At 44.8% G+C, this 115,343-nt stretch carries 108 protein-coding genes and 1 pseudogene (1 of these 109 running past the window's edge); 18 read left to right on the plus strand and 91 right to left on the minus strand.

What is annotated here, in order from left to right; all coding sequences use genetic code 11:
- Positions 1 to 242: 242 nt before the first annotated feature.
- Together KTG14_RS04415 and KTG14_RS04420 are read right to left on the minus strand one after the other, a co-directional pair.
- Positions 243 to 3,197: an NACHT domain-containing protein gene (locus KTG14_RS04415; protein WP_216969725.1), complete on the minus strand. Its 2,955-nt coding sequence runs from the start codon at positions 3,195 to 3,197 to the stop codon at positions 243 to 245.
- An 11-nt stretch (positions 3,198 to 3,208) separates the two neighbouring features.
- Entirely contained in the window at positions 3,209 to 4,426 is a 1,218-nt protein-coding gene (locus tag KTG14_RS04420) for an MBL fold metallo-hydrolase (RefSeq protein ID WP_216969727.1), read from the minus strand.
- 291 nt (positions 4,427 to 4,717) lie between these two features.
- Here KTG14_RS04420 and KTG14_RS04425 point away from each other — a divergent pair, with 291 nt between their 5' ends.
- Genes KTG14_RS04425 through KTG14_RS04435 form a run of 3 tightly spaced genes read left to right on the plus strand, consistent with a single transcriptional unit; the run spans position 4,718 to position 7,417 of the window.
- On the plus strand, positions 4,718 to 5,230 hold the full coding sequence (locus tag KTG14_RS04425; protein ID WP_308461977.1) for a DUF6431 domain-containing protein: 513 nt from the start codon (positions 4,718 to 4,720) through the stop codon (positions 5,228 to 5,230).
- Between the two features lie 38 nt (positions 5,231 to 5,268).
- Entirely contained in the window at positions 5,269 to 6,624 is a 1,356-nt protein-coding gene (locus tag KTG14_RS04430) for a DDE-type integrase/transposase/recombinase (RefSeq protein ID WP_216969729.1), read from the plus strand.
- Positions 6,617 to 7,417: an ExeA family protein gene (locus KTG14_RS04435; RefSeq protein ID WP_216969730.1), complete on the plus strand. Its 801-nt coding sequence runs from the start codon at positions 6,617 to 6,619 to the stop codon at positions 7,415 to 7,417. Before KTG14_RS04430 ends, KTG14_RS04435 begins: the two co-directional genes overlap by 8 nt.
- Positions 7,418 to 7,538: 121 nt before the next feature.
- Here KTG14_RS04435 and KTG14_RS04440 read toward each other — a convergent pair whose 3' ends face one another.
- The 5 genes from KTG14_RS04440 to KTG14_RS04460 all read right to left on the minus strand — a co-directional run bounded on the left by KTG14_RS04440 (position 7,539) and on the right by KTG14_RS04460 (position 9,986).
- On the minus strand, positions 7,539 to 8,126 hold the full coding sequence (locus tag KTG14_RS04440) for a GNAT family N-acetyltransferase (RefSeq protein WP_216969731.1): 588 nt from the start codon (positions 8,124 to 8,126) through the stop codon (positions 7,539 to 7,541).
- Positions 8,123 to 8,533, minus strand: a complete 411-nt coding sequence (locus tag KTG14_RS04445) for a barstar family protein (protein WP_216969733.1) — start codon at positions 8,531 to 8,533, stop codon at positions 8,123 to 8,125. The genes KTG14_RS04440 and KTG14_RS04445 overlap by 4 nt, the downstream gene beginning before the upstream one ends.
- Positions 8,534 to 8,706: 173 nt before the next feature.
- A complete protein-coding gene (locus KTG14_RS04450) occupies positions 8,707 to 8,889 on the minus strand; it encodes a hypothetical protein (protein WP_216969735.1) in 183 nt (60 codons plus the stop codon).
- A gap of 39 nt (positions 8,890 to 8,928) precedes the next feature.
- Positions 8,929 to 9,378, minus strand: a complete 450-nt coding sequence (locus KTG14_RS04455) for a GNAT family N-acetyltransferase (RefSeq protein ID WP_216969737.1) — start codon at positions 9,376 to 9,378, stop codon at positions 8,929 to 8,931.
- A gap of 44 nt (positions 9,379 to 9,422) precedes the next feature.
- Positions 9,423 to 9,986, minus strand: a complete 564-nt coding sequence (locus KTG14_RS04460) for a TetR/AcrR family transcriptional regulator (protein ID WP_216969738.1) — start codon at positions 9,984 to 9,986, stop codon at positions 9,423 to 9,425.
- Between the two features lie 141 nt (positions 9,987 to 10,127).
- Here KTG14_RS04460 and KTG14_RS04465 point away from each other — a divergent pair, with 141 nt between their 5' ends.
- Positions 10,128 to 10,889 carry an SDR family oxidoreductase gene (locus tag KTG14_RS04465; protein ID WP_216969739.1) on the plus strand — a complete coding sequence of 254 codons (762 nt, stop codon included), beginning with the start codon at positions 10,128 to 10,130 and terminating at the stop codon, positions 10,887 to 10,889.
- Positions 10,890 to 11,137: 248 nt separating this feature from the next.
- Here KTG14_RS04465 and KTG14_RS04470 read toward each other — a convergent pair whose 3' ends face one another.
- The 6 genes from KTG14_RS04470 to pyrH all read right to left on the minus strand — a co-directional run bounded on the left by KTG14_RS04470 (position 11,138) and on the right by pyrH (position 14,761).
- Positions 11,138 to 11,581, minus strand: a complete 444-nt coding sequence (locus tag KTG14_RS04470) for a hypothetical protein (protein ID WP_216969740.1) — start codon at positions 11,579 to 11,581, stop codon at positions 11,138 to 11,140.
- Between the two features lie 55 nt (positions 11,582 to 11,636).
- Positions 11,637 to 12,098: a hypothetical protein gene (locus tag KTG14_RS04475; RefSeq protein ID WP_216969741.1), complete on the minus strand. Its 462-nt coding sequence runs from the start codon at positions 12,096 to 12,098 to the stop codon at positions 11,637 to 11,639.
- A 56-nt stretch (positions 12,099 to 12,154) separates the two neighbouring features.
- Positions 12,155 to 12,697, minus strand: coding sequence for an isochorismatase family protein (locus tag KTG14_RS04480; RefSeq protein WP_216969742.1), 543 nt, complete (start codon positions 12,695 to 12,697; stop codon positions 12,155 to 12,157).
- A gap of 118 nt (positions 12,698 to 12,815) precedes the next feature.
- The gene (gene lepB / locus KTG14_RS04485) at positions 12,816 to 13,358 is read right to left on the minus strand and encodes a signal peptidase I (RefSeq protein WP_216970159.1); all 543 of its coding nucleotides are present in this window, start codon (positions 13,356 to 13,358) and stop codon (positions 12,816 to 12,818) included.
- A gap of 158 nt (positions 13,359 to 13,516) precedes the next feature.
- The gene (locus KTG14_RS04490) at positions 13,517 to 13,960 is read right to left on the minus strand and encodes a GNAT family N-acetyltransferase (protein WP_254177999.1); all 444 of its coding nucleotides are present in this window, start codon (positions 13,958 to 13,960) and stop codon (positions 13,517 to 13,519) included.
- A 57-nt stretch (positions 13,961 to 14,017) separates the two neighbouring features.
- Entirely contained in the window at positions 14,018 to 14,761 is a 744-nt protein-coding gene (gene pyrH, locus KTG14_RS04495) for a UMP kinase (RefSeq protein ID WP_216969746.1), read from the minus strand.
- A 211-nt stretch (positions 14,762 to 14,972) separates the two neighbouring features.
- On the opposite strand from pyrH, the gene KTG14_RS04500 reads away from it, so the two are divergent.
- Positions 14,973 to 15,746, plus strand: coding sequence for a DUF2268 domain-containing putative Zn-dependent protease (locus tag KTG14_RS04500; protein ID WP_216969747.1), 774 nt, complete (start codon positions 14,973 to 14,975; stop codon positions 15,744 to 15,746).
- A gap of 152 nt (positions 15,747 to 15,898) precedes the next feature.
- On the opposite strand, the gene KTG14_RS04505 is transcribed toward KTG14_RS04500, so the two are convergent.
- Complete coding sequence (locus tag KTG14_RS04505; RefSeq protein ID WP_216969749.1) at positions 15,899 to 16,366, minus strand: GNAT family N-acetyltransferase; 468 nt, start codon at positions 16,364 to 16,366, stop codon at positions 15,899 to 15,901.
- 187 nt (positions 16,367 to 16,553) lie between these two features.
- Between KTG14_RS04505 and KTG14_RS04510 the strand changes: the two genes are divergently transcribed.
- Positions 16,554 to 17,147: an ArsR/SmtB family transcription factor gene (locus KTG14_RS04510; RefSeq protein ID WP_216969752.1), complete on the plus strand. Its 594-nt coding sequence runs from the start codon at positions 16,554 to 16,556 to the stop codon at positions 17,145 to 17,147.
- Between the two features lie 16 nt (positions 17,148 to 17,163).
- Positions 17,164 to 18,414, plus strand: a complete 1,251-nt coding sequence (locus KTG14_RS04515; protein ID WP_216969753.1) for an MFS transporter — start codon at positions 17,164 to 17,166, stop codon at positions 18,412 to 18,414.
- 83 nt (positions 18,415 to 18,497) lie between these two features.
- Here KTG14_RS04515 and KTG14_RS04520 read toward each other — a convergent pair whose 3' ends face one another.
- From KTG14_RS04520 to KTG14_RS04535, 4 genes are all read right to left on the minus strand, one after another.
- On the minus strand, positions 18,498 to 19,286 hold the full coding sequence (locus KTG14_RS04520) for a phosphotransferase (RefSeq protein WP_216969754.1): 789 nt from the start codon (positions 19,284 to 19,286) through the stop codon (positions 18,498 to 18,500).
- 33 nt (positions 19,287 to 19,319) lie between these two features.
- Positions 19,320 to 19,826, minus strand: a complete 507-nt coding sequence (locus KTG14_RS04525) for an NUDIX hydrolase (protein WP_216969756.1) — start codon at positions 19,824 to 19,826, stop codon at positions 19,320 to 19,322.
- A gap of 103 nt (positions 19,827 to 19,929) precedes the next feature.
- A complete protein-coding gene (locus KTG14_RS04530) occupies positions 19,930 to 20,109 on the minus strand; it encodes a hypothetical protein (protein ID WP_216969757.1) in 180 nt (59 codons plus the stop codon).
- A 90-nt stretch (positions 20,110 to 20,199) separates the two neighbouring features.
- Complete coding sequence (locus tag KTG14_RS04535; protein ID WP_216969758.1) at positions 20,200 to 21,453, minus strand: MDR family MFS transporter; 1,254 nt, start codon at positions 21,451 to 21,453, stop codon at positions 20,200 to 20,202.
- 98 nt (positions 21,454 to 21,551) lie between these two features.
- Here KTG14_RS04535 and KTG14_RS04540 point away from each other — a divergent pair, with 98 nt between their 5' ends.
- Together KTG14_RS04540 and KTG14_RS04545 are read left to right on the plus strand one after the other, a co-directional pair.
- Positions 21,552 to 23,204, plus strand: a complete 1,653-nt coding sequence (locus KTG14_RS04540; RefSeq protein ID WP_216969759.1) for an ABC transporter substrate-binding protein — start codon at positions 21,552 to 21,554, stop codon at positions 23,202 to 23,204.
- A 207-nt stretch (positions 23,205 to 23,411) separates the two neighbouring features.
- Positions 23,412 to 24,818, plus strand: a complete 1,407-nt coding sequence (locus KTG14_RS04545) for a bifunctional metallophosphatase/5'-nucleotidase (protein WP_216969760.1) — start codon at positions 23,412 to 23,414, stop codon at positions 24,816 to 24,818.
- 87 nt (positions 24,819 to 24,905) lie between these two features.
- Here the strand turns inward: KTG14_RS04545 and KTG14_RS04550 are convergent, their stop codons facing one another.
- Positions 24,906 to 25,517, minus strand: a complete 612-nt coding sequence (locus KTG14_RS04550; RefSeq protein ID WP_216969761.1) for a VanZ family protein — start codon at positions 25,515 to 25,517, stop codon at positions 24,906 to 24,908.
- A 193-nt stretch (positions 25,518 to 25,710) separates the two neighbouring features.
- Between KTG14_RS04550 and KTG14_RS04555 the strand changes: the two genes are divergently transcribed.
- Positions 25,711 to 25,983: a hypothetical protein gene (locus tag KTG14_RS04555; protein WP_216969768.1), complete on the plus strand. Its 273-nt coding sequence runs from the start codon at positions 25,711 to 25,713 to the stop codon at positions 25,981 to 25,983.
- 170 nt (positions 25,984 to 26,153) lie between these two features.
- Here the strand turns inward: KTG14_RS04555 and KTG14_RS04560 are convergent, their stop codons facing one another.
- The 6 genes from KTG14_RS04560 to KTG14_RS04585 form a co-directional block, all read right to left on the minus strand.
- Positions 26,154 to 26,702, minus strand: a complete 549-nt coding sequence (locus KTG14_RS04560; protein ID WP_216969769.1) for a GNAT family N-acetyltransferase — start codon at positions 26,700 to 26,702, stop codon at positions 26,154 to 26,156.
- A gap of 44 nt (positions 26,703 to 26,746) precedes the next feature.
- Complete coding sequence (locus tag KTG14_RS04565) at positions 26,747 to 27,397, minus strand: hypothetical protein (RefSeq protein ID WP_216969771.1); 651 nt, start codon at positions 27,395 to 27,397, stop codon at positions 26,747 to 26,749.
- Positions 27,398 to 27,422: 25 nt separating this feature from the next.
- Positions 27,423 to 28,166: a hypothetical protein gene (locus KTG14_RS04570; protein ID WP_216969773.1), complete on the minus strand. Its 744-nt coding sequence runs from the start codon at positions 28,164 to 28,166 to the stop codon at positions 27,423 to 27,425.
- Between the two features lie 529 nt (positions 28,167 to 28,695).
- On the minus strand, positions 28,696 to 29,673 hold the full coding sequence (locus KTG14_RS04575) for a DUF389 domain-containing protein (protein WP_254178000.1): 978 nt from the start codon (positions 29,671 to 29,673) through the stop codon (positions 28,696 to 28,698).
- Between the two features lie 182 nt (positions 29,674 to 29,855).
- A complete protein-coding gene (locus tag KTG14_RS04580) occupies positions 29,856 to 30,296 on the minus strand; it encodes an NUDIX domain-containing protein (RefSeq protein WP_216969777.1) in 441 nt (146 codons plus the stop codon).
- A gap of 240 nt (positions 30,297 to 30,536) precedes the next feature.
- Entirely contained in the window at positions 30,537 to 31,361 is an 825-nt protein-coding gene (locus KTG14_RS04585) for an MBL fold metallo-hydrolase (RefSeq protein WP_216969779.1), read from the minus strand.
- A 426-nt stretch (positions 31,362 to 31,787) separates the two neighbouring features.
- Here KTG14_RS04585 and KTG14_RS04590 point away from each other — a divergent pair, with 426 nt between their 5' ends.
- From KTG14_RS04590 to KTG14_RS04605, 4 genes are all read left to right on the plus strand, one after another.
- Positions 31,788 to 32,672, plus strand: coding sequence for a carbohydrate ABC transporter permease (locus KTG14_RS04590; protein ID WP_216969781.1), 885 nt, complete (start codon positions 31,788 to 31,790; stop codon positions 32,670 to 32,672).
- 12 nt (positions 32,673 to 32,684) lie between these two features.
- The gene (locus tag KTG14_RS04595) at positions 32,685 to 33,506 is read left to right on the plus strand and encodes a carbohydrate ABC transporter permease (RefSeq protein WP_216969791.1); all 822 of its coding nucleotides are present in this window, start codon (positions 32,685 to 32,687) and stop codon (positions 33,504 to 33,506) included.
- A 25-nt stretch (positions 33,507 to 33,531) separates the two neighbouring features.
- The gene (locus KTG14_RS04600; RefSeq protein ID WP_216969793.1) at positions 33,532 to 34,299 is read left to right on the plus strand and encodes an alpha/beta hydrolase; all 768 of its coding nucleotides are present in this window, start codon (positions 33,532 to 33,534) and stop codon (positions 34,297 to 34,299) included.
- 84 nt (positions 34,300 to 34,383) lie between these two features.
- Entirely contained in the window at positions 34,384 to 35,382 is a 999-nt protein-coding gene (locus KTG14_RS04605) for a LacI family DNA-binding transcriptional regulator (protein ID WP_216969800.1), read from the plus strand.
- A 143-nt stretch (positions 35,383 to 35,525) separates the two neighbouring features.
- Here KTG14_RS04605 and KTG14_RS04610 read toward each other — a convergent pair whose 3' ends face one another.
- From KTG14_RS04610 to KTG14_RS04620, 3 genes are read right to left on the minus strand one after another with little or no spacing between them, the layout of a single operon-like run.
- Positions 35,526 to 36,623, minus strand: coding sequence for an ABC transporter ATP-binding protein (locus KTG14_RS04610; protein WP_216969802.1), 1,098 nt, complete (start codon positions 36,621 to 36,623; stop codon positions 35,526 to 35,528).
- Positions 36,624 to 36,663: 40 nt separating this feature from the next.
- Positions 36,664 to 40,005 (minus strand): GH36-type glycosyl hydrolase domain-containing protein, encoded by a 3,342-nt coding sequence (locus KTG14_RS04615; RefSeq protein WP_216969804.1) that lies wholly within the window; start codon positions 40,003 to 40,005, stop codon positions 36,664 to 36,666.
- Between the two features lie 16 nt (positions 40,006 to 40,021).
- Positions 40,022 to 42,187 carry a glycoside hydrolase family 3 N-terminal domain-containing protein gene (locus tag KTG14_RS04620; RefSeq protein WP_216969806.1) on the minus strand — a complete coding sequence of 722 codons (2,166 nt, stop codon included), beginning with the start codon at positions 42,185 to 42,187 and terminating at the stop codon, positions 40,022 to 40,024.
- 368 nt (positions 42,188 to 42,555) lie between these two features.
- On the opposite strand from KTG14_RS04620, the gene KTG14_RS04625 reads away from it, so the two are divergent.
- Positions 42,556 to 43,788, plus strand: coding sequence for an extracellular solute-binding protein (locus KTG14_RS04625; RefSeq protein ID WP_216969808.1), 1,233 nt, complete (start codon positions 42,556 to 42,558; stop codon positions 43,786 to 43,788).
- A gap of 239 nt (positions 43,789 to 44,027) precedes the next feature.
- Here KTG14_RS04625 and KTG14_RS04630 read toward each other — a convergent pair whose 3' ends face one another.
- The 30 genes and pseudogenes from KTG14_RS04630 to mce form a co-directional block, all read right to left on the minus strand.
- The gene (locus tag KTG14_RS04630; RefSeq protein WP_216970160.1) at positions 44,028 to 44,963 is read right to left on the minus strand and encodes a sugar-binding transcriptional regulator; all 936 of its coding nucleotides are present in this window, start codon (positions 44,961 to 44,963) and stop codon (positions 44,028 to 44,030) included.
- Between the two features lie 125 nt (positions 44,964 to 45,088).
- Positions 45,089 to 46,522, minus strand: coding sequence for a dihydrolipoyl dehydrogenase (gene lpdA / locus KTG14_RS04635; RefSeq protein WP_308461989.1), 1,434 nt, complete (start codon positions 46,520 to 46,522; stop codon positions 45,089 to 45,091).
- A 13-nt stretch (positions 46,523 to 46,535) separates the two neighbouring features.
- Complete coding sequence (locus KTG14_RS04640) at positions 46,536 to 47,909, minus strand: dihydrolipoamide acetyltransferase family protein (RefSeq protein ID WP_216969812.1); 1,374 nt, start codon at positions 47,907 to 47,909, stop codon at positions 46,536 to 46,538.
- A 17-nt stretch (positions 47,910 to 47,926) separates the two neighbouring features.
- Positions 47,927 to 48,910, minus strand: a complete 984-nt coding sequence (locus tag KTG14_RS04645) for an alpha-ketoacid dehydrogenase subunit beta (protein ID WP_216969814.1) — start codon at positions 48,908 to 48,910, stop codon at positions 47,927 to 47,929.
- 24 nt (positions 48,911 to 48,934) lie between these two features.
- Positions 48,935 to 49,918 (minus strand): thiamine pyrophosphate-dependent dehydrogenase E1 component subunit alpha, encoded by a 984-nt coding sequence (locus KTG14_RS04650; protein WP_216969816.1) that lies wholly within the window; start codon positions 49,916 to 49,918, stop codon positions 48,935 to 48,937.
- Positions 49,919 to 50,054: 136 nt separating this feature from the next.
- Positions 50,055 to 50,393 (minus strand): bh protein, encoded by a 339-nt coding sequence (locus KTG14_RS04655; protein WP_216969818.1) that lies wholly within the window; start codon positions 50,391 to 50,393, stop codon positions 50,055 to 50,057.
- A 111-nt stretch (positions 50,394 to 50,504) separates the two neighbouring features.
- Positions 50,505 to 51,806, minus strand: a complete 1,302-nt coding sequence (locus KTG14_RS04660) for an NAD(P)H-dependent oxidoreductase (RefSeq protein WP_216969820.1) — start codon at positions 51,804 to 51,806, stop codon at positions 50,505 to 50,507.
- Between the two features lie 18 nt (positions 51,807 to 51,824).
- Positions 51,825 to 52,190 (minus strand): PTS glucitol/sorbitol transporter subunit IIA, encoded by a 366-nt coding sequence (locus tag KTG14_RS04665; protein WP_216969822.1) that lies wholly within the window; start codon positions 52,188 to 52,190, stop codon positions 51,825 to 51,827.
- A gap of 24 nt (positions 52,191 to 52,214) precedes the next feature.
- Entirely contained in the window at positions 52,215 to 53,270 is a 1,056-nt protein-coding gene (gene srlE / locus KTG14_RS04670; protein ID WP_216969824.1) for a PTS glucitol/sorbitol transporter subunit IIB, read from the minus strand.
- Positions 53,271 to 53,310: 40 nt separating this feature from the next.
- Positions 53,311 to 53,838, minus strand: a complete 528-nt coding sequence (gene srlA / locus KTG14_RS04675; protein ID WP_216969826.1) for a PTS glucitol/sorbitol transporter subunit IIC — start codon at positions 53,836 to 53,838, stop codon at positions 53,311 to 53,313.
- Positions 53,839 to 53,850: 12 nt separating this feature from the next.
- On the minus strand, positions 53,851 to 54,237 hold the full coding sequence (locus tag KTG14_RS04680; protein ID WP_216969828.1) for a transcriptional regulator GutM: 387 nt from the start codon (positions 54,235 to 54,237) through the stop codon (positions 53,851 to 53,853).
- A gap of 325 nt (positions 54,238 to 54,562) precedes the next feature.
- Positions 54,563 to 55,387 carry an undecaprenyl-diphosphate phosphatase gene (locus KTG14_RS04685; RefSeq protein WP_216969830.1) on the minus strand — a complete coding sequence of 275 codons (825 nt, stop codon included), beginning with the start codon at positions 55,385 to 55,387 and terminating at the stop codon, positions 54,563 to 54,565.
- Positions 55,388 to 55,814: 427 nt separating this feature from the next.
- Positions 55,815 to 56,330, minus strand: coding sequence for a hypothetical protein (locus tag KTG14_RS04690; protein WP_216969832.1), 516 nt, complete (start codon positions 56,328 to 56,330; stop codon positions 55,815 to 55,817).
- A gap of 63 nt (positions 56,331 to 56,393) precedes the next feature.
- Entirely contained in the window at positions 56,394 to 56,708 is a 315-nt protein-coding gene (locus KTG14_RS04695; RefSeq protein WP_216969833.1) for a hypothetical protein, read from the minus strand.
- A gap of 230 nt (positions 56,709 to 56,938) precedes the next feature.
- Complete coding sequence (locus tag KTG14_RS04700; protein ID WP_216969835.1) at positions 56,939 to 57,820, minus strand: LysR family transcriptional regulator; 882 nt, start codon at positions 57,818 to 57,820, stop codon at positions 56,939 to 56,941.
- A gap of 115 nt (positions 57,821 to 57,935) precedes the next feature.
- Positions 57,936 to 58,127: pseudogene (locus KTG14_RS04705) on the minus strand (YetF domain-containing protein); the annotation flags it as partial.
- Positions 58,128 to 58,142: 15 nt separating this feature from the next.
- Positions 58,143 to 58,463, minus strand: coding sequence for a DUF421 domain-containing protein (locus tag KTG14_RS04710; RefSeq protein ID WP_216969839.1), 321 nt, complete (start codon positions 58,461 to 58,463; stop codon positions 58,143 to 58,145).
- A 145-nt stretch (positions 58,464 to 58,608) separates the two neighbouring features.
- Complete coding sequence (locus tag KTG14_RS04715; RefSeq protein ID WP_216969841.1) at positions 58,609 to 59,688, minus strand: M1 family aminopeptidase; 1,080 nt, start codon at positions 59,686 to 59,688, stop codon at positions 58,609 to 58,611.
- A gap of 84 nt (positions 59,689 to 59,772) precedes the next feature.
- A complete protein-coding gene (locus tag KTG14_RS04720) occupies positions 59,773 to 59,991 on the minus strand; it encodes a hypothetical protein (protein ID WP_216969843.1) in 219 nt (72 codons plus the stop codon).
- A 93-nt stretch (positions 59,992 to 60,084) separates the two neighbouring features.
- Complete coding sequence (locus KTG14_RS04725) at positions 60,085 to 60,735, minus strand: NAD(P)H-binding protein (protein ID WP_216969845.1); 651 nt, start codon at positions 60,733 to 60,735, stop codon at positions 60,085 to 60,087.
- Between the two features lie 27 nt (positions 60,736 to 60,762).
- Positions 60,763 to 61,611 (minus strand): TetR family transcriptional regulator, encoded by an 849-nt coding sequence (locus KTG14_RS04730; protein WP_254178001.1) that lies wholly within the window; start codon positions 61,609 to 61,611, stop codon positions 60,763 to 60,765.
- A gap of 15 nt (positions 61,612 to 61,626) precedes the next feature.
- Positions 61,627 to 62,091, minus strand: coding sequence for a DUF2691 family protein (locus tag KTG14_RS04735; RefSeq protein WP_216969847.1), 465 nt, complete (start codon positions 62,089 to 62,091; stop codon positions 61,627 to 61,629).
- Between the two features lie 95 nt (positions 62,092 to 62,186).
- Positions 62,187 to 62,894 (minus strand): DNA alkylation repair protein, encoded by a 708-nt coding sequence (locus KTG14_RS04740; protein WP_216969849.1) that lies wholly within the window; start codon positions 62,892 to 62,894, stop codon positions 62,187 to 62,189.
- 126 nt (positions 62,895 to 63,020) lie between these two features.
- Positions 63,021 to 66,437, minus strand: a complete 3,417-nt coding sequence (locus KTG14_RS04745) for a helicase-related protein (RefSeq protein ID WP_216969850.1) — start codon at positions 66,435 to 66,437, stop codon at positions 63,021 to 63,023.
- Positions 66,425 to 70,111 carry an Eco57I restriction-modification methylase domain-containing protein gene (locus KTG14_RS04750; protein WP_216969852.1) on the minus strand — a complete coding sequence of 1,229 codons (3,687 nt, stop codon included), beginning with the start codon at positions 70,109 to 70,111 and terminating at the stop codon, positions 66,425 to 66,427. The genes KTG14_RS04745 and KTG14_RS04750 overlap by 13 nt, the downstream gene beginning before the upstream one ends.
- A gap of 196 nt (positions 70,112 to 70,307) precedes the next feature.
- Complete coding sequence (gene rnz / locus KTG14_RS04755; protein WP_216969854.1) at positions 70,308 to 71,261, minus strand: ribonuclease Z; 954 nt, start codon at positions 71,259 to 71,261, stop codon at positions 70,308 to 70,310.
- Positions 71,261 to 72,502 (minus strand): DNA polymerase IV, encoded by a 1,242-nt coding sequence (locus tag KTG14_RS04760; RefSeq protein WP_216969856.1) that lies wholly within the window; start codon positions 72,500 to 72,502, stop codon positions 71,261 to 71,263. Before KTG14_RS04760 ends, rnz begins: the two co-directional genes overlap by 1 nt.
- 963 nt (positions 72,503 to 73,465) lie before the next feature.
- Complete coding sequence (locus KTG14_RS04765) at positions 73,466 to 74,584, minus strand: M20/M25/M40 family metallo-hydrolase (RefSeq protein ID WP_216969858.1); 1,119 nt, start codon at positions 74,582 to 74,584, stop codon at positions 73,466 to 73,468.
- 122 nt (positions 74,585 to 74,706) lie between these two features.
- The gene (locus KTG14_RS04770; RefSeq protein WP_216969860.1) at positions 74,707 to 76,248 is read right to left on the minus strand and encodes an acyl-CoA carboxylase subunit beta; all 1,542 of its coding nucleotides are present in this window, start codon (positions 76,246 to 76,248) and stop codon (positions 74,707 to 74,709) included.
- A 15-nt stretch (positions 76,249 to 76,263) separates the two neighbouring features.
- A complete protein-coding gene (mce, locus tag KTG14_RS04775) occupies positions 76,264 to 76,662 on the minus strand; it encodes a methylmalonyl-CoA epimerase (RefSeq protein WP_068462108.1) in 399 nt (132 codons plus the stop codon).
- A gap of 165 nt (positions 76,663 to 76,827) precedes the next feature.
- Here mce and prli42 point away from each other — a divergent pair, with 165 nt between their 5' ends.
- Positions 76,828 to 76,923 (plus strand): stressosome-associated protein Prli42, encoded by a 96-nt coding sequence (gene prli42 / locus KTG14_RS04780; RefSeq protein WP_156889046.1) that lies wholly within the window; start codon positions 76,828 to 76,830, stop codon positions 76,921 to 76,923.
- 113 nt (positions 76,924 to 77,036) lie between these two features.
- Here the strand turns inward: prli42 and KTG14_RS04785 are convergent, their stop codons facing one another.
- The 13 genes from KTG14_RS04785 to KTG14_RS04845 form a co-directional block, all read right to left on the minus strand.
- Entirely contained in the window at positions 77,037 to 78,029 is a 993-nt protein-coding gene (locus KTG14_RS04785; protein WP_216969862.1) for an aromatic acid exporter family protein, read from the minus strand.
- A 53-nt stretch (positions 78,030 to 78,082) separates the two neighbouring features.
- Positions 78,083 to 78,523, minus strand: a complete 441-nt coding sequence (locus KTG14_RS04790) for a BrxA/BrxB family bacilliredoxin (protein WP_216969865.1) — start codon at positions 78,521 to 78,523, stop codon at positions 78,083 to 78,085.
- 65 nt (positions 78,524 to 78,588) lie between these two features.
- Positions 78,589 to 79,656: a methylmalonyl Co-A mutase-associated GTPase MeaB gene (gene meaB / locus KTG14_RS04795; RefSeq protein ID WP_216969867.1), complete on the minus strand. Its 1,068-nt coding sequence runs from the start codon at positions 79,654 to 79,656 to the stop codon at positions 78,589 to 78,591.
- The gene (scpA, locus tag KTG14_RS04800) at positions 79,656 to 81,803 is read right to left on the minus strand and encodes a methylmalonyl-CoA mutase (protein ID WP_211654047.1); all 2,148 of its coding nucleotides are present in this window, start codon (positions 81,801 to 81,803) and stop codon (positions 79,656 to 79,658) included. Before scpA ends, meaB begins: the two co-directional genes overlap by 1 nt.
- On the minus strand, positions 81,804 to 83,498 hold the full coding sequence (locus KTG14_RS04805) for a methylmalonyl-CoA mutase family protein (protein ID WP_216969868.1): 1,695 nt from the start codon (positions 83,496 to 83,498) through the stop codon (positions 81,804 to 81,806).
- A 98-nt stretch (positions 83,499 to 83,596) separates the two neighbouring features.
- Positions 83,597 to 84,943: a dihydrolipoamide acetyltransferase family protein gene (locus KTG14_RS04810; RefSeq protein ID WP_216969870.1), complete on the minus strand. Its 1,347-nt coding sequence runs from the start codon at positions 84,941 to 84,943 to the stop codon at positions 83,597 to 83,599.
- 482 nt (positions 84,944 to 85,425) lie between these two features.
- Positions 85,426 to 86,409, minus strand: a complete 984-nt coding sequence (locus tag KTG14_RS04815; RefSeq protein WP_068462099.1) for an alpha-ketoacid dehydrogenase subunit beta — start codon at positions 86,407 to 86,409, stop codon at positions 85,426 to 85,428.
- A complete protein-coding gene (locus tag KTG14_RS04820) occupies positions 86,409 to 87,413 on the minus strand; it encodes a thiamine pyrophosphate-dependent dehydrogenase E1 component subunit alpha (protein ID WP_216969873.1) in 1,005 nt (334 codons plus the stop codon). Before KTG14_RS04820 ends, KTG14_RS04815 begins: the two co-directional genes overlap by 1 nt.
- 13 nt (positions 87,414 to 87,426) lie before the next feature.
- The gene (gene lpdA / locus KTG14_RS04825; RefSeq protein ID WP_216969875.1) at positions 87,427 to 88,854 is read right to left on the minus strand and encodes a dihydrolipoyl dehydrogenase; all 1,428 of its coding nucleotides are present in this window, start codon (positions 88,852 to 88,854) and stop codon (positions 87,427 to 87,429) included.
- Positions 88,855 to 88,878: 24 nt separating this feature from the next.
- A complete protein-coding gene (buk, locus tag KTG14_RS04830; RefSeq protein ID WP_216969877.1) occupies positions 88,879 to 89,964 on the minus strand; it encodes a butyrate kinase in 1,086 nt (361 codons plus the stop codon).
- A gap of 28 nt (positions 89,965 to 89,992) precedes the next feature.
- On the minus strand, positions 89,993 to 91,093 hold the full coding sequence (locus KTG14_RS04835; protein ID WP_216969879.1) for a Leu/Phe/Val dehydrogenase: 1,101 nt from the start codon (positions 91,091 to 91,093) through the stop codon (positions 89,993 to 89,995).
- A gap of 92 nt (positions 91,094 to 91,185) precedes the next feature.
- Positions 91,186 to 92,118: a phosphate butyryltransferase gene (yqiS, locus tag KTG14_RS04840; protein ID WP_308461992.1), complete on the minus strand. Its 933-nt coding sequence runs from the start codon at positions 92,116 to 92,118 to the stop codon at positions 91,186 to 91,188.
- A 107-nt stretch (positions 92,119 to 92,225) separates the two neighbouring features.
- Positions 92,226 to 94,268: a sigma-54 interaction domain-containing protein gene (locus KTG14_RS04845; protein WP_216969882.1), complete on the minus strand. Its 2,043-nt coding sequence runs from the start codon at positions 94,266 to 94,268 to the stop codon at positions 92,226 to 92,228.
- Between the two features lie 128 nt (positions 94,269 to 94,396).
- On the opposite strand from KTG14_RS04845, the gene KTG14_RS04850 reads away from it, so the two are divergent.
- The gene (locus tag KTG14_RS04850) at positions 94,397 to 94,633 is read left to right on the plus strand and encodes a DUF2627 domain-containing protein (protein WP_101190263.1); all 237 of its coding nucleotides are present in this window, start codon (positions 94,397 to 94,399) and stop codon (positions 94,631 to 94,633) included.
- 68 nt (positions 94,634 to 94,701) lie between these two features.
- Here the strand turns inward: KTG14_RS04850 and KTG14_RS04855 are convergent, their stop codons facing one another.
- The 18 genes from KTG14_RS04855 to KTG14_RS04940 all read right to left on the minus strand — a co-directional run bounded on the left by KTG14_RS04855 (position 94,702) and on the right by KTG14_RS04940 (position 112,816).
- Positions 94,702 to 95,433 (minus strand): glycerophosphodiester phosphodiesterase, encoded by a 732-nt coding sequence (locus KTG14_RS04855; protein WP_216969884.1) that lies wholly within the window; start codon positions 95,431 to 95,433, stop codon positions 94,702 to 94,704.
- A 206-nt stretch (positions 95,434 to 95,639) separates the two neighbouring features.
- Entirely contained in the window at positions 95,640 to 96,389 is a 750-nt protein-coding gene (spo0A, locus tag KTG14_RS04860; protein ID WP_216969886.1) for a sporulation transcription factor Spo0A, read from the minus strand.
- Between the two features lie 33 nt (positions 96,390 to 96,422).
- Positions 96,423 to 98,120, minus strand: coding sequence for a DNA repair protein RecN (recN, locus tag KTG14_RS04865; protein WP_216969888.1), 1,698 nt, complete (start codon positions 98,118 to 98,120; stop codon positions 96,423 to 96,425).
- Positions 98,121 to 98,138: 18 nt separating this feature from the next.
- A complete protein-coding gene (gene ahrC / locus KTG14_RS04870) occupies positions 98,139 to 98,588 on the minus strand; it encodes a transcriptional regulator AhrC/ArgR (RefSeq protein WP_058380870.1) in 450 nt (149 codons plus the stop codon).
- Positions 98,589 to 98,765: 177 nt separating this feature from the next.
- Positions 98,766 to 99,611, minus strand: a complete 846-nt coding sequence (locus KTG14_RS04875) for a TlyA family RNA methyltransferase (RefSeq protein ID WP_216969890.1) — start codon at positions 99,609 to 99,611, stop codon at positions 98,766 to 98,768.
- The gene (gene dxs / locus KTG14_RS04880; RefSeq protein ID WP_216969892.1) at positions 99,608 to 101,518 is read right to left on the minus strand and encodes a 1-deoxy-D-xylulose-5-phosphate synthase; all 1,911 of its coding nucleotides are present in this window, start codon (positions 101,516 to 101,518) and stop codon (positions 99,608 to 99,610) included. Before dxs ends, KTG14_RS04875 begins: the two co-directional genes overlap by 4 nt.
- Positions 101,519 to 101,612: 94 nt before the next feature.
- A complete protein-coding gene (locus tag KTG14_RS04885; RefSeq protein ID WP_216969894.1) occupies positions 101,613 to 102,491 on the minus strand; it encodes a polyprenyl synthetase family protein in 879 nt (292 codons plus the stop codon).
- Positions 102,488 to 102,724, minus strand: coding sequence for an exodeoxyribonuclease VII small subunit (gene xseB, locus KTG14_RS04890; protein WP_058380874.1), 237 nt, complete (start codon positions 102,722 to 102,724; stop codon positions 102,488 to 102,490). Before xseB ends, KTG14_RS04885 begins: the two co-directional genes overlap by 4 nt.
- The gene (xseA, locus tag KTG14_RS04895) at positions 102,725 to 104,077 is read right to left on the minus strand and encodes an exodeoxyribonuclease VII large subunit (protein ID WP_216969896.1); all 1,353 of its coding nucleotides are present in this window, start codon (positions 104,075 to 104,077) and stop codon (positions 102,725 to 102,727) included.
- 72 nt (positions 104,078 to 104,149) lie between these two features.
- Entirely contained in the window at positions 104,150 to 105,025 is an 876-nt protein-coding gene (gene folD / locus KTG14_RS04900) for a bifunctional methylenetetrahydrofolate dehydrogenase/methenyltetrahydrofolate cyclohydrolase FolD (protein ID WP_216969898.1), read from the minus strand.
- Positions 105,026 to 105,042: 17 nt separating this feature from the next.
- Positions 105,043 to 105,432 (minus strand): transcription antitermination factor NusB, encoded by a 390-nt coding sequence (gene nusB / locus KTG14_RS04905; RefSeq protein WP_216970162.1) that lies wholly within the window; start codon positions 105,430 to 105,432, stop codon positions 105,043 to 105,045.
- Between the two features lie 164 nt (positions 105,433 to 105,596).
- Positions 105,597 to 105,992: an Asp23/Gls24 family envelope stress response protein gene (locus KTG14_RS04910; protein ID WP_058380877.1), complete on the minus strand. Its 396-nt coding sequence runs from the start codon at positions 105,990 to 105,992 to the stop codon at positions 105,597 to 105,599.
- A 14-nt stretch (positions 105,993 to 106,006) separates the two neighbouring features.
- Positions 106,007 to 107,359 carry an acetyl-CoA carboxylase biotin carboxylase subunit gene (gene accC / locus KTG14_RS04915; RefSeq protein WP_216969900.1) on the minus strand — a complete coding sequence of 451 codons (1,353 nt, stop codon included), beginning with the start codon at positions 107,357 to 107,359 and terminating at the stop codon, positions 106,007 to 106,009.
- Between the two features lie 11 nt (positions 107,360 to 107,370).
- On the minus strand, positions 107,371 to 107,883 hold the full coding sequence (accB, locus tag KTG14_RS04920; RefSeq protein WP_216969902.1) for an acetyl-CoA carboxylase biotin carboxyl carrier protein: 513 nt from the start codon (positions 107,881 to 107,883) through the stop codon (positions 107,371 to 107,373).
- A gap of 126 nt (positions 107,884 to 108,009) precedes the next feature.
- Positions 108,010 to 108,570, minus strand: a complete 561-nt coding sequence (efp, locus tag KTG14_RS04925) for an elongation factor P (protein ID WP_068462060.1) — start codon at positions 108,568 to 108,570, stop codon at positions 108,010 to 108,012.
- A 20-nt stretch (positions 108,571 to 108,590) separates the two neighbouring features.
- Positions 108,591 to 109,649, minus strand: a complete 1,059-nt coding sequence (locus KTG14_RS04930) for a M24 family metallopeptidase (RefSeq protein ID WP_216969904.1) — start codon at positions 109,647 to 109,649, stop codon at positions 108,591 to 108,593.
- A 5-nt stretch (positions 109,650 to 109,654) separates the two neighbouring features.
- Positions 109,655 to 110,095 carry a type II 3-dehydroquinate dehydratase gene (gene aroQ, locus KTG14_RS04935; protein WP_216969905.1) on the minus strand — a complete coding sequence of 147 codons (441 nt, stop codon included), beginning with the start codon at positions 110,093 to 110,095 and terminating at the stop codon, positions 109,655 to 109,657.
- A 162-nt stretch (positions 110,096 to 110,257) separates the two neighbouring features.
- Positions 110,258 to 112,816 (minus strand): vitamin B12-dependent ribonucleotide reductase, encoded by a 2,559-nt coding sequence (locus KTG14_RS04940; RefSeq protein WP_216969906.1) that lies wholly within the window; start codon positions 112,814 to 112,816, stop codon positions 110,258 to 110,260.
- A gap of 391 nt (positions 112,817 to 113,207) precedes the next feature.
- Here KTG14_RS04940 and KTG14_RS04945 point away from each other — a divergent pair, with 391 nt between their 5' ends.
- Positions 113,208 to 113,588: a rhodanese-like domain-containing protein gene (locus tag KTG14_RS04945; protein ID WP_058380884.1), complete on the plus strand. Its 381-nt coding sequence runs from the start codon at positions 113,208 to 113,210 to the stop codon at positions 113,586 to 113,588.
- A gap of 37 nt (positions 113,589 to 113,625) precedes the next feature.
- On the opposite strand, the gene gcvPB is transcribed toward KTG14_RS04945, so the two are convergent.
- Positions 113,626 to 115,098, minus strand: a complete 1,473-nt coding sequence (gcvPB, locus tag KTG14_RS04950) for an aminomethyl-transferring glycine dehydrogenase subunit GcvPB (protein ID WP_216969907.1) — start codon at positions 115,096 to 115,098, stop codon at positions 113,626 to 113,628.
- On the minus strand, positions 115,091 to 115,343 hold the end of the coding sequence (gene gcvPA / locus KTG14_RS04955) for an aminomethyl-transferring glycine dehydrogenase subunit GcvPA (RefSeq protein ID WP_216970163.1). 1,115 nt of this gene lie beyond the right edge of the window; only the last 253 of its 1,368 coding nucleotides appear in the window; its start codon lies off the right edge, out of view; it ends in the stop codon at positions 115,091 to 115,093. The genes gcvPB and gcvPA overlap by 8 nt, the downstream gene beginning before the upstream one ends.

Below are 115,343 nucleotides of genomic sequence, written 5' to 3' on the forward strand. Positions count from 1 at the left end.
GTACTGGAACTGATTGTCCTCTGGCTGATGTCATCGAACTCCATCCCCAGAATCTTTCGATAATTAACCATAAAAAAACTCCTTCTACACAAGTGTCATGCTTTTAAGCATGCCCCTTAAGTATACCGGAGGTATTTATCGTGAAAATATATGTGTGGCTCTCTACTCCGCAAAAGCTGGCTCTATCTTCCGCAATTGATGGTTTAATTTTACGCATACGTGGCTCATTCACTATGCAATATTCAATCATTTCTCTTTGGTATTTGAATAATTGACGAGCTAATCTTACTAATGTCACTAACCGGTTCCCATGTTATTTCAACTCCGCCACCATAATCCTCCTCCCTATAAAACTTAATATTAAACTTTAAAGGACCCATTGCATAAAATGGAAGGAAGTCCTTTAATGATGGAATATGATTTTCTACCAAAAATCTATAAGACAACTGAAATTGCTCATAGAATTGACCTATCAGTTTGCTTAATTGCTCATCGCTCCATACATCCCAAATATGATTTTGACTCTTATCTAGTTGAGTCCAATCGATATCAGGGGCAGGTAATAAATAATTCTTCGGATTAATCCCCGTTTCTTTAAATCTTAATACAGAAAGCATCATTCGTATCACTTCTTCAGAACTATAGTAAATTGAGTTATTTATTGAGTTGGCATATTGCAAAATATCTTTTTTCAAAAACAAATCAACTAATTGATCAGTAGAATGTTTATCCAGAGAAGGTTTTCTATCTGCTTTTTCGCCTGGCATTGAAAAACGTTCAAGAGGTAAAGTTTTCAAGGTTTTCTCTATTTGCGTAACAGTCATTTCTGGTGGCTCTATATCGAAAAGTGTTTTTTTATCAAAAATATCTTTCAGTTGTTTTTTTATAGAATAAAGTGCCACTTCTCTAGCAGAGTCTATACCCATATCAGTAGCCTGCAAATTTAGAAACCAATGGTTCCCACCATTAAAAGTCATTATTGGTATACTGACATCATTCCCTTTACTATCCTTCGTGTACATTTTGGGACCGCCTGCATACTCCTTCAATATTACTTCAGGTACTTCTTTATCTTCATTAGGAGTAAGTGAAAAATTAAAGTCAATTGCTGGTGTTTCGAAATCCATGCTTCCTTCTATTACTACTATCAAAGGAACTTTTATATCTTCCTCTTTTATTAAATACCAAGGGTAAAAATATCTTTTGATAGATTTAAAGTGACTTTCTATTATTTCTAAATAGCTATTTCGAACTTGTTTAAAATAGCTTATTGTATATTCTTTAGACCAAGTTTCTTTTAGCTGATTATTTAAATTGAACCTTGCCTCTAAACACTTTCTATATAAGTGTAAATTACTTTTTTCTAAATAATCAAAAAATATACTCTGTCTGTTATCTCTCTTTAACAATCCAGCTAAATAAATAAATACTTCATGATATGTATCATTATTATGGTATCTCTTCATAAATCTTACCAATTCTTCATCTGATTTTAGAGAGATATTTAGAGCGAAAAAGTATTCATGGAATGATGGGTGAAAGAAAGTCAGTTCACCATTATCTTCGATTATTAGTCCGGTATCCAGCAACTCCCTTTTAACTAATTCAATATTATCTCTTTGCAGAAATATACAAACAGAATCTGAAAATTCTACTCGTGTAGGCAACTCTCTAAAAGTCCGCTTAGCATATTCGGCTAATATTTGTTCCTTGGTTGATACATCGATTTGAAAAGGTTGGACTAATCCTTTTTGGTAATTCCTTTCCTCTATTAGGTATCTTATATAACTAGCGTATAGTTCAGCTTTATTCTTCGGTAGAGATGTACCACCAGTTATTTTTAAAATTGAAACAGTCATAAAAAGAAATAAAGGATTTTTTATAAGACTTCTTAGATTATTGTCTATATCATGAAATATTTTCCAACCCGATATATTTAGCTCTTTTTCAATATACTCGCGTATCATTTCATCATCTAATTTATCGATTACATATTCAGAGAAATGCCCGAAGAATTGCTTATAATAGTTCTCTTTTCTGCAAGTTACTAAGATATGTACATTTTTAATTTTAGATATTTTTATCAGTTCATCTACTAGTACATCTGATGATGATGTTACTTCATCAAGACCATCAACAAGTATTAGATACTTACCAGAAATCAAATCTTGCTCTACTTGTTTTTCGTTAATCGTTGGTATTGTGTATTTCAACTCTTTCGATATTCCTTCAACTATATTAGAATATGATCTTGTCCATTTTCTTGCATTTAATATTATAGGTACTTTATTTTTTTCAATTAATGGATTTTCAATCATATCTTTTGCTAACATGGATATTAAGTATGTTTTCCCCCCGCCAGGCTCAGACAATATAACAGCAGATTTCTCCATGTTTAGTAATTCAAAATACGATTCTAGCTTTTCCTCTTGTCTGTTTTCATTAGTAAATTTAAAAGTAAATCCTAAACCCGTGGTATTACTAGATTGTTTATTTAACTTTCTCAAAATCGTATTTTGCAGCTGTTGATTTAATTGATTGTTTAACATAGTTAGATATGGCTCATAGTACGGTTCATTAGTTTTTTCAATTATATCAATTCCAATATTTTTAAAATATTCTTTGTATAGATATAAGCTCACTGCTGAAAGCCTACTTGTTTCTCCCCCCTCTCCAACTTGTTTTAATAGAACAGCAACAGCATATCTATCTAAAATTAAAGGAGCACCTGATACTCCTTTATAATCTTTAATATCATCATCTTTACTTAAATCAATATTCCACTCTAAATTTAATATTTGGTAGTTTTCCGCATATTCTTCATTCTTTACTTGTAAATTAATAAAAGTGCCCATATCCCGTCTTACAGGAGGGTAACCATAGGTCTCACACTTCAATGAAGCATTAAACTTATAGTCTATACACTTAATCGGTTTAACACCTTCGACTACTTTCTCTAGTCTTAGAGCAATAATTTGTTGGTTTTTATACTCTTCATCGAGAATAATTGGTTCTACATCAATTTCTTCTACTTGATTATTTATATAAAAAAATAACTTTACAGGTTTCTTATTTTCAATGTAGTCAAAAATCGCGTGTGTTGCAGTCACTGCAACATCATTTGAAATTAAAAATGCAGTAGCCGTTTCTTCACCACATACTAACTTTGGAATGGCTTGCTTTATTTCATCCTTCATACGTATCCCCCTTATAATTTAACAATCGTTGCCTCAGTCCCGTCAGATACGCGCACTCTATAGTTATATTTTTCTTTCCAATTACTAAGATTTAAAATCTTTGAAGTATCTGTTTCATAATTAAATACTAAGGTTTTCGATTTATGTCTTTGATAGTAAAGAATTTTTGCCAATGATTCGAAGTCAGGGTGCCCGTGTTTATCACCATTAGTTGATATCAAAAATAACTCAGAATTTAAATTCTCTATGAGTTTTTTTGATATATTTTTTTTACTTCCATGATGTGATAATTTGACCAAGTCAAAGTACTTTTCTTCTAATTTAGAAATATTTTCTGAAATGATGTCAGAGTGAGCATCTGCTAAAAATAGTAACCTTTTACCGCAGTATTCAATTACAAACGAAATTGAGGAACCATTTGTTTCAGAATTATCGACTTCATCTATTGAATTTTGTAGAACAATATCTTCTATAGACTTTTCATTATAATTATTAACTTTTGAAGAGATATCACTTTCTACAACTTCATACTCATCTTGTCTAATTAAAAAGAATTCATAAGCATCATCGAAAATTTGTTCATCACTTAATGAAAAGTTGATTTTTTGTTTCCTAAGCTCTCTTAACCATGTGGTGGATAATCTTTTTAACTTATTTGTATTAGGTGATAATAAAGTAAGAGTATATTGATCTTTTATAATAGGACTAATGTTTTCGCAGTTTACTGCATTACCATTAAAAGATTCATTCCAAGAGTACCCACCTTCCAATATTAAAGCTGCTAGCATAGATCCTTGCTTTGCACTGATGTCCTCTTCACGAATTTCACTTTTATCCATTTTCTGCTGCAGAAAAGAACTTCCTAATACAACTTCATTACTTAATATTTCCATTTCTTTCTTTGTAATTTTATCAACTTTATCTTTTCCAAACTGCAAATGTCTATAACTATTATGCCAAATTTCTTTAATTTCTATAAAAGGTGCTTCATTGTTTTCTTTTATAAGTGATAACGCTCCTAAGATGTGATCCTGGTCAATATGTGTTATCACCATTAAGTCAATTGCTTCATTATTATTTGCAATTTTAATTAATTCTTTTTTCAAGAATTTTCTATAAGTGTCCACATAACCACAATCTATAAGGATATGTTTTTTGTTTTTTGACCCGAGTGATACTAAGAAACAGTCCCCATTCTTTGCTGGAAACATTTTCACTGTAATATGCATTTAAACCTCCTGGTATAAAAGTATTTTTCCATTATTTAAACTTTAACATATTAGGAAATTTGGTTTAATTTATCCAATCTTGTTAATGCTGTTTCTTAATGTCCAAAAGTTGATGGTATTGTTTGTCCATAAATTGACGGATATAATGTCCTTAATAACTCTGGAGAAAGGAAAAGACGCCTCCCTGTGTGTCGGCTATTACCAGTAGCTCGACGGGAGACGTCTTCCAAAAAAATATGATAATCGTCTCTGATTATACCATAGAAGAATGCGCCTCAAAAGGCGTTTTTCATCCGGTGCGCAGAAAAAGTTCCATGTCCTTGTTGTAGCCATATGGACTATAAGATCATCGGTTCACGAGAGCGAAAGTTGCGAGATGAAAGTGGAGAATCCCGTTGTTTTATTATCAGAAGGTTACGCTGTAAGCAGTGCGAAAAGATTCATCATGAATTGCCTGACCTCATGGTGCCTTATAAACGGTACGGGGCTGACATTATTGAGGAGGCAGTTGTTCCAACTACCCACCTGACGGTGGCAGTCGACGAATCGACCCTTTACCGATGGCGATTTTGGTTTTTCAACTTGGTGGATTATTGGCTCTTTATCCTTCAATCTCTTCTCGTTCAGCTCCAAGAACATGAGACTACAGCGGTCGACCTGTCCAGTCGTCAGCTGCCTGCGCACGAACGAATTGGACAATGGTTTGGCGTGGCAAGTGGATGGCTGGCAAAAATTGTCCGACCCATCGCCAACCACCATTTTTGGATACATACCCGTTCTGCCTTTTTGTCCACTCGTCCGTGAATTACACTTCAGTTATCTCATGAAGAAGGAGTGTACACATGGCTAGAACCAAAGCAGAAGAATTGGCAACCCAGCGCTTTCAATTGATTGCGCCGCTATTGAATGAGAAATTGGACGCTCAGGAACTGAGAAAACTTCGGGAGCAAATCTGTGAGAAAAACGGCCTCTCCGAACGCACCCTCCGGCGCTATGTCGCCCAATTTAAGAAAGAAGGATTTGAGGGGTTGAAGCAAAAACCGTATCGGGCGGTTCCACGAGAACTACAAGATCCTGTGGTGGAACAAGCGATCCAGTTAAGGCGAGAAGTTCCAAGCCGGAGCATTGCCTCGATCATCCAAATTCTCGAGTGGGATGGACTTGTTGGAAAAGGAGAACTTAAACGCAGCACATTACAAGAACGCTTGTCGAAGCTCGGCTATAGTGCGCGTCAAATGAAAATGTATCATGAGACCTCCGGCGCTGTTCGGCGTTTTCAGAAGCGACGCCGGAATGCCCTCTGGCATTCGGATATTAAATACGGCCCTTACTTACCGATTGGTCCCAATGGAACGAAGAAACAAGTCTACATGGTGGCTTTTCTGGATGACGCGACGCGCTTCCCCCTTCATGTGGCGTTTTATCCGATGTTGGATGCGCGGTGCGTAGAAGATGCTTTTCGCGAGTCCATTCGCAAGCATGGCGTGCCAGAAAGTGTCTACTTCGATAACGGGAAACAATACCGCACCAAATGGATGGCGCGAACATGCGCGAAGCTTGGGACTCGACTTCTCTATGCGCGTCCTTATTCCCCTGAATCGACTGGAAAAGTCGAACGGTTCAACCGAACCTTTGATGAATTTTTACAAGAAGTACGGCTCGAACACCCGCAAACGATCGACGAATTGAATGGCTGGACCGATGTATGGGTCAAGGAACGGTACGTCCACAAACCACACAGCGCACTAGCCAACAAGACGCCATTTGAAGCGTTTCGCAACGAATCTACGCAGATCCGTTCGGTTTCAGCAGAAGAACTCGCTCATGCATTCTTGCATGCGGAGACGCGAAAGGTCGATAAATCCGGCTGCATCAGCTTCCAAGACCGCAAGTATGAAGTCGGACTCCACTTTGTTGGATGCAAGGTCGAGATTACATTCGATCCACAGGATACTCGTGAATTAACCGTCGACTATCCAGGATACGATAGTTGGAAAGCGCGTGAGATGGTGATGTCTGAGAAAACGGGCAAACGGCCTTCGCTCCCCGAGAAGATGACCAAAGAACCGGCCGGTTCTTCTCGCTTGCTTCAAGGCGCCAAGAAAGTGAACGCAGAGCGCCAAGCGAGTGCCGTGACGCCGAGCCTACCGGCCGTCAGCTTCCGCCATATTGGAAAGGGCGGTGCAGATCATGTTTGAATCGTTTTTTGAGATGCGCTCAACCCCGTTCTCGCGTGACATTCCGACGGCCGACCTGTACGAATCCAATCAACTCGAAGAAATCATCGGCCGCTTGAATTATGCGGCAGACCGGCAATTGTTCGCCGTCATGACCGGTGAATGCGGACTTGGAAAGACGACAGCGATCCGCAGGTTCACCGATCAACTGGATTCTTCTCGCTATAAACTGCTTTATCTATCGGATTCTAAATTAACGCCCCGCCATTTCTATAAAGGCATGTTGGAGCAATTGGGGCTCGAGTCGAAGTTCTATCGCGGCGATGCCAAGCGCCAGTTGCATCGGGAAATCGAGCTCATGAAAGGCATCCACAAGCTGACGCCTGTCTGCGTGGTCGATGAAGCGCATCTATTAGACCGGGAGATGTTGGAGGAAGTGCGTTTTCTCTTGAACTTTCGCATGGATGCCCAAAGCCCGATGGCGCTTATCATGGTCGGACAAACGGAATTATGGGATCGACTTCAACTTCAGTCCTTTGCGGCGATCCGCCAACGGATCGATATCCAATTTCGCTTGCACCATCTCGACCGTGCCGAGACCGAACAATACATGATCAAGCATCTCGCCTATGCGGGAGTGGGGCGAGACATCTTTAGCGAATCTGCGATTGATGAAGTGTTTAACTATTCAAGTGGTGCCTCGCGCCTCATCAACAAATTGGCGACGCATTGCCTATTATTCGCAGCACAAAATGGAAATCGCATCATCGATGACCGGATGGTGAAGAAAGTAATCGAGGGAGAACTAGCTTAGTTCTCCCTCGTTTTTTCTCTATTCGTTTGGCCAAAGAAACCGTCAGGTTTGGGACAAAAAGAACCGTCAGTTTTTAGACAAAATCAGGCGTCATTAACAGCCAGGAAAAGAAACAAAGCTTCTACTTTGCACTATGTATAGTCATATTATCGAATTCACTTTTTAAAATAGAAAAGATTTTGGTGTCCCGAAATTCTCCTTTGATGCGTTCATTCTTTCTCAAAACGCCTTCGAAGGTCATGCCGGCTTTCAACATGACTTTTTCCGATCCGATATTGTCTAAATCGCACCCGCCTTCGATCCGGTTCAATTGAAGTACGTCAAAACCGTAATTCAGTACCTCCTGTAACGCCTCTGTTGCGATCCCCGCTCCCCAAAATTTGCGATTTAGCACGTAGCCTATTTCTGCTTTTTGATGTTCATTCGACCAGTCAACCAGCGAACAAGTCCCGATGACTTTCTCGCTTTCTTTATAGACAATCGCCCATACACCGCTTTGGCCATCTTTGTATCCGTCCACAGTCGGCTGAAGGAAGTTGGACAAGGTTTCTTCTTTTGAATCGTTCTTCTCCCAGGTCATGCGTTGCGCTACTTCGGGGTCAGAAGAGAATTCGAACACATCATCTAGGTCGTGTTGCGTTACTTTTCTTAATAGAAGACGATCAGTTTCGAAAGCAGGCATGTCTTTTAAGTGATTTTCAATTTTCATGGTGAACCTCCTTTGGTTTTAAATGAATTTTTTATTATAGTTAGTTCACTAATTCCTGAAGATTTTAGCCTGCCCACATTGGATTGCAAAGAGTTCTCGCAATGGAAAATAACATCGAACTGCGTAGGTGGATCGTATTGAGCCCCGTAACATCTGCCAATATTCCATTCTTGTATTGTATCTTTCAAAATCAAGGCAAACTGCTGGAAAACCATTGGCTCATCTTTCAAAAATTTGTTGAAGTGGTTAATTATTAAAAGGTATCTTTCTGCGCCTATCCATTCCAAATCATTCAAACATTCATTCAAAGCATCTAAATTAAAACCAAAGTAACTTGGAAAACTGAACTTTCCTGCAAACTCTTTTAACATTTCATCGTTACTCTGACAATTTTCACCATCTATCATGATGACTTCCACCCCTGGAGTTTGGCTCAGAAATTTTGAGATATGATCCTGTAGCGTTTCTCGCATACACTCTGTTATATAAACCTTAGAATAATTTGAACTCAATTCGAAATTAGGCCAGAACATTCGCTCAGAGCATCTCCTTCGTCCTTTTTATCCAGCAGTCCAAGGATTCATGCTTCATCCTTTTCTTCATCTTTAAGCCTTTTATTTTCTTCTTCCAATCGTTGAATTCTATTCTCCATTTCAGACTCGCGATTTCCCTTGGATTTCTGCATGCGGTCTATTCCATATAAGGCCAACACAATCCAAATAACCGAAAGTACAACCCAAATAATCGGTGGATCAAATGACATTGAAATCCTCCTTTCCAGCTTTAATGGCTAGACAATGTACTATTTACATTGTTTGAGGTTCAAGCTCATACTGACCGTCCTTGTTGTAAATCCCATATTCTCGTACATACGCATAGCTGGATTTTCTGCTTTTGCACTTAACCGGATTTCTGCATGCCCTTCCTGTTGAAAATGCTCAATGGCCGCATTCATCAATCGTTTTGAATGCCCCTTGCCGCGGTATGGTTGCCGGATATACAGTTCGTAGATAAACCCGATCGGCTTTTCAGTAAACTGGTCTTTTGTGGTGCCGACTAGAACCCAACCCAGGATTTCATCTTTCTCTTCTGCGAACAAATAAAATCCGCCTTTATCCAATAAAGGCTTAACCAAACTATCGATTTTTTCGTTAGAAGGCATCACTTCTCCTAAAGTTCCATCGTAAATAGCTTGCGGTGATAAGGATAAAATGGCGTTCAAGTCTCTGTGCTCTGCTTTTCGGATGTTCATTTTTAATGCTCCCTCCTTAGTGGGGCTATACTTGTTACACGATTTTATTTTCGAAAATGGAAATTCAGTATTTCCACAAACAAATTATTCATTTCTGTAGCGGTTTTTTGAAAATCCTGCCGATGCCACTCGATGATCATTCCCAAAATGGCATTTGCTTGATAAGCGCTGAACATATTCTTATTTTCCGCATGGTGTTTTTCATCAATGTCCTGATTCAACAATTGATTAACTTGATCAAATAACAAATAATAATACGCCATTGGCACGTATTTCGAGAAAATGATGCGGTAAAACTTTTTGTATTTCTCGACATGATGGAAGATCCGGATGGTGGAAGGATCCAGCTCATTGGACAGTAATATCTGTACATGCTTGTAAGGTTCCATATAGGAGTCCGTCAAATCTTTCATGATTTCCTTGAAATATTCTTCAAATAAATCTTCGACTTTTCCATAATGCATATAAAAAGTTCCCCGGTTGATCTTCGCTTCCCGGCAAATGGCTGTGACACTGATCATATGCAGCGGCTTATCCTTCAACATGCTGAGCAAGGCCTCTTGCAACGCCCCTTTTGTTTTGACGATACGCAAATCAATTTCCTTCACGTTTTTTCACCTCTTATCGGACATAATGTTCTTTTCTGTTGATTACTGAACAGTTCACTGTTTTTTGTCCATTGCAAACGATTACTTTGACAACATATAATTTTATTATACACATGTTCAATAAAATTGGAGGCGATAGAAATGAAATTAGAGGGAAAAGTAGCGATCGTAACAGGAGCAGCGGGCGGAATGGGTCAAGCCATCGCAGAATTGTACGCAGCTGAAGGAGCCAAAGTCATTGTGGCGGATTTAAACATCGAAGGCGCAGAAGCTGTGGCACAGAGAATCGTGGCAAACGGCGGCACAGCTAAGGCGTTGCAAGTTAACGTCGCAAAACAACAGGACATCGACACCATGATCGATACTGCGGTGAACGAATATGGCACCTTGGATATCCTCGTCAACAATGCCGGCATCATGGATAGTTTTGAACCAATCGGCGACATCACAGATGAAAAGTGGGACCTGATTTTCGACATCAATACAAAAGCAGTCATGCGCGCTACCCGCAAAGCAATCCCGATTTTTCTTGAACAAGGCAAAGGCGTTATCATTAACACAGCATCAACTGGCGGATTAAATGGCGCACACGCTGGAGCGGCTTATGGTGCGTCCAAACATGCCGTCGTTGGGCTTACGAAAAACACCGGTTATATGTATGCTAAAGAAGGCATCCGCTGCAACGCGATCGCACCAGGTGGGGTAGCCACAAATATTGCTTCTTCCATCACCAACTTCAATCAATTCGGTGCCAGCCGTACTCAGCCGGTTCAAGCTATTATGCCTCGTGTTGGTCAACCGGATGAAATCGCACAAGTTGCTTTGTTCCTCGCATCTGATGATTCGAGCTTTGTTAATGGCACCGTCATTACAGCGGATGCTGGATGGACAGCAGCATTTTAATCAACTGATCCAAGATTGGCTCGCTCAAAAAAGATTTCTTCTGATCAAGGTTATTGATTCAATTAAATGGCTGGCATACTTCCGGTATTTCCCCGAGAGTATGCCAGCCATTTTTAATCTCTTTTAGAATGTGTAAGTGCGGATTCCATATAGCAGACGCGCTTAATGACTCACGATCTTTCCTCAGCGGCAATCTACCTCTTTAAACAGGCTATCTTCAACATCCTTTAACTTCATCTGAATGAACTTTATTGAATTTCAATTGCCTTGCAGTTGATATGGCAGTCCATCATCGGAATAATCATTTTGCATTGATAAAGCAATACACCATTAATTTCGATATCCTGGATTGAAATATCGTGAAAAAAGAATGCTGATTCATTTGGGGATTGAGGAATATTCCCTTCCATGCCTTCTAACCAGGTATTGAAGCTTGCTAAAAAACAATCATTAAATATAACAGTTTGTACTTCTTCATTCAGGCCCATCGCTTTAAACTTCATTGTGACTACATGCTGTTTATTGTCATAAATTAAGTCTACTAATTGCGTATCGATATAATCAGTTTCCATGAGTTTCATTTCCATTTCTTTTCCGCTTAATCTCATCTCGATATCTCCAATCGATTTCCAGTAACACTTCAATGAAGCTGCAGAAAGAGCACCACAATTGACTGCGGCCTCATGTTCCAAAACCTTTCTCATTGAAGTATGATTTACCACTGTACGGTATCTTTAACTTTGAAAATTAATACTTAATAAAAGTAGTAACCGCATTATGCCTCATATAGTTTCGGTGGCTCAATTCCTCTATCCATTTCTTTGGATTGAACTGAAAGAATCCAAATCGATCTCGATACGTATAACTCCCAGCATTCACTTCAATATACTCTGGATCTTCCTCAAACTTTTCCCTATAAGCTGATAAAGCATGCTGATTCGGAACGCTATAAACCTCTATCACATCACCGATTTCCATATATTTTTCAAGGTAGGTTAAAAAGATCCGATTCCCTACTCCTTCTGCTACATAAAGATAGGGCAAAGAAAAAAGGCCTTGAACTTCTTCAAGCCATGCCTCATCTGCTTGTTGCACAGAGAAGAACATATAGTCTCCTTCAGTCCCATATTTCATGCGCTGATTATACTCTTCTATGTCTTGCGGGATGATAAACGGTCTTGAAGTTGCTAGAAAGGTGATTTCCGACATTTCCCCACTCCCTGATGAAAACGATTTAGTTGCTTGCAAAATGAGCCCATCTTATTCTAATTTAAATTATTTACTTTATACTGCTCTACGTATTCTTCATCATCCAATACTTCAATAACGTTTGATGAATACAATACAGAGCCTACGAAGTCGTTAATGTCCAAGCCTTTCATTTCATAAGTCTCCTCACTATTCACCGTAGCAGTGGCATCCTCCAAAAAGGTGACTTTATAGCCTCTATCAAAAGCGGCGATAGCTGTGAACATACAGCAATATTCCGTATTGAACCCCGAGATAAAGATGTGACTGACCCCCATACCTTCTAACAATGACGATAGATCGGTATTGAAGAAAGAACTTGGCGTTTGTTTTCCGATAATATGTTTTGCATACTTTTCTAACGAGCTATGCAGGTCAGAGCTGTCAGAATTTCTGTAGAGAGGGCTTTGTTCTTCCTCGTCCAAATGCTTCATAAAAATAACTGGATCACCATTGATTTGAAACTCTTTGATGGTTCTTTCGATCAATGACAATTCTTTTTGGAAGTTCCCTTTTTCCACTAAACCATTTTGCACATCAATAACTAAAAGTGCTCTCAAATTAAAACACCTGCTTTCTATAATGTTAATTCATCCTATTGCACAATGGATGAAATGTAGCTATAGATAAAATCTTCGTATTCGCGTTCACTTTAAATACAATCTAACAGTAACTTTTTCATTCAACAAAGCCCGAGTCATCCAATGGCCAGAAAACATAGTTTGTGCTGCCCACTATTTCTTTGATCGGTATCAGCCCAATGATTCGGCTATCCGTGCTGTTTTTTCGATTATCGCCCAATACAAACACATAGCCTTCTGGAATCGTTTCAAATTCTGTTATTTTTTCAAGCGAGAAATCTTCAGTGAATGTTTCTATGTCGCCATCATAAGGTTCTCTTTGTGCTTCTCCGTTTATTAGCAGCTGGCCATCCTTGTATGCCACATTATCCCCTGGCAATCCAATCACTCTTTTAATAAAGTCTTTTTCTTCTGTAGCATGAAAAACTATTATGTCGTATCGATCAGGCTCTCCAATCGAATAACCGATTTTATTTACGATCATTCGATCTCCATTTTCCAATGTTGGCATCATCGACTCACCATCGACAACAATTGGGGCAAAAAGAAAAAAGCGAACGAACCCTACTACAACAAAAGCAATGAAAAGTGCTTTTCCCCATTCCCATAGCTCATTTTTTTCCTTCTTTGAACGCGTCATCATTCAAATCCTCTCCGATTTGACAGTTTTTAAATGTAAGCAATCTGCTTTGGTTGATTGAATTGCTAAATGCCAAATGATCTAAATATAATTACGTTGTTTCTAAGTTTTTAATTCTTCATCGAAAAACAATAGCGCAGTAATTATCATTAACTGTTTTAAACCAAATGCTTGGAAAAGTGGATGCGTTCCCCTTCGTTCAAGTAGATTTCATAATGCTGCTTCTTATAAAATTCAATCGCATTCGTCCAGCTTTTATTTGTTTCCAGAACCACTTTTTCGTAGCCCTGTTGCTGTGCCCACGATTCTAAATGTTGGAGCATCATTTTGGCGATTCCGCCCCTTCTGTATTTCTTGAGGACAGACATTCGTTCAATTCTTCCGACACCAAGGGCTTCATATGAAACCGCTCCAGTCGCAATTACTTCTTTGTTAAAGACACAAACAAAAAACATCGTCTTCTCCCGGCTGTAACAGCTCAATATGTCTTTTAAATCAGGGTTGTAGGAAGGATTGATAAATCCGAAGCGCTCCTCTAAGCCTTTTAAAACGACTGCTCTCGCTTCGTTTTCGAAAGGTCCCGTAATTTGTTGTATCTTCATTTTTCTACACACTTCCGCTATATCCACTTATGCTCACATCCTACGAGTTTGTGCTGACTAGCTCTTCATATAAAACTCTGAAGCTTGATGCGAAACCAAGGTTCCAGTCTGCTTGCCTTCGACGATTTTCTTCATTTCACCTTTTTTATCGAAGTTGAAGATATTGACGGAGATATTGAAGTCTTTTGCCAACAGAAGCGCTGATTGGTCCATGACTTTGATGTTTTCTTTTAAGATATCGTCGAAATGCAATGTCCGATACATTTTCGCTTCACTGTGCTGATTCGGATCCAGATCGAATACACCGTCCACACCTTGCTTGGCAACGAAAATGGCATCGCAATTCGTTTCGATTGCCCGCTGGACGCTTGGGTAGTCAGTCGTCACGAACGGCTGCCCATTGCCGCCGCCGAATATGACAATGGAGCCTTTCTCCAAATGCTTCTTGGCTCGTAGCTGAATATACGGTTCGGCTACGGACGGTACCGGTATCGAAGTCATCACCCTGACGTCCTTAGTGGTTTTGCTTTTCAAAACGCCTCTCAACATCAAGCTGTTCATGATGGTGCCAAGTGTTCCGATGTTATCCGCTTCAACACGGTCGATATTCCATTGCTCCGCCAAGCTGCCGCGGAAGATATTGCCGCCGCCAATAACAAGTGCCACTTCGATGTCCATATCGGCAATGGAAAGAATTTCATCAGCGATATGGTCCAGCTTTTGATGGTCAAAGCTATCTCCACTTTCGCTTGCCAATGCCCCACCACTGAGCTTGATCAACACTCTTTTAATTGTTTTCATCTAGACACTCCTCCTGACAGCTAGCCACTAGCCGCTTTGAATTTTCACACTTTTTACATTATACTAATACCGCGCTTCTTTTTGATATATTTAATTACTATTTTGTAAATATAAAGAAATTCCCAGCATTTTTTAAAGTATGCGTTGAAAGGAGTGAGCTATCATCAGTATTGAAAAGACGGCAATTAACGTAATCCCAAGGCTTAAACAGATGGAAACTTTTCTTGGAGCAGCAGCCTCAAATCCACAGGCCAATAGAAAAGACTTATTCCTGGATACATTCAAGGTATCGAATCAGGAATTTGAAACGATGGCGTTTTTCGGTATATTCAATCTTGAAAATAAGATCGAAACTCTCGAGAAACAACTCCAAGAAATGCACTGTCTTGCTTATGAAAAGTTCATCAAAGACGAACTAACCCTTCTGCAATTGGAGTTTCCAGTATCAAAAGCGCTAGAGTTTGAATTGTTCATTCTAGACGACAAAGATCACTTTGTTAGAGAAAAACTCGGCGGCGTTTCAGCATTTACCGATTGGAACGGCAGACTTTTTTTCGCGGTGCTGCCCGATGCCCAAGTCCGCTCTATGCTGAAGTCAGTCATTACGCACGAGTACCATCATCACTGGCGAACTTATGCCTTAACTATTACAGAGCACAATCAAACTTTGTTAGACCGGTTAATATTGGAAGGCCTAGCAGAACATTTTGTGAAAATCAGGTTGGGCGATGACTATCTTGGCCCTTATAAAGATGCACTCACGGAAAAACAAGCCCGAGTCCTATGGGAGACCAATTATCACCCTAATCGCAATGAAGTGGGCGAAAAAACAGATGTCTATATGTTTGGCAGCAAAAAAGAAAATATACCTTTTTGGGCCGGTTATGCTATTGGTTACTATTTGGTGAAATGGTATTTAGAAAAAAATGAAGGTAGTACGATAGAAGATATGACGTCACTCCCTAGCAATAGTTTTATAGTTTAGTTTTAGAAATGAAATAACCAGTTCTCAAGATGAGGCTTATCCAAATTAAAAAGACAAGAAATTCATTTTCGAATTTCTTGTCTTTTCGTATGTGTAATTTCGTTTACGTGGAAACCTTAATGCCATAAAGTTAGAGACTAAAGTTTTTCGATTCATATTCTTTTCCCCATGTACGTTGACAGCACTCGGTAACCCAGCTTTTCATAAAGTTCATAAGCATGGGGATTGGTCCCGAACACGTTTAGCCCCATGGAAGTTACGCCGCGATTTCGCATGTCTTCCTCTAGTTTCTGCAATACCGCTGTAGCAATCCCCTTTTTCCTATACTCTTCTCCAACTAAAATATGATAGATGTAAGCTTTGTTCGTACTGGGCTCGATATTGTACCAAAGGGAGCCAACTACTTTATCTTCTTCCATTGAGACAACATGACAAACTGATTGTCCCTCTGTATCTTGTTTGTTTGAAAACAGTTGTGACATCAAATCTTTTGATTCTTCCATCGCTATATTCAATGGAATCATGTAGTTTTCCGATAAGTCTTGCGCATAATCAGGGATCAAGAACGCCATAAACTGATCGAATTCTTCTTCTGACATCGGTCTAAACTTTAGGTTCATATCTTTACCTCCCAGTCTTCAATTATTGTAAATAAATAACTCTACTTGGAAAGCATACCATTACTTTCCTTGCCATCCCTCTTAAAGACAGCAAAAATAGTAGACTCATTCATTTATTGTGCTTTTTCCATTTTAAGTATATACTCATGTTAATAAAAGTTAACCGGTTAAGAAAGAGGTTATAAAAATGAAACAACAATCTATTTTCATTCTTGAAACGTATGAGCAATTAAAAGTCATCAGCGATCCACTTCGGACAAAAATGTTGATGTACTTAGTCGAACAACCGCACACAGGACAGATGTTGGCCCAGGAACTAAACCTTTCGCGCGCCAAAGTTCTCTACCACCTTAGGGAGTTGGAGAAATACGGCATCATCCAATTAGTGCGCAAAGAAGAACGCGGAGGAAACATACTCAAATTTTATCAAGCTGTAGCAAGAGGATTTATACCAGCGGATCATTTGCTTACGTATGTAGAATCCAAAGAAGCTACTCGTCAGTCCTATTTAGAAGTGATCGACAGAGCAAAAACCCGCGTTTTGACGGCACCAGATGAATCGTTCGAACTTCAGTCGTCGAATGTAGAAGAATGGAATAACCTTTCTATCCAAACTGAATTTAGCGTCAGCGAGAAGAAGTTTATAGAATTCACCAAGAAGTACCGTGAACTTCTAGCTACGCTGGAAGAAGACAGTGACGAGCCTGATAAGAAGAATTATTATTTGATGTCTACTGCTTTCCAAATCGAAGACTTATTGTTTAAAAAGAACGGCAGCTGACTGAAAGGAGAAGCATATGGCAATGAATCATGGAGTTGAATCATCGTTGCAGGAGAAATCTGTTTCTAGTTTGTTCGGCAACCGTTCATTCGTTTTTCTTTGGCTTTCCAGTACGACTTCTTTTCTGGCATTATCAACCTACCTTTTTGCGGAACAATGGTACATCATCACTGTTTTGGAAAAAGAAAGTGCACTGGGCATTGTTATGATGATGACGATGATTCCTCGAGTTTTATTTATGATGATTGGCGGTGTTTGGGCAGACCGGTTCCGGCGTTCGCGCATCATGTTGATTTCCAGCCTAGTGCGTTGCCTGTTAGTGCTTGCCATGATCCTGCTATTGCAGCTCAGCTTGCTGGAACTATGGCCGCTGATCGTCTTCGCCCTGTGTTTTGGGATTGTCGATGCGTTCTTTTCTCCTGCAAATACTTCCCTGTTGCCTGCTGTGGTTGCGAAGGATGTACTTCCACGGTCGAATTCATTTATCCAAAGTTCCAATCAGATCGCTCTTTTTTCCGGTCCTATGCTAGGCGGTTGGATTCTCTCGATCGGTTCTTTTAGCTTGCTGTTTACAGTTATTGCTGGATTTTTATTGCTGACACTTCTGTTCTCATTTTTCATCAAAGAAGAAAAAAGAACAGCTCCGGTCAGTAAAGCTTCAATGAAATCAGAGCTCAAAGAAGGCTTTTCTTATGTATGGGGCATGCCGTTTTTGAAAAATATGCTATTGATTTTGATCATCATCAATTTTTTCTTTTTTGGTCCGCTGTTAATGGGGATACCTTTGCTCGTAGATAGTGTACTCAAAGGACAAGTATTGGACTTAAGCTTTCTTCAAAGTTCGTACCAAGGCGGAATGCTTATGGGAGCGGTGTTGGTGGGCATTTTGAATCTGAATAAAAAACGTGGGTTCAGCATGCTGGTGATGATTGGAGTTCTGGGGCTCTGTTTGACTTTGTTAGGGCAGATTGGCTTTCTGTGGCAAGGAATTGTATTGCTTTTGGTTATGGGAGTATTATCTTCATTCATCAACGTCTCTCTCATTTCCATGATCCAGGCACAGTCAGATTCCACGAAAATCGGACGCGTCATGAGCTTGGTCAATGCGTCCTCTAATGGACTCGTGCCTTTGTCGTATGCCTTTGTATCGTTAGCTCTTGTCATGCAGATTACGATTTCCAATATCATGGTGCTTTCTGGAATAGTCATTCTTATAATTGCTGCTCTATATCTTGCAAGCTCTAAAGTGATTAAAGAAGTTCAGTGAATCCTTTACAAATACGAAGTCAATTAAACGAAACAGAACCTTCGTCTTTCCATTTCACTCAACTACTTATCATCAAGTTTTTTTCAAGTCCATCTATATCCATTCTTTTGGATAAAGTTAATGTCTTTCTCATAATGCTCTAAATGGCCATCTTTTATCATATTTTGAAATGCTATATCTCCAGCTTCAGCTTTTCTACGGATCGTCTTGCACAAACCTTCTAACCTCAGCACTACCATTTCCAAGTAGTTTTCTGCCACTTCTTCTCCGTAGGCTTCAAAAAACAGTTTTATTCGCTGTTTAATCCGCTCATCCTGAGTGGAATCATCATGGACTAGTTTTCCATTTGAAGATGCCAAGTGATATATAGACAAAGGGATGCAAGTATAAAGAGTGTAAACAATATCCCATAGTCTAGGTCCTGGCGCAGCATTGTCAAAGTCAATAATGCCTATAGGCTTCTCATTGTTAAAAATGATGTTATACACGGCAAAATCATTATGGCATATAACTTCATATGGACGGGGTGTATGATCCAGCGGCTTCCAATCCTCATTAAACGAAAAATCACTTACCGAATCGTGATAGAGCCTCAGCATTTTTGCTATTTCTTTTAGCGCTTCATCTGACCACATATATTCCTTTAGCGGATAATTACCAGCTTCGCCTTCCATATACGTTAAAATCTCTTTCCCATTCTCTACACCCACTACTTGCGGCGCGTGCTGAAATCCTTTTTTCTCTAGATGATTCAGAAGCAGGTGAATTCGAAAACTCTCAGGCTTTAATTCACGATGAACGGTGTTCCCAAACCGATACACGTCTGAGACATTGCCTGCACTTAGTTTTTCTCCATCCTTTTTAGCGGACATACGTTCACCTCCTCACTATTTTCACTTATCATATCAACTGAAATTACTTAACTCTTCCCAATACAGTTGATACCTTTCCCAAACCGGCGGAACTACCAGGCCTGTTCGATTCATTTCCTTCAATTCTTCAACTCGGACCCATTTGGCATCACATACTTCCCCCGGCTGTAGAGTTAGTTCATTGATTTCAATAGTTCGATGGCTTATATACAAATAGCTGTCCAGAAATGATTTGCCCTTCGACCTCTCACCCAAGTATTGAAGATCAGCTGCAGTCACGACTATTCCCGTTTCTTCAGCGAGTTCTCTGACAGCACCTTCCACGCTGCTTTCCCCTGCATGTACTGAACCTCCTGTGCTTTCCCAAAGCAACTGGAACGGTTTGGCAGCGTCTCTTTGAGTCATCAACATGCGGCCGTCTGCATTAATCGTATAAACCTCCACAACCACGTGAAATTCATCCGATTGAAGCTCCTCTCCGCGCGTATGTAATTTATTTAACGGTTTTCTTGAAGCGTCTACTAGATCCCACAACTCCATCCTGTGTTCCCCCTATGGTCTTGTACAATAGAAACTCATATTCTCGCTTTACTTGTGAATTGGGTTACCGATATTCAAGTACTTTCAGCTAAAAACTTAACGACTATTCCTTCATAGTGTGCTTTACTTTTTCCGCTTCTAAAAGATCCTTGCAAATGTATCCGACAATATATTCTCTCTTTGTCTTTTCTTCAATATCGTGATTGTCCACTAATTCAGTTATGAGTCGTTCTATTCGTTTCCACATTTCTGTATTTTCATATTTAGTATAAGGATGCGTCATTGAGCTACTCCTCTTCGATTTCTATATTCACTTTACCATTTCATTTACATTCTGGACATTCGGTGAAATCTAATCAAAAACAATTTATAATCATAAACTTGCATTATTCGCCGCTAATGTTTTACTTTCAGCCTTTTTGCCAAATAGCCCAGTATACACAAGCAATGTGCCAAGCATCAGGATAAGCCCCATATATACGGACATCATCGTTGGAATCAAGTAAGCTCCCAGAATGATCGTCGAGCGGGCCATTAAGTCGGCACCGCTAAATGCGATACCGGAAAACGCTGAGTAAGAGCCTCTTTTATCTGTTGGCATCATATTCGCCTGTTCCGCATTTCGGATTGGTGAGTACATCAATTCCCCAAGTGTTGCAATTACACTGAAAAGAAGCAGCAAATACCATGAATTAGCCGAAGTCATGACGATATAGCCGACACTGTAAATGAATAGCCCATAGAGAAGGACCTTTTTCTTATTGAACCGATCCGTGATTTTATTAATCAAAAAGGTAAAGCAAACGACCAACAGCATGTTTTGGATATTGAGTATGCTCAGCATCCGAACGCCGCCAATTTCAAATCCTTCAATCGAAATGGGTTGAAAACTCTCTGCCAATCGAACGCCAATATAACTGTTTAACGAAAACTCGGCAGCGAAAATGAACATTGACCCGATGACCACTTTTACGAAGGGCTTGTCTTGAAATGCCACTTGATAATTTTGGAGCACATCGAGAAATACATTTTTATGCTGCTTTTCCAAGCGACTGGCTTGTAGGTCTTCGAGCCAAATTGCATACGCTACGGGAAGGCATGCCGATGTTATAGATAATAATAGAAATAATTCGATTTGATGGTTCATGTACAATAACCCGCCCAAAGCCGCTCCAACAGCTAGCGATAAATTGACTAACCAATAATCGATTGCATAGACTGCTTTGCGATTTTCCGGAGTGGTCGAGTCGATAATAATCGCATGGATGGCTGGCCTTCCCAGGCTGCTCGTGATGATATAAGCGATATAGGCTGAAGCAAACAGCCAAATCCAATTAGTCTCCGGCACTAAACTGATTGTCATCGCGCCAAAAAACACCGCACTTAGCGAAGAAGTTACCATCAGCACTTTCTTTCTTGGCAAGCGATCGGAAATATAGCCGCCCACTAAATTAATCACAAACCCGATGACGACCGTAAATATCAAGAACATTCCCGCCGCCACTTTCCCTATTTCTTCTGCAAAAAACAGCGCCATGAACGGCATAACTGCAGAGGATACCGCCCGATTGAAAAAAGAAGTAATGAGACGCACTTTGATGTTCCGTGGATATTCTTGCCATTTCATATTGAATTCCCCCTCCATATTCTGTATATTAAACCAGACAAAATATTGAAAAAATGGACAATTTCAAGAGAACACGTCCACTTTTAAAGGAGAAAGCGATGGAGAAGCAGTTATTAACCTTATGGAACAGCGGATCTTCAGGAAATGTAAAGCACGAAGAAATAGCGAAAGCCCTCGACCTCAGCACGAAACAGACCACTCGCTACATCAAAAAATGGGCTGATCAAGGATGGCTGGAGTATACAGCGGGACGCGGCAGAGGTAATTTATCCAAACTGGTGTGGTTAAAAGATGTCGAAGCGATTTTCGAAGACCAGGTGATGACTATCATTAATCAAGAAGCTGTAGAGGAAAGCAGCAAATACTTACTGTACGATTGGTCTAGTACCAGTAAATCGAGGCTGCTCAACCAATTCCGCCTGAGATTTGGGTATTTTCAAAGCGCCGATGAAATCGATAAGTTGATCGTTCCAAGGCGCCATAAATTGCTGACTTTGCATCCGCTGAAAGCGATCGATATGCAAAGCGCCAATATGGTGGCCAATGTATTTAACCGTCTGGTGGCGGTGGATGAAAACGGCGTAATCAAACCCGAACTTGCCCACGCTTGGGATGTCGGCGAATTTCATCTTCGGCTTTATTTGCATAAAGGCGTCAAGTTCCATGACGGCTCTACTTTAACTGCCGATGATGTGGTAACTTGTCTCAATCGATTGCGAAACCATGTGTATTTTAATTCCTTGTGGGAACCGGTGGCTGAAGTGAAAGCCCCATCCCCATTAGTTGTGGACCTGTTCTTTCCTGAGGGATGCAGCTACTGTCTTCAATTGCTCGGCATGATGAATTCGAGCATTTATAAAGAAAGCAACGGCAGGAATTGGGGAACCGGTGCATTTTATGAAGCGGAAAATTCAGAAGACAAAACATCATTAAAAGCCTTCGATGAGTATTTTCAAAAAAGGCCCTTGCTCGATGTCGTTGATTTTATTCAGGTTCCGAGAGATTTTGAAATCACATATCGTTCATCAAGCCATACGAAAGAAGCAGCCACATTTCAAGTGGAAAGTGATACTGGATTCGGCGTCGTCGTGATGAATGCGTTCCGTTCAACTGATATCCGGCGGCAAGAAGTGCGGGATTATGTTCACTATGTCATCGCGAAACACCGGCGTACGATAAGTGATTATCATAAGCGTGCATTACCGAATGGCAAGAGTTGCTTAGTTGGATACGACCAATGTTTTATCGTACCAGAAATGGAACGCCCCCACTTTAATCAAGCCTTAGTCTTAAAAGCGGTCAAGCACTCCGAACAATCTGCAATATGGTTGAAAGAGGCTCTCGAACAAGAAGGAGTTCCCGTAAAGGTACATTGGATGTCTTTTGCAGAAAAGCTATCGGATCATGGGACAGAACAGCAAGGCGACCTATTTATTCATGGAGAAGTATTGGAAATGAACCAAAACTTCTCATTCTTTTACTTTCTGAAGAACAGCTACTCGCCTATAGCTGGGGCGATATCGAAACACAAAGAAGTACTCGATTGCCTTGACCAGTATGCGCAGACGCCTTTCGCACAATGGACTTCTTTAAACTTACAAGTCGAGAAGCTATTATTGGAGTCTTCGATCATGATTCCGCTTTATTACGAGAAGCGCCATGTTCCCTTTTCCGCAGATTTAATGAACATTAAAATCAGCCATTTCGGATATGTCGACTATTCCAACTTGTGGGTGCGGCCGAATGTTTGATGAAGGGCTGAATTATATTGCAGAGAAAAGGACAGAAGAGTCAGTGATCTCTTCTGTCCTTTTGTTTCAAGAGTAATAATTACCATTACAACAGTAGGTAGATATCGTAACGCTTCAAGTAGTCAGAAAATTGATAAGGATTTTTTGAAACCTTAGTGGTAGACTATTGGTCTTACTTTAAAAGGAAATAACTAACAGGAGGTTCTTATGAAACTGAAAATCATCCACACGAACGATGTTCACAGTAATTATCAAAACTTTGCGCGAGCGGCAAGCATGATCAAGGAATTGAAAGACGAAAATACGCTCATCCTCGATGGTGGCGATTTTGCCGATTTCAAAAGCATTGAGTTGCAAGGAACGCGCGGCGTGGCTGCGCTTGAATTGCTTCAATCGACCGGCTATGACGCTTTAACAATTGGGAATAACGAGATGTTCAATGGCATAGAGACCTTGGAGCATATGGCTACAACCAGCCCGCTGCCTTTCATTAGCAACAATCTCCGAAAAAAAGATGGAAGTGAAATTCAAGGCGTTGTCAAAAGTACGATTTTACATAAAAATGGCTTGCGTATATTAGTTACAGGATCTTCCCCCGACATGGATGTTTTCAATGACGGGCTTGGAATCAGTGTTTCGGATTACGTCACTATGACACAACAAGAAATCTTAAGCCGCACGGGTTCGTATGATATTTGCATCTTGTTGAGCCATGTGGGCACAGCTGCCGATGAAGAACTAGCTCGAGCGATTCCTGAAATTGATGTCGTGATTTCGGCACACGACCATCAGCTGTATTCAGAAGCAAAACTGGTGAACGAGACGATCATGAACAGCGCAGGAAATTACGCTGAACATATTGGTGTGATCGAGCTTGGTGTGACAAACGGCAAGGTTGAGCTTCTTCATTCGGCCACGTACTCAACAAAACACACTGCACCGGATTCTGTGGTAATGGATATTTTGAAAGATAATAAAGTGAAAGCGCTCGCTTCTTTAGGGAAGTCCCTATACGATTTACCGGAGCCGCTTTGGCATGACGTCATTGAAGAAAATCCATTGACCAATTTGATCGCGGACGGCTTGCGGGACATGATGCAATGTGATATCGGATTGATCAATAGCGGCATCACCAATGCTGGCCTGTTTCACAATATTTCCCGTCAAAAACTAATTGAAGTTTGTCCATCTCCACTAAATCCGACTTCTTTTGAAGTACAAGGCATGCAGCTAAAAAAAGCATTCACGCAATCCTTAGATGCACAAGCGTGCCTGGCGGATGGTCGTGGACCTGGATTCCGAGGAAAATTTGTCGGCCGGCTGCACATTTCAGGAGCTGCGATCATCCATGATGGCAAACGTGTTCAAGACATCCTGATTGATGGTAAATCAATACAGGACGAGCAGTGGTACAAAGTCGCCAGTTCCGATTACCTACAGCGCGGATCCGGCTACCCGGACTTGGCCGAAAATCGAAACCAGGTCTATATGGCCGAAGAAATTAAAGATGTCATTCAAATCTATGCGAACCAGCCCAAGTTCCTTGAGCAGGCTTTTAAAATGCGAACGGAAAGACAAGCTGAACATGCAGAACTCGGTTCTCCTCCCTTGTGAGACAGCCACTGCAGGAACAATAAAGAAGGGTCAATTATCTGTTGATAATTGACCCTTCTTTTATTCGAATTCGGACTTTTATTTGTTTCAATGAGACAGCTTTGTAGTTGTTGTTTGTTTTTCTTGTGTGATTCGTTGATGGACAATTTTTGCTAACAGAAAGCCTAAACAACCACCAGCCGTATTTAATAGTAAATCATCTATATCAAACGATCCGCGCTTAGTGAAGAACTGCAGCAGTTCTATCACCAGACTGCTAGAGAGAAGAATCTGCCACGAATAAGCAAATTTGATTCTCTTTATGTATAAATAAGCTCCTCCAGGTACAAAGAGCATCACACTAATCAGCAAGGCCGCAATAAATGTTGATAGATTCACTTCAGAGATATAGTTTAAAAAGTCAAAAGGCATCAAATTATAATCACTTGTTTTTCCATCTCCTCTATAAAGAGTCGCAGAGAACAAAAAGATTAAGTAAAGGACAAACGCCAAATCTATATAGATCGGATCGACTTCATATTCTTTCAATAACAACTTAAAACTCATAAAAATGAGGAAAGCCAACAGGAATCTGCCGAGTATATATGGCACTGGGGACACAGCGAACATGACGATTACTTCATCGATGAGGTAATACATCAAAACTTGGGACAACAGCAGTGATAGAACGATCAATAGAGCATTTTTAAGAAAAGTCATTTTTTCACTCCTACGTAAACAGCTTTTATATCTATATTTTACCAAACGTTTTTTTAAAAGAGCTGATTATAGCAAAAAGACTAGTTTAATATTCCACTTCTTCTTTCACCCAATTTATGGAAGTGATATAATCCATGTATTACTCATTAAAACTGTGAATTGATTTACAATACTGCTGATTAGGAGGAATCGAATGTATCTCATACTCGCTGTCTATATTGCCTTATTAAGTTTTGCAGTCCGTAAGTTCGCAGGAAAAAATAGAGAGAAGTGGATCAATGCCGGGTTTCTTACCGCTTTTGTCCTTCCTTTGGTCGTCTTCTTTCTCTTTGCTCGTATTGTAGGTGCTTTAACAGGCGCTGGAATGGGTTCGGCTGCTGCTGGGTTGTTATTTGGAGCCGCTACGTGTATCACTGGGTTCGTCTTTTTATATATTGGGTATACGGCTAAACCCGGGCACTCGTGAAAACAGACTTTTACGGAAATGAAGAGGGAGAAGACGCGCATTTATATTAGCGCAGCTTCTCCCCTTTTTATGAATAAGCCGTACCGTTCACTTCGTTGAAGCATTTCACTTAAACCCTGGATTTTATGAGCTCAAATTGTTAGCCAGGACACTTTTCTCCATAATGCTTCCTAAAGCTCAAATACCTTGTACCAGTACAAAGTAATATCGATATTGGGATTCGCTTTTTGCTTTAAGGTATCAGCACCACCCAATACAAATCCTTGATTTGCATAGAACCGACATGCGATTACATTATCGTTCTGCGCTTCAAGAGATAGACCATTCAATGATTGTCCTTGCGCCCATGCTTGTGCAGCTTCTAACAGGAGCTGACTGACACCCTTTTTTCGGAAACTTTTGCGGACAGCAATATTCTCGATATATGCAAAGCGGTTCCAGTCTTTCACCAAGCGAATCTGCCCGACGCATTTCTTCCCCTGCATCGCCAGGAACACCACTTTCTTCTCACTGTCGATATATTCTGCCCAATTGAGCTGGTCATCAGGGAAACGCGTTTCCGATGGATTGTCGTATAATCGTTCTTTGTATGACCATTTTCCATTCGAAAAGCTCGGGAGAATGTTGCCGATAATGGAAAAAGGCTCATTTGCTTGGCTTACAACGGGGATCAATTCCTTCTGTAATTGTTTTATTGCAAGCTCTTGGCTGTGTTCCATATATAACTCCTCTCGATAGATTGCACCTGCTCTTTATGTACGTTCTATAAAATCCTCGTTTTATTCCCAGCTTTAATTTTTAAATTTATACCAAATGACGTCCCTGAATCGATGTGGTTGGGAACGTTCGATAAGTCGAGCAATTCTTCTAGATGAATATGCTTTTGACTATTCGCTGCTAGTGTAACGGTATAAGGGCCAGCTAAATTCATCAGCGACTCCATCCGCATATCGTCCTCGCTGAAAAATGAATCGATAAATTCCAATTCAACTGTTACAGCCTCATTGCTATGATTGTGCAATGCCAGGTTGCATTCCCCGTCCATGGTGTCATCCATTGTTTCAAAGTCACATTGGCCGTTTCCATCGTATGAAATAGCTGCGGCGCCGCTTGCCAGGGTTTCCTGATACGCCGTGATCAATAGATTCGGTAAAAACATATAGATAATGACCACTGCAATTAGTGCGCGAAATTGGTATTTCTCCAAGCTGTTTAACAATAGAATAATAGCAAGAACAAATAAAACGGAACCTATAATTCCCAATAGATTGTATCCATTCTCATCTTCGATTACAAAGGACATAAAAGTAATTTGTGCCCCTGTCATCACATCGTTGGGGAATGGAAAAAACAAAGACATGCATATAGCGAAAATAATAAGCGAACCAAAGAACCCCGATTTACTTTTTATCATAATCTATCCCCTCTTTTAGTCATGGTCATCTTCCTTGATGTGCGAACTCTTTCCCCAAAATAATAGTACGCGTCAAGTTGAGCATATTGTCTTGTACCTTCTCAGTATTCTTTTTTCGATCAATTAAATAACCAACGTGGTAAACGAAGCCATTGTGATAGGAATAAAATTCGTTAGCGGCGGTACCGACCACATTCAATTTTTCTTCTGCTTCATCATATTCATAATACCGGTACAATAAAGCACTATTTGTCGTCAGCACTTGCTGGAAAATGAAATCATTCCCGCTCAGCTCTTGTTTTTCGAATTTATTTCCAACCGAGTCGGTTGCCTCTCCAACTTCATAATTCTCGACCGGATTTTCGTCCATTTCAGTTACCGAGACGATGAAAAACTCATCTATAATGCCCTCTTCCGATTTCCCAAGATAGCTCAACTGGACTTGATGAATCACTTTTCCGGTTCGGTCTTCGGAAGTGACCACATATGCATTTTCTCCATCTACTTTAAAAGGCAGTAAATTAGAATCGATTCCCTTTTCGAGCAGGTGGTGTTCACTTAAAATCGACGGAGGCAATGGTTGTGCTTCTGCAGGTTTAAAAAACTCCACATGCTCTCTCTCACCTAACCCGTCATAGGCATTGAAATTTTCGCTATAGGTCAGACCAGTCCCCTCTACTTCTTCTAATCCGTCCGGAGCACTAGAACAGCCAGTGCATAGAAAGATGCTCATCATTATCGACATAACAGGTACCAATGGTTTCGTCATTTACGCTTTCCTCTCCTCCAGTATGGCTTCCACAACAGTTCCACTTCTGCGATAACATGATGATGGGGATGGTGTTAAATCCCAGAAACCACATCAATCGGTTCGGAATAATGGTATGGATAAGCTGCAATAAAAAAACTCATTTCATCAGTTAAGAAAATCTAATGAAACGAGTTTGCAGATTAATGCTTCAGTTCTTGATTACAGACACTAGAAGACCCGGAATGCCGTACATAGGAGCATCAATATTTTAGAGATACATACCAAGCCCAACAACTAAAATGATGATAACAACAGATAAGATCAATTTCTCGCCTTAAATGGACTTTACCAAAAATGAATTTATTAAAGGAATTCATTTACTATTTTAGCTATTAATAGAATACCACTAGTATTTGGAAAGTAAATATTTATTAGAAATTTTTTCTTAACTAGTCAAAATGATATCAATAAACATTAAAAACAGTGGCTAATTAACCAATATTTTTGAGATTTAGCTAGCAAATGAGAAATCAATAAGCGTCTCGAGTCATTGTTGCCACAATGCTTGATTTTGGAATAGCTCTTCCAAACGTTGTTTATCCAATTCATTCAAATCGGGTACTTGGATAAGAGTCAGTTCTAAATCGTCAAATCCGTAATTCGATAAGTTATCATTCAATTCTTCCCTTTCAGCCTCGTTGAATCGGTTACCCAAAGTTGTTACAACTAAAAGCTGGCGATCGTCATTGTAGACATGATTAATAACGACTGTTTCCTTGAACTCTTCATCAATGAAACGCTCAATATTGAGGGTGGTCATGTTTTGTCGGATTAATACATACGCACTGAAAATGCTCGGTACTGTAACCAGAATTGTTAAAATGGCGATATAGGTATTGATGCGTTTCTTCTTAGTCAGTTGCAAGCTTTTATCGCTGCGAAGCAACACTTTCACGCCGATAAAGGTCGCAATCAAAATGAAACTGCAATTTATTAGGAAGAGGTAACCTGCCCCTAGAAAATATGACAGATTTTGAGCTGATAAAGAATAACCTATCGTACAAACTGGCGGCATCAGTGCTGTTGCAATCGCGACCCCTGGCACTATATTGTTCGCGACCTTCTTGCGCAGGCCTATCCACCCTGCTGTTCCTCCAGCAAAAGCGATCAACACATCCCAAATGGTCGGGAAAGTTCTTGCGATAATTTCATCACTGGCTTGCGTGATTGGGGAAAATGAAAAATAGAGAAAGGAGGTCAATATACTGATTCCCAATTGAACTCCTAAAAGACGCAAAGCCTTGTAAAACAACTTCATATCAGATATTCCCAAAGAAAGGCCGAGGCCAAGTATTGGATTCATCAACGGTGAAATGAGCATTGCACCAATAACAACTGGAATGGAGTTCAAGTTTAAACCGATGGACGCGATAAAAATGGCACACATCAAAATCACTGCGTTGCTCGACTTAATCGACAATTCGTTATCGATATTACTCCTGATCTCCCTCAGATTGTATTGCATAACCATCCACCTCTCTTTAATATCACTATGAAGTTCATTAGGTTTGGTTATCTATACGCTACACTATTTCCGTTCTTCCGCATTAGTTTTTAAATACTTCTACCTCCCAGTCTTTATATCCTCTTTAAAGCAAGGCTTGCTCATTTAAATGTACATTTTTTGCTGTCATGATAATAAATGAGCTAACGGATAAACGCTGTTTCGCATTTAGCTAGTGCATCGTTTAACCATTCAGGGTGCATCTTTAATAAATCATCTGGCAGAAGGTGTACATCAAAGAACTTAACATCTATCGACTCAGCGGAATTGCATTGCAAGGTCCCCCCTGTGATTTCAGCAAGAAAGCAAGTCGTGATAAAATGCACGGTTCTGCCACTAGGATAAGCAAACACCTGAGAGTCAGGGTCAGAGTATACGCCGATTAACTTGGTAATTTTCACCTCTAAATTAGTCTCCTCTTTCACTTCTCGGATAGCTGCCTCAGCAACTGTTTCGCCTATCTCCACATGGCCTGAAGGGATGCCCCATAATCGTACATCCGCTCTTTTCTGCAACAAAACTTGATTCTGTTCATTTAGGATCACCACCGCGACCCCCGCTTTTAAATCATCAATCTTTTTCATTCCATAAACCTCCTTCTCATAATAAAAAGGTCCGAGAAGAAAGAATTCAACGCATAACAAATACGTTGAACCTTTCCCCTCGGACCTTTTATGTCAATAGGTGCCTTTTACGTAGAGTAAAAGATGCAGCCCTCGGTCACTGACCTACCTAGATAGCGGAACCCTAGCTACAATTTTCCAGTTCGCTTTCATTCTACAGATTTGTTCTCGATAATGGAATACATAATGGCTTTTCCATTATTATGTGTTAAAAAGCACACCATTCAGCGCATCAACATATCTTCTAGCCGAGTTTTGTACGGCTTCCCGCGCATCGTTCACTACGATGCGGAGAAACGCATCATACACTCGGTCGAAGCGGATTTCGTTTAACTGTTCGGCCATTCTTTCGACAGTGGGCACAGGCAACGGAATGAAGTTCGGGTAGCTATACATAAAACTGACCCACTCGCGGTCTGCCACGACGCGGATGATATCGCCTGTCAATAACACGCCTTTGCCGTCATTCCCTTCTTTCCATTCCAAAATAGCTGCGCCTTTGAAATGGCCGCCGATCCGGTGCAGCGTGAACCCTTCCGCAACTTCGAGCGTTTCGCCTGACCAAAAGATAATGCGCTCGCTTGGCCGGGTTACCCATTGCTTATCATCTTCGTGAATGTAGATTGCGGCATCGAAGGTTTCAGCCCATTCTACTTGAGTCGAATAATAATGGGGATGGGACAAGGCAATGGCATCGATTCCTCCGAGAGCTTTAATTTTTTCAATAGTTTGAGCGTCGAGATATGTTAGACAATCCCACAGGATATTGAAGTTCTCCCCTTGAACCAAGTAGGCTGTTTGACCAATCGCAAAACTTGGTACTGTCGTTATACTTGAGAGCCTTTGCTCTTCTGACGTAATCTCGTTCTGATACGCAGCGGATTGAGCCATCTCTTCTAACGTTGTCCAACTTTGCCCTTTTGGACTGACGTATTGCCGTTCTTCAGTACAGATCGAACAATGCTCGGGTGCTGCCCCAGTACTTTCGGTTTGCACACCGCACGTAGTACAAATGAAATTATTCATTTCCTTCATCCTTCCGATTTTTAAATGTCTATTAAATTTAGTATATCCTAAAATTTTCAATTTCATTTATAGTTTTTGATTTTCTCTTTCTAAATGCTTTCAGCACTTTTCTTTATAGCTTTCGGTTAAATTGAAATGAACCTATTAGGTTTCGGCTTTTTAATTTTAACGGAATTTTTGATTTAATTAGTGCTTGCATTCAATTTTAGATAGATTTATAATCATTTGTAGAAACGTTTCAACAAAAATTAAATATATACATTTGATTGACTGAATCACTTCTCATTTATCTGTTTTTTAGAGGCTTTATTTAATAATTTGAAAGCGTTATCAGCTATATTTTCGTAGAAACGATTCACCTATTGAGACGATAATAAGAAATCAGCTACAATCTGTCCTGATTTCAAAGCCTAAGGAGTGTACTTGATGAATTCTTCCAAGACAAAAGCTGTACCGTATCTGTTCATAGGACCGGCTGTATTTTTACTGATTATTTTCTCATTCCTTCCCATTCTTATAGCATTTGGGATCAGCTTCACTGATACGAATTTGAGTGGGTTAGCAGACTGGTCCAGAATTAACTTCTTAGGCTTCGAAAACTTCAAAAACTTATTTTATGACGAAGTTTTTCGCCAAGCAATCGTTAATACATTTTTCTATGTTGTCATAGGGGTGCCGCTTGCGGTGGGTACTTCTTTCGTTATCGCGTTATTTTTAAAATTAATAAACGATTGGGCATCATCTGTTTTCCGAATAATCTATTATATCCCTTCCATCACAAATATCGTTGCTTTAGCGGTCGTTTGGCAATTTCTCTACAATCAGGAATATGGATTATTTAATTATTTGCTGTCGGTGGTAAACCTCGAAGCTATACCTTGGCTGGAGGATCCTTTTATCGCGAAGTTGTCACTCATACTTATGGCTGTTTGGAAAAGTAATGGAGTCAGTATGCTTATATTCCTGGCGGCTCTCCAATCCATTCCTAAGATGTACTACGAGGCAGCTGATATTGATGGTGCAAACCGTTGGCAAAAACTGTTTAATATTACCCTTCCCTCCATGCGGTTTGCTACATTCTTTGTCACCGTCACAACACTTATTGGTTGGCTGCAGTTTTTTGAGGAACCGTTCATCATGACAGATGGCGGCCCATTGAACGGAACAAATTCGTTGGCTTTGTTTATATATCAAGAAGGTTTCCAACATAGTGAATTTGGCTACGGCGCTGCCGCCTCGTTTGTCTTATTTATTATTATAATCGCAGCAACGCTTGTCCAATTTAAATTACGTCGACCAGAAGACAATTGAGGAGGCCATTTTATGGAATTAAAAAATAAGTACGAACGTGCGCTGATCTATACGCTGATGACCATTGGCGGCTTACTTGTTTCTTTGCCATTTGTCTGGATGATTCTGAGTTCCTTCAAGGATGAGCGGGAAGTTTTAAGTATTCCCCCTACCTTATTTCCTGAGAACCCGACCATTGCGCATTATTTCACTTTATTCGAGAACTTGAATTTTGATGTCTATTTAGTAAATACGTTAATTATTGTATTTTTTTCGATGATTGGACTGCTGCTAAATACGATGGCCGGCTACGGTTTCGGCAAGTTCCAATTTCGCGGAAAAGAAACTTGGTTTATTGTAGTTTTAATTACCATGATGATCCCCGGGCAGGTTACAATGATTCCAACGTATCTAATCCTGAATGAAGCTGGTTTAACAAATACAATGACTGGTATTATTCTGCCAGGTCTAATTGCTGCGTTCAATATCTTTTTAATCAGACAATTCATGGTGACCATTCCGGATGATTTAATTGAAGCTGCCAGACTGGATGGAGCTAATGAATTTTATATCTTTGTTAAACTGATCATCCCACTTTCCAAACCGATTTTAGCTGTCCAAATTATTTTGACGTTTATTGGCTCTTGGAATAGTTTCTTATGGCCGTTGATTATTGCTAACGATGAATCTTTGTACACTCTCTCTGTAGGACTCGCATTATTACAAGATCAAAATGTAACCAACTATGGTTTGCAAATGGCGGGTTCTGCGTTTATGGTGGTGCCAGTCCTCATCATTTTTATAATCTTCCAGAAATACATCGTCGAAGGTTTTAACGTCTCGGGAATCAAGTGAAACGAATTGGAGTGTGAACAAACTTATGGCAATAATTCAATGCACCTTTTCTTCCGAAGTGTTATCTAGAAGCATGTCTATGACTGTAATCCTTCCCCAATCTGTTAACAATGAAGATAAGCGTTATCCAACGCTCTACCTGCTTCACGGTTTCAGTGATGACCATACTGCTTGGACGCGCAGTACTTCACTGGAACGCTATGCAGAGCATTTAAGCTTGGCCATAGTCATGCCTGGGGCAGACAATAGCTATTATAGTGATATGGTTCATGGAGGAAATTACTGGAAATTCATTACAGAGGAACTTCCTGCAACGGCTCGTTCATTCTTTCCGTTATCAGATAAGCGGGAAGACAACTTTGTTGCCGGAAATTCGATGGGCGGTTTCGGGGCGTTAAAATGGGGACTGAGCCATCCGCAAGCTTTTTGTGCTATTGCCAGCTTATCCGGAGTTACAGATATGGTATATCACTTGCATAATGTAAGGACGGAGGGCCCGGAAGATAAAAGAAAAACTCTTTCTCTTGTTTTTGGCGAAGAAAATATAGATCAGACATCGAACGACCTTCTTTGGCAACTTGAACAAGTATCAAAAGATAGCGTTCCCCAGCCAAAATTGTTTCAGGCCTGTGGCACAGAAGATTTCCTGTACGAACATAACATGCGATTTTATAAAAAGTGCCAGGACACAGACTTAGACCTTACAGCAATTTTTAATGAAGGTGATCACAATTGGGAATACTGGGATGAGAAAATTCAAGAAGTGCTGCATTGGCTTCCGATTCAAAATTAAAACCCATCAAAAGTTTCTTAATTATTTATGTTATACAACACGGTTAGGATAAGGCATAAAAATTTCACATCTGGAGGAAAGATCATGACCACAATAAAAGATGTAGCAAAACTGGCCGGCGTATCTATTTCAACAGTATCCTATACGTTAAATAACAGCCCGCGCATCAGTGCATCTACTAAAAAACGCGTAGAAGAAGCTGCTAAAGCCTTAAACTACAAAAAAAATGGCTTTGCATCCGATTTAAAACGTTCTAAAACAAATACAATCGCGCTCTTGTTGAGCGATTTATCCGGTCCCTATTATTCTGAACTAATCCAAGGCGTTCAGGATATCACTACTTCCAATGGCTACGACTTAATAGCATGTAGTTCTATCGGCGGCGCGCAATCTACAGCTGTAAAATTTTTATCTGAAAAACGGGTAGACGGAGCAGTCATCCTTGCCCATAACATTAGCGATGAAACCATGTTAGAATCTGCTAAAAGTGTTCCGATTGTCCTATTAGACAGGATATTGGACGAAGAACATATCTATCTCGTCGAAGTCGATAATATTGAAGGCGGATACCACGCCACAGAGTACTTGATCGATCGCGGACATTCTCAAATTGCCTTTGTCAGCGGCCCCGCAGATTCCCACGACAGCAGCTTCCGCTATCAAGGTTACAGAAATGCCCTTCAAGACCATCACATTGACTACCAATCCAAGTGGTATATTACAAGTAACTTTACAAAAGAAGGAGGATACCGGGCAACAAAGTTATTAATAGCTCAGCAAGGCCTGCCGCAGGCTATTTTTTATGCCAATGATGAGATGGCGATTGGTGGAATGCAGGCGTTCCGAGAAACAAATCTCCGCGTACCCGAGGACATTTCCATCATCGGTTACGATGACATTCAATTAGCAGATTATACCTCCCCCCCTCTCACCACAATTAGACAACCCAAGTATGAAGCTGGTTCACTGGCGGCACATTTAATTTTCCAGTTAATTGCTGGTGAAAAAATCGACCGTCATTATAAGCTTTCCACTGAAATCATCGAACGGCAGACAGTGAAAGACTTAAACACCTTTTCCTAAAAGGTGTTTTTTTTACAAATTTTTTTGATCCATCCGCTATGATCCAGAGCTATTAAACCCAATAATGCCCCGTCCACTAAAGCGGCCTAGAAAATTAGGCGCTCACTTTAGGGCGGGGCATTAATATTAGACTATCTTATCTTTTATTTAATACGCTCTTCTGTTTCTCTATCAAAGAAGTGGGCTTTATTCATATCAAAGGCCAAGTCGATCTTCTCTCCTGCTTCTACGCCGAATCGTGAATCGACGCGTGCAATGAAATCCTGTCCGGATACACGTGAATACAGAATGATCTCTGAGCCCATTAGTTCCGCCACGTCAATCATTGCCTGTACCTTCGTTTGTGGGGAAAAATCCAGAAATACCGGTTCATCATGAATATCTTCCGGTCGTATGCCTAAGACGATTTCCCTTCCATCGTAGCCTTGTTCACGCAGCACATGCAACTGTCTTTCTGGAATTAATACGCTATTTTCACCCATCACGAAACTGTTATCAATGAGCTTGCCTTGCATGAAGTTCATAGAAGGTGAGCCAATAAAACCGCCGACGAACATATTATTAGGCTCGTCATATACTTCTTTGGGCGAGCCCACCTGTTGAATTAAACCATCTTTCATAACCACCAGGCGTGTTGCCATCGTCATTGCTTCTGTCTGGTCATGCGTTACATAGACAGTTGTGGTTTGTAAGCGTTTATGGAGCTTCTGAATTTCAGTACGCATCTGCACTCGCAGTTTCGCATCCAGGTTGGATAAAGGTTCATCCATCAAGAACACTTCCGCGTCACGTACGATGGCACGGCCTAAAGCTACACGTTGGCGTTGGCCGCCTGACAGCTCTTTTGGTTTACGCTGTAAATATTCTTCAAGGCCAAGGATGTTCGCTGCTTTATCGACTCGATCTTTAATTTCCGTTTTTTTCAGCTTGCGTAGTTTCAAACTGAAAGCCATATTGTCATAAACATTCATATGAGGATATAGTGCATAATTTTGGAAGACCATTGCAATGTCGCGATCTTTTGGCGAGACGTCGTTGACACGGTTTTCACCGATAAATAAATCCCCTTCCGTGATATCCTCAAGCCCGGCAATCATGCGCAGGGTCGTTGATTTACCACATCCCGAAGGTCCCACTAAGACCAGAAATTCTTTATCTCTAATTTCAAGATTGAAATCCTTTACAGAAACAACCTCTTTGTCATAGATTTTTTTAATGTTAACTAAATTTAATCCCGCCACGCTGTTACCTCCATTGAATGAAGCGATTTTTTCTTGAAGTTTAAAGGTGAACCTCGATATGGTTATCAGTTTTCTCTAATAGTGCATCCAACTGGATTCGCGAAACAATTAGGCCGCCAGTACGATATTGATTTTCTAGTTCTTCCGTTTGCACTTTACGTCCGTTAAAGACAATCTCTCGCTTATTGGTTTTCAGTCGATAGGTAAATGTCACCGGAAAGCCATTCCAGGAGTAATGAAACTGTAATCCATCCAACCGTTCAGGAAGAACAGGATCAATTACCATATCGCCTTGATGCTGGCGGATGCCAAGTGTATTGGAAATAAGCTGGTTCATGTAAATTCCCGGTCCGCTTGAATAGATTCTCCATCCGCCCTTTACCTGTACTGCCCCGTCTTTTAGTTGCTCAAAATTCTCCTGAGCCTCGTAACGCGTATCAAACTTGCCGTCCGAGCTGCTAAAATAAGCATTGCTTTGCCGGATTTCCGCGTTCGGTACGGCATCTTGAATGGCAATTGGGTTGATAACAGCGAGCCCATCCCACGCCTCATCCGTCAGTCCAAGTTTTGCTACAGCTTCTACGTAACGAATATGTGCGTGCACGTATTGAAGCCCAACTTCCCTTCCAAAGTTTGCGGCCTGTTCTGCCCTTTTGAAATTTCTGCTGGCGCCCCCCTGGTAATCCGCCGGGCGATTCATCAAATGCACACCATCCGGAAAACTCAGATGCTCTTTGATCAGGAGATGATGATGGCGTGCTTGTTCTTTAGTAAAGAGTTCACTGATAATCCCCTGTTGCATAGGCAATAAACGATATTGAATTCCGGTTTTTTGATCATCGGGATGTATCATCGGTTCTATTGATTCTAAATCTTCCATATAGACAAATCCTGGAACCACATCGGTTTTCAGTAAATAATGATTGAAATCCCGCTTGACTCCATCTGCCAACGCTTGCACTTTATCCGCTTGTGGTCCATCTGTCTTCATAATGGCTTTGGCAATCTTTCTTAGCGCCTCATATGTCAATGCCACTGTCCAGCTGCTGACCATATACTCTTTTAAATTCTGGTTTGCCGGCTGTAGGGTATCATCCCAGTCACCATCTCCATATGAAGATAAATGCGTGCTATGCAGAAAATGACTCTTTATGTAATCAATTTCTTTTTGTACATGATCGAGAAGAGATGCTTTCTTTTCAGTAAAACAATAATTTTGTCGATTGGTGAACGGAACCTCTTCTTGCAAAATCGAAAAGTCGTTTGTCGCCTCTATATAATCACCAATTAGTTTTAAAGGCCAGACAACCACATCGCCATGGCTGTCCTCCTGCTGAATTTGACTGTAACGGTCGAACATAAACCACTGGGGCCAATTGCCTTCATCTTCATACTGATGGGAGAACAGAGTTTTGATAATATCTCGGACGGTTTCATAATTCTGGGTAGCCATGAAATATTCTGCCGGCCCTTGACTTACATCCCGCGTTCCCCAAGCCGCACCGCCGTATTGTTCCAAACCATGCGGCACTGAAAAGTGGACAAGCATATTATGCGTATACCACCAAGCAAGGGTATTTACTTTTTCAATTTCTTTTACAAATTGTTCACCGTTAATGGATAACCTAAAGTTTTTCATGACATCTTGGTAAAAAGTACGGAATCGCTGGCGCTCAGTTTCAAAATCTAACTCAGCGATTGGAAAGTGTTCTTTATTTTCTATACTGCCTTGAATATGAATATTCCACGAAGAGGCTTCTTTTAATTCCACTACGACTAGAGATGCCGAGCCCGCTAAAGCGTTATTCGCCATAAAGCTTTCGTCTTTCACAGAAAACTCCGTTCCAGATATCAACATTCGGTACGCAAGGCCAGGGTATACCCCTTTGCTGTCAGCTTCGTCAGTCGCTTGAAAAATCAGCTCATCGCCAATTTCAGTAAGTTGGAACGGTACTTCATATTCATTGTTTTGCATCGTGACTTGATTGGTAATTATGAAACGATAGTTCCTTCCTTTTTCTGAAGTTGCTTCCAACTGTATATCAGGTGTTTCTAATGCAGCGAAATTCGTAATTGTGATAACATCTGTTTCTGTTTTGTAGAACCAGCGCGCGTAGTTCACACCCATTTCAAAAGCGGAAGGCATGGTTAGTAATCGATAAACCCCTTCGATTTCGACATAAATCCGTTGGCCGGAAGTTTTTAAGATGTTCAGCGGATTTCTCGTATTGGAAATCATTTTATTCATATTCGTATTGCCAATTGAAATTTGCGCATTAAAAACACCGTACATATACATATTGCTCGTAAGGGTAGTATCTTTTATGACATCATTATGACCGCTCATCAAAATATGACCGTGTGGGCGTTCGACTTGCATTTCTTTTTGCTGCATCACCACATGTGCATGTTCAGGAGTAAAGAAGGACATCAATTTTCCTTCTACCGTTTCCTCCAGACGGCGATTCGGGAAGCGTTCTGCCACCTCTTCTGCCGTCATCTGCAATGCTGAAAAAGGCTTTCCAATTCCAGAAGCGGCATGCACATCATTGACCTGTTCATTTTGTTGAACACTCTTTATAGTTGCCCACGCCTGATGCACTTGCTCATCATACTCAAGTTCTGTCACTGCGTTTTCGTGATTTTCCTTAAATAAGCCATAGAAAACGAACTGTTTCTCGCCATTTATATGAAGTTTTTCCGACTGCAGTGCTGTATAGGCAAATTCATACTGGTACACCTTATTTTTCAGCGTCTGTTCGGTTAGAATCTCTGGCATGTTTGTTTTTTTATAAGATAGACCGAAAAATTGGTAACCATCTGTTGAATAGCCAACTGTTTTTCCAAGCGCGCCTTGTTGCAGGTAAGGAAAGCCTCTTTTTTGAGGTTGATTCTGTCTCGTGCAGACTACATATCCCCTTGTATCGTCTTCAAATGCCTGATGATCCATGTATTGAGACATATACGCCTCGTTAGAACGAACAGCACTAAGGTCAGCCAAGCCGAGGTCTTGTCCGTATATCAAATCGGCTGTCACGCCATCTGCGCGCAAAATAACTTCCCAGAACCAAATGGCCTGATCAGTTAAATGGAAGTTTACGTTGTAAGCAACCCCTCCGGACTCACCACTGAAAATTACACCTTTTTCGTGTTTGCTCATTGCACTGCCAGAAGCGGTTCCTAGCAACGGATACCAATTGATGGTCCCTTCGTCATAAATTCTGAGATAGATATTATTCATCGATCCATCAAGCGGATTGCCTTGCAGTTGATTGATTAGAACTTGTCCATCCATAATTTTGTGTATATCTCCACTGGGCAGAAAAGTGAAACAAAGATTGCCCTGTTTAACCGGAAACTGCATCTGTGCATTACGTACCATAGACAAAAATCTCCTTTTAATTTATTAACTCAAATGTTTGTTCCGTTACATCCCGGCTGTTTGGCCCGATAAAGACAATGAATTTGCCAGGATCACTTTTGTAAACTAAATTCGAATGATGATAGCGCAGCTGGTCCTCCGAAATAATAAATTCTACTTGCTTAGACTCTCCAGGTTCTAGCCAAATTTTCTGAAATCCTTTTAATTCCTTTAATGGCCGAACTGTTTCAGCTACCTTGTCTCGAATATAGAGTTGGACTGTTTCTGCCCCTGCGTAACTCCCTGTGTTCACCACTGTAATAGCTGCTGTTAAAACCTCATCTGTTTTAATCTGCTGTTGTGAAAGAGTCATATTTTCATAAATATAGTTTGTATAGCTTAAACCATATCCAAATGGCATTAGCGCTTCATTAGGGGTATCCAAATATTGTGATACATAACGAACTTGAGCATCCGGAGCGTCTTTCGGGCGTCCTGTATTAAAATGATTGTAATAAACAGGAATCTGGCCGACAGATTGAGGAAACGACATAGAGAGTTTTCCAGAAGGATTAGCTTCTCCAAAGAGGAGATCTGCTATCGCTGCCCCACCTTCGGTTCCAGGATACCAAGCTTCAAGCACAGCATTGGCTTTATCGATAACCCCGTCCAGATCAAGTGGCCTACCGTTGAACAGAACAGTTACAACCGGCTTATTAAGCTGGTGAATGCGACTGGCCAGTTCCAGTTGAATAGATGGCAATTTAATGTTTGCTCGTGATCCAGCTTCACCGCTCATCTCTGAGCTTTCTCCAAGTGCCAGTATAATAACATCTGCCTCTTCGGCTGCCTTTAAGGCGGCATCAAGTTTCTCATTTAAGCCGGCATCAATGCCGCAGCCTTCCTCGACTACTAAATTGCTTTCTTTCAGTTTCTTTTCGATTCCATTTTTCAGCGTAATTGCATCAGTTTTTGAACCTACAAATGACCAAGGACCTAAAATATCATTGTTTTCAGCAAATGGTCCGATAAGTGCTACCCGCTGGTTTAATTTCAAGGGCAACATCCCATCATTTTTGAGAAGAACACAGGATTCGGCTGCAAGGTCTTGAGCCACTTTTCGATTTTCTTCAGAAAGGATTTCCGCTTTTTCGCGAGCTTCATCTGCGGCTCGATAAGGATTCTCAAACAACCCTAATTTTTGCTTCAATTCAAGCACACGCATCACGGCTTCATCTATTAATTGTTCATCGAGTTTTTCGTTCTCCACCAATTGTTTTAGATGATCCGAGTAAGTAGTCGTCATCATCTCAATATCCACACCTGCCGTTAATGCTTTCTCAGCTGCTTCTGAAGTATCTGCAGCCACACCATGTGGAATCAGCTCTTTCACAGCTCCCCAGTCAGAGATGAGCACCCCGTTAAATCCCCATTCTTTCCGCAGCAAGTTACGCATCAAAGACTTATTTCCAGTTGCGGGCACCCCATCAATTATATTAAAGGCAGTCATCACCAATTCACTGCCAGCATCAAGGGCCGCTTTATAAGCTGGCAGATAGGATTCTCTAAGTTGCCGCTCTGACATGTCAACTGTATTATAGTCTCTGCCCCCTTCTGCTGCGCCATAGGCTGCAAAATGCTTCACACAGGAAGCGAGCCGCTCTGTATGTGCCGTTAAATCTGTGCCCTGTAACCCGCGCACTTGCGCTTCGGCAAACCGGCTGTTCAAATAAGAATCCTCTCCTGTGGACTCCATGACCCGTCCCCACCTAGGATCACGAACCAGATCGACCATGGGAGCGAATGTAACATGAAGACCCGATACTGCAGCTTCTCTTGCAGCCATCTCCATGCTCTTTTCAGCCAAATCTAAATTCCAAGAACACCCCATCGCGAGGGGAACCGGAAAAATTGTTTTGTAGCCGTGTATGACATCAGCCATAAACAAGAGTGGAATACCGAGCCTATTATCTTTTAAGTGCCTCTTCTGTATATCTTTTATTTCCCGGGCGCCATAAGCACCTAGAACAGATCCCGCATTTTCGATTAACTCATCCGACAGCTTCAGTTCTTCCAAAGGTCCAGTTATTTCGCCTTGGTCATGTGATCCTTTAAAAAAAGGCTTTGCTAATTGTGTCAATTGAGCCGTTTTTTCATTAAATGTCATTTGATTAAGCAGTCCTGCCAGAAACTCGTTATGCATGTTAGACTCCTCCCTTCCATATTTTCGAACGATTTTAAAAAATCATTCAATTTATGGTTGTAATCGTTTTCAAATACAACTATAATCGGTTTATCGAAACGTTTCAACAAAAATTTCAAATTTAATTACTTTAGTTTTTATGAATTACTTCTTTAATGCTTACCTAATACAACAATATACGCGGAATCATGGAATAGCTATTTTTATTAAACCGAAATTCTTTTTATTTTAATACAAACGTTTCGATGATATTGCAGACTTTCAGGGAGTGATGTTTCAAAAAAAGTAGAATGTAATGTTCAGTAAGCTTGCTAACTTTCTCATAACGAAACTTTTAATGCGATCAACTATTCTAAGGAGTGTATATAATGACAGTTAAAAAATTCGCATGGCTGACTACCGCAATGCTCGGCATGACTTTAACACTTAGTGCCTGTTCCTCAGATGATAGTTCCCAATCAGCTTCAAACGATAAAACAATTACTGTTTGGACAATGTCGAATGGGTTGGATGAATTTGTTAAAGAATACGAAGACGAATCCGGAAATACTGTAGAAGTTCAAACAATCCCCTGGGCAAATGCCCATGACAAACTATTGACAGCTGTGGCTTCTGGCAAAGGTCCCGATGTGCTTCAAATTGGAACTACGTGGGTTGCTGAATTCGCTGAAGCAGGTACTTTTCTTGATCTGACGGACTATTTGGCTGACTATGAAAACCTGGCTCCTGAAAACTTTTACGAAACTGCAGTCGAAACAACCCAGTATGAAGATACGACCATCGGAATTCCTTGGTATGTGGATACACGTGCATTATTCTATCGCACAGATATACTCGGGGAAGTTGGATATCCAGAAGGACCTGAAACGTGGGAAGATATGATTGACGCCTCACGCCAATTAGCTGCTCGCGGCGAAGATCAGTATTCCATCGACCTGCCAAAGAGCGATCCTCAATTCCCGTTTGTACTCGCATGGGAGCAGGGTTGGAATTATGATGCTGACAAAGGTTCAGAAAGTTTTAGTGATCCGGGCTTCAAAGAGTCCATCGAACTGAATCACCTGTTCTTTGAAGAAGGCCTTTCACAGACCGGAGAAGGCAAGGAGTTTTTCCAAGCTTTCGCAGATGGTTCCAAACCAATGTTCTTTAGTGGCCCATGGGACATTAAAACAATTGAAGAAAGAGCACCTGAAATCGAAGGCGACTGGGCTGTCCATGTTATGCCAGCTGCCGAAAATAATACGTCGATGATGGGCGGAGCTCACTTATCTGTTTTTCACAACTCTGATAACGTAGAAGGCGCTCTCGATTTCATTAATTGGATGGCTGAGCCAGATACACAATTAGCTTGGTATGATCTTAAGAGTGAATTGCCGGCAAACCTAGACAGCTGGGAAGATTCCGCTCTCAATGAGGATCCGATGATTAGCACATTTGGAGAGCAATTAAGTGCTACTCAGCCACTGCCCCTGATTCCAGAATTTGAACGCCTTGGCGCGGAATTGGTGAATACACTTGAACAAATTAATTTGGCAGATGCAGATATCGATCAGGCAATAGAAGATTATAAAGCAACTGCTTCCAGAATACTCGGTGAATAAATAACCCTTTATCTAAGAACTGTGTATCAAACCCAATTTAGTGGATAATTTAATAAAAGCAATAGGCAGCCAGCTGCAATCAGATGACTTCGTTATTAGCCGAAGTCATCTTTTTCTATTCCATTACATAAATTTGTCCATTTAGATGACACTCCTTAACGCTCTCACCATTACTAATAGCGCCACTAAAAAAAAGCTGTCGAAGCAGCACACTTTCTACTGCTTCGACAGCTTTTCGCTTATAAGATTAAGGCTGCGGTCGTATCGTCAATGACCAGTACATTAAAATATCCGCCTCTCAAGGCTGCTTTGATGCTTTCCGCTTTATGGGCGCCTTCTACAATCCCGATTACTTCGGGTATGCGTTTGTATTCGTTGATATCGAGTCCGATGACCAAGTCATTCAAGGGGTGCTCGATCTGTTTTCCGGCTTGGTCGTAAAAACGCGAACCGATATCCCCAACCGCGCCAGCTTTCTTTAAGGAGACTAAGCTTTCCTCTTTTAAATAATCCATGGTAGTCATGGTAGATTGTTCAAACGGGTTGCCGATTCCGACTACTGCCATGTCTACATTGCGTCCTTCCTCCAGGACCATGGCAATGTCTTCGGACTGAACCAAACGCTTTTTCAATTCCTCGTTTTCCACCATCGCCGGGGCGTATAAATATGAACAGGTGGTATTCATCTTTTGAGCCAATTGATACGCCAGCAAATTGGAATGGATCTCCACCAGCTTCGTCCCCATGCCGCCGACCAGTGGGATAATTTTTAGTTGCTGATGCTGCTCATAAGGATATTCCTGAACAAACTTCGCCAAGGTAAGCCCCCACGAGATTCCCAGTTTCTTGACGCCTTTCATATTTTTCGAGACGTAGAATGAAGCGGCTTTCCCTAGTGATTGCTTGACCATTTCAGCATCCCGACCGGCTGACGGCACCACAATGGCTTCTTTTAATCCGTACTTCTTTTCCAGGCGGTTTTCCAGCTCTACGGTGTGCGCATTTTCATCTCTAATGTAAATTTCGACGATTCCGTTTTCCCGCGCTTTGTTCAGCAGTTTGGAAATCAACGGACGGGACACACCCACTTTTTTGGCGATTTCTGCCTGTGTGAGCCCTTCAAAATAATACAATGTCGCTACTTTCACGATTTGCCTGCGCTCGTCCCAATTCATTGTCATTGCACCTTCTCTTTTAAATAAACTTGAAGACAGTTAATCAACCGCTTTCATTTGTTCGTGGCAACTGATAGCAATTGCCAGTTACCACTCTTATGAATAACTATACTACATGTGCCTGCTCAATTGTCGTTCGAATGACAGTTGATTTCCATTTTTTCATCTATAAAACCATTATGGTGAACACCTTTTCCGATCCAGGAGGCGGCAGCTTCGTATAAGCTTTCGGTAATAGTCGGGTGGGCGTGAATCAGCGACGCCAGTTCGTCCACCGTTCCTTCCAAGTGAATAAACGCAGAAGGTTCCGCGATCATTTCCGTTACATGCGGACCGACCATGAGCACCCCGAGAATTTCTCCATACTGTGTTCCGGCAATCAGCTTCGTGAACCCTTCCTTCTCATCCTGCGCTAACGCCCTGCCGTTTCCTGCATGGTCAACTCGTACGACTTTGTAGTCGATTCCTTGCTGTTTCGCTTGTTGTTCCGTCAAGCCCACACTGGCGATTTCTGGACTGGTATAGACACAGCGCGGAACCATCCGGTAATCCACTGTCTCTTTTTCACCCGCTGCATTGGCGGCAGCGACAATACCTTCCGCACTCGCGACATGGGCAAGCTGCCAGCCTCCTGTCACATCTCCGACCGCATAGATGGCAGGGTTGCTCGTTTGCATGGCGCTATCCACTTTCACAAAAGGACCGTCCATCTCGAGCTTTAATTCCGCAAAGGCCGAAGTATTGGGCGCTCTGCCGACAGCCATCAAAATCGTTTCGGTATCCAATGTTTCTGCTTTTCCTTGAGCGGTTTCTACATGAATGAGCTGACGGGCACCTTGCTGTTCAATTTTGGTCACTTTGGTACTCGTCATGATGCTAATCTTTTTCTTTTTCAAAGATCTCGCAAGCGCTTTAGAGGCTTCCGGTTCTTCACTCGGCACGATCCGGTCGTTCATTTCCACGATGCTTACCGGCACGTTCAAGCTGGCAAAAATGCACGCGAGTTCCACTCCGATGATGCCGCCGCCTATAATCACAAGCGATTGCGGAATTTTCTCGATGTCGAAAATGGTATCACTCGTAAAATATGCCGCTTCTTCAATGCCATCGATTGGCGGAACGAGTGGCCGTGACCCGGTTGCCAGGATAATTTTTTCTCCTTGGATGACTTCCTCTTTGTCAGCCAGCTGAACCGTGATTTTTCCGGCCGATGGAACTTTTGCGACGCCATTATAGACATCGATCTTCCCTTGCTTCAATAGATGCGCAATGCCATTTCTCAATTGTTGGATGACCGCATCTTTACGGGCGAGCATTTTGGAAAGGGAAAAAGTCATGTCCCCGGTTTCAATGCCCCAGCTTTTGGCTTTTTCAATTGTTTCAATCACTTCCGCGTGCCTCAATAAAGTTTTGGATGGAATGCAGCCTCGATTCAAGCACGTGCCGCCGAGTTCACGCGCTTCGACTAATGCCACTTTTTTCCCAAGTTTCGCCGCACGGATTGCGGCAACATATCCTCCCGGCCCTCCGCCAAGCACCACCACTTCGTAGCTATTCACTCGCATCTACTCCTTACACCAATAATTTTACCGGCTGTTCGAGCGCTTCTTTCAATTCCGTCAAAAAGGCTGCGGCCGGGGCGCCATCAATCACCCGGTGATCAAATGACAAACTCAGGACCATCATTGGCCGAAGTTCGATGGCACCGTCAATGCCTACTGGCTTTTCATTGATGCGCCCGACGCCAAGAATGGCTGATTCCGGCTGATTAATGACCGGCGTGAAGGCATCGATGGCATACATTCCCAGGTTGCTGACGGTAAATGTCCCGCCCGACATTTCATCCGGTTTGACCTGATTGTCACGAGCTGCCTTGCCGAGGCGTTTGCATTCAGCGGTCAAAGAAGACAAGCCTTTTTGATCGACATGTTTAACGACAGGTACCATTAGGCCATTATCGGCGGCTACTGCAAGCCCCAGATTGATGTCTTCTTTATAGACAATTTCATTGCCTTCTAACGATACATTGACATTCGGATGCTGTTTCAAAGAAAATGCCACAGCTTTCATAATGATTTCCGTATACGAAATGCGGAATCCAGTCTGCTGTTCGATCATTCCAAGCAATTGTTTGCGCAGGTTGATGGCCTCGGACATATCCACTTCGGTTGTCAATGTCACATGGGGAGCAGTCGTTTTACTTTGCAATGTGCGCTGCGCCACGACTTTTCGAATGCCTTCCATCTTGATGCGTTTGCCGCCTGTTCCAGCAGCAAGCGTTGCTTGTTTGGCATTTTCCACATCGGCGCGGTAGATTTTCCCGTTTGCGCCCGTGCCGGTTACTCCTTGCAAGTCTTGCCCTTGCGCTTGCGCCACTTTTTTCGCGAGCGGTGTCGCTTTAGCTGAAGTTTTCGAGGAAACAAAAGCCATCACATCGTTTTGATGAATCCGTCCGTTCGGCCCAGAACCTGTAACGGTAGCAAGCGGAATGTTCTCTTCTCTTGATACCCTTCTAGCAGCCGGTGTCGCTCGAATTTTATCAGCAGATGGTTGGCTGTCCGCTGAGTCACGGCTTGCTTCTTGGGAGGTGGTTTCGGTAATCCCTTGCTGTGCTAAATCATCTGGTTGAGCTTCCCGCGAATCACTTAAATCCTCTTGCTCTTTGGCAGCCCCTGATTCACCAGGTGCCGACTCGGGCACTTTTTCACCAGCTTCACCGATATATCCGACCACGTGGTTAATGGGCACTTCATCGTCCTCTTCAAAGTATTTTTTCAGCAGGATGCCTTCTTCGTAGGATTCGACCTCGATATTGATTTTGTCCGTCATGATTTCAAATAACGGCTCGCCCACATCAACGGAATCGCCTTCGTTTTTATACCATTGCAAAAGCGTTCCTACCTGCATTGTGCTGCTCAGTTTTGGCATGAATATTTCTTTGGCCATCAGCCCGCTCCTCCTTCTTACCGGTGGTTTAATGTTTCTTTAACAGCTGCCACGATATCATCGACACCAGGGATGGCGGATTTTTCAAGTTCAGGATTGTACGGAATCGGGACAGCCTTCCCGCCTAGGCGCTTAATCGGTGCATCTAAATAATCGAATGCTTCGCTTTCAGCGATCACGCTGGCGATCTCTCCGCCAAAGCCGCCGCGCTTGACCGCTTCGTGCACGACCACCAGGCGGCTTGTCTTCTTGACGGACTCGATGATGGTGTCGGTATCCAATGGCACAAGCGTGCGCGGATCGATCACTTCAACGCTGATTCCTTCTTTTTCAAGCTCCACTGCCGCTTCCAGCGATTTATGGACCATGATTGCCGTAGCGACAATCGTTACGTCACTTCCTTCCCGTTTAATATCTGCTTGGCCGAGAGGAATGGAGTACAATTCTTCGGGTACGTCCGATTTTGTTTTATAGCATAATTTATGTTCGTAGAAAATGACCGGGTTGTCTTCATCAATTGCGGCTTTCAGGAGCCCTTTGGCGTCGTATGCAGTGGATGGCTGGACGACTTTCAAGCCAGGAACATGGGCCATCCATGCTTCCAGGCTTTGAGAATGCTGGGCAGCTGCACCGGTGCCCGATCCAGCCGGTGTACGAAGCACCATGGGCACTTTTCCTTTCCCGCCGTACATATAACGGATTTTGGCTGCTTGGTTGACCATATTGTCCATAGCGATGGTCATGAAATCGGAAAACTGAAGCTCCAAAATCGGGCGCATGCCCGTCAAGGCGGCTCCTACCGCTGTGCCCGAGATGGCCGCTTCAGAAATCGGGGTATTGCGGATACGCTCCGGGCCAAACTCTTCAATCATCCCGCGAGTGACGCCAAACGCACCGCCGTAAACGCCGATATCCTCTCCCAGGATGAAGACGTCTTCATTTTGGCGCATCTCTTGGCTCATCGCTTCTCTAACGGCTTCCAAATAAGTCAGTTCCCTCATAATCTTCCGCTCCTTTGCTCCTCTTTATGCATAAATGTCTTCCATTAAATCATCGATCGTCGGCATCGGGCTTTGTTTTGAAAACTCGACAGAATCCTCGATTTCCTTTTTCGCTGCGGCTTTGATTTCCGCCGCCTCTTCATCTGTCAGCAACCCTTCCTGAATCAGCACATCCCGGAGACGCGCGATGGGATCTTTCGCCCGCCACTCCTGTTCTTCTTCACGCGTCCGGTATTTTTTGGCATCGCTCTTTGAATGCCCTTTCCAGCGATAGGTTTTTGCTTCGACAATCGACGGGCCTTGCCCATTTCGTGCGCGGTCCACTGCTTCGCTAACGCCATTCATGACGTCGAAGACATCATTGCCGTCCACGACTTTCCCTGGAATTCCGTAGGATTCGGCACGTGCTGCTATGTCTTCGATGTTCATCATTTCTTTTGCAGGGCCGGACATGCCGTACTGGTTGTTTTCACAAATAAAGACAACCGGCAACTTCCAGATGGATGCCAAGTTCAGCGCTTCATGGAAGCTGCCTTCATTGGATGCCCCGTCGCCAAAGAAACAAAGAACGACATACCCTTCATTTTTCATTTGGGATGTCAGTGCCGCGCCAGTGGCAATCGCAAATCCGCCCCCTACGATTCCATTGGCGCCGAGGTTGCCTTTGTCAACATCGGCAATGTGCATGGAGCCTCCCTTGCCTTTGCAATATCCCGTTGTACGCCCAAACAGCTCAGCCATCATTCGATTGACTTCCGCTCCTTTGGCAATGCAATGCCCATGCCCTCGGTGCGTACTCGTGATCTTGTCGCGCTCTTCTAACACCGCGATCGAACCGACTGCAGAAGCTTCTTGCCCAACCGCTAAATGCGTCGTGCCGTGAATCATGCCTTTGGCGAAGAATTCATCGACTTTCTCTTCAAAAAATCGAATCTGCCACATTTGTTTCAGCAAAGCCGTTAAATCATCTTTTTTTAGATGCGATGGCAAATTGAGCAATGATGTCATTTGTATTCCTCCTCATTTTACATTTGTATATACTCGTAACATATGTAAAATTATAAGTCTTTTCTGATTATTCGTCAAGAACAAAAGGGCCAGACTTCCCTGTGTTTCAGAAGTTTGACCCTTTGTCCGTGGCGCGTTATTTGTTCTTTGGCTTGTACGTATTGATGACTCTTCGGGAAGAATGAACTTCTTTCAGCACACGATACGGCTTTTTGATTGCGCGAAAAGGAAGCGACAGCAATAGGTGGCTAAGATCTTCCCTGTATTCTTTCGTAACGCGTGTGGGCTTGGTTGAGATGCGTTCGTATAATTCCTTATAGAACTCTTTTTTGAGATCCATGTTCATTTCTATTGTACGATTGCACTGCATGCAGCGAATGCGTTTGATGTCATCGTTGATGTACGTAATTTCATGATTGACGTCTTCTCTGCAATGGACACAGTATAAACCGGCTTCCATCTTTTTCACTTTCATACTAAAACACCTTCTCATTTAGGTAGTTAACATGTCTCCATGAAGATTAGAGCCTCTGTCTAATACCGATCAAACAATTTCATATCATGGAACTTGGATTTGGTTCCCGTTTCAAGCTTTTGCCGAAAGCGTATCGTCCTGCATGCGCCGCAAGCGCCAAATAGTCGACTCTTGGGTTTGTACCACATCGCCATAGGAGATAATTTCACCTTTTTGAATGGATCGCTTCAATTGGACGTGGCGATCGACCAAGCCTAGCGGCAAGGCATTCTGTTCTTTTGCATCTACGGCTGAGAGAATACGGCCATAAACCGTGAACCCTCCGATACTATCCAAAAATTGCCCTTCTTCCAGGTCGGTTTTGGCCACCGTGACCGTTTCTGCTTGAAGCCCTTTCCACGGGGCGATCGTCGCTTCATTGTAAATATACGCGCGGGCAATGGAAATCGGCGTCTCCAAGCTGGTCAAATGATACGGACGGTATAGCACATAATTCGGCCCTGCTCCCATGCTCAAATATTGCATTTCATGATTGACTTCTTCTTTTTCTGAAGCAATGATGGCAAAAACACCTGGCGCCACTCCGTTAATATACTCGACAATCTTCTTGTTGCTGACTTGCCCGCCGTCTTCTTTCAATTTGAAGATTTCCGGAAGCCCTTTCACGTCGCTGACAAATCCGTGCATTCCCGGCGTATCGGGTAAGAATCCTGTGGCGTTGGCGACTGCCGTCATTTCAACCATGGTTTTCGTGCCGTCCTGGAATGAAGCCAGCATTTTCGCACTTGCGCCTTTACGTGCCGCTTCTTCTGCTGCAGTGTCGGGATTCGCCGCTAAGTTCAACGGATTATTTTTTCCTTTTCCAAGCGCTACCACTTCAAAGCCAAGGGCATCCGCGAAATCATATAATTCCATAATGGCACCAGGTTCGTCACCTGCTGTCCCTGTATAAACAACGCCGCTGGCATCGGCCATCTTCATCAATAAGGGCCCGATTGTGACATCAGCCTCTACATTGAGCATGACGATGTGCTTTTTATTCAAAATGGCATCCCAAGCGATTTTCGCGCCGATGTCTGGCACTCCGGTAGCATCGACCACGACATCCACTTCTGTTGAAGATGTCACCAACCGGGCGTCAGTCGTGGCTGCGACTTTTCCGGAACGGATCGCTTCAGCTGCTTCTTCTGCTGCATTGGTCTGAACAATATCCCCATCCACCACACCGGCTTTTACATAGGCATTGACGACATTATCAAGTTGAATGTCCGCCGTGAAAACGACCCTCATGCCAGCCATGTTTTCAATTTGAGAAACCATTCCTCTTCCCATTTGGCCTGCACCAACAAGCCCCACCTTGATAATCGTTCCTGTCTTCTCTAATTCTTCTAGCTTTCTATTGATGCCAAGCATGGCCCACTCTCCTCATTGTCAGGCTTTTAATATCCGGATTTCGGCTCCGAGCGCTAATTCCGGCAGAGGCGTCTTTTCTACACACATCGTGCCAGGCAAATTGGCTGTTGCGTCGCCAGTAAAAGCGATGGTGCAATGGCCAAGGTCCCGGAGTGTTTCGTTCACTTTGGCGCCGACAAAAAGGATCTCAAAACGCTCATTATTGATTTCCAAAAAATCGCCCACTTCGACGCCTTCAAGTAGATCCGCTTGTTCATGGATAACAGCAAATGAACGAAGTTCTTCCGGAACGGTGTTATTGAAAATGACCATCATGTTTTCTTCAGCAAATAGATCTACTTCTTCACCAATTTCCGTGATTTTCGCTTCGTATTTTGTAATCATAGATATTCCACCCAATCTCTTTTTTTAATACATCCCAAAACTCAATAAATAGGCAATGACAACCGCCAACGGCCCTGTAATCAATCGAGAAATCAATACTGCGGGAACACCGACTTCAATTGTTTCCGGTTCGGCTTCTCCAAGAGTCAACCCGACCGGAACAAAATCAGCTCCTACTTGAGGGTTGATGGCGAACAATGCCGGAAGTGCCAGTTCAGGCGGAATATTGCCGCGTCCGATTTCTACACCGACCAACACACCGACGACCTGTGCAATGACCGCACCTGGCCCGAGCAATGGCGAAAGAATCGGCAAGGAACAAATGACTGACAGAATAAGGAGGCCAACAAGGTTTCCGGCAAGCGGCGTTACGAAATTGGCGATGATATCGCCGATTCCCGTAAAGGTGATGATTCCGATTAACATACTGACAAATGCCATGAAAGGTAGAATGTTTTTAATGACCTGATCGATCGTCTCGCGTCCTGCTTGATAAAGTACCCCGACGACTTTTCCGGCGCCGCGGCCGACCCGTTCGACGATGTTCATCTTTTTAGGCGGCTCGTTGCTGCTGTTCGCTGCCACTTTCCTTCTTGCTTCTTCTTTCAATTCCTGCGGCGTTTTGCGGACAGCTGGCGCTACCGTTTCATCCACCGCATCTTTCACTTCATTTTGATCTTCATAAAATGCAGCTTCTGAACTAATATCTGAAACCGTTACCCCGGAGACGAAATTTTCTTCATTAATGAATTTCATCAATGGGCCCGATGGTGAAGTCGCATTTACATTGATCGTTAGAATGTTCATCTTCGGATATACACCGCAACGCGCTGTTCCGCCGCAGTCGATGATGACGCAAGCCATTGTTTCTTTCGGATACGAACTTTTAAATCCATCCACCGCTTCAGCACCCGTTAAACGCGCTATTTCCGCCGCCACAGGGTGGATCCCGCCGCCTGTAACCGATACAATATACCGTTGTGTTTCGTTTGGCCGTATCGTCAGCGGCCCTCCCCAACCTCCGCGGCCTTTTGTCACGGAAATCGCTCTATAGTTTAATGGTGTTTGGTTGTCTGCCATTTTTCTTGCCCCCTTTTCAAATAAGCGCCTCTAAAACCTATTAGACTTCCATGCCTTTAGACTTCATCATGCGGATCGTAATGAATTCAGTTACGATTCCACGGAGCAAGATGACGATGACCCCTACTAAGAAGAAACGGATTGCCAATGGCCCCAAGGATAGCCCCAATTCTGTAATCCCCGCTGCGATTCCGAGATAGACGAACAATTCAGCCGGATTGGCATGTGGGAATAATCCCGTGATGGGATGAACGAATGACACGGCGGAATCGTAAAATGCTGGCTTTTGTTTTTCAGGCAAGAATTTTCCGAATGTGTATGCCATTGGGTTGGTCAAGAAGAACACAGCCAAGACGGGAAAAATCGTATAGCGTAAAATAATGTATTTGGTGCTCTTTGCGGCAAGGCGATTAATGCGTTCTTCACCGATTAACCGGATCAATGCATTGATTGCTGTAATCAACACAATCAGTAATGGGATAATGCCTGTGACAAGCCCTGTAAACGTATCTGCACCTGCTTGAAACATACCGATAAAGCCTTCAGCGAGCGATACTAAAAAATCCATCTCTCTTCCTCCTTATACTGCTAGATTTGTTTTTTTACTCATTTGCATTTCAATCTTTTCAATTGCCATTTTGAAAGCCTGGCCATCGGAATCCTCGTTCAGTTTTTCTTTTAGGTGTTCTATATATAGTCCGTTGTATTTAGGAAACGCTTCAAACCGGCTGAACACCGTCACGCCTTTCATGAGTTGGCTCTCGATCAATAAGCCCTCTTCATCGGTCACCAATATAGCGATGACGCCAATCCCTAATTTTTGTTTCTGTATGCCTACCCCTAAATATCCGGATGGCCTGTTGCTCATTTTTTTTATCGTTGCCTGGTAATTTCTCAATTGGACTTTTGTCATTAAAATCTGAAGGATCCATATCCCTGCAAACAAAGCGATAAACCATCCCCACAAAACAAATCCCCTCCAGTCTTTTTTTACATTTGTTCTGAATAAGCACAAATGTTATTAAAAACATTATAAAAGCGCTTACACAATAAATCAATAGCTTTTGAAAGAATATTTTAATTATTTCGCCAAATTCACTTTTTTCTTGAAAGCTTATTTTGTCGATGTGTTTGGAAAATATGCAGCAAACTTTCTACTATATAAATATGCTTGCTTTTAGACGATGTTCTTTATGCCAAACTATTCGTTTTTTTCCTATTAAAAACAGCGGTGCGAATATTGAATTCGCACCGCTGTTTTACTTCAAGTTTAAGGGAAACAATCGATTTTTTTAAAGAAACACAATGAATGCCAAAACGCTGGCGAGCACAATACGGTAAATGGCAAAAGGCACCAGCTTGATTCGTGAAATTAATTTCAGGAAAAACTTAATGGAAATCAATGCAAAGATAAAAGCAGTGACAAATCCTGCGGCATAGAAACTGAGATGATCGAATGAAATGGCTTCCCAATTTTTCACCAGTGAGACGATTGAAGCCCCGAGCATGATCGGAACGGCCATAATAAAGGTGAAGTCAGCTGCGGTTCTATGATCCAGCCCGAGCAACACGCCGCCTGAAATAGTCGAGCCTGAACGAGAGAAACCTGGCCACAAGGAAAAACATTGAACGGTTCCTACGCTTAACGCTTTGATATAGCTGATTTCGTCCAGTGAATTGATCGATGGCTTTTTGGGCCCGAATTTATCAGCGATGATCATGAAGAAAGCGCCGATGACCAAACCAATCAGCACGGTTTCAATGCTGAAGAGATGCTCGTCAATGAAGTCTTCAAACAACAAGCCGAAAATCCCCGCCGGCACGATGCCGATCAAGACGTGCAGGATATTAAATGTCGTGGGTTTGTCTTGTTCGATTTTGTATAAGCCGACAAGGCTCAGCATGCGTTTCCAAAATACGAAGACGACCGCAAGGATAGATCCAAGCTGAATGACGATTTTGAAGGTATTGGCTGACGGCCCGCCTAAAAACCCTTCGGTGTTGAGCCATAAATCATCAAAGATGATCATATGTCCTGTTGATGAGATGGGTGCAAACTCGGTTAGGCCTTCCACTATCCCTAGCACCAATGCTTTTAATATTTCGATGATCTCCATAATTGCTCCTTCAAACGTAGTAGATTGACATTATGAAGACGCTCTTTTTTTGAAATTGGTTGCGCTTAAAACCCCAGTCCTGAATTTATTTTTCTTCAGTCTCATGGGATCCCCTTTACCGATCGCATTCATCTTTAAATAGACTGGGTATTTCTCGCATAATCTATCGCTCGATAGCCATCTACCACTCCAAGTTAAAACCCGCGAGCCACCTGTCCAGGTAGACAAATGACTTAGGGAAATATTAGATTTACAAAAACCAGCTCCTAGTAGGATGAAAGACATGCACGAGTTAAACCATTCCTGTCTTGAACGCAAAAAGAGGAAACGCTGAATTTTCCAGCGTTTCCTCTTTGCTGTGTATGCTTAATGACATTATTATTTGCACTTCTCGTTTGTCATTCCTTTTTATAGCAAACTTAATTTTTCAGCGCACTTCCACGACTTCGTCTAGAGGAAGCTCTAACGCGCGGAAGCATAAGTCTTTCTTGAGCGTTTCGAAGGCTTGGGCTTCATCTTGTGTCAACAAGCAGTCCCGGTCTTTCTTCGCCAAGTCGTAAAAAACAGCAGGCAGGAAATCTTTTTTTAAGCTGACTTCCACTTCTTCTCCTGTGGCACGCGAAAAGATGAATGCATAAGAGCTTCGCGTATAAGGATCGAACCTGGCAGCAGGATAGTCTGGATCTACGAAATATTTTCCGCGCGTTTCGGCTCTTGTGATGAATTCGAAGGCATCTCGGAATCCCGCACAGTCCTGTCCTGCTTGGATGGCTAGTTCCTGCCGCTCCGGCACATCCACACCGTAAAGCGCTTCAAATGCCGCTTCCGCCATGCGGTAAGCGACCCCAACAGCCGCCATTTCTTTCGTTCCATGGTATTTACGAATATCGTCAAAAGCGATATGGACCAATTCCTGCTCATCATAGATTTGAATAGCTGTCATTTCCAATACCTCCTGCAATAAATGATGGATATATAAGATTTTTTCTGAATTTCTTATTGTGGCTTAATCAAATTCCTGCTTTTTCTTTCTGTTCAGCCAATAGACAAAGACAGCAGCGGCTGCCATGACAGCAAGTGTCATCCCACTCACTTTTCCAGCTTGTTCATCGATCTCTTCTTTAATGAGAACGTTCGCCTCAGTATTTGCGCTCAATAAACCAGTTGAAGCAGAAGGCCCTTCTAAACGAATCGGAGCCTCATCGTAGCTTGATAATGTTTCACCGATTCCTGGTTCATTCCATAAACCATCAAGCAATTCAGCATAGGCTGGGTTGGAAAACGACAGGCCTACGACCAAAAACAATAGAACTTTCTTCATCTGCTCGCCCCATTTCTAAAGTGGAACTGAAAGCTTTTCTAAAGAAGCTGGCATGAAGCGAGGTTTCTCTTCGCTGTGCCACTTTAATCTATCATCACTGAGAATCGTTATCAACTAGTGTATCCATAGCAACTCCCGATTTTTCTCTTTCCCCTTATATGATGCTGCCACTTGCATTATTTTTCGTGATGGCTGTATAAGGATTTCTTATAATAGAAAAACTCCCTTCATCAAAATGAAGAGAGCTTTTCCGTAATATGGTCGCAATAGGCTTGTTCTGCTTGGCTTAACTGTTGTTCCGGATCAATGACCAGCCCGTTTTGCCGGACAATGCGCAGCCCTTTGACAGAACGGTAAACCAATGACGCATCAGTTGAATCCAGCGCTTTTAGCGGCAGAAAAGAAACCGAGTCGCTTTGCCTCAGCGCTTTTTTGATAATCTTGAAGTCGGTCATCTGCATATAAAAAGCCACGACGCCTTTCGCTTCAAGCGCTTGCTGGACGAGTGCTTGCATATGCCTGCTTTGCGTCTGCAATACGGACGCATGTTCCAGGTCTTTTGCATAGATCACTTTTCGGGTCGCCAAAGGATGGCTTGCGGAGAAGACCAATTGGAATTCTTCTTCAAACAGGCCTTGGATATCGTATGCTTGGTGAAGTCCATCATCTTCAGGATAAATCGGCATTACGGCAAATTTGGCTCTTTTAGCCAGTAACTGTTCACGCAGTTCCATATAACACCGGCCATTGATCTCAAAAGGGCAAGCCTTGCAGCAAGAAGCGCTTGAATCGAACAACTCCTCGTAATAACTTTCGGCTATGTGTTTGCTCATATAAATGGCTACTGGTTTTTGGGTTGCAGGTGTGGCCATGAGGTGTCGCGTCGCTTCAAACAATTCGAGCAATTGGCCAGCTTGTTTTTGTAACAGGACGCCGCGCTCTGTCAGCTCAACGCCTTGTTTTTTGCGGATGATAAGTTTTACGCCATAGTATTCTTCCAAATAGCGGATTTGCTGGCTGACGGAAGGCTGCGAGCAATACAGCTGTTTCGCCGCTTCGGTATAGGACCGGCATTCAGCCAACACTTGAAAGGTATGTAATTTCCCCAGCACGGCATTCACCTCTTTTAATTGATAATAGTTCTCACTACATCATAGCATAAAAAATCCCGCTCTCGTATCTGAAAGCGGGATGATGAGCAATAGCTCCATTTATATAGGGGTAGTTTTAAGCATCGGAACGTTCAACGCCCTCGAGGGCATCTTTTGACTGAGTATCCTGTTTTTTGATAATCGATAATGAACCATCGCCTTCCAAAACGATCACTTCCACTTGTTCAAAGGAGCTCAAGCCCTGCTGTCGGACTTTCCCGCGCAAATCGTCTTTTCGGATGCGGTGCTTGTGCATGCTTTTCTCGTAAAATTCGCCATCATGTTAAATGAAACTCGGATTGGCCTTGATCAAGTCAGCGAATCCTTTGGAATTCACCGACAGTTTTGAAACGATATACTGCAACAAAGTAAGCATAAACAAGACAACCACCCCGTCTACAAAAGACATTTTATCGCTGGTGATGATGCTGCCGAGTGTTGCGCCATACGTGACGGTGATAACGAAATCAAAGATGTTCACATTGCTTAAACTGCGTTTCCCAAAAACCCTCAACAGGACGATGAGAAAAGGATAAGCCAATACACACATAATTGCGATGCGCAGCACACTTTTCCAGCCATCGAATAAAATCGTATCCAGCATTTCAGGACCCCCTTCCTGCTTTCTCTGGATTCTTCATATCCCCCAAATACCCAGCCCCTGCTTTATTAAACGGATGCGGTATAAACAAAAGACGGAGAAGCCGCTCAATTCCAGCTAAGTTCCCCGCCTAAAAATGCTTATTGTCTTATTGAAGCCAACTATTCAAAAACTCCTGCTGGTCCCCTTCGAAAGAATCCTCAAAGAACTCCCTGAATTGTTGTTTCGTCACCCGCTGAAATTGAAACTCTTCAAAATAATCCGCCAGAAACTCCAGTGCAGCTTCGTTTCCACCGCGTTCATCGAAAAAGTCTTTCAGCAACAAAGGGACTTTGCCGTACACAGTCGCATAATAGGCCGGTGTGTCAAATTCATCAAGCGCGAAATCAGCATAGGTTTCCGTTTCGTAAGATTCTTCATAGGCTCTTGCATTTTGAAAACCGCTGTCCTCATCACCGTAATAATCGCTGAGGAATAAACCGGTGCTGAACTCGGTCAAACTTTCATCGAGCCAAGCGTTTTCGTATGGATCATTGGCGACCAAATAGTAAAACCATTGATGGGCAATTTCGTGTACCAAGATCGAATCAAGTAAGTCTTCATCCATCGGCACTTCCACAATGTTCGGGTACTCCATATAGCCGGCATTTGCGATCAAATCCAATTCAGCAAACGGATAATCGCCGATGTTTTCTTCGAAATAAGCAAATGCTTCGACCGACAGTTCAGCCGTCTCCTCTAGGATTTCCGACTCAGCCGGCACAAACACACGCAACTCGGTATTTCCAGACGTGCGTTCTGCGATTTGCCAATCGGCTGGATCCAAAAACGCTGCATAGAAATCCTTGATGGCCTTTCCAGTTAAAGTTCCAGATGAACTGGCCTCTGCCGGACCGTCTGGTGCAGAAGTGGCGATCAGGTAATCGTCTGGCAATTGATAAGTGACCGTATAATCTCCGTACCCCGTTTCATAGGATTCTCCTTTGGGATCATAGTCATTGACTTGCCAGCCCCCGTCATATTCAGCAAGCATCGGGTACCAATGGGCTAAGTAATAATTGTTTTCCATTCGCGCCAAGCGCATGCCGTCTTCAGGCACAGCTAGTGTGTATTCAATCGTGACAGTTTGTTGCTCGCCTGGTGTTAAATCCGATTGCAGTTCGATGAATAGATCGCCACCATTCAATTCATGAAACAGTTCATCTTCACCAGAAGTGATTGACTTCATTTCAACCTCGGCTGGTTCATCTGAATACCCAGTAGTCAATTCCGGGTTCATGGCGTTGGGAACGAAGTGGAAGGCAATATCTGCTCAACTTTCCTGTGAGTCATTTGTAATTAGGATCTCTGCAGAAACCTGGAAAACTCCTGATTCTATCATGTTTAGGTTAATGTCGTAGCTTGTGCTGCTGCTTGGAATACTGCTAGTTCTCGCCTTTTCATTTGGTTCTTCTGAATAATAATGAATAACCCAATAAATGAAAACCGCAATAAAAACCAGGAAAGCCAGGAATCCGATTTTCCTTTTCACCATCACACCTCCCTTACTCAACGATAAAATGAATAATCATATTCATTATACGAATTCTATCACTTCTTGTTTTCTGAATATTTCTATTCAAAGCTATTTCAAAGAAGCACGATCGCGTATGGCTGTACCTATCAGCGGTTCGTTATCCCCTTGTGCTTGTTTAACCGAATTGATCATTGCCGCAGCCAATTCTTCAGTGGGAAGCGGCTGTTGTGAACGGAACAATCCTGCTTTATTCATGAATTGTATAGCTTTTAAGCCTAGCACTTCGAAGGTACGATCGCTTCCCTTCCTCATCAAGATCGGCGGCTTGATGATGGTTAACTTCGGAAAGCCTAACTCTTTGACCGCTTCTTCCAACTGCCCCTTCATCTTCGAATAAAAGCTACGGGCTTTTGGCGAGGCAAATTCAGCCGAAACCAATACATACCGCTCGACTCCGTTTTCTTTTGCGGCTTTTGCAAATTCATATTGATAGCCATAATCGACTTTCCATTGTGCCTCTTTGCTTCCTGCCGCTTTGATCGTCGTACCCAAACAGGAAAACAGCACATCCCCTTTCACCAAATCGCGCCACGCATCCGGCTGGTCAAAATCAATGACATGGACTGTTAATTTATCATGCTGAATATCCAGTTGACGCCTTACGAAAACATCGACTTTTTCAAATGAATCGTCTTTCATCAATTGCTCTACAAGGTCTTTTCCTGTCGCTCCTGTGGCACCGATCACTAATGCGTTCATAATGGTCCTCCTTTTATGATGAAGTTCTTAAGAATATATGTATTCATCTTTGTTCAATATTTTAAATAATTTTACTGTGTTCTCTTCAATTGAAATAAAGTGTGCCTGTTCTGAAGGGGGCATTCCTCTAAGACGCCCAGAAAATGTCCCTAGCAACTCTAGTTGACTTGTTCCTATTTTCAGCTGATACAGCTTCCCATTGCTATCGTATGGATTATAGAAGTACGTGTAAGCCCCGCGAACACAAAGTCCAGACGAACCGTGGAGTATTTCCGGAACATTAAACAACCACAAACCACGCTTATGTGGGTCAACGGCAACTAATTGAAAAGTCGAGTAAGGGAACAACCAAAGTTCCCTGCCCTTTCCTTTACAGATTGCGTAACAGTCGCCTATATCTGGCCGATCAAGTAAATCGCTATGATACCTGAACAGAGTCATCCCTGATAAATCTTTCAATAGTAAGCCTTCCGTTTCTATCCCGCCGCCAAATATTCCTTCATCATAATAACTGAACCAAATACCTTCCTTACAGGCAACTTGATCCGCCACATACTCCCCAGCGTAAAAGGTATTCATAATCTTGCCTTCTCTATTTATAATGAATTGTTCCAGTTTGCTGCTTTCTCTGGTGGGGTGGTCAGATAACGCACTCACGATTAAATTTGCTGAATCAATCCATCGAATACTGTGGAAGTTTCTTTGAAAGCCCAGTTTTATATCTACACCATTTAATTGGATCCACGATTGTTTTCTGGTTTCTAAAATAATGGCTAACCCATCATTTTCTGTCCAATCTGCATCCACTATCTGCACAGATCCGGTTTCTTTTTTCTCTACAGCATAAAGCACTTGTTCCTCAATTCGCTCAGCCATAGCCACCCTCCTCATTTACCACACTGAAAGCCTGGTACGCGAATCGTTTTGTTCATTCAAATATTCCAAATCGTGAAAACCAAAACTGCGTGCGTTCTCATAGAGCGCATGGAGCATTTGCTGATCTTTGCAATAGATCGTCGTATAGATCGTATCGACTATTAGCAGGACCAATTGGCAGTCGCTTTCAGCAAACTCTTCGTAAGTTTCAGGATGTGAAGTGACAGGCCCCTGAAAAGAGCGAAGTTCTGCAAAGATCACATAAGCCTGTTCGGTTTCGATTACTTCTTTCAGCTCTGAACCTGTCAGTTGCTCTCTATTAAGTGGAAATAGCTCGTTCGTATGACTTCCATTCCTACTTGCAAAGGCTTCTACATTATCGATGTGCCACTCAAAGTCTTGAATATTGATTGGCTGAAATATGTCCTTCAGATAACTCCCATAGTCATTCGGTAATTCAAAGCTGATTCCTCTGAACAAAGTCTCATCTCCTCCAATGATGTATGAAGTCAACTAGTAGTCATTCAACAAAAAAGCGCCAATCCTTTTTATGATGGCACTTTTTCTATACTGTATTAACATCTAACAAATTTGCGCTTAAATCCAAGGCGTCCCTTTTCTAAGCCTTGCTGGATGCTGTCATAGGCATAGAGCTGTGTTGGTTTTCTGTTTTCCCGTTTGAGCTCGACTTTCCCTACAGCTTTTGCAGTTTCGGCAGCTTTGTCGCTCAAAGGCTTATAGGAAATACCAACGGTGTAGAGAAAATTATTCATCGATGCTTTCGTCCGTTCAGGGGATTCGTGGATCGTTTCTTTCACCGTATCCAGCATGGCGGAAATTTTGTCTTCCTTGAATTCACTGTCCTTGCGGTTGCCGAGCAGCCAGCAATAACAGCTCCAACCGGCAGACATGCGCAGCTCATCGCCGCTTGCAATCCATTTATCGGCAACTTGCTGCGCGATATCGGATTCCGACAAGGTAACCGCCACGACATAATCCGACAACATATAGAAATAAGCCCCGTCCATCCAGCGGTCGAAGTCAGCTTCCGTCATCGCTTTCGGGTCGGCAATGATGCCCGCAAAGTACATCGCGTCGTAGTTGCCGGTCTCATACAATTGTTCTGCTAAAGGCTGGTCGCTTTTGATTTGTTTGGCCATTGGCTTCATTGCGCCTGTAGCAACCCCAAACACCGGCTCTTTCGCCCCGCTCGACAAGTACATTTTCTTCGTGCGTTCTTTCCCTAACGCTTCGAGTTCTTGCATGACTGATTGGAAATCCATTAATTACTCCTCCTTTCAAATTTCTTTAGCAGACATTTGAGTTTATCAAAGCGATGTAACAAGCTTCTAAACGAAATGTATGCAGGCAGGCAGCGATTTAAAACTTTTTTCCAAATCTATTATGCCTTATACAATGTATTTTGCACTGTTATTCTTTTCTTTATTTGTTTTTTGTAAATAAAGATGACCTATCTGAATGAGCGTTTCGCTATTTTCAAGGCTGGCTTTACGACCAGAAAACTGCTTAAAGACTTCATTTGTATTTTCACCAGCTGATTCAGGTCCGATAAATTTTTCTGCATAATAAGCAAAGTCAGCCCAAAGGCGATTCAAATCTTCATGAAGATCTAAAACATCTAGAAACTCCGGGTCTCGAGAGTCGATATACTCAATCGATGAGGATAAGGTTTTTAGGATTTTAGGCGAATAGCCCGCCGCTTTTATTTGCTCAATAATAAACATTCGGTTGCTGCCTTTTGTCGCTGCAACGATATCCGCAGCAACATTTTTAGCTTTAGTTTCAATCAGTGACCCTGTTGTTCTCTTTTTCTCTTCAATGTGCTCATTATATTGATTTACTTGATAAGCGGTCCACTCGCGGAGCTTTTTCTGAACTTTTCTGTACTCCGCTTTCGCGATATTTTTTGATATATCTAATGTACTATCAGCTGAGTTTACAATTGCACGATGCCACATGGCTTCCACTTTGACAAAATCACTATCTAAACTTTCTATAGTGATTGGTAAATCTAGCTTTTCAATTTCATGTTCATTTACGTCTCGGAGAATCGTGCTGACAATTGCAGTTGTCTCATTATCATTAAACTGGCTGCCCACACTCATATTCGGCAGTACAGGATTTTCAGTAACTAGAGGACGTGCTTTTTGAAGATACGACCACAATCGTTCTTGCGCTTTCACATACTCAGAACTATGAGAAGGCGAATGGACTGGGGCAATCGAGCGTTCTACCGTATCATCCAGCATTTTTTCTACAGCCTGTCCACGTTCTTTTAATACACTGCGCAGGAAGCCTTCATATTCCGGAAGTACAAGATCATCAAATCGTGTATCGTTAAAAATCCCTTCTAGTTTAGTTCTCAACCGATCCGTCATCTTCAATTCAGCCTCGATAACTGGTATCGATGGAAAAGTATAAATATCAATATTCTGTACTTGCCCATCTTGGCGCGGCCGATCAATTCGGCCGATTCGCTGCTCTAAAATCATTGGATTATATGGCAAATCGAGATTCATTATCACACGACAATCTTGTAAATTTTGACCAACCGATAAAGTGTCTGTCCCGATTACAATATCAATCTCTTCCGCGGAATTAGAAAAGTGCGGTAAATTTTTGGCTACTGGCGCAAAACGATTTAGTATTTCTTCCTTTACCATTGGTTCGAAATCTCTTCCAATAAAGCAGTCATACGGCTTTCCAGAAACATGTGCAATGCGGAACTCTTGCAATACTTGATCATTTACAAGCCGTTCAAAATAATTGATTGTAGTATCTCTGAATTGGCTGATAATGATGACTTTTTCACCGGAAGCTGCAGCTTGTTGTACAGCATCTCGAACAGCTTCAAATTTTTCATCCTTACGGTTAAAAGCATCCGCTAAATCTTCACGAATTAAATCCAGTGTTTTGATATCTTCCTCTGTATCCCGAAGCAGCTGAATAACAGTCTTTTTCGCCTGTCTTTTATTGATTGCTTCGATTCGTTCGGTCATTTTCCTCACATAGCGTGCCCTATTTTCGCGCGAGGTTATTTCAAAGTCTGTAAGATCTTCAGTTTCGTCTAAATAAGCACTTGAGAAATCCGCAAAATTTTGATCGATTCCATAAGAAGAGGTAATCCACTGACGAAATCTCCGCTTTAATTCCGAATCTTCTTTCCCTACAAGCTCCAATTCGTCTTGTAGTTTGATAAGTTTCGAGTAAATGGATTCCAATGTAGAAACGAAAGATACCCAGCTGGAATCTGCCCGTTTCAAGAAAAGAAGCTTCAAGCGATCTGATGCAAATTCATCTCCTGTATCTTCCATGTAGCGCAATGGATCCATGTAAGGAAGACGCAACTTTGAGATTCGTTCGAAGTTATCTTCGAGTGCCTGTTGTTTTTTAGGTTCATAAATAATTTCAACAGTCGGGAAATTCCGTTTAGCGAAGCTGACTTCCTCGCCGCCGTATGTTTTACGCGTGCGCTGCAAAAATAAATCTTCCCAAAAAGCAGCAAATGCCTTTTCATCACTTTCGAATGCTCTCCCTGCTTTTCTTGAAGCGAATTGCAAGTAATTGGCGTACGGTTTATTGCCAGGAATGTTTTCCTTGCGTAAAAAGAGCCGTCCTAAGTGGAACACATCACTTCTGCTGTTATTCCATGGTGTAGCAGTCAAAAGAAGTCCATATATGGGCTTTTTGGCGTATTGGAGCATATATTGCATATTTCTATACATTTTGCGGCCGCTATTTTTAAATCCTTGATGCGCCTCGTCGATTATGACTAATTCATATTCCGCTAATTCGCGCAGTTCAGAAGCTGAAAGCCTGGCAAGACTTTCTTTTGACAAATAGTATACCGAAGATTTGTACACACCTACGGCTTCGAGTTCTCTTCGCCATTGTTCATGCAGTTTTGATGATGCAAGAAGTAAAGTTTTCGGTGTATTGAACTCTTTAATGACTCCAGCTGCCGTTCTAGTTTTACCAAGCCCAACTCCATCGCAGAGTAATGCCGTGCCATATTGGCGGATTCTATTTACACATTCAGCTACGCCTATCTTCTGATGCGGGTATAGTGCAGTCCAAAATCCATCAGCACCGATATTAAGCGGTGGTTTTGCATATTGTTTTGCAAACTCTAAGTAAGTAGCAAGCGCTGGGATGTAATCTTCAGCATCTTTATGTGGAAGTTTCTCATTTACTGCCTTTATCAGCTCAGGTGAAAAATCTTTTACTTCGTCGGAATCCCAAATGGTATCAAACCAATTTTTCAATGCTCTATAGTTATCTTGGCTAAAGGTATTGAGCTCTGTATTCCCAGACAACCCGGCTTTAGAGAAATTGGACGAGCCGACGATGGCAGAACCTTTCAGTCCGTGCTCATCTTCTTGGAACAAATAACTTTTGGCATGAAAATAATTGGCGTCACCGGTATACACCTTGACTTGCACACGCCCTGACCTCATCCATTTGCTGAATTGATGTAATATCGATGCTTGATCTTCGTCTGTATCCGAAATATCTTGCAAAGCTGCTTCTTCAGGTGTCTGGCCCTGGCTTAACGCTTCCCTGGTCAGAACATTTGTCTGGTTGCCCATTAACACTCGCACATTCGCATCTGGTTTTGCCATTAATTCACTAAAAGCAAACTTAATGAGTTCGAATCCGCTAATGTAAAAATACCCTACTGCTAAGTCGAACGATGTCGAAGTTGGCATCAATTCGCCGATTGCATCGATCATTGAAACGTTTCGGTTATCAATCACTCGCTCACTGTATAACCGGACCACTTCCTCTCGGACTATTCCGGCCATGCAATCTCCCCTTTCTCCGTCAATTCATCAAAGGCTTCTATTACGCCTTGTCCAATGCGTCTCATTTCTGCTTTATGCTTCGAAGACTCGAACGTGGAAAGAATGTATATCAGCTCTTGCCGAGACAATCCATACAGTTTGGCGACATATGCATCAATTTGGTTTTGCAATAGTTGTCTTTTTTCTGGATCGGTGATTCCTTCCTCGAACCCACTCATTCCAGCTTCCTTTGCCAGTTCGTCATATTCAGATGATATGCAAATTAAATGAGCAGAGCGAATCATAATTTCATAAAAAAATTGATCATCCTCTTCTAAACGTGGCATCGGTAATTGATACATATAGAAGATACTTACATGGGCTCCTACTTTTCTTCTTAGAATAAAATCTATTGAGAATGAATTAAATATACCAACTAATAGAAGTTGTTTTTTTAGTGAAATACTATATTCATAAAACGGAATATTATCCTTAATGTTTAGTTTCATCGGAATAATAGAAACCAGTGTATTACCAAAGGTAACTTTTTTAGGTAAGATAGTTGAAATTAAAGTACGTTTGTCAGTTCCTCTTGCAACTTCTCGATAACCAATACGATAAAAATCCTCTGGCCCTTTTAGGAACTTTTCATATTCATCTATACTATTCCATAGTTTTTCAAGAACCTCAGAAAGAGACAACCCTGTTAATTTCATTGCTTGTTCATTAACATTTCGTTTTTCTCTTTCAAGCCACTTCACACGCAAGAAATCACTACTTACGCTATATCGAATCGGTCCTCTATTCTCGTATTGAAAAATTGTTTTTCCTTCATACAAAGGAAAATTTTCATTCTGATTATATACTGTAAAAAGCGAACTATCATTAGTCATATCAAGTTCTCTTCTAAACGTGAGCTTCGTGTTATTTTCTTCTCCAAGGAGCTCGTGCCCACTGTTGTATAATTTACTTAAGATATCTACCTCTAATTGATCTCTAAGTTCCAATAACCCCCATGTATCCGGAGCAGCTTGTTTAGCTAAAACAATGGGATATTGTAGTTTTGTTTTATCGCTCCACATTTCCCCTAAATCATGTCGATAGAAAAATGCTTTAAAATCATGATCTTCACTCGGCTTTATTTTCTTAGCTGCAACTAGGGCAATTTTAAATCGACTATCAACTGCTTCAAATATCTTTTTTCTATTTTCAAATGACAATAATTCAGATAGTTCGATGTTTCTTAGTAATAGATGTCGCAACCCAGTAGCTCCTTGGTCTGTTGCAATATTACCAGGCACCAGAATGGATAAAAAACCTTCTTCTTTGACGACCTGATAAAACCGTTCAATCGATACTTTATACAAGTTGATGTCTGAACCAGTGAATTTCCCGTTGACTTTCCATTTCTGATAGCTGTAGAAACGAGCGTCTAAAAAATGCTTTGAACCTGTCTCGAACAGCTTTTTAGTCGACTCCCATTTGGTCTGTAAAATCGGATATTGTGTGAAGAGGTGTTGTTCCATTTTAATTTTCTCCTGCTTGTTGGCTTTTCGGTATGTCGGATCGTAGCGCTCAAAAAACTCTTCTGCATTAGGCTTCCAAATTTCCCAAGGCGGATTGCCAATCGCTGCATCAAACCCTCCATTTTCATTCCAGGAACCATCCTCATGGAAAAATACTTCTGGCACGTTTATCTCGAAGCTTTCGACAAACAGCATATCCGCTGAATCTCCAAGCAATTCATGTGCCTCTTTTTTGAAGGTCAGCTGTATGTGCTGCCGAAGTTCTTCTGCTGCGATGCGCGCTTTTTTATCACCTTGAGCTGAGAGTGTTCTCAATTCGATTAATTGACAGATCTCTCCTTGATATGCTTGGTACTGTTCTTTTCTTTCATTGAACGGCACGGGACTAATCAAGGCATTCTGGTGAATCAATGTGCGCCCGATCAATTCCGGAAATTCTTCACCCACCTCCCAATGACGCAAAGCAGAGAGTGTTAAGGTTTGCGAGCAAATGATCAATGCTTTGTAATCAATATCAACGCCATATAATACATTTGAAAGCAAATGCTTTTCCCATTCGTGCTGCCCGGCATCACCTGATTTCATCATGGGAAACTGTTCAATCAGTTCTTCAGATAGAGGCAGGCGTGAAATGACTTGATGCTGCTCCGTTAGATAATAGAATGCTCCGCGTAAAAATGAACCTCCACCGCAAGTCATATCCACTATTTTCATGTCTAATAGTTTTTCAACAGCCCCTCTGATTTCTTCTGGATTTTGCTTTTTTAAAGCTTCTCTTATAGTCTCGAGCCGGTCATTCAGAATCGGTTGAACTGATTGCCTCACCATATAATCCACAAGTCGATTATCTGTGTAATAGGCACCCTTTGCTTTTTGCTCTTGCTTGTCATTTCCGTAAAACACTGTAGGTTTTCCGTCCAATAACTGGATTTGCACAGCACGGGACATCGAAGCTTCATATTGCTGTTGCAATAACTCAGGTGGGAGATCTTCGTACCGGAAACTGTATTGCTCTGTCGATGTATCTGCCCATAGCTTCGCCATTAGTTCCGGAAAAGCTTCAGTCAATGCGTTTTCCACTTCATTGCTTGCTGATGCTACACTTCCCGCAAACAGATCGCCTCCATATGCCACTTCGAATTGGCGCCGTACTTTCTCATAGAGATCAATAATTTTTTCTTCACCATTTTTTTTAAATGTGACCGCAGCAGTGACAGCCTGTTCCTCTTCTAAGAACAAGTCTTCCATTGTTAATTGTTCTGAAATAGTCCCGCGCTGCTGCAATGCTTTTTGAAGCGCACGATCATCAAAATCCGGACGGTAAACCTGGACCACCTCCTGCAATGCAGATTCCAACGTACCCGCTCCGACACCAAGAGCGATACCGCTCGTATTGAATGAATCGACACCATAATAACCTTCCAAAAATCTTCTCAGTAATTGTCGGAGTATAATCGTATCGACAATACAGCCCAGTCCCGATTTAAAAGAAGGGTCTTCTATTAGCTTAGCGGTTTTGCCCCGCTCCAACGTTTCAACCGCATCTGCTGTTAGGAGTGGTTTTATTTTAGAACGAACTTCACTTCCTGCAATTGCCTCAGATAACTTTTTTCTGTAAAGCTCGATTGTTTGTTGAAACCTTCCTGACAAAGAACGTTTAAATAAGTCTTCTAAACCAATAATGTCATATCCAAAACCAAACTCATCCTCTTTTAGCCTGAGCTGGTCTTTTCGAAGACGACGATTGAAATGTTCTGCATAAAGCGGTACTTTGGTAACCGAATCAATTGTCAAATCTAGTCGTTCATCACGGTTACCTGCACCGACCCGATAGATAACAATTCGCTTCTCACCTACGAACGCAGCAAGAGGAACGATATAAGAAGCACCAAGACTTTCTTTCAACTGAATGACCTGTTCGTGACGCTTTCTTACTTCCCGGACCATTGTCTCTTCCGTCAAGTCTACGTCATTCTTTAATGCTAATACAGCCTGTTCACTTGAATCAAAGTCCTCATGTAGAATCACCTTCCATTCGCTTTGCGGGTCGACCGGATTTCCTCCAACAGTAAACCCTAAATAATCTCCAACCGATTTCAGTCTTAATTCTCCAGCTTCATTACCAATTTTATTTAAAAGTTCAATAACATTCTTTTGTTCTGTATTCATCTTTACACCTACTCTTCCCTGCTTCTGAATAAGTAAATAATCGAGCTTCTATGTCTTAATCCTAACTTAAAAATAGGGAAATCTCACCATTTTCGAGAAAAATAATGTGAATAATTGATTGACATTAATATATCGTCTTAACGAAAAGGCATTTTCCTGTAGTTAATACCTTAGCTACTGGAAAATGCCTTCTAAATTATCCCTCTACCATCTTCATCATGTGGCGATCTTTTTTATTCCATCCAAATTCATCAAAATCGTGGGCGATTTCGCTGTTTTCATGGACTTGGCGCATGCTTTTCAATAACTCTTTTTCATGTTCTGGCATAAACCTTGCACTCATATGATTGACGATGAGTTTTTGAGCTTTGGCTCGTCTTGCCACATTGGCCGCATCCAAAGTCGTCGAATGGCCGTATTCCTTGGCGAGTTTTTCCGTTTCGCCGTCGAACGTCGCTTCATGGACGACCAGGTCGGCATCTTGCGCTAATTGTTCCGACTTTAGGCAGTACTGGGTATCACCGAGAATCGCGACCGTAAAGCCGGGTTCTGCCGGGTCGGTCACTTCTGCGGATTCCACTTTTCGGCCATCCTCAAGTTCTACGGTTTCGCCCGCCTTTAACTTGGCAAGCAGCGGGCCCTTCGGAACACCGAGCTGTTTCGCTTTGTCCATATCGAGCTTCGGCAACAACGGTTTTTGCTTGATGCGATAGCCGTAAGTCGGGATGACGTGCGCCAAGAGACCCGCTTCGACGGTCATCGTGTCATCTTCAAAAATAATACCTTCTTTTACTTCATGGAAACGGATCGGGTAAGTCAAATGCGTCCGGCTCAAGCGCAAGGTCATTTCCACGTATTCCTTCAGCTCTTTCGGCCCGTACAGGTCGAGCGGCTCATCGCCGCCTTGGAACGATCGCGATCCCAATAGCCCCGGCAAGCCGAAAATATGGTCGCCGTGCATATGGGTAATGAAAATCTTTTCGATTTTTCTCGGCTTGAGGCTCGTTTCGAGGATCTGGTGCTGGACCGCTTCCCCGCAATCAAACAGCCAGACAGCTCCCCGCTCTTCATGTAATTTCAAGGCGAGCGCCGAAGTATTGCGCTGTTTCGACGGCATGCCCGCCCCTGTTCCTAAAAATAAAACTTGCATTAGCGTTTCTTCCTCTCATGATCGCTCAAGAAATCTTTGCTTAAGCTGGTTTGTGCGTCATGCTTCGACTGATGATACGGAATTCCTCTAGAGACAGAGCCTTTGCCAAAACGGCTTTCAAGCTTGGCGACCAAATCCAGAATCGGTTCATCTTTCGCATGCTCCTCGAAATTAAAGAGTGATAATTGCTCGGTCATGTCGCCCTTATCGACGACGTTTGAGACGGTAACACCAACGAGCCGCAGCGGTTCCCCGTTCCAGTGTGCTTCGAACAATTGCCACGCCTGCATCATGATGTCTTGCTCTTTCCACACGGTATTGTTCAAGGTAACGCTGCGGGTGCGGTTTTTCCAGTCTGCGCTGCGCGTTTGGATGCTGACAGTTGGCCCTGCCAGGTTTTTTGCATGCAACCTGGCTGCGACTTTCGAGCTTAAAGTCTTGAAGATTTTCTGTAAACTGTCCAGGTCAGTCTCATCGAATGGCAAAGTTGTCGAGGTGCCGACACTTTTACGGTCGTAAATCGAATCCGGATCGACTTCGCGGCTGTCTACCCCTCTGGCACGCGCCTGCAGCCGCACGCCGTTTTTCCCCATCTTCTCCTTAATCAAGCCCTCCGGCGCATTCGCCAAATCGCCGATTGTATACAGCTTCAAGCTATTGAGCTTTTTCGCGGTACTTTCTCCGATGCCGTGCATTTCAATGACTTCTCTTGGCCATAGGATGCGCTGGATATCGCGTTTCCTGAGAATAGTGATGCCAAGCGGCTTTTTCATATCGGACGCCGTTTTTGCGAGGAATTTATTTGGCGCGATTCCAATGGAACATGGCAAGTCGAGTTCTTTCAGGATGCGCTGCTGCAGCTCTTCAGCAATGTCCACCGGATGCCGGTCAGCCGATAGTTCCGTCACGTCGATATAGGCTTCATCGATCGACACCGGCTCGACGGCATCGGTATAGGTGCGCAAGATCTCGAACATTTGCCGCGACGCTTCCCGGTAGCGGTCGAAGTTGGGTGGCATGAGCAACAGCCCCGGATATTTCTTCTTCGCCTCGTGCACTTGCATCGTCGTGTAAATACCATGCGCCCGCGCCTCGTAAGAACAAGTGACGATAATGCCTTTGCGTTCTTTCGGATTTCCCGCAATCGCCAGAGCTTTTCCTTTCAGCGACGGATCGTGCGCCTGCTCGACGGATGCATAAAAGCTATTCATATCAATGTGGAAAATAACTCGCCCCGCCATAACAATCGCTTCGCTTTCCTTTTTCTTTCAGTGTATCAAAAAATAGGCGAACAGGCATCCTGTTCACCCTTTCCAGTTTCAATGGATTTGTGCTAGATTTAATAAACTTTGCTAAATAAAATTAGTGCTTAGTTGGACTTGTAAGCGTGGTGTGCTGACCGTTGTTTGTTTCATCTTTGAATAGCCGCCTCCCACTTGGGGCTGGCCTCCCGCAATAAGCCAAGAAGAACACTTGTCTTATTGCTTCGGCTCGCCCGTGTGCGCGGTTCGGCTTTAATATTTCATTGGATGTTATATGCGATGAAGCGTCTCTGTTGAATGGGATCATCCACTGGTCGATATCGCTTAGTTAGACTTGTGAGCGTGGTGTGTTGTTCACTGTTTGTTTCACCTTTAAGTAGCCGCCTTCCGCTTTGGGCTGGCCTTTGGCAATAAGCCAAGAAGAGCGCTTGTCTTATTGCGTCGGCTCGCCCTTATGCGCGGTACGGCTTTTAGATTTCACTATATTTTGCATGCGAGGAAGTACCATTGTTAATTGTCTTCATCCGGTTTGGAGACGCTTAATTGAACTTGATAGATACAAAGATGCTTAGTATCTATTCAATTTATATATTCAAAGCTGTCCAAAACTGCTCATGCTAATTTCAATGTCAGAAGAATTTCAATTCCACACTACACTTAGAGATGGAGCGGAAAGGGGCGACTCCGGGAGGAGCAGCGTAGCGACGAGACAATTGAGACCCTGCAAGCGAATACGCGAAAGACATTGAGCGGATTCGTTTGCGAAGCTCGAACATCGTGAGAGTTGAGCAGGCGGGGTTTTGCGCAGCGATCGAAGCGGCTCAATGCGAGCCCTCCGGAAAGCGTCCCCTTGCAGCGCAATCTCCAGAACATTTCTATACACAAACAACTGCCCCCAAAAACCATATTGAATGGTCTTCGAGGGCAGTTGTTATGGTTTGATTAACGCGTGGCTGCTTCTTTGACGATTTCGACCAATAGCTCGGTCAGTTTCTCAAGCTCTAGGACCGGCATGCGTTCGTTCGTTGTGTGGATTTCTTCATAGCCGACACATAGATTGACCGTCGGGACGCCGTGGCCGTTGATGATATTGGCATCACTTCCGCCTCCGCTTGTAAGCACAGGCGATGGGCGCCCGATGCGATCAGCTGCGGTTTTCGCGATATCTACAACAGGGTCCATTTCATCAAAACGGAAGCCTGGGTACATGAGTTGGACATCTGTTTCCGCACGACCGCCCATTTCCTTGGCAATATCTTCGAACACGGATTCCATATGCGCCGTTTGGTCTGCCAATTTGTCTTCGCTGATCGAGCGGGCTTCAGACAAGATATGGACTTCGTCGCAGACGATGTTGGTCGCTTTGCCGCCTTCGAAGCGGCCGATGTTGGCGGTCGTCTCTTCATCGATGCGGCCGAGTTTCATGCGCGCGATTGCTTTTGAAGCGATGGTGATGGCAGAGACGCCTTTTTCCGGCGCGACGCCGGCATGGGCGGTCTTGCCGTAGATTGTTGTCCATAATTTCGCTTGGTTCGGCGCAGATGTGACGATGCCGCCAACTTGGCCGTCGCTATCGACTGCATAACCAAATTTCGCTTTCAATAGGGATGCATCGAATTCTTTCGCCCCGACCAGTCCGCTTTCTTCGCCAGCTGTGATGAGGAATTGGATATCCCCGTGCTCGACATTTTCTTCTGACAAATGGCGTGCAAGTTCCAATAACGCTGCGACGCCAGCTTTGTCATCAGCCCCGAGGATAGTCGTGCCGTCGGAATATACATAGCCGTCGCGGACTTCCGGCTTGATGCCTTTGCCTGGGACGACTGTATCCATATGTACGGTGAAATAAATCGGCGGCGCGTCTTTTTTCGCACCTTCAAGTGTCGCCACTAAATTTCCTGCGCCGTGTCCCGTGCGTTGTTTCGAATCGTCTTCGACTACGCTGAAGCCAAGAGCTTCCAGCTTGTTCGTCAACACTTCCGCAATGGCGGCTTCTTCTTTTGTTTCGGAGTCGATTTGCACAAGCTCCAAAAATTCTTCCAATAAGCGATCGGTTTTCATTCCAAAAACTCCTCTTCTATTCCATTTAGTCCAGTTCCTATTATAGCCTTAGCCCCTGTCGACTTCATGCAAAACGCATCAATCTCTTCCCTTTAACAGGAAGAGATTGGTCGTAAAGTCTTTTATAACGGCATATTGCCGTGTTTTTTCTTCGGCCGTTCGTCTTTTTTGTTGCGCATCATCTCGAGCGCTTGGATGAGTTTGATGCGGGTTTCACGTGGGTCGATGACGTCATCAACCATCCCGCGTGATGCGGCAACATAAGGATTTGCGAATTTCTCGCGATATTCTTCGATTTTCGCCGCACGCGTTGCTTCCGGATCGTCACTTGCGTCGATTTCACGTGCGAAGATGATATTCGCTGCGCCGTTCGGCCCCATGACCGCGATTTCGGCATTCGGCCAAGAGAACACCAAATCCGCGCCGATCGATTTCGAGTTAAGCGCCACGTAAGCACCGCCGTATGCTTTGCGCAAAATGACAGTCATTTTCGGGACGGTCGCTTCCGAATAAGCATAAAGGATTTTCGCTCCATGGCGGATGATGCCCCCATGTTCTTGTTTGATGCCCGGGAAGAATCCAGTGACATCTTCGAATGTAATGAGCGGGATATTGAAGCTATCGCAGAAGCGGATGAACCGCGCTGCTTTATCAGAAGAATCGATATCGAGGCCGCCTGCCATCACTTTCGGCTGGTTGCACACGAGCCCCACCGTTTCGCCTTTGATACGGGCAAGGCCGATGACGATATTGCGCGCGAATTCCGGTTGCACTTCCATGAAGCTGTCTTTGTCGACGACTTGTTCAACGACTTTCCGGACGTCGTACGGGCGGATGGCTTCGTATGGAACGATATCGGCCAGATCCGGACGGTAATCGTCTTCATTGTCGACTTCAAGGCGTGGCGGCATTTCCTGATTGTTCTGCGGCAAATAGCTAACTAATTGGCGCACCATTTCGAGAACTTCCTGTTCTGAACCTGAACGGAAATGGGCGTTTCCGCTGATGGCGGTATGTACACGTGATCCCCCGAGATCCTCAGAGGAGATTTTTTCTCCGGTGACCGTTTCGATGACTTTCGGTCCGGTGATAAACATCTGGCTCGTTTTGTCGACCATGAAGACAAAATCGGTGATGGCCGGAGAATAGACAGCTCCGCCTGCAGATGGCCCCATGATCACGGAGATTTGCGGGATGACTCCCGAATAAATCGAATTGCGGTAGAAAATATGTCCGTAGCCATCAAGCGATAATACGCCTTCCTGGATGCGGGCGCCGCCGGAATCGTTCAAACCGATAAACGGAGCGCCGTTTTTTGCCGCCATGTCCATGACGTTGGCGATTTTTTTCGCGTGCATTTCACCCAATGCGCCGCCAAAAACGGTGAAATCCTGTGAAAACAAGTAAATTGGGCGGCCGTTTACTTTCCCGTATCCAGTAACGACGCCTTCGCCTGGCCCTTTAGCCATGCCAAAGTCAGTCGTCCGGTGTTCAACAAATGGGCTCAGTTCGACAAAGCTGTCTTCATCGAGCAACAAGTCGATGCGTTCGCGTGCGGTCAGTTTGCCTTTTTCGTGCTGCTTATCGATCCGGGCTTCTCCGCCCCCCAGTTCGATTTCTCTTTTTCTGTCATACAACTCATTGATGCGTTCATAAATGTCCATTTCCCCACTCCTCTGTCACTTCTTTTCGCAAAGTTCGTACAAGACGCCGTTTGATGATTTCGGGTGCAAAAAAGCGACCATTGCCCCGCCCGCACCCGGTTTCGGTTCATCACTCAATAATTTGACACCGTTTTCACGAAGTTCCGCCATGCGTTCTTCAATGCCGTCGACACCGAATGCGATATGATGGATGCCTTCGCCTTTTTTCTCGATGAATTTATGGATCGGGCTGTCTTCGCTCATCGGCTCGAGTAATTCCAGCTTGATGTTGCCGGCATCGATGAACGCCACTTTCACTTTCTGCCCTTCGACTTCCTCAATTTTCATCAACGGGCACCCGAGTGTCTCTGTGTAATAAGGCAAGACCTGCTCTAAATCTTTGACCGCGATTCCGATATGATCGACTTTCTTCATCCTTATTCACTTCCTTTTTTAGCTTCCTCTTTATTGTACCCATTCAAAGGCAAAAACTCTAGTTGTTATCGAATATTAAGAAAACGGCAAAGCTGGCAGTTTAAAATCTTGCCCGGATGTGGTATGATTCTTTCAAAGTACAGGAATAAAGGAGCTATGCTATCCATGAGAAACCAAGCTTTCCGTAAAGTCATTGTCTACGCAATGGTCGGATTGATGCTGCTGTCGAGCCTGATGATGGGCTTAAGCTTCGTCATTTAATATGAAGGTGCGAAAGGTCATCTACAACGTATGCAGTATGCGGTTGGGTGCCCTTTTTTTGTTTCACAGAAAAATAAACAGCCGAGAGAACATGACTCTCTCGGCTGTTATTTTTAAACTGGGCTGGGGTTCAGCCCTTTTTTATTATGGAAGCCCTTATAACTTTGCTTGATCTCCAAATATGTTTCCATCTCTTGAATGATGGCATTCAGATCGGCCATTGCCAGGAATTTCTCATGCGTGTCCGGCAGCGGCATATCAGCAAAATTCGCTTTCAACTGGTCCAGTTTGGTGATGTATTGGTCAGCCGTATTACCGGAATGGACATGTTCCGATAAGTCTTCCAGAAAGTCAGCGACCAGCTGGGTCTGCCCGACAATCACTGGGAGTGCTGTGATTGTCGGCAAGATCCGTTCGATGATTTGAAGCTGCTGCTCTCGCATATCGAAATAATGGTAATACTTGTTTTCGTGGCGCAGTAAATGGTTCTCAACATCCTGATAGGCGAGCGCCTTAGCTTTATCGATCAGCTTTTCCGATTCCATCAATTCCTTGCCGGTCCAACCAGATTCGCCGTGGCGCAGGAAAATGGTCGTTTCCCGGAAAATCGTCGAATACAAACGCTCCACGTCTTCCCTGTACCGATCGAGTTTTTTCTCAATGCTTGGCATGTACATATTAACGATCAGTGCTGTACCGAAACCGATCACCATTAACAGGACTTCATTGAGGAATAACCCCATCGTCAAATTCTTCGCGTCATATAGATGCATTAAAATAACTGCACTGGATACAAAACCATCCGAAAAGCCAAGACTCACAAGCACTGGAATGAACAGCAAGATCATGATTCCGAGTACCACAGGATTGTAAGTGCCCAGTTCGAAAAAGACTAAGGCAAATCCGACGGCGATCATGCTCGCCACAAAGCGGGAGAACGCGGCACGAACCGACTTCTTTTTTGTGGGCTGGATGCATAGGATTGTCAAGATGCCGGCCGATACATAATATTCGAGTCCAATCAACTGGGCCAAATAAATGGCAATGGCGGCCCCGAGAGCTGTTTTCATGGTCCGATAGCCAATGCGATAAGGTTTCAGTTTCATAGGCGTCTCCCCTCAAAATACAAAAATGCCCCCGCTGCCGGGGGCATTTTTCCTTACATTTCTTCGCAATGCTCTTCGAAAATGGATTGGATATGTGTAATGACCGACATCGGATCGTGCCCTTCGATTTCGTGGCGGCCGATTTCATCCACTAATTTTCCATCTTTCAGGAAAGCGAACGATGGTGAAGATGGCAAATGGTCATCGCCGAACAAATCACGCGCTTGTGCTGTTGCTTCTTTGTCTTGGCCGGCAAACACCGTATACAAGTGATCCGGGCGTTTATCATAATGGACCGAGTGAAGAGCAGCCGGGCGTGCGATGCCGCCTGCACATCCGCATACTGAGTTAATCATGACAAGGCTCGTGCCGGGTTTAGCGAAAGCCTCTTGCACGTCTTCAGCTGTTTCAAGCTGTGTATAGCCACCATTTGTTAGTTCTTGGCGGGCTTGTGTAACAATATCATTCATCAGAAAATTAAAATCCATGCTCATCTGTACCACTCCTTCATTATTGCTGTCCTTATCATATCAGGACAGCGGCACAGTTGCAAAAAAGCTTACTTGAACAGCTCCGTGACCGCTTGCGCGACCGTCAATCGGTCATCAAGGATGCGCTGTTCCATGTCTTTCACCTGCTGTTTGCGCTCAGGATCCCCGTAGAAACGGCCAAGCAATTCATCGGTGATCATCGAATGGAACCAATCGCGTGTCTGTTCCTGACGCCTAGTGTTCCAATAGCCGCTTTCTTGAACTGCTTGCTCAAATTCCTTTACCATATCCCAGACTTCCTGCATGCCGGTTCCTTCAATGGATGAGACAGCCAACGGGCGTGTCGTCCATCCTTCTGTTGCAGGCTGTAAAAAATGCAGCATCTGCTTGTATTCCCGCACGGTTTTCTTGGCGAGCGGCAAATTGTCGCGGTCGGCTTTATGGACAATCATCGCATCCGCCAATTCCAGGATGCCTTTTTTCATGCCCTGTAATTCGTCTCCAGCACCCGTTAATACAAGTAACAGGAACATATCGACCATGCCGCGTACGAGCGTCTCGCTTTGCCCGACACCGACCGTTTCCACCAAAATCACGTCGTAACCTGCCGCTTCACATAAGAGCATCGTCTCACGCGTCTTTTTATGGACGCCGCCGAGCGTTCCTGCCGTTGGTGACGGCCGGATGAACGCTTTAGGGTTTCGCGCCAGTTCTTCCATGCGCGTTTTGTCGCCGAGTATGCTGCCGCCGGTACGCGAGGAACTCGGGTCGATTGCAAGTACCGCCACCCGGTGGCCAAGTTCTGTCAGCATCGTCCCAAAGGTTTCGATAAACGTGCTTTTGCCGGCTCCCGGAACTCCGGTGATGCCGATGCGGATGCTCTTGCCCGTTTTTGGCAGCAGCGCATTTAATAATTCCTGGCCGCGCTTTTTATGCTCGTGGTTGGTGCTTTCAAGCAAGGTGATCGCCTTCCCTAAGTGCAGGCGTGATCCGCTTTCTACTCCGCTCGCTAACTCACTTAAGTTAAATTGGCCCGTGCTGGGCTTTTTGAATTTTTTCCGTGGCAATGCCTTCATGCCATCGTGCTTATCCGAAACACCCGACATGACCTGTCTGGACTGCTTCTCGCGGTCCATCAGTCTGCCTCTTCCTCGTACCCGAGGCGTGCATAGATTTCTTCAATGACTTTTTGGGCAGCAACCGGAATAACCGTCCCCGGCCCAAAGATAGCGCTTGCGCCGTTATTGCGCAGGAATTCATAATCCTGTGCAGGAATAACACCGCCAACGACGATCAAAATATCTTCGCGCCCCACTTTTTTTAACTCTGCCGCGAGATCCGGCACAAGTGTCATGTGGCCAGCCGCGAGCGAGCTGACACCAATGACATGGACATCGTTTTCCGCTGCCTGTTGTGCTGTTTCTGCCGGAGTTTGGAACAATGGCCCGATGTCGACATCAAAGCCGAGGTCGGCAAACGCGGTCGAAATGACTTTCGCGCCGCGATCGTGCCCGTCCTGGCCCATCTTGGCGATTAAGATCCGCGGGCGGCGGCCTTCATTGTCAATGAATTCTTCCGTCATTTGTTTAACGATCTGCATTTCTTCCTGGTTGGAGAAGTTTGAACTGTACACACCACTCACGGAACGGATCACCGCCTTATGCCTGCCGGAAGCTTTTTCGATCGCATCCGAAATTTCGCCGAGTGATGCTCGGTGGCGCGCTGCTTCAATCGCGCAGGCGAGAATATTGTCTTCTCCAGTTTCAGCCGCTTTTGTCAGCTCCAACAGCGCTTTCTCTACTTTTTTCTGGTCGCGCGTATCACGCATCCGGTCGAGTCGCTCGATCTGCTTTTTACGAACCATTGTATTGTCGATATTCAAAATATCGATTGGGTCTTCCTCATCGAGACGGTAGCGGTTGACGCCGATGATCGTTTCCTCATTCGAATCGATTTGCGCTTGCTTTTTCGCAGCCGCTTCCTCGATGCGCATTTTCGGAAGGCCCGTTTCAATCGCTTTCGCCATGCCGCCTAGTTCCTCGACTTCTTCTATTAATGTCCAGGCTTTTTCCATCAATTCTTCGGTCAATTTTTCGACGTAATACGAACCACCCCACGGATCGATCGTGTTGTTCATCAAGGTTTCTTCCTGAAGGAATAATTGCGTATTACGCGCAATGCGTGCGGAGAAATCGGTCGGCAAGGCAATCGCCTCATCGAGTGCATTTGTGTGCAAGGATTGCGTATGGCCCATCGCCGCCGCATTCGCTTCCAGCAGCGTGCGCGTTACGTTATTGAACGGGTCTTGCTCGGTCAAGCTCCACCCCGAAGTTTGGGAATGTGTGCGGAGCGCCAAGGATTTGGCATTTTGCGGATCGAAGCTCTTCATCATCTTCGCCCAGATTTCACGTCCAGCCCGCATTTTTGCGACTTCCATGAAATAGTTCATGCCGATGCCCCAAAAGAATGACAGGCGCGGCGCGAACTGGTCGATGCCGATTCCTGCATCCAACCCGGTCCGGACGTATTCCAAGCCATCTGCTAAAGTATAGGCAAGTTCGATATCCGCCGTAGCTCCCGCTTCTTGGATATGGTAACCCGAAATGGAAATTGAGTTGAATTTCGGCATATGGTCAGATGTGTATTTAAAGATATCCGCAATGATCTGCATTGACATCGCCGGAGGGTAGATATACGTGTTACGCACCATGTATTCTTTCAAAATATCGTTTTGGATCGTGCCCGCTAATTGTTCGGGGGATACGCCCTGTTCTTCTGCAGCAACAATGAAAAATGCCATGATCGGCACCACTGCACCATTCATCGTCATCGAAACCGACATTTGGTCAAGCGGGATGCCGTCGAACAAAATTTTCATGTCTTCGACGCTATCGATGGCTACCCCTGCTTTACCAACATCGCCGACAACGCGCGGGTGGTCGGAATCATAGCCGCGGTGCGTCGCGAGATCGAATGCCACTGACAAGCCTTTTTGCCCCATCGCCAAATTGCGGCGGTAAAAGGCGTTGCTTTCTTCAGCTGTCGAGAAGCCGGCATACTGGCGCACAGTCCATGGCCGTGACACGTACATCGTCGGGTAGGGCCCGCGGACGTTCGGCGCAAATCCCGGATAGCTCGTTTGTTCTTTCTTCAAGTCTTTCGAAGAATAAAACGGTTTCACGGCAATGCCTTCATTGGTCATAAAAGCGCTCTCATCCCGGTCGCCCAATTTAGCCGTATCGAGTTTTGTAACGTCAATTTTCGTAAAATCAGGTGTCGTCATTTACAGCGCCTCCTTTCCAAGTGACAAAATGGCTTCCAATTTGTCAATTAACGGTTTGCCGGCATAAAGGGAGTCACGGATGCCGTTTTCTTCCCAATTCTTTAAGAGATCCACATCGATTTTACCGGCAACGTCGATCGCCGCTTTCGCATCGAGTTGCGGAATGATCTTGTCGAAGGTTTCACGGCTTCCGCATAGAACGGCGTAGTCGAGCTCTTCAGAACGGATGTATCGGTTCACTTCATCAGCGGATGAAAGATACGGGCTGATCTCGGGTTCGATTCCTGCGACGGATAGGAAACCTTGTACAAAATCTGCCTGCGGTTTCACGGCTTTTAATGGCTCCAACAAGATAACCGCCGATTTGACGCTCGTTTCGCGGCTTTTCGCGCGTAATTTTTCGAATGGTGTCGCCAAGCGTTTGGCTGTCATATACTCCAAATGGGCTGTATCGATTTTTGCGTCTTTCACCGGTTCTTGTGGATTGGCGTAAATATTCGTGCCGATCAACGAAGCTTTGCGGTTGGCCACTTGCTGCTCGCGATCGAGCCATTTGGCTTGAATGTCGTCTGTCAGCCAGCCAGTCCGCTTCACTGTAGAATAGCCTCCTGCTTCCTGTATTTCCAAGAAGTAGCTCCAGGCTGCATCGACGTATTCACGCGTCAGGCTTTCGATGTAATAAGATCCAGCTGCAGCATCGATGACATGCGAAACATGGGATTCTTCCTTAATGACCAATTGCACATTGCGTGCGATGCGCCGGCTTGAGCCAGTCGGAACTGTCAGGAAATCATGCGGATGTACGGTATGGCCATCCGTTCCCGCTAGCACTGCGGAAAAAGTCGCATTGCCTGCCCGCAGTAAATTGACATAAGGGTCCAGTTTGGAATACGAACGCACCGACGTTTCCGTGAACACCGGAATGCGCGGCGCTTGTTTGCCGTAGGCGGAGCAGAATGCCTGCCATAATACACGGAACGCCCGTATTTTGGAAATTTCCTGGTAGAAGTGAGTGTCGACTGCAAAACGCACCCAAAAGCTCTTCGCCGCTGTTTCGAAATTCTGCTGGTCCAGCGCTTCAGCCATCATGCTAAGCGCTACGCCAAGTTCATGAATAATCGTCCCTCCGGCATTGTGCGTCGGCAGTGTATCGATCAACCCAGTACGGACATTTTCAGGTACCTGAATTGGCTCTTCCGTGAAAATGACGCCTTGCACGCTTGCACGCTGTTCGGCAGTTAACCGCTCGAATACACGCAAAATCGGATCTGCATCTTCTGTTACTTTGAAATAAATTGGATAGCGGACGATCAAGCCTGCAAGCTGTTCTAGTTGCGCTTCGGTCCAGTTGAAAGGCTGCGCACCGGAATAGACGACTGCTTCATTGCCACGTGACAAATCATCTTCTGTCACGGCTAAAAATTGTTCAGCATCGTGCGCTGTGATTTCCTGCGCTACGATCCAGGAAAGGCCGTACTTTGCACTTTGGACAGCAGCTACTTGGGCATCCACATCAGTTACCGTGCGTTCCAACATATCTTTTGTATAGAGGGGTTCAAGGGTAATGTCCTCAATAGTCTGGGTTTTCATCACCTTTTCAAAATCTTTCCCTTTCAGTGCAGCTTCCGCTGCTTGTTTCCATTCCTCGTATGTACGCTCAGGAAACTGAATGTTTTTCATCGGTTCAATCGTCAAACTATTCCCTCCTCAAAGCTTTCTGTTTCCATTTTACCTGACACAGCAAGTTACTGAAAGAAAAAAAAGCTTGAAGTCCGAAGACTCCAAACTTTTCATCAATAAACCGAAGTATTGTCTTTGTTCATTTTTTCAAGAATCTCTTTGACACGTGCCAGGAATTGACCACAAACGAGGCCATCGAGTACACGGTGGTCAAGTGATAGGCACAAATTAACCATGTCGCGTGCAGCGATCATTCCGCCATCCATGATGACCGGGCGCTTAACGATCGACTCGACTTGGATAATTGCAGCTTGCGGGTGGTTGATAATCCCCATCGACTGGATCGAACCGAACGAACCGGTGTTGTTGACAGTGAACGTCCCGCCTTGCATATCTGCCGACTTCAACTTGCCTGTACGCGCTTTTTGCGCCAACTCGTTGATTTCACGGCCGATGCCTTTCGCTGATTTTTCGTCAGCGTTCTTGATAACTGGGACGAACAAGGCATTGTCAGAAGCGACAGCGATTGAAATGTTGATGTCTTTTTTCTGGATGATCTTGTCTCCAGCCCACATCGAGTTCATCATTGGGAACTCTTTTAAAGCTTGTGAGATCGCTTTGACGAAGAATGCAAAATACGTGATGTTGAATCCTTCCTTTTTCTTGAAATCGCCTTTGATGGAATCGCGGAATTGCGCAAGGTCCGTCACGTCGACTTCGATCATCATCCAAGCATGCGGTGCTTCGTGCTTGCTCTTGAGCATATTCGCTGCAATCGCTTTGCGCACGCCGGTGACAGGGATTTCGATATCGCCAGGAGCCGATTCGATTGATTCTTCCTTGGCAGCTGGTGCTTTCGGTGCTTGTTGCGGCGCAGCTTGCTGAACAGGTTCAGCTGTTTCAGCCGCTTGCGGCGCTTGTGCAGTCTCGCCGCCAGCTTGTGGGATATTTCCGCTATCGATCAATTGCATCAAGTCTTTGCGAGTGATGCGGCCTTCGTTTCCAGATCCTTTGACTTGGTTCAAGTCGATGTCGTGATCTTGGGCTAGGCGAAGAACGGCTGGCGAATAACGCGCTTTTCCGCCTTGTGGCTTCGCTGGTTTTGCAGAACCTTTTTCGCCTTCAAGTTTCTTCGTCGGCGCGGCTCCTGCAGCTGGCATTTCGTTGGCTTTTTCGCCTTCAGCAGGTTTTGCTTCTTCAACTGGGGCAGAATCTCCGCCTTCTGTCTCGATTGTGCAGACCACTTCGCCCACTTCCAATGTATCACCTTCAGAAGCGATCAATTCTTTGATCGTTCCTGTAAAGGATGAAGGAACTTCTGCGGTTACTTTATCGGTATTGACTTCTGCCAACGGGTCATACTTGTTGACATGGTCGCCTGGCTGGACGAGCCATTTTTCGATCGTGCCTTCTGTTACACTTTCGCCAAGTTGGGGCATCGTTATTTTTTCAATAGCCAAAGGGATTCCTCCTTTTCAATCTGTAATGCATATTCATTTATAAGGGTTATGCGTTCAAGGCTAGTTTCTTGGGCCTATGCCTGTCGAACCTTACCGGCCATTTCCGCTTTTCTTCTGTCCAGCTCCGTTGCCCAGCCCCTCGAGGTCGCTTCGGCCCCACCTGCACTGGCAAAGAGCGCCAGTGCTGGCGTGACCTCCAGCGCTTGTCGGGACTAGACGGGCAACTGCGCTTTTCTTCTGTCTAGCTGCAATGGCCAGCTTCTCGGGTCATAAGCCATCCCGGCTGTGCGGCAAAGAACGCCGCTTCGCCGGTTTGTCTTATGCCTTTCGACGCTAAACGGCCATTTCCGCTTTTCCTTTGTCCAGCTCCGTTGCCCAGCCCCTCGAGGTCGCTTCGTTCCCGCCTGCACTGGCAAAGAGCGCCAGTGCTGGCGTGACCTCCAGCGCTTGTCGGGACTAGACGGGCAACTGCGCTTTTCTTCTTAAAACTCGGCTAGTTCTCTCATGGCTTTTTCTACTTTGTCCGGGTTGATCATGAAGAATTTCTCCATGGTCGGTGCGTATGGCATTGCCGGAATGTCCGGTCCTGCAAGGCGCTTGATCGGCGCGTCAAGGTCGAATAGGCAGTTTTCAGCGATGATCGCTGCCACTTCGCCGATGATGCTTCCTTCTTTGTTGTCTTCTGTGACAAGTAAGACTTTCCCGGTCTTTTTCGCTGCTTCGATGATGCCTTCTTTGTCCAATGGATAGATCGTGCGAAGATCCAAAATGTGGACAGAGTAGCCATCTTCAGCAAGACGTTCTGCTGCTTGCAAGGCGAAGTGGACTGCTAGGCCGTATGTGATGACAGTGATGTCTTCTCCTTCGCGTTTAACGTCAGCTTTACCGATTTCGATTGTGTAATCGTCTTCCGGTACTTCGCCTTTGATTAGGCGATAGGCGCGCTTGTGCTCGAAGAACATAACAGGATCTTCATCGCGGATCGCTGCTTTTAACAGGCCTTTTGCGTCATACGGTGTGGATGGGATGACGATTTTAAGTCCCGGCTGGTTAGCGAATACCGCTTCAACTGATTGTGAATGGTAGAGTGCACCGTGAACGCCGCCGCCGAATGGTGCGCGGAAGACGATCGGGCATGACCAGTCGTTGTTCGAGCGATAGCGGATGCGGGAAGCTTCCGAGATGATTTGGTTAACGGCTGGCATGATGAAATCTGCGAATTGGAACTCGGCAACTGGACGCAAGCCATACATAGCCGCTCCGATTCCGACTCCAGCAATGGCTGATTCCGCAAGCGGCGTATCGACTACGCGGTCTTCGCCGAATTCATCGTAAAGACCTTGTGTCGCTTTGAAGACGCCGCCTTTTTTCCCGACATCTTCCCCGAGTACGAAAACGTTTTCGTCACGTGCCATTTCTTCTTTCATGGCGAGCGTGATGGCATCGATATAACTCATAACTGCCATTATTCGTTTCCTCCTTCTTCAGCATAGACATGCTCCATTGCACTTTCTGCTGGTGCATATGGTGCATTTTCTGCATAATCCGTTGCTTCATTGACCAATACCATAATGCGGTCATTGATTTCTTTTTCAAGCTCATCGTTCATGATGCCGTTTTCTTTCAAATAAGCACCGAACAATAGGATTGGGTCTTTTTCTTTTTGTGCCGCAAGTTCGTCAGCTGAACGGTATTGACGGTGATCATCATCAGACGAGTGGGCCGTCATGCGCTCTGACACTGTTTCAATCAAGCTTGGGCCTTCGCCGTTGCGTGCGCGGTCCGCTGCTTCTTTTACGTGTTTATAAACTTCAATTGGGTCGTTTCCATCAATCGTTACGCCTGGCATGCCGTAGCTAGCCGCACGATCCGAAACATTTTTACTTGCCACTTGGCGTTCGAAAGGAACGGAAATGGCGTAGCGGTTATTTTCGACCATTGTAATGACCGGCAATTTATGGACACCTGCAAAGTTCAAGCCTTCGTGGAAATCACCTTGGTTAGAAGAACCTTCTCCCAGTGTATTGAATGTAATGAAATCTTTTTTCTTCATTTTACCGGCAAGAGCTACACCTACTGCATGTGGCAACTGCGTTGTTACCGGTGAAGAACCTGTCAGGATGCGGTTTTTCTTCTGACCGAAATGTCCAGGCATCTGGCGGCCGCCCGAGTTCGGGTCTTCTGCTTTAGCGAATGCTGATAGCATCAAGTCTTTCGGCGTCATGCCGAAATGGATGACCACCCCAAGATCGCGGTAATATGGCGCGACGTAATCTTTCGTGTTGTCAAGCGCATAAGCCGCTCCGACTTGTGCAGCCTCCTGGCCTTGGCAAGAGATAACGAATGGAATTTTACCTGCACGGTTTAAGAGCCACATGCGTTCATCGACGCGACGTGCCGTCAACATTGTTTCGTAAATATTTAGGACATCTTCGTTTGTCAAACCTACTTCTTCGTGTTTCGTAGCCATTGAATTTCCTCCTTTAACTATGAATTGCTTTGCCGTCTACGGCCAAAGCTGCTTCGCCCATGACCTCTGATAGCGTCGGGTGGGGGTGAATGGTATCTGCAATTTCCCAAGGAGTTGCATCAAGAACCATAGCGAGACCTGCTTCTGAAATCATGTCCGTTACATGTGGACCGATCATATGGACACCGAGAATATCATTGGTGTTTTTATCGGCGATAATTTTCACAAAACCATCTGATTCACCGTAGACCAGCGCTTTGCCAATCGCTTTAAAGGAGAATTTCCCGGTTTTCAGTTCATAACCTTGCTCTTTTGCCTGGTCTTCCGTGATACCGACACTTGCAGCCTCTGGATTCGAGTAAATGCAGCGGGACACAAGATCGTAGTTGATGGCATGTGGCTCATTGCCTTTAATATGCTCAATCGCGGTAATGCCTTCGTGTGAGGCCACGTGCGCAAGTTGCATGCCGCCGATGACGTCGCCGATCGCATAGATATGAGATTCTTTTGTTTGGAAGGTCTTTTTCACTTGAATAAAGCCTTTTTCAACCAAGATATCGGTATTTTCAATGCCGATATTCTCCACATTCGCTTGGCGTCCGACAGACACCAGCATTTTTTCAGCAGTAAAAGTTTCATTGCTGCCATTGATTTCAGCTTGGATGGATACTTGGCCCTCGCCTTTTTCCACCGTTTCCGACAAGACTTTCGCGCTTGTCGCGAACTTCACGCCTTTTTTCTTCAACAATTTCAGCATTTCTTTGGAAATGTCTTTGTCTTCAGTCGGGATGATGCGGTCTGCGTATTCGAGCACTGTCACTTCAACACCGAAATCGTTGAGCATCGATGCCCATTCGATTCCGATGACGCCACCGCCGACAATCAAAATGGATTTCGGCAGTTCAGTCATCGCAAGCGCCTCTTCTGAACTCATGACCATTTCGCCGTCGATATCAAGGCCTGGCAAAGTACGTGGACGTGAACCAGTGGCAATGATGACGTTGTTCGGGATGAGCATTTCGTTTTCTTCGCCGTTATTCATTTCGACAGAAATCGTTCCTGGGTTTGGCGAGAAAATTGACGGCCCGAGAATGCGGCCAATGCCTTCATACACATCGATTTTGCCTTTTTTCATCAAGCCTTGGACGCCTGCGTGAAGTTGATCGACAATTCCTTGTTTGCGCTGTTGCACGCGCGAGAAATCGAGCGATACCTCTCCAGTATTGACGCCAAAATCAGCAGCGTGATTTTTGGTCGTTGCGTATACTTCTGCACTGCGAAGCAATGCTTTACTCGGGATACAGCCTTGGTGCAGGCATGTGCCGCCCAGTTTGCCTTTTTCGACAATCGCAGTTTTAAGGCCGAGCTGTGCTGAGCGGATAGCCGCTACATAACCGCCCGTACCGCCGCCTAGAATGACGACATCATAATTTTGAGCCATTAGGGTATTCCTCCTTTGGAATGATTAACCGTTCGGATAAATCCGAGCTTGTTCTTCGCCGTCGAGTACGCGGCTAGCGCCTTCCGCGAGCGCTTGCAATTCGTTTTCACCGGGATGGACCACGACATCTGCAATCCAGGAAATTCGGTCTGATATGGTTTTGACGAATTCTTTACCATAAGCTAAACCACCCGTTAAAATGATGGCATCGACTTGCCCTTTTAAAACGGCGCTTGCAGAGCCGATTTCACGTGCTACTTGATACGCCATTGCCTCATATATCAACGTTGCTTCTTTATCGCCTTTTTGTATGCGTTTTTCGACTGTCACGGCGTCATTCGTGCCAAGATAGCCAACTAAGCCGCCTTGCCCGACGAGTTTTTTCATGATTTCATCCCGATAATATTGTCCGGAAAAGCACAATTCGACCAAATCACCTGCCGGCACCGTCCCTGCCCGCTCTGGGCTAAAAGGGCCGTCGCCATGCAAGCCGTTATTGACATCGATGACTTTGCCGTCTTCGTGAACGCCGACCGTGATGCCGCCTCCCATATGCGTGACAATGAGGCGCAGGTCTTTATAAGCGCGCCCTGATTCCTTGGCATAGCGCCTTGCGACTGCCTTCTGATTCAGAGCATGAAAGATTGATTTTCGTTCGATCAATGAAAAGCCCGAAATGCGTGCAACAGGCGACAATTCATCGACGACAACCGGGTCGACGATAAATGCCGGAATGTTGAGACCTTCAGCAATTTCATGGGCGATGATGCCGCCGAGATTTGAGGCGTGTTGGCCGGAATAGCCTTCGCGCAAATCTTCCAGCATCGCTTCGTTGACGGCATAGGTTCCGCCCTCAATTGGACGCAGCAACCCGCCTCTTCCGCATACGGCAGACAGTTTGGATACGTTCATACCTTCTTCATCAAGCGCTTCTAATATATTTTGTTTTCGAAATTGAAACTGGTCAATAATGGCAGGGAAATCCGCCAGCTCTTCTGTCGAGTGGCGGATAGTCTTTTCAAGGATCTGGACATCGTTGTCAAAAACGCCGATCTTTGTCGAAGTTGAGCCGGGATTGATGACCAGAATTCGATTCAGCTGTTTTTGCACATCGATTCCTCCGTTTCTTCCTTCAATCTTAGCGTCTGCTTAAAATGTCATGGCCGTGGCCACTGCGCAAGAATTGGCTTCTTGAGTTGCGTACGCGCTCAATGCGTTCTTCCGCCATGCGGTCAGCTGCGATATAGCTTGGAATCCCGTCGCGTTTAGCAATTTCGAAAATGCGTGTAATGCTGTCATAAATCGTTTCGACGCGCTTCATCGCCCGTTCGTTATTGTAGCCGTAAAGTTCATCCGCTACGTTGATGACACCGCCCGAGTTGATGACAAAGTCCGGTGCGTAAACGATGCCGCGTGCTTCGAGTTCATCGCCGTGGCGCTGTTCTTTCAATTGGTTATTTGCAGATCCTGCGACCACTTTCACTTTCAATTGTGGAATTGTCTCATCGTTGATGATGGCACCCATTGCACACGGTGCGAAGATATCCGCATCTACTGAATAGATTTCGTTCGGCTCGACAGCCGTTGCGCCGAATGCTTCAACAGCACGTTGAACCGCTTCTTTGTTGATGTCAGTGACAATCAATTTCGCACCTTCTTTGTGCAAGTACTCGCATAGCGGGTAAGCCACGTTTCCGACACCTTGCACGGCTATTGTTTTGCCTTCAAGCGAATCGTCGCCGTAAGCTTCCATAGCAGCTGCTTTCATGCCGATGTATGCGCCGTATGCAGTGACAGGTGACGGGTTGCCTGATGAACCGAATGCTGGTGAGATACCTGTAACAAAATCAGTTTCTTCGTGGATTATGTCCATGTCAGCGACAGTTGTGCCCACATCTTCAGCTGTGATATAACGCCCGTTCAAGCCTTGGATGAAACGGCCAAAAGCACGGAACATTTCTTCATTTTTATCTTTCAATGGATCGCCGATAATAACGGTTTTTCCGCCACCGAGGTTAAGGCCGGCTGCTGCGTTTTTGTAAGTCATGCCGCGCCCTAGACGAATTGCGTCTTCAATCGCTTCTTCTTCAGTTTCGTAGTTCCACATGCGCGTGCCGCCAAGTGCTGGCCCAAGCGTCGTATCGTGGATGCAGATGATGGCTTTTAGCCCAGAATTTTTATCTTGGCAAAATACCAATTGTTCGTAATCGTGTTCTTCCATTTTTTTGAAAATTTCCATCGTAAATTCCTCCTAGTGATTTATACTGTTTTATTGCTTATAAGTTTAGTGGCCGCCGTCCTTCAAGGGTTTTCTTGAGTTGAAGCTGCTCTTTATAAAGTCGCTGAGCGCAAGGCTAAAGCGAGAGAAAATAATTTACTTTCTGCACTGTCGGCGCGTGATGTCAACACGATTGGCGCTTTAGCGCCCGCGATGATGCCGCCGACTTTGGCTTTCGAAAAATATACTAATGATTTATAGAGGATATTGCCGGCTTCGATATTCGGAACCAGCAAAATATCTGCATGCCCTGCTGTATCTCCATCGATGCGCTTATGCTTAGCCGCTTCAACCGAGATGGCATTATCTAGAGCCAGCGGACCGTCAACGATACAACCCGTAATCTGCCCGCGTTTGTTCATCGCAGTCAGCGCCGCAGCATCCAACGTGGCCTGCATCGCCGGATTGACAACTTCCACCGCAGCAAGTGCTGCGACAATCGGCAGCTCGACTCCGGTCGCCCGTGCCACTTGTACGGCATTGCGAATGATCTGCGCTTTCTCTTGGAGCGACGGTTCGATGTTCATGCCGGCATCGGTCACAAAAATGAGCCGGTCGTAACCATCGACTTCAAACGCTGCTACATGGGATAACACCGAACCTGTACGAAGGCCATAATCAGCGTTGAGTGCGGCTTTCATCAAGGTCGCGGTCGGGATATGCCCTTTCATCAAGACGCTGGCGTCATTCATGAAAACAGCCCTTACAGCTTCTTTTGCTGCTAGGTTTGGCCCTTTTACATTATGGATCCACAATTTCGGATGCCCTTTCAAATGCGGGAAATCCTCAGCGATCAATTGCTTCAATGTTGCTTCATCATCGTAGAGATGAAAGCTTGCCAGGTTCTGATCGAGCGCCAATGAAATGGCTTCCATTACTGCGTGGTCAGCAGCTGCTGCCACCGCGACAGCGTGCTCGTCCTGCAAGTCGATTTCATCGACGATGTTCTGCAAAGTGGTCATATTTATCACCTCATTCTTTTTAATTAAAACAGAAGAAAGCTCGAGATATAAGGGATGTAAGCGTTTTATTTGCAAAATACAGCAGTTCTGTTTGCAAATTCTTGCAAAACCTTGCAAGGAATTGCAAAACCTTATAGTAGTCCGAATTTTTCTAATTTATAGTATAAAGTGCGCAAGGAGATTTGAAGTTGTTTAGCGGTTTTCGACTTGTTCCCTTTCGCTTCTTCAAGCGCTCGATGAAGGATGCCGCGCTCAACTGTTTCCAGCTGCTCTTGTAGAGGCGCCGATGCCGGGATGACCACTTCGTTCTTTGCTTCCTTCGCCTTCAGCATATCTAGAGGGATATGCTCTTCTGTCATCGTTTTATCGTTCATCTGCATAAAAATCATCGATCGGCTCAAGATATTTTCCAGTTCCCGGACATTCCCGGGCCAATCGTACATCTTCAAAAATTGCAGCGCTTTCTCCGATACACTATCCACATTGCGGCCGTATTCTTGATTAAGCTTCATCAACAGGCGGTCGACGATGCGCGGAATGTCTTGTTTCCTGTTGCGCAGCGGAGGAATCAAAATCGGCATGCGGTTCAGGCGGTAATACAAATCTTCCCGGAACGTCCCGTCAAGCAGAGCTTTCTCCATATTGGCATTGGTCGAGGCGATGACGCGGACATTAACCGGAATCGGCTTAGTGCCCCCAATCCGCATCGTTTCGTGTTCTTGCAAAACGCGCAGCAATTTACTTTGGATCTGCGGTGACAGTTCCCCGATTTCATCGAGAAAGATGCTGCCATTGTTCGCTTCTTCCAATAAGCCGCGCTTGGCCCCGGTGCGGCTTTTAAGCGTCGCGCCTTCCTCGTAGCCAAACAATTCGGCATCGAGCTGTTCGCTCGATACCGCCGCACAATTGACGCGGACAAATTTGTTGAACTGGCGCTCGCTGGCGCTATGGATTGCGTGCGCGAACAATTCCTTGCCCGTTCCCGATTCCCCGCGCAACAACACTGTCACAAGCGTCTGGGCAGCAAGTTTCGCTTGCTGGAGGGACAATTGCATTTCAGAGGACAAGCCGATGATGTCATCGAAAGTGTATTTCGACTCAAGCGTCCGAATGATGCTCCTCGCCCGGTCTAGCTCTTTCATAAGCGACCGGATCTCCGTCGTGTCGTGGATGACCCCGACACTTCCTTTCAATTGGTTGTCGACGATAATCGGCGCCACGTTGACAATGACTTCCCGTTTTGACGGGCCAACTTTCAAATTGACGCCACGCACCGGCTTGCGGGTTTGCAGAGCTTTGAAGTGCATGCTCTCACCTTCCGAGATATCAGCAGATGCCGGGCGGCCGATCACCTGCTCCGTCTCAAGCCCCGTGATTCGTGTATAGGCTGGATTAACAAGCAAGCCGTTGCCTTTTTCATCCACCACCGAAATCGCATCATCGCTGGATTGGATGATCGCTTGCAGCATCGTTTGAATTTCTTTCAAGTCGGTAATTTCCTCTGCGAGTGAAACGACTTCCGTAATGTCCTTGAACACTGCAAATGCACCAATTAATTCGCCGTTTTCATCAATCATCGGGAAACGACTTGTGACGATTTTCGATCCATCTTTCAATTCAAGTTCCCTGTTCAATTCCGTCCTTCCCGTCTCGATCACCCTCGGCAATTCGCTCATCGAAATCAGTTCGTGGATGTGGCGACCGATGGCTTCATCCTGCTTGACCGAAAGCATTCGTGCGGCACTGCGATTGATGAAATGGATATGGTTGTCGAGATCGATGCCGACCATGCCTTCATCAATTGAATTGAAAATGATCGCCCCCTTGTGGCTCTCGTTGCTCAGTCGATTGATGTAATGTTCTTTCTCATCCATCAGGCGGACAAATATATTGGCGACGCTCCCAGGAATGATAACGGTACGCGGTGGATAATAGCGCCGTAGCCTTTGCGTCAATTCATCGTCACCCGTTACGTTGAAGACGATGTCGACCATTTTCGGCAATTCCCGGAAATCTGCGCCTGTGGCAATGCTAAATTTTTCTGCCTCTTTTAACGCCGGCGCATCTGCTTGGATGTCTGCGACTCCCTCGACATGAAACCACCCGGACTCGACGAGCAATTTCAAGATGGCTGACCCGCCAATTCCGCCGCCGATAATGACCACTTTTTGCAACTGTCTTCAAACCTTTCTGTTCTAATTCGTGCAATAGACTGCACACATATTTCTAGACTACCGCAGGGGACAATTCTTGACAACTTTGAGCAGATTGGAAACAATGGAACATGAAGGATGTGGAATAGATGGGACGATTGATTGCATTTATCATTTTGCTCATTCCTGGCGTCATGGCCGCTTACGGCATCAAATTAATGCGGGATACTCTTTTCAATAAATTGCTCGAACCGTATCCAGCCTTATGGATGCAATTTACGCTCGGCACGCTCTTTACAGTAATTGGCATTGGTTTCTTCGCTGGATTCCTGCTAAACCGCGACCGTAAAAAAGGCAATGTATCTGAACGGTTCCAAAAGCGATAAATGACTGCAAGTATTTGAACAAACTAAAAAGAACGCCAGGAACCATGGTTCCTGGCGTTCTTTTGCTGTTACTGATGTGATTTCGTTGTTTCCTGTTCCCATAGAGCCTTCACGCGCGCAGGATAATCTGTGATAATCCCTTTCACCGAGGGATGAAGACTTCGCAAGATGCGCTCATTCCCCGCTATGCCATAGAGCCGTACCGGTTTATCCATTTTGGCTATCGGATCAAGCCATCTCGGCTTATGAAATCTCTTATGAAAGTGAAAGCTATCGAGCCACTGGCAATTCTCCAGTTCGTTCCACTGCATGGCGCGTTTCAAAATCCACGCTATTTCAATATGAGGCATTAAGCTTTTCATCTTTTTAAGAAGCTCTGCATCAAAAGAAGAGAGATGAATATCTTTTGACCCTTCCAATAATGCACAGACGATTTCAGGGCCCTCTGGGTGCCTGGCAACAGAGGACTTCAATTCAATATTCAAGGGGATGTTTTTCTTTTTCGCCCAATTAATAACTTCATAAGCTAGTGGAATCGAATGGCGACCGAAACGCTTGAACTTTTTACGGATTGACAGTGACTTCAGCGATTCATATGGCGTTTTGTAAATATCCGCTTGCATCCCCGCCAATCGTTTTAATTGATCATCATGGTAAATGACCGCAATGCCGTCACGTGTCATCTGGACATCTAACTCAATGCCAACGTGCAATTGATGCGCTAATTCAAACGCCTGCCATGTATTTTCAAGCGCATGCCCTGAGGCGCCGCGATGCGCGTAAATTTCAATTTCAGACATAGCTTCCTCCCCTTTTTGGATAGAACCTAGCTTTAATCATTTATTTTATCATCTCATTAGTTGGCTGCAAGTGTTAGGTTTTCTTGTGGGCTTATTTTGATTTTTTTAATAATCCTTATGTAGTTTAATACATTTATTACTAATACGCTGCCGCGCAAAAAAATAAAAAAACCGGCGCCTTTTAAGGGCCCGGTTTGTACAAATCATTATTCCTTAGTACCAAGACTGTCAACAATCATGGCAATGAATTCGGAATTGGATGGCTTCGACTGAAGATGCGACTCACTATAGCCGAAAACACTTGCGATATGCGCGACAGACTCGCTGCGCACCCACACTTGTCCGATGGCATGGCGGATCGATCTTTCGACCCGTGCTGCCGTCGTATCGAACTTCAAGGCGATTTTCGGATACAACTCTTTCGTCACTTTGCCGAGTGAGGAAGGTTCATCCACGACGATCGACACGGCTGCTTTTAAATACATATAGCCTTTTAAATGCGGGGGTACGCCGATGTCTTTCAATCTCAAGGTAATGAGTTCGTCTTTTGTCACCATGCTGCCCTTTGTTGCTTGGTTGCCATTTTTCATGATGTGGTTGATCTGGACGACCAGCCGCTCGGTCTCGAACGGTTTCATGATAAAGTAGGAAGCACCGTAGTCAGCTGCTTGGCTCATGATCGACTCCTGGCCGAATGCGGAAAGCATGATGACATGGATTTTGCTCATTCGCTCATCGGAACGCAAAACATCGAGCACAGCGATTCCATCGAGATACGGCATAATGATGTCGAGCAACAAAATATCCGCTTCGGTCTGTTCAAGTATGCCGATGCATTCCCTGCCATCGTAAGCAACGCCCACCACTTCCATATTCGGCTGTGATTCGAGAAATTCGGTCATCAATTCGACAAGCTCGTGGTTGTCATCGGCAATGGCGATTTTTATTTTCTCCATATTTTTCTCTCCTAAAATACAGGCTCCGGACCCTTATTTCATCAATAGCTTCCGGTCCCTCGCCAAAGTCAGCAATTCATCAGCATGCTGTAAGGTCAATTGGGTGATTTCAGCCCCTGACAGCATACGGCTCATTTCTTCGGTGCGCTTGCGTCCTGCCAGTTCTTTCACTGACGTGGTTGTGCGGTCTTTCGATACTTTTTTCTCGATAAACAGATGCTGGTCTGCCATAGCAGCGACTTGTGGCAAATGGGAAATGCACAACACTTGCGAATGGCGGGCGATGGCGGCGATTTTCTCAGCAATCGCCTGGGCCACGCGCCCGCTGACTCCCGTATCGACTTCATCGAAAATAATCGATGTGATGCCTTGATGCTTGGAAAAAATTGTCTTCAGTGCAAGCATCATACGCGACAATTCACCTCCTGAAGCTACTTTCGTCAGTGGCTTCAAAGGTTCCCCGACATTCGTCGAAATATGGAATGCGATGCTGTCTTGGCCAAAGCGGTCGAACTTGCCTTTAGGGAGCAAATTGAACTGGACGGCGAATGATGCTTTGCCCATATGAAGCTCTTTTAATTGTTCCATAATCGCTTTCGATAATTTAGTCGCCGCCTGTTTTCTGAGCATCGTCAATTCTTCCGCTTCGATGCGCAAGTCTTCGGTCAATTCTTTCAGTTTTTCCTGGTCGAGGCGCAAACGCTGGTCGCGATTAAGCAATTTATCGAGTTCATCCGCCTGTTCTTCCTGATACAGCAGCATGTCTTCGACCGATGCGCCGTATTTACGTTTCAAGGATTGCAATAATGCCAGGCGCTGCTCGATTTCATTGAGCCGTTCCGGATCGAATTCCAATTGGTCCAGTATGCGCTTGATTTCTGTCGAGGTATCTTGCAATTGATAAAATGCCCCCGCTACCGATTCCGACGCTTGCTGGAATTGTTCATCTACCGCTGCAGCGTGTTCGAGTTCACTCATCGCATTGCCGACCCAATCCAACCCTTTCGATTCCCCTTGAATCGCTTCGTGGGCTTGTGAAATCGACTCGAAGATTTTGGTGAAATTCTGCAGCCGTTTGCGTTCTTCCAGCAAAGTTTCTTCTTCTCCTGGCACAAGCTGGGCTTCTTCAATTTCACGCAATTGGAATGTCAGTAAATCGATGCGTTGTGCGATCTGCTGCTCGTTTTCGTTATAGCTGGCAAATTCACGTTTTAATTTCGTATATTTTTCAAATGTATGGCTATAACCTTCTTTGGCTTTGGTCAACAATTTCCCAGCAAATTGATCCAATAGATGAAGATGCTGCTTTTCATCCATTAATTCCTGCGTCTCGTGCTGGCCGTGTATATCGATCAACGCGGCTCCCACTTCGCGTAAAATGGAGATGGTCACGAGTTTGCCATTGATGCGACAGACGTTCTTGCCTTTGCCGTTCAACTCGCGACGCAGCAAAACATCGCCGTCACTCGCCTGGATTCCGAAATCCTCCAGTTTTTTATGGACCGGATGCTTTTCGCCTTCAATATGAAACAAGCCTTCAATCTCAGCTTTTTGGGCGCCGTGGCGAATGAATTCCTGGCTTCCGCGCCCTCCGGCTAGTAGATGCACAGCATCGATGATAATCGATTTCCCCGCACCGGTTTCCCCTGTCAAAACTGTCATGCCTTCAGTAAAACTGACCGATAATGTATCGATAATCGCAAAATTGCGGATATCCAATTCTCGCAGCATATACATCCACCTCTTTAATTAAAGCATTTCAATCAAACGCTGTTTCAGCACTTCACGGTGTTCCACGTCACGGCAGATGATTAAACATGTATCATCTCCGCAGATAGTCCCTAAAATTTCCTCCCAATCCAGATGGTCAATCAATGACCCGATTGCATGGGCATTGCCCGGCAAGGTTTTCATGACCAAAAAATGGCTGGCTCCGTCAATGCTGACGAATGCATCAGTGAGCGCGCGGTGCAGTTTCTGCATCGGGTTAAAGCGCTGGTCTGCGGGCAAGCTGTATTTATAGCGCCCGTCCTGCAAAGGAACTTTCACCAAATGCAATTCCTTGATGTCGCGTGAAACGGTCGCTTGCGTCACTTCATAGCCCGCTGCTTTCAATAAGTCGACCAAATCATCTTGCGTTTCGATTTCGCGATTTGAAATCAAATCGCGGATTTTGATATGACGTTGTCCTTTATTCATGGTGCTCCCCCTTGAGTGAATAATTATTCCATATGCTTTATATCGTACATCTAAACCGCTTTGAAAACAAGGAAACTCCCTGCCCATACTAGAACTATTTACCCCTTATGAGCAAGTTTCACTCATTTTCAACGGCCGGGCAGAAAAAAAGGGCAGGGAATAAATTCCCCTGCCCTGTTAATCGGATTGTGTGTGTTTTTCCTTGAATGCAGAATGGGCATGCTCGACCGTTTGAGCGAACGAATGCGCATCCGGCAATTCACTTTTAGTTGCCTGTTCGTTGGAAACAAGGTGGAATAAAAACTCGATATTGCCTTCACCGCCGGTTATCGGCGAATGAGTCATGGCTTTTACTTCGAAACCGCAGTCCACTGCATAAGCAGCTACTTTTTGCAGCACTTCCTGATGCACTTTCGGGTCGCGGACGATGCCTTTTTTGCCGACCTTCTCACGCCCTGCTTCAAACTGCGGCTTGACGAGTGCAATGCAATCTCCGCCTGGGACCAAAATGGTCTTCAGCACCGGCAGGATAATGCGCAGCGAAATAAAGGAAACGTCGATGGTCGCCACTTCGGGCAAACCTTCCTGAAAATCTTCCGGTTTCGAATGGCGGAAGTTGGTGCGTTCCATGACGGTTACGCGCGGGTCCTGGCGAATTGACCAGGCCAGCTGGTTATAGCCAACATCGAGCGCGTAGCCATGACGGGCGCCGTTTTGCAATGCGCAATCGGTGAATCCGCCAGTCGACGAACCGATATCAAGCATCATTTTGCCTTCCACGGTAACATCGAATTCAGCGAGAGCTTTTTCCAGTTTCAAGCCTCCACGGCTGACATAGCGCAAATCGGTTCCTTTTTTTTCAAGCGGCGCATCTTCAGGGATTTTTTCACCGGGTTTCTCAAGGCGTTCAGTGCCTGAGAAAATCACCCCGGCCATGATGGCGCGCTTGGCTTTTTCACGTGTTTCGCAAATGCCCCGTTCTACTAGCAGGACATCCACCCGTTCTTTTTTCACTTTATTCATAGAACGTTCGATCGCTCCTGCTGTTGTGCATTCTGCTTTACACGCACTTTCACTTTTTTGACCACTTCGTCGCTGTTGAGATGGATTTCGTCCATCAACTCTGCAACATCGCCGTGCTCAACGAAGAGGTCTGGAATGCCCATGCGGTCGATGACAGCACTCGCGTGGCCGTTATCGTGAGCGTACTCAAGTACCGCACTGCCGAAGCCGCCTTGCAATACCGCTTCCTCGATTGTCAGAACTGGCACGTTGCGGCCAAAAATTGATGCGAGCATCTCTTTGTCCAACGGTTTGATGAAGCGAGAGTTGACGACCTCTACCTGGATTCCTTCTTCGCGCAATTGCTCAGCTGCATGAAGTGCCATTGGAATCGTCGTACCGAATGCCAAGATGACGGCATCCGCCCCTTCTACCAACACTTCCCAGCTTCCGATTGGAATCGCCTTCAGTTCATCATCCATCGGCACTCCGAGGCCGTTGCCGCGCGGATAGCGCAACGCAATCGGGCCGCCATTGTAATCGATTGCCGTTTTGACCATATGCTGCCCTTCGTTTTCGTCTTTTGGCATCATCAACACCATGTTCGGAAGATGGCGCAAGAAGGCGATGTCAAATACGCCTTGATGCGTTTCGCCGTCTGCCCCGACAAGGCCCGAACGGTCGATGCCGATAAAGACATTCAAGTTCTGGCGGCAAATATCGTGGACGACTTGGTCATATGCGCGCTGCAGGAATGTCGAATAAATAGCCAGGAACGGCTTCATTCCTTGTGTCGCAAGTCCCGCGGCCATCGTGGTCGCATGTTGTTCAGCAATTCCCACATCGAACATGCGATCAGGAAATTCCGAGGCGAATCCTTCCAATTTAGATCCAACAGGCATTGCCGGCGTGATAGCGACGATGCGCTCATCCGTACGCGCAAGCTTGCGTGTCGTTTCAGCGATCAGCCCGCTCCATGAAGGAGCTGTAGAGGAGGATTTCACCAAGTCGCCTGTTTCCATTTTATAAGGCCCAATTCCGTGCCACGTGCCGATTTTATCTTGTTCAGCAGGCAAATAGCCTTTGCCCTTTTTGGTGATGACGTGAAGCAGGACAGGGCCTTTTGTTTTCTTCGCATACTCCAGGTTGTCTTCGAGTTCCTCAAGGTCATGTCCGTCGATTGGGCCGAGGTACGTGAATCCGAGCTCTTCGAAGAACATGCCAGAAACGACCAAATATTTCAAGCTGTCTTTTACGCGCTCTGCCGTTGAAGCAAGCTTGCCTCCGACTGCAGGCACTTTTTTCAGCAAGTATTCAAGGTCGTCTTTGACTTTATTGTATTTTCCAGCCGTCCGCATGCGTCCAAGAACGCTATGGAGCGCCCCGACATTGGGTGCAATCGACATTTCGTTGTCGTTAAGGATGACGGTCATGTCGGTCTGTGCATGCCCGATATGGTTAAGCGCCTCGAATGCCATGCCGCCAGTCAATGCGCCATCGCCGATAATCGGGATGACGTAATTTTTGTCTTTTTTAATATCGCGCGCCGCCGCCATGCCCATTGCCGCAGACAAAGAAGTGGAGCTGTGGCCGGTTTCCCAGACGTCGTGATCACTTTCGTTGCGTTTCGGGAATCCGCACAGGCCTTTGAATTTGCGCAGCGTGTCGAATTGGTCTGCACGTCCCGTCAAAATTTTATGGACATAGGACTGATGCCCGACATCCCAGATCAATTTATCGTCCGGGCTGTTAAAGACACGATGAAGTGCAATCGTCAATTCCACCACACCCAAGTTCGGGCCGATATGGCCACCTGTTTTCGAAAGATTTTCTATGAGAAATCGACGGATATCTTCGCTTAAGAGCTCCAATTGTTCTGGGTTCAGCTCTTTTAGGAAAGATGGACCAGTTATCGAATGAAGATCCATTTGCCATCACACACCTTTTTTCTATATTTTCCTGTATTGTTGTCTCCCCATATTATAGCAAGACTGGGCAAATGTACAAACAAGAGCCCTATTTTCAACTTTTTCGCTGGACAATCAACTCAGTCAATTCCCTCAATAGTCGCTGTTCACCAGGAAGTGTTGCAACCGCATCGAGAGCTTGTTGTGCATGGTAATCCAGTTTTTCTTTCGCTTTCGGCAAGGTCAAGATGCCAGGATAGGTGCTTTTATCGCTCGTTTCGTCTTTGCCGGCTGTTTTTCCGAGCTCCTCCGAAGTTCCGGTTACATCCAAAATATCATCCTGGATTTGGAAGGCCAATCCGAGATGGCGGCCGAATGTTGAAAGCGCCATCAATTGCTCAGAATTTGCGCCCGCTAGGATGGCTCCTGAAATGATGCTATAGGTTAACAAAGCGCCTGTCTTCAATAAATGCACTTGCTCCAATTGTTCCAAGCTCAGCTGCTTTTCTTCCCCTTCGATATCGAGAACCTGGCCGCCGACCATGCCTTCTGCACCGGCCGCCGTCGACAATAGATCGATGAGCCGCACTTTATCCTCTGCGGACACATCTTCTAAACGCGCCAAGATGCCAAAGCTCAATGTCAACAGGGCATCTCCGGCTAAAATAGCGACAGCTTCCCCGAACACTTTATGATTCGTTGGCATGCCGCGGCGCAAGTCGTCGTTGTCCATGCTCGGCAAATCATCATGAATCAAAGAATATGTATGGATCATTTCGATCGCAGCCGCCACTTTCAGGGCATCCGGGTGGGCTGCGCCTTGTTCATGCATGGTCGCAAGAACAAGCAACGGGCGAATGCGTTTGCCACCTGCTTGGAGCGAATAATGCATCGATTCCTTCAACGATTCCGGAATGGCCAATTTGCTGATTAATTCCGCCATCTCTTGCTGGATAACTGGTTCATAATGGGTTCTGAATTGGGTTAAGTTCATTGGGCATTTCCTTCCCCTTCGATTTCAGCAGGCACTTCTTTACCGTCTTTCATCATCGTCACCAGCTGGGTTTCAGCGTTTTTTAATTTATCATGGCATAGCTTCGATAATTCCATGCCTTTCTGGTAAAGTGTCAAGGCTTCTTCGAGCGGTACATCGCCTTGTTCGAGCAACTTGACGATTTCCTCCAACTGCTCCATTGCGTCATTGAACATCATGTTATTTTCTGCCATTTAGTCGCGCTCCTTATCTTTTGGGTTAATCGCTTCGATGACGGTTTCGACTTCCCCGTCTTTCAATGAAAGGCTCAGCCGGTCGCCGAGCTTCAACTGATTCACTGATTTCACCACTTCGCCTTCTTTGAACGGAATCGCATACCCCCTGTCCATGATCTTCAAGGGACTCAGCGCATCCAGCGTGCGGATTGCCGATTTCAATTGCTGGTCCCGCTGCTGGAAGACTTGGGTGATGCGCTGGTCGAGACGTTCTCTGATACTAGCTAAATCGCGTTCGGCCTGGCGGATACGGTCAGCAGGGTTGCGATTTTCCAATTGGCGCGTTTGCATTGCCAGACGGTCTCCCGAGCGCTTTACTGATTGGACGGTCTCACGCTGCAGTGCATCGGTCGCTCGCTCGATGCGCTCGATGAATGGGCGGTAAAGCCGATCCGGATAAGCCATTGGATAAGAGTTTTGCAGCTGCGTCAAACGGATGCGCCGCTGTTCCAAATCATTCGACATAAGACGGAACATCACTTGGCGCTGCCCCATGACCCGTTCAAACAGCTCGATGCGGCTCGGTACCGCGAGCTCTGCTGCGGCTGTCGGGGTGGCTGCACGCAAATCGGCCACAAAATCGGCGATTGTCGTATCGGTTTCGTGACCGACCGCAGAGATGATGGGAATCTTTGAATCATAGATTGCCCGTGCAACTGCTTCTTCGTTGAATGCCCACAAGTCTTCAATCGATCCGCCACCGCGCCCGACTATCAAGACGTCGCTGTCGGTGCGGTTGGCTTGTTGGATCGATTGGACAATCGACTGGACGGCCCCTTGTCCTTGCACCAGAGTCGGAAACAGCACGATTCGCGCGAGCGGGTACCGGCGTTTAAGCGTCGTGATGACATCACGCACCGCTGCTCCGGTCTGTGCCGTAATGACTGCGACTTTTTCAGGAAACTCGGGCAGCGGCTGTTTGTGTGCCGCATTGAACAATCCCTCTTTGCTGAGCTTTTCTTTCAACTGTTCAAAGGCCAAATAATAATCGCCGATGCCATCTGGCTGCATCGACTGGGCGTATAATTGGTATTGACCCGATGCTTCATAAACGGAAATGTCTCCGCGAATCAAGACAGTCATGCCGCTTTCTGGACGGAATTTCATTGATTTCGCCTTCGCCGAGAACATGACAGCCGGCATGCGTGCTTTCTGGTCTTTCAACGTGAAATAGATATGCCCGCTCGTATGGATTTTAACGTTCGATAGTTCGCCTTTTACGTATACGTCACGCAAATGAGGGTCGGCATCGAATTTCTTTTTTATGTATTTTGTTAACGCTGCAACACTTAAGTACGGGTCGGTCGCCAAAATGTCAACCCCTGTCTATAGAAAGTAAAAAGCTGTCTTTCTTTCGAAAAACAGCTCTATTTGCTATTCATTTTACACGCTTTCGGCAGCTTTGTCTTTCGATAATCCTTTTTCAGCCGACAGCAATGTATTTTCCATTAACATCGCGATGGTCATTGGCCCAACGCCGCCCGGCACAGGCGTGATAAAGCTGGCACGCTCGCTCACTGCCTCAAAATCGACGTCGCCGCACAGCTTGCCATTTTCATCACGGTTCATGCCGACATCGATGACGACCGCGCCTTCTTTAATATGGTCTGCCCCGATAAATTTCGCACGGCCGATTGCTGCGATAATGATGTCCGCTTGTTTGGTCATCGCCTTTAAGTCCTGCGTTTTGGAATGGCAGTAGGTCACGGTCGCATCTTTTTGCAGCAGCAATTGGCCGACCGGCTTGCCGACGATATTGCTGCGCCCGATGACAACGGCGTGCTTGCCTGCTGGGTCGATGCCGTAATGCTCAAGGAGCACCATCACCCCGTGCGGCGTACACGGTAAAAAGGCCTCTTTGCCGATCATCAAATTGCCAACTGAAATCGGGTGGAATCCATCAACATCCTTTTCGGGAGCGATTGCCGTGATGATGTTGAACTCCTCAATTTGGGCTGGAAGCGGCAATTGCACCAAAATGCCGTGGATGTCGGGGTCGTTATTCAATTCATCGATTTTTTCAAGCAGTTCTTGTTCGGTCAGTGAAGCAGGGTATAAATGAAGATCCGAACGCATGCCCAATGATTCACATGTTTTCTTTTTGTTTTTGACATAAGTTTGCGAAGCGGAATCATCTCCCACTAAAATGACCGACAGGCCAGGGGTGATTCCGTTGGTTTTCAGTTTCTCTACACGTTGTTGCACTCGCTCTTTAATTTTCAGGCTTACGGCTTTTCCATCAATCAATTCAGCAGTCACGTAGATTCCTCCAATGATTAGTTCGCAGTTTGGTCGGTGAATTTCGAAAGAACGCCGTTGACGAAACGGCTCGATTTATCGTCCCCGAAAGTTTTGCTCAACTCGATTGCTTCGTTCAAGATGACGCGGCTCGGCGCATCGTCCATATATTCAAGTTCGAACACAGCCATGCGCAAAATGGTACGTTCGACTTTCGGCAAGCGCTCAAGCGACCAGTTTTGCAAATGGCCTTTCAGTTTTTCGTCGATTTGCTGCTGCTTGCTGTTTGTGCCTTCTACCAGCAGTTTATAGAACTGGTCGGTTTCCCCGTCCATGACATGTTCCATCGCTTCTTCGATCGTCAATTCGGTTCCATCGAGCTGGAATAGCGTCTGAAGCGCTTTTTCCCGTGCTTCGTGTCGTTTCATCATAATTCCGGTCTCCTTTTTCAAGCTGATTATCCCCCCATTATACAGGTAATCACGTGGAACTTCCAAGTTTGAAATGTTCCAACAAATCACGATGGACATGGCGCCTCCATAAAAAGAAGGCTGGCCGAAACATGCATGAGCATGTTCGGGCAGCCTGCTTATCAGTCCACTTGGGGGTTGTCGAAATGTATACCGGTAATGTGCACATTCACTTCCTGCGTCTGCAGCGAAGTCATCGTCTCCAAGGTCTGGCGGACTTGTTCCTGAATTTTCTTGGCGGTATTCGGAATCGATACGCCATAATCGATGACGCAATAGACGTCAATCGCCAGGCCTTCGTCCGACAGTTCTGTTTTGATGCCTTTGCCATGGACTTTTTTACCCAAACGTTCAACGACGCCAGAAGCAAAATTACCGCGCATGCTGGCTACGCCTTCGATATCTGTCGCCGCAATGCTGGCAATTATTTCTAGCACTTCCGATGCGACTTCGATATTCCCAAGATCCTGCGCACCGGGGGATTTCATTTTTACATAGGGGATTACTTTTTCTGCCATTTGAATATTCCTCCTCAGGAGCCCATTACATCGTATTTTTCCAGGAATTTCGTATTGAAGTCCCCAGATTTGAATACCTCGTGATCCATGAGGCGAAGATGAAATGGAATGGTCGTGAAGACGCCTTCAACCACGAATTCATCTAGCGCGCGCTTCATCTTGGCCACGGCCTCTTCACGCGTATCAGCGAATGTGATGAGCTTCGCCACCATTGAATCGTAATACGGCGGGATTGTATAGCCTGAATACATCGCTGAATCGACGCGCACGCCCATACCGCCCGGCGGCAAGTACATATCCACACGCCCTGCAGAAGGCATGAAGTTCTTCAGTGGGTTTTCGGCATTGATGCGGCATTCGATCGACCAGCCGTTGAATGTCACGTCTTCTTGTTTGTAGGCGAGCGTTTCGCCGGAAGCGACTTTTAATTGCTGCTGGATCAAATCGATGCCTGTGATCATTTCGGTGACCGGGTGTTCGACTTGGATACGTGTGTTCATCTCCATAAAGTAGAATTTCTGGTTTTCTACGTCAAAGATGAACTCGACCGTTCCAGCTCCACGGTAATTGACCGCTTGCGCCGCTTTTACCGCCGCTTCGCCCATTTCCGCTCTTAGTTCGGCTGATAGGGCAGGAGATGGCGCTTCTTCGACGAGTTTTTGCATGCGGCGCTGGATCGAACAATCGCGTTCGCCGAGATGGATGGCATTGCCATGCGAATCTGCCAGCACTTGGATTTCGATATGGCGGAAATCCTCAACGAATTTCTCGATATAAACGCCCGGATTGCCGAATGCTGCGGCTGCTTCTTTTTGCGTCATATTCAAGCCTTTGATAAAATCTTCACGCGTTCTCGCCACACGGATTCCTTTGCCGCCACCGCCTGCGGTCGCTTTGATGATGACTGGAAAACCGATCTTTTCGGCAATTTCCAAACCTTCCTCTTCGCTTCCGACAATTCCTGTAGAACCCGGAACGACCGGCACATTCGCTTGGCGCATGGTTTCGCGGGCTACGTCTTTTGTGCCCATTTTCGAAATCGCTGCGGCTGTCGGCCCGATGAACATGATATCACACGCTTCGCATAGTTCGGCAAAGCTCGAGTTTTCAGCAAGGAAGCCATATCCCGGATGGATGCCGTCACAATTCGTCAATTTTGCCACGCTGATGATATTGGAAAAGTTCAAATAGCTGTCTTTTGATAGTTTTGGCCCGATGCAATAGGCTTCGTCGGCCAGTTCAACGTGGAGCGCTTCTTTATCCGCTTCTGAGTAAACCGCTACCGTTTGGATGTCGAGCTCTTTGCAGGCACGGATGATCCGTACGGCGATTTCCCCGCGGTTGGCAATCAATACTTTCTTCATCATTGTCAGCCCCCTTAATTTGCTTTTACGAGGAACAAAGGCTGACCGTATTCGACCAATTGGCCATCTTTGACTAGGATCTCAGCGATTTCCCCATCCACTTCTGCTTCAATTTCGTTGAAGAGCTTCATCGCTTCAACGATACAAACGACTTGATCTGCAGAAACTTTTGTTCCAACAGCCACATAAGCCTCTTCTTCTGGTGATGGCGATTGATAGAACGTGCCCACCATCGGAGACAGGATTTTATGCAAGTCTTCGTTTGATGCGTTGCCAGCCTCAGCCGGTTCCGTTTTGACCGGTTGTTCTGTGGGCGCCGCTTCAGTTGCTTCCACTTGTTTTGGAGCTGTTGGTGCAGGTGCTTGTGCAGGCTCTTCAACCACTTTAGATTGCACCGCTGCCGATTGTGAAGGGTTGGATGAATTTTTCTTCATCTTGACTTTGACGCCGTCGAATTCATAGCTGAATTCGTCGATGGATGAATGATCCACCAATTTGATGATTTCACGAATTTCCTGGATTTTCATATTATACCTACTCCCCTATTATGTATTTAGTTTTAGCTACTCCATCATTTTAGACTTTTTCGAATCATTTTGAAATAGTAAGGCCGACATTTTAAAAAAAGGCCCCTTAAAAGAGGCCTTTTCTACTTATTGGGCACGCGAAACGTATGAAGAATCGGTCGTATTGATGATTAGTTTATCCCCTTGGTTAATAAAGAATGGCACTTGGACAGAGAGGCCTGTCGTCAGGATAGCCGGTTTTGATCCGCCGCTTGCCGTATCTCCCTTGATGCCCGGATCCGTTTCAGCTACTTCGAGGACAACTGTATTGGGCAGTTCTACGCCAAGCACTTCGCCGTGGTATTGGATGACTTGTACATCCATGTTTTCCTGGAGGAATTTCAGCTCATACTCGATGCTTTTTTCCGGCAATTCGATTTGGTCATATGTCTCATTGTCCATGAATGCATGCATATCGCCATTCGCATACAAATATTGCATTTTGCGGTTGTCGATTTGCGCTTTCGCGACTTTTTCACCAGCACGGAATGTTTTTTCATTGACCGCTCCGGTACGCAAATTGCGAAGCTTAGAACGGACGAATGCCGCCCCTTTGCCCGGTTTGACGTGCTGGAATTCCATGACGCGCCAAATATCGTTATCTACTTCGATGGTCAATCCTGTTTTGAAATCGTTTACTGAAATCATAATAATAGTTCCTCCGTTTGTTATAAAATGCGAAGCTCTTTAGAAGAATGCGTCAAGCGCTCATTCCCCGTTTCGGTAATCAGTATATCATCTTCGATGCGCACTCCGCCAATTCCCGGCAAATAGATGCCCGGTTCGACCGTGACAGCCATTCCGGGTTCGAGGACGGTTTCGGAACGGAACGACAATCCTGGGCCTTCGTGGACTTCTAGTCCGATGCCATGGCCCGTCGAATGCCCGAATGCTTCACCGTAGCCTTTCGACTTGATGTAATCGCGTGCGATGGCATCTGCTTCAATCCCAGTCATGCCCGGCTTGATTTTTTCAAGTGCTAACACTTGTGAATCCAAGACCACCTGATAAATTTCCTTGAGCTTGTCGGATGGTTCGCCGACTGCAACCGTGCGCGTGATATCCGATACGTACCCATTGTACAATGCGCCGAAATCGAGCGTGATGAGGTCGCCTTGTTCGATTTTCTTGTCAGAGGCCACGCCATGTGGCAACGCCGAACGCAAGCCCGATGCGACGATGATGTCAAAAGAAGAAGAAGTCGCGCCTTGTGAACGCATGAAAAATTCCAATTCATTGGAGACTTGCAGCTCCGTCATGCCGGGTTTGATGTAGTTGCAAATATGCTCAAATGCATCGTCGGCGATCTTGGCTGCCGCTTTCAGCACCTCAAGTTCTTCCTGCGATTTCACCATGCGCAGCTTTTCGATCAAGCCGCTGACCGGTTCGAGCGTCGCGGATAATTTTTCCTGATACTGCGAATAGGTTGCAAAGGTCATATAGTCCTGTTCGAATGCCAGACGCTCGATTGCCGCTTCCCCAGCAATACGTGCCACTTCATCAATCAAGCCTTTTTGCGCTTGAACCACTTTGAATTCTGTGACTTGCTCCCCTGCCTGTTCGGTGTAGCGGAAATCGGTAATGAACCAAGCATCATTCGGCGTGATGAGCGCAAGCCCAGCGGTTCCGGTGAAACCTGTAATAAACCGAAGATTGTACGGATTTGTCACCAGCAGGGAATCCAATCCTCGTTTTTGCATTTGTTCGCGCAGTTTCATCAATTTCATCAGTTTCATCCTTTCTGTTGTCGAAGCAAGAGCGATTGTAGCCCTAGCCGGTAAACGTCCTTGCCGAATCCGGCAATTTGCCCCGTAGCTACCGGCGCAATATGTGAATGGTGGCGGAACTCTTCACGAGCATGGATATTGGAAATATGTACTTCAACGACAGGCACTTGCACCGATGCGATGGCGTCGCGTATCGCGATGCTTGTATGCGTATAGGCACCGGCATTTAACACAATGCCCGACACTGCATCATCGTCCGCATCATGAATCCAGTCGATCAGTTCACCTTCGTGGTTGGACTGCCGACAGATCAATTCAAAGCCTTCACTTTGTGCGAATTCCGATAGCTCCTGCTCCAGCTCTTGCAAAGTAAAACTGCCATACACTTGTTTTTCACGTTTACCGAGACGGTTTAAATTGGGACCGTTCAACACCAAGGCTCTCATGCTCTTGCACCCCTTTCTTGACTTTCCTTTTCCATTTTAGCATACGTTCAATTAGCAGCAAGCCAGAAGCCGGGAACATGCTTGCATACAAAAGCGGAAGCCAAATTGGCTTCCGCTTTTTGTTAACTGGAGAACGTCCCTCCGGCTATGTGATATTTTCTGTTACAGTCCGCATTTCAATTGCGCTGCACAGTTCGTGCAGGTGTTGCATCCGCCCATTTCTTCCACAGTTCCTTTGCGGCAGACAGGGCAGGTATTGCCTACTTCTGAACCGATCGTGACATTGGTAGAGCGCAAGTCCTGGATCGTATCGATCAAGACGACCGGGCGCTTGCCAGTGTCTTCTTCCTTGTGGTCTTCTTCAAATGTATTGTCTTCAGCCTTCAAAGTCAGCACTTGCGAATCACGACTGCCGTCCACGTAGACTGTGCCGCCTTTGGCACCGCCTTTGTAAAGGCGCTCATAGACACCTTCAACCTGTTCAACCGTATAGCCTTTTGGCGCATTGACCGTTTTCGAGATTGAGGAATCGATCCAGCGCTGGATGATGCATTGCACATCAGCATGCGCTTCAGGGGCAAGATCCATCGAAGTGACAAACGCTTTCGGCAAATTGTCTTCTTCTGCATCCGGGTTGTTTTTCAAGTATTCACGGACGATATCCGCTTTTACTTCGATAAATTTCCCGAGGCGCCCGCTGCGGTAATACGTGAAGGAATAATATGGTTCCAAGCCTGTCGATACGCCAACCATCGTCCCAGTCGAGCCTGTCGGCGCAACCGTCAATAGATGGGAGTTGCGGATCCCTTTGTCGAGCACCGCTTGGCGAATTTCTTCCGGCATGCCTTGCATAAAGCCAGTTTCGGTAAATGCGTGGCGCAGCTTTTCGGTCTCTGCATCTGTTTCGCCGACGAGGAACGGGAAGCTGCCGCGTTCTTCAGCGAGCTCTGTAGAAGCTTCGTAAGCTGCGACTGCAATCGTCTTGAAAATCTCATCGACCAGCTCGTTGCCTTCTGGAGAGCCGTATTCACGGTCCGAATAGATAAGCAAATCGGCAAGGCCCATGACGCCAAGGCCTACACGGCGTTCGCCGAGTGCCTGGATGCGGTTGTCTTCCAGGAAATAAGGAGTTGCATCGATGACGTTGTCTTGCATGCGCACTCCTACGCGCACCGTTTCTTTGAGGGCTTCAAAATCGACTTGCTTCGTTTTCGGGTCAGCAAAGCGTGCCAAGTTGACAGCCGCCAAGTTGCACACGGAATAAGGCGCCAGCGGTTGTTCGCCGCACGGGTTCGTCGCCACGACTTTTTGCCCGTATGCAGTGGCATTCGTTTTTTCATTGGCGTTATCGATGAAGAAAATGCCGGGTTCTGCGGAATATGTCGCACACACATTGATCAAGTTCCAAAGTTCGCGAGCTTTAATCACGCGGTATGTCCGGACTTTATGACCCATTTTTTCCCAATCGCGGACATCGCCGATCTTATGCCACTCTGCGTTATAATTTGCCATCTCTTCTTTTGAATACGATTCTACTGCCGGGAAGCGCAATTCGAAATCTTCGTCTTTTTCGACTGCTTCCATGAAGTCTTTCGTCAAAGTGACGGAAATATTGGCGCCGGTAAGGAATTCTTCATTATGGACAGAGAACGTGCCGCCATCGCGCAGTTTCGCTTCAGCGTCGCGCATGATTTTTTCGTTGAATCCACCCATGCCCGGGATCGTCCGGTAGTTAAGCAAACCTTGGTACATTGCTTCTTCCTGCTCAGTTAAAGGTTTGAATTTCAATTTATCATTCGCTAGGCGTTTTATCGTTTCGTCTTCAGTGTTTTCGATCAAGTAACGCAAAATACGCGGGTTTTGCATTTTGGAAATGATGAATTCCGCGATATCCGGATGCCAGTCTGCAAGCATGATCATCTGGGCGCCGCGGCGTGAACCACCCTGTTCAACTAGATGGGTCAGTTTTGCGATATCATCGAGCCATGAAACAGAACCCGATGATTTGCCGTTGACACCACGAGCTAGCGTATTACGCGGGCGAAGTGTCGATCCGTTCGTCCCGACACCGCCTCCGCGGCTCATGATTTCCATCACTTGCTTGCGGTGATCTGAGATGCCCTCGCGCGAATCGGCGACAAACGGCATAACGTAGCAGTTGAAATACGTGACATCGGTGTCAGCTCCGGCTCCATACAATACACGGCCGGCTGGAACGAAATTCAAATTGACAAGCTGATCGTAGAATTTCGTAAACCATTCGCTTTGCTTTTCAGGAGTTTTCTCGACTGCAGAAAGCCCGGTGGCATTGCGCTTGGCGATTTGCTCATAAAATACTTCAAGCGGCTTTTCGATGACATCGATCGGCCGGTTGACAATGCCTTGCTCCACTTCTTGTGGGTTGTCGATGGCACTGCGGTAATCTTCTTCAATCCAGACACGCGCTTTGTTCGCATCTTGGTCGATCGAGACGATATAGCCGAGGCCGCGCGCTGGAAATTTCGGGTCTTCTTTGACCGTCAATACAACGAAATCACCAGGCTTTAACGTACGTTTGGCTGTATCCTTGAACGAATAGCGGTCGATCATGACCAGGCGGGATACGCCTTTATGGGTCTTCTTCATGTCCTTCGTTACCGCGTGGACTTGCGGAAATGCTTCAATGTCTTTGTTCAGGGACTCGACGTTTAATGTATATTCGGATTGTGTGGCGGATACCATTTGACAAATCCTCCTTTATATTATATGGAGTAAACACTATATATAGTATTATTACAATTCCCATGATACTATATGTTGAAACTCGGTCGCAATAACATTTTTCTGATGGAAAATTTGCTCCACTAGATAACCGAGCAGCAGCAAGGGTTCGACGTTTTGCCGTTCGTTAAAATGAGACGAAAGACACGTATGTTCGCATAAATCAGCGCAAAAATCGATTTAATTCTCGGTTGAAAGGACTTGACAACTGAAAGTGCTGCCACCGTAAGCTCTCTGCCCCCCCCAGGATTCACAGGATTGCCTCTGATTTGCCCCGATTACTGTAACATAGCCATTGAATATCCGTCACCTTATCTCTTATAATGGGTAAGTATAGAAAGGGGCAAGAACAGTGGAATTATTGTATATCACATTGGGTGTCGTCATCGCCATCCTCATTTTTGCGGTCGTCTCCTTCCTGCGCATCCGTAAAGCAGTCACCGATCTAAACCAGGAAGAATTCATCCAAGGCTACCGAAAAGCGCAGCTCATCGATGTACGGGAACCAAAAGATTTCGCAGCCGGCCATATTCTCGGGGCGCGCAATATCCCGCAATCGCAATTGCGCCAGCGCTATAAGGAAATCCGCGCTGACAAACCGGTCTATCTGTATGACCAAAACGGGGCAAGAAGCGGACGCGTTGCATTGTTCCTGAAGAAAAAAGGCTACGAGCAGTTGTTCCAACTGCAGGGCGGCTTTAAGAAATGGACAGGCAAAATCAAATCCAAATAATCAAAAACCCAGAAGCATTTGCTTCTGGGTTTTTTTGTCATTCGCTGTCTGTCGGTTTCTGGTAACGGAGCACCGGCTTACGTGCGGCTTTCGTTTCATCAAGTCTATTGATGACTGTCGTATGCGGCGCATTTTGGACGATCTCCGGATTTTCTTCCACTTCACGCGAAATTTGGATCATTGCATCGATAAAGTCATCGAGCGTTTCTTTCGATTCCGTCTCGGTCGGCTCAATCATCATGCCTTCTTCCACGTTGAGTGGGAAGTAAATTGTCGGCGGATGGTAACCGAAGTCGAGCAGACGCTTCGCCATATCAAGTGTTCTGACGCCGAGTTTCTTCTGGCGGCGGCCGCTCAACACGAATTCGTGCTTGCAATGGCGATCATATGGCAAATCGAAATGAGGCGCGAGCCTTCTCATCATATAGTTGGCATTCAAGACGGCGTATTCAGTCACTTTCTTCAAGCCGTCAGGACCCATCGTACGGATATACGTATAAGCACGTACATTGATGCCGAAGTTTCCGTAGAACGGCTTGACGCGCCCGATCGATTCAGGACGGTTGTAATCGAATGTAAAGCCTTCATCGGTCTTGATAAGGATCGGCTTTGGCAAGTACGGGATAAGGTCCGCTTGGACACCGACTGGGCCCGATCCTGGGCCGCCACCGCCGTGTGGGCCGGTGAAGGTTTTGTGCAAGTTCAAATGGACGACGTCAAAGCCCATGTCGCCAGGGCGTGCTTTCGACATGACAGCGTTCAAATTCGCACCGTCGTAATACAGCTTGCCACCGACTTTATGGATAATCGAGGCCATTTCCAGGATATCTTCTTCGAAAAGGCCAAGCGTGTTCGGGTTCGTCAACATGAGTGCCGCTGTGTCGTCGCCTACCACGCGCTTCAAGTCTTCTAAGTCGACCAATCCATGCTCGTTCGATTTCACGGTCACCGTCTCAAATCCAGCGACCGTTGCAGAGGCCGGGTTTGTTCCGTGTGCAGAATCCGGCACGATGACTTTTGTGCGCTTGAAATCACCGTTCGCTTCGTGGAAAGCGCGGATCATCATAAGGCCTGTCCATTCACCGTGTGCGCCTGCAGCCGGCTGAAGGGTCACTTCGTCCATGCCAGTAATTTCCTTCAAGTGTTCCTGGAGGTCGTACATCAATTCCATCGCACCTTGGACAGTCGATTCTTCCTGCAGCGGGTGGATATTCGCGAATCCGGAGTAACGGGCAACGGATTCGTTGATTTTTGGATTGTATTTCATTGTGCATGAGCCGAGCGGGTAGAATCCGGAATCGACACCGTGGTTGCGTTTTGAAAGCGCAGTGTAATGACGCATGATGTCGAGTTCCGAGACTTCTGGCAATTCGGCAAACTCTTCGCGCACTAGATCTTGGCCGAGCAATTCAGTCAAATCCACTTCCGGCACATCAAGTTCCGGCAAGCTGTAGCCGACACGGCCTTGTTTGGTCATTTCAAAAATGAGTGGCTGGTTGTCTTTATGCATGGGAAGCCTCCGTTTCTCGCACGAATGCGTCAATTACTTGTACAAATGCGTCAATTTCTTCTTTAGAACGCTGCTCAGTAACTGCAATCAGCATATGCCCTTGCAATTCATCGTAGCTTAAGCCGAGGTCATAACCGCCAATCATGCCCTTTTCAAACAAGGCTGCGTTCAATTCCTTGACCGATGGGCCGACTTTGACGGTAATTTCGTTGAAATGGGCGCCGTCGAATGCAATTTCAAGACCG

This window comes from Planococcus sp. CP5-4_YE, from assembly GCF_019042655.1.
GTDB lineage: Bacteria > Bacillota > Bacilli > Bacillales_A > Planococcaceae > Planococcus.

Bases quoted from the DNA above. Each gene is read 5' to 3' on its own strand.
- KTG14_RS04415 (WP_216969725.1), bottom strand. From the start codon at position 3,197: ATGAAGGATGAAATAAAGCAAGCCATTCCAAAGTTAGTATGTGGTGAA.
- KTG14_RS04420 (WP_216969727.1), bottom strand. From the start codon at position 4,426: ATGCATATTACAGTGAAAATGTTTCCAGCAAAGAATGGGGACTGTTTC.
- KTG14_RS04430 (WP_216969729.1), top strand. From the start codon at position 5,269: ATGGCTAGAACCAAAGCAGAAGAATTGGCAACCCAGCGCTTTCAATTG.
- KTG14_RS04435 (WP_216969730.1), top strand. From the start codon at position 6,617: ATGTTTGAATCGTTTTTTGAGATGCGCTCAACCCCGTTCTCGCGTGAC.
- KTG14_RS04440 (WP_216969731.1), bottom strand. From the start codon at position 8,126: ATGAAAATTGAAAATCACTTAAAAGACATGCCTGCTTTCGAAACTGAT.
- KTG14_RS04445 (WP_216969733.1), bottom strand. From the start codon at position 8,533: ATGATAGATGGTGAAAATTGTCAGAGTAACGATGAAATGTTAAAAGAG.
- KTG14_RS04450 (WP_216969735.1), bottom strand. From the start codon at position 8,889: ATGTCATTTGATCCACCGATTATTTGGGTTGTACTTTCGGTTATTTGG.
- KTG14_RS04455 (WP_216969737.1), bottom strand. From the start codon at position 9,378: ATGAACATCCGAAAAGCAGAGCACAGAGACTTGAACGCCATTTTATCC.
- KTG14_RS04465 (WP_216969739.1), top strand. From the start codon at position 10,128: ATGAAATTAGAGGGAAAAGTAGCGATCGTAACAGGAGCAGCGGGCGGA.
- KTG14_RS04475 (WP_216969741.1), bottom strand. From the start codon at position 12,098: ATGTCGGAAATCACCTTTCTAGCAACTTCAAGACCGTTTATCATCCCG.
- lepB (WP_216970159.1), bottom strand. From the start codon at position 13,358: ATGACGCGTTCAAAGAAGGAAAAAAATGAGCTATGGGAATGGGGAAAA.
- KTG14_RS04490 (WP_254177999.1), bottom strand. From the start codon at position 13,960: ATGAAGATACAACAAATTACGGGACCTTTCGAAAACGAAGCGAGAGCA.
- pyrH (WP_216969746.1), bottom strand. From the start codon at position 14,761: ATGAAAACAATTAAAAGAGTGTTGATCAAGCTCAGTGGTGGGGCATTG.
- KTG14_RS04500 (WP_216969747.1), top strand. From the start codon at position 14,973: ATGGAAACTTTTCTTGGAGCAGCAGCCTCAAATCCACAGGCCAATAGA.
- KTG14_RS04505 (WP_216969749.1), bottom strand. From the start codon at position 16,366: ATGAACCTAAAGTTTAGACCGATGTCAGAAGAAGAATTCGATCAGTTT.
- KTG14_RS04510 (WP_216969752.1), top strand. From the start codon at position 16,554: ATGAAACAACAATCTATTTTCATTCTTGAAACGTATGAGCAATTAAAA.
- KTG14_RS04515 (WP_216969753.1), top strand. From the start codon at position 17,164: ATGGCAATGAATCATGGAGTTGAATCATCGTTGCAGGAGAAATCTGTT.
- KTG14_RS04520 (WP_216969754.1), bottom strand. From the start codon at position 19,286: ATGTCCGCTAAAAAGGATGGAGAAAAACTAAGTGCAGGCAATGTCTCA.
- KTG14_RS04525 (WP_216969756.1), bottom strand. From the start codon at position 19,826: ATGGAGTTGTGGGATCTAGTAGACGCTTCAAGAAAACCGTTAAATAAA.
- KTG14_RS04530 (WP_216969757.1), bottom strand. From the start codon at position 20,109: ATGACGCATCCTTATACTAAATATGAAAATACAGAAATGTGGAAACGA.
- KTG14_RS04535 (WP_216969758.1), bottom strand. From the start codon at position 21,453: ATGAAATGGCAAGAATATCCACGGAACATCAAAGTGCGTCTCATTACT.
- KTG14_RS04540 (WP_216969759.1), top strand. From the start codon at position 21,552: ATGGAGAAGCAGTTATTAACCTTATGGAACAGCGGATCTTCAGGAAAT.
- KTG14_RS04545 (WP_216969760.1), top strand. From the start codon at position 23,412: ATGAAACTGAAAATCATCCACACGAACGATGTTCACAGTAATTATCAA.
- KTG14_RS04550 (WP_216969761.1), bottom strand. From the start codon at position 25,517: ATGACTTTTCTTAAAAATGCTCTATTGATCGTTCTATCACTGCTGTTG.
- KTG14_RS04555 (WP_216969768.1), top strand. From the start codon at position 25,711: ATGTATCTCATACTCGCTGTCTATATTGCCTTATTAAGTTTTGCAGTC.
- KTG14_RS04560 (WP_216969769.1), bottom strand. From the start codon at position 26,702: ATGGAACACAGCCAAGAGCTTGCAATAAAACAATTACAGAAGGAATTG.
- KTG14_RS04565 (WP_216969771.1), bottom strand. From the start codon at position 27,397: ATGATAAAAAGTAAATCGGGGTTCTTTGGTTCGCTTATTATTTTCGCT.
- KTG14_RS04570 (WP_216969773.1), bottom strand. From the start codon at position 28,166: ATGACGAAACCATTGGTACCTGTTATGTCGATAATGATGAGCATCTTT.
- KTG14_RS04575 (WP_254178000.1), bottom strand. From the start codon at position 29,673: ATGCAATACAATCTGAGGGAGATCAGGAGTAATATCGATAACGAATTG.
- KTG14_RS04580 (WP_216969777.1), bottom strand. From the start codon at position 30,296: ATGAAAAAGATTGATGATTTAAAAGCGGGGGTCGCGGTGGTGATCCTA.
- KTG14_RS04585 (WP_216969779.1), bottom strand. From the start codon at position 31,361: ATGAATAATTTCATTTGTACTACGTGCGGTGTGCAAACCGAAAGTACT.
- KTG14_RS04590 (WP_216969781.1), top strand. From the start codon at position 31,788: ATGAATTCTTCCAAGACAAAAGCTGTACCGTATCTGTTCATAGGACCG.
- KTG14_RS04595 (WP_216969791.1), top strand. From the start codon at position 32,685: ATGGAATTAAAAAATAAGTACGAACGTGCGCTGATCTATACGCTGATG.
- KTG14_RS04600 (WP_216969793.1), top strand. From the start codon at position 33,532: ATGGCAATAATTCAATGCACCTTTTCTTCCGAAGTGTTATCTAGAAGC.
- KTG14_RS04605 (WP_216969800.1), top strand. From the start codon at position 34,384: ATGACCACAATAAAAGATGTAGCAAAACTGGCCGGCGTATCTATTTCA.
- KTG14_RS04615 (WP_216969804.1), bottom strand. From the start codon at position 40,005: ATGGTACGTAATGCACAGATGCAGTTTCCGGTTAAACAGGGCAATCTT.
- KTG14_RS04620 (WP_216969806.1), bottom strand. From the start codon at position 42,187: ATGCATAACGAGTTTCTGGCAGGACTGCTTAATCAAATGACATTTAAT.
- KTG14_RS04625 (WP_216969808.1), top strand. From the start codon at position 42,556: ATGACAGTTAAAAAATTCGCATGGCTGACTACCGCAATGCTCGGCATG.
- KTG14_RS04630 (WP_216970160.1), bottom strand. From the start codon at position 44,963: ATGAATTGGGACGAGCGCAGGCAAATCGTGAAAGTAGCGACATTGTAT.
- KTG14_RS04640 (WP_216969812.1), bottom strand. From the start codon at position 47,909: ATGGCCAAAGAAATATTCATGCCAAAACTGAGCAGCACAATGCAGGTA.
- KTG14_RS04645 (WP_216969814.1), bottom strand. From the start codon at position 48,910: ATGAGGGAACTGACTTATTTGGAAGCCGTTAGAGAAGCGATGAGCCAA.
- KTG14_RS04650 (WP_216969816.1), bottom strand. From the start codon at position 49,918: ATGACATCATTGCTCAATTTGCCATCGCATCTAAAAAAAGATGATTTA.
- KTG14_RS04655 (WP_216969818.1), bottom strand. From the start codon at position 50,393: ATGAAAGTGAAAAAGATGGAAGCCGGTTTATACTGTGTCCATTGCAGA.
- KTG14_RS04660 (WP_216969820.1), bottom strand. From the start codon at position 51,806: ATGCTTGGCATCAATAGAAAGCTAGAAGAATTAGAGAAGACAGGAACG.
- KTG14_RS04665 (WP_216969822.1), bottom strand. From the start codon at position 52,190: ATGATTACAAAATACGAAGCGAAAATCACGGAAATTGGTGAAGAAGTA.
- srlE (WP_216969824.1), bottom strand. From the start codon at position 53,270: ATGGCAGACAACCAAACACCATTAAACTATAGAGCGATTTCCGTGACA.
- srlA (WP_216969826.1), bottom strand. From the start codon at position 53,838: ATGGATTTTTTAGTATCGCTCGCTGAAGGCTTTATCGGTATGTTTCAA.
- KTG14_RS04685 (WP_216969830.1), bottom strand. From the start codon at position 55,387: ATGGAGATCATCGAAATATTAAAAGCATTGGTGCTAGGGATAGTGGAA.
- KTG14_RS04690 (WP_216969832.1), bottom strand. From the start codon at position 56,330: ATGACAGCTATTCAAATCTATGATGAGCAGGAATTGGTCCATATCGCT.
- KTG14_RS04695 (WP_216969833.1), bottom strand. From the start codon at position 56,708: ATGAAGAAAGTTCTATTGTTTTTGGTCGTAGGCCTGTCGTTTTCCAAC.
- KTG14_RS04710 (WP_216969839.1), bottom strand. From the start codon at position 58,463: ATGCTGGATACGATTTTATTCGATGGCTGGAAAAGTGTGCTGCGCATC.
- KTG14_RS04715 (WP_216969841.1), bottom strand. From the start codon at position 59,688: ATGAAGTCAATCACTTCTGGTGAAGATGAACTGTTTCATGAATTGAAT.
- KTG14_RS04725 (WP_216969845.1), bottom strand. From the start codon at position 60,735: ATGAACGCATTAGTGATCGGTGCCACAGGAGCGACAGGAAAAGACCTT.
- KTG14_RS04730 (WP_254178001.1), bottom strand. From the start codon at position 61,611: ATGGCTGAGCGAATTGAGGAACAAGTGCTTTATGCTGTAGAGAAAAAA.
- KTG14_RS04740 (WP_216969849.1), bottom strand. From the start codon at position 62,894: ATGGATTTCCAATCAGTCATGCAAGAACTCGAAGCGTTAGGGAAAGAA.
- KTG14_RS04745 (WP_216969850.1), bottom strand. From the start codon at position 66,437: ATGGCCGGAATAGTCCGAGAGGAAGTGGTCCGGTTATACAGTGAGCGA.
- KTG14_RS04750 (WP_216969852.1), bottom strand. From the start codon at position 70,111: ATGAATACAGAACAAAAGAATGTTATTGAACTTTTAAATAAAATTGGT.
- rnz (WP_216969854.1), bottom strand. From the start codon at position 71,261: ATGCAAGTTTTATTTTTAGGAACAGGGGCGGGCATGCCGTCGAAACAG.
- KTG14_RS04760 (WP_216969856.1), bottom strand. From the start codon at position 72,502: ATGGCGGGGCGAGTTATTTTCCACATTGATATGAATAGCTTTTATGCA.
- KTG14_RS04765 (WP_216969858.1), bottom strand. From the start codon at position 74,584: ATGAAAACCGATCGCTTATTGGAAGAATTTTTGGAGCTTGTGCAAATC.
- KTG14_RS04770 (WP_216969860.1), bottom strand. From the start codon at position 76,248: ATGGACATTTATGAACGCATCAATGAGTTGTATGACAGAAAAAGAGAA.
- mce (WP_068462108.1), bottom strand. From the start codon at position 76,662: ATGAAGAAAGTCGATCATATCGGAATCGCGGTCAAAGATTTAGAGCAG.
- prli42 (WP_156889046.1), top strand. From the start codon at position 76,828: ATGAGAAACCAAGCTTTCCGTAAAGTCATTGTCTACGCAATGGTCGGA.
- KTG14_RS04785 (WP_216969862.1), bottom strand. From the start codon at position 78,029: ATGAAACTGAAACCTTATCGCATTGGCTATCGGACCATGAAAACAGCT.
- KTG14_RS04790 (WP_216969865.1), bottom strand. From the start codon at position 78,523: ATGAGCATGGATTTTAATTTTCTGATGAATGATATTGTTACACAAGCC.
- meaB (WP_216969867.1), bottom strand. From the start codon at position 79,656: ATGGACCGCGAGAAGCAGTCCAGACAGGTCATGTCGGGTGTTTCGGAT.
- scpA (WP_211654047.1), bottom strand. From the start codon at position 81,803: ATGACGACACCTGATTTTACGAAAATTGACGTTACAAAACTCGATACG.
- KTG14_RS04815 (WP_068462099.1), bottom strand. From the start codon at position 86,409: ATGGCAGTTATGAGTTATATCGATGCCATCACGCTCGCCATGAAAGAA.
- KTG14_RS04820 (WP_216969873.1), bottom strand. From the start codon at position 87,413: ATGGCTACGAAACACGAAGAAGTAGGTTTGACAAACGAAGATGTCCTA.
- lpdA (WP_216969875.1), bottom strand. From the start codon at position 88,854: ATGGCTCAAAATTATGATGTCGTCATTCTAGGCGGCGGTACGGGCGGT.
- KTG14_RS04835 (WP_216969879.1), bottom strand. From the start codon at position 91,093: ATGGAAATTTTCAAAAAAATGGAAGAACACGATTACGAACAATTGGTA.
- KTG14_RS04850 (WP_101190263.1), top strand. From the start codon at position 94,397: ATGGGACGATTGATTGCATTTATCATTTTGCTCATTCCTGGCGTCATG.
- KTG14_RS04855 (WP_216969884.1), bottom strand. From the start codon at position 95,433: ATGTCTGAAATTGAAATTTACGCGCATCGCGGCGCCTCAGGGCATGCG.
- spo0A (WP_216969886.1), bottom strand. From the start codon at position 96,389: ATGGAGAAAATAAAAATCGCCATTGCCGATGACAACCACGAGCTTGTC.
- recN (WP_216969888.1), bottom strand. From the start codon at position 98,120: ATGCTGCGAGAATTGGATATCCGCAATTTTGCGATTATCGATACATTA.
- ahrC (WP_058380870.1), bottom strand. From the start codon at position 98,588: ATGAATAAAGGACAACGTCATATCAAAATCCGCGATTTGATTTCAAAT.
- KTG14_RS04875 (WP_216969890.1), bottom strand. From the start codon at position 99,611: ATGAATAAAGTGAAAAAAGAACGGGTGGATGTCCTGCTAGTAGAACGG.
- dxs (WP_216969892.1), bottom strand. From the start codon at position 101,518: ATGGATCTTCATTCGATAACTGGTCCATCTTTCCTAAAAGAGCTGAAC.
- KTG14_RS04885 (WP_216969894.1), bottom strand. From the start codon at position 102,491: ATGAACTTAACCCAATTCAGAACCCATTATGAACCAGTTATCCAGCAA.
- xseB (WP_058380874.1), bottom strand. From the start codon at position 102,724: ATGGCAGAAAATAACATGATGTTCAATGACGCAATGGAGCAGTTGGAG.
- nusB (WP_216970162.1), bottom strand. From the start codon at position 105,432: ATGAAACGACACGAAGCACGGGAAAAAGCGCTTCAGACGCTATTCCAG.
- KTG14_RS04910 (WP_058380877.1), bottom strand. From the start codon at position 105,992: ATGGCAGAAAAAGTAATCCCCTATGTAAAAATGAAATCCCCCGGTGCG.
- accC (WP_216969900.1), bottom strand. From the start codon at position 107,359: ATGATGAAGAAAGTATTGATTGCCAACCGCGGGGAAATCGCCGTACGG.
- accB (WP_216969902.1), bottom strand. From the start codon at position 107,883: ATGAAAATCCAGGAAATTCGTGAAATCATCAAATTGGTGGATCATTCA.
- efp (WP_068462060.1), bottom strand. From the start codon at position 108,570: ATGATTTCAGTAAACGATTTCAAAACAGGATTGACCATCGAAGTAGAT.
- KTG14_RS04930 (WP_216969904.1), bottom strand. From the start codon at position 109,649: ATGAAATTGATGAAACTGCGCGAACAAATGCAAAAACGAGGATTGGAT.
- aroQ (WP_216969905.1), bottom strand. From the start codon at position 110,095: ATGAGAGCCTTGGTGTTGAACGGTCCCAATTTAAACCGTCTCGGTAAA.
- KTG14_RS04940 (WP_216969906.1), bottom strand. From the start codon at position 112,816: ATGGTATCCGCCACACAATCCGAATATACATTAAACGTCGAGTCCCTG.
- gcvPB (WP_216969907.1), bottom strand. From the start codon at position 115,098: ATGCATAAAGACAACCAGCCACTCATTTTTGAAATGACCAAACAAGGC.